Below are 115,343 nucleotides of genomic sequence, written 5' to 3'. Positions count from 1 at the left end.
AAAGGTTTCAAAGCCGCTGGCGGAGAGCTTCAGTGGTTGGCGAATCACCTCCAACCCACGAGGGTCGGTGATTTGCAGCTCCACCGGCAGGCCTTGCAGCGCGCCTTTCCAGTCGCCGCTGCGCACGATCATGCCCAGGTGCGCGGTTTCGCCAGGTCGGTACAGGCCACGGTCGGTAAACAGGTAGGCGCTGAGACGATTGATCGCACCGTCTTCTTCCAGGCCGCCGACATCAAAGCGCGACAAATCCAGCTGCTGGGACTGACGGGCAATCGGCAGGAAGGATTGGTCATTGCCGCGACTGACCACATACATCAGCGGAGTTTTCTCGCGGCGCAGTTCGTCCAGCTTGGCAAAGTGCGCATGGCCTTCGGCGTCGGTATGGCCGCTGGCGACCGGCAAACCGTTGCGGCCGATGATATCGACCTGGGCGTCGGACACCGGCGAGCCGTTGCCGATGGACTGTACATAAACGTCGTGGCTGCCATCGCTGGAGCGCTTGGCGATGATGCCCAAGTCGGTGACCACGATGAAACGCAGGTCGCTGGTGGTGTTGCGCGAGTACTCGAAGGTGCGATCAGCCGGGTCGTCCTGCGGGCTGAGCTTGAGCACGAAAATGCCCCGGCGACCGCCGTTGGCCGTCAGGTAGTTGCTCAGGTCGACGTTGTCGTAGACAGTTTTGGACGGGTCGCCAGCCGACAACGGAATATCCAGGCTCTGACGCTCCACCATCCGGTCGAAGTAGTCATTGGCAAAATTCGGTCGGGCAAAGCTGCCGCTGCTCTGGTCCACCAGGTGTTGCAACTGGTTGGGCAGCAGACGGGCGATTTCCACATGAGCGCCGGGCACGCCACGGGCCATGAAGCCCAGGCGTTTTTCGCCGGTGAGGCTGAGCAGGGCGCCGTCGGACAGGAACTGCAACGTGCGCGGATAAGCCGGCATGCTCACGAGGGAGGCTGTCGGGTTTTTCGCCAGGTAGCCGCCGATGGCTTCCAGGTTGGCCGGTACCCGCACATACAGGGCGCGGCCAGGCGGGGCCTTGAATTTGAAGGCGTGCAGGGTATTCAGCGGTTCGACGCTCGGCACGTGGGTCAGCTTGACCTTGGTGCTGCTCGCCAGCAGCTTGTCGTCGATATCTTGCAGGTTCCAGGGCCGGGTATCGTCCTCGGCTTTTTCCGGCAGCATCCAGGCCTGCACCTTGTTGGCGATGGTCTCGTCGGCCACGGCGCTGGAACTGCTGAACATCAGCACCGGCTCGGGCTCGCCGCGCTCGTTGTCGACAAAGCTGACTTCGGCGCCGGTAAAGGTCAGGCGATAGCGGCCGGGCACGGTGACTTCGGCCACCAATGGCGCAGGGCTGGCATTGCCGCCGTCGCGGGCCTTGAGGCCTTCATCGAGCTTGGCGCTGACCGGGGTGCTTTCCAGCGGCGTGGCCAGGGCCGCCGAGCGTACAAAGGCGTTGAGCTTGTGTTCGTCGAAGGTGATTTCCGGGCGGTTGGGCAGTTGTGCGTCGCGGTAGGCCAAACCTTTACCCAGGGTGACCGAGGCGCGCTTGCGTACGCTGTCTTCGTCTACCGGGTGGGAAAAGTGGAAGGTTGCGACCAGCTGTTTCTGCGTCGGGTTGCTCGGGTCCTGGTACAGCTCGTTTTGCGTCAAGGTGGCGCGGAACGGCTGGGTGGAGAATTGGCTGCTGTATTGGCTGAGCAGAACGCCGTCGGCCAACAGGTTCTTCTTGGCCAGGTCGATGGTGTAGTGGGCGTCGACGGGCCAGTCTTTTTCCGGGGTGAACACCAGGCTGCGGTCATCTGCCCAGCGCCAGGCGCCGGCGATGGCAGGCTTGAGGGTGATGCCTTCGGTGACCGGCTTGCCAATGGCCGCCAGCGGTGCCACGGATTCGGCGAAGCGTACCTGCAAGTTATCCACAACCGGCTGCGGCTGGGTGTAATCCGTCAGGTTGGGCTTGTGCAGCGAATAGCCCACGGTGTGGGGTTGCGGCAGGTGGGAATACCAGTGCCAGCCATAAAAGCCTGCGGCCACCAACAACACCAGGGCCAGGACTCCGCCGGCCGCCTGGCGCGGATAAGCCCGGGCCTTGTGGCCGACGTTGACCAGGCCGTTCCCCGTGGCTTGCAGCCAGCGCGGCGGCTGCCACTGGCCGAACAGGCTGCGCGCCAGCCATCGGACGGCGTTGAACAGAACACTCACCACTGAGATCAAGGCCCCGAAAAAACGGCGGCTGGTCGCTTTTAACGAATCAAACATGGTGAGCATCCCTGGCAATGTGTCGCGTATCTTACACGTCTCTTTGATACAAAAGATGACGGCAAATACGCCGTACCGCTCAGGCTTGCTGTACGAAAGTGAGGCGTATCGCAAAACCGATCAAAAGGCTGCCAAACAACCATTGTTGCAGGCGCTGGGCCGACGGGCTGCGTTCCAGCCAACGGCCAATTTTTGCACCGGCAAGGCCATAGCAACTGTCGAATGCCAGGCCGACGGCCACCAGAATCGCGCCCAACGTTGCGAACTGCGCCGTCACCGATGGGCCGTGTGGGTCGATGAATTGCGGCAGCAATACGGAGCAGAACAGCAGCGCCTTGGGGTTGAGCAGGTTGGTCAGCAGGCCGCGCTGGAAGGCTCCGCGCCAGGCGTGGGCCGGTGCGGTGCCGTCCTCGGTGTTCAGGTTGGGCAGCAGGTTGGCGCGCAGGCACTGCACGCCGATCCACAGCAGATACGCCGCACCGCCCAGGCGCACTACGTCGAAGGTCCAGGGCGCGACCTTGAACAGCGTCGCCAGGCCCATCCCTGCCAATGCCACATGGCAAGCCCGGGCGACGCCCAAACCGGCTGCGGTTGCCAGTGCCATCGCCTTGCCTTGGCGTGCGCCGGTTTGCAGCAACAAAATCATGTCCGGGCCGGGCAACAGGTACACCACCGCCAGCGCGACTAAAAACAACCAGAGTTCTGCCATGTGCCTGCCCCTTGCGTTACGTGATTCGTAGGGCAATTTTAGGGGCGAAGGCCGGGGCAGGTGCTTGCGTAGTCAGCCGGAAAAGCGTCTAGTCTTGGCACAATCTGCCACTTATGTCGGGCGAAACACTTCACTTATGCCAAATCTGAAACTGGATGCGTTTGACCGCAAGATTCTTGAAGCCCTGCAACGGGATGGCCGCCTGAGCAATGTGCAACTGGCGGATGAGATAGGCCTGTCGGCTTCACCCTGCTTGCGGCGCGTGCGCCTTCTGGAAGAAGCGGGCGTGATTCGTGGTTACCAGGCGAGTCTTGACCGGGATGAAGTCGGGTTGGGGCTGACGGTGTTTGTCGGGGTGAAAGTGGAGCGGCATAACGACGAACAGGCGGAGGCGTTTCGGTTGGCGGTGACGGCGCTGCCCCAGGTGATTTCGGCGTTTCTGGTGTCGGGGGAATCTGACTTTCTGCTGCAGGTGGTGGTGCCGGACCTGCGCGGGTATGAGCGATTCCTGACCGGGAGTTTGTTGAAGCTGCCGGGGGTGAGTGATATCCGTAGCAATTTTGCGATTCAGACGGTGAAGACGCCGGGGGCGTTGCCGTTGGGGCATCTTCCCAATTAATGATCGAATTGCGTTGGTGAGGAGCACTTTGTGGTGAGGGGGCTTGTCCCCCGTTGGGCTGCGAAGCGGCCCCAATAAGGTCACCGCGCTTTTTCAGACGGAACCGCATCACCAGTTTTGGGGCTGCTGCGCAGCCCAACGGGGGACAAGCCCCCTCGCCACAGGGGGTGCGGGTACTTGGGGTGAGGGGTGGGGCTCAGGTCCACCAGTAGCGCACGAGATGAAAGAAGATCGGCGCCGCAAAACACACGGAATCCAGCCGGTCCAGCATCCCGCCGTGCCCTTCGATCATGTGCCCCCAATCCTTCACGCCCCGGTCGCGCTTGATCGCTGACATCACGATCCCGCCGGCAAACCCCAGCAGGTTGATCAACAGCGCTATCAGGAACGACTGCCAGGGATTGAACGGTGTGGTCCACCACAGCGCCGCACCGATCAGCGATGACAGCAAAATCCCGCCGACAAAGCCTTCCACGGTCTTCGACGGCGACAGGTTGGGCGCGATTTTGTGTTTGCCGAACAGCTTGCCGCACACGTACTGCAGCACGTCCGACAGCTGCACCACGATCACCAGGTAGGCGATCAGCAGCAGGTTGCGGCCTTCATAGCCGACGATGTCCAGGGTCAGCAGCGCCGGCACGAAGGACACGCAGAACACCGCGATCATCAACCCCCATTGCACCTTCGATGCCCGTTCCAGGAAGTGCGTGCTGTCGCCGCCCAAGGACGCAAGGATCGGCAGCAGCAGGAACACGTACACCGGGATGAAGATCGAGAACAGCCCGTACCAGTCGAAGTAGATCAGCAGGTATTGCAGCGGCAACGCCAGGTAAAACGCCGCTACCAGTGCCGGGTAGTCGCTGCGCCGGGTCGGCGTAAGGGTGAGGAATTCCCGCAGCGCATAGAACGACACGGCGTAGAACAGCAGGATCACCGCGCCGGTGCCGAGCCAGAAGGCGATGCCGATCACCACCACCATCACCCACCAGGCATTGATGCGGGCGTTGAGGTTGTCGATGACCGCATTGGGCGTGCCACGGGTGCGCAGTTTGAGGATCAGGCCGATCAGTGAGGCGAGCACCAGGATCGCGCCGATCCCGCCGAACAACATCAGGGTTTGGCTATCCATGTCAGGAATGCTCCGGGGCGAGGGCGAGCAAGGCGTCGCGGGCGCGGGCGAGGAAGAGTGCCTTGTCTTCACCGTCCTCCAGTTGCAGCGGTGCGCCGAAGCTGGTGGTGCACAGCAATGGCAGCGGCAGCACGCGGCCCTTGGGCATAACCCGGTTGAGGTTGGCGATCCACACCGGAATCAATTCGGCGTGTGGATAACTTTTGGCCAAGTGGTACAGGCCGCTTTTGAAGGGCAGCAGGCCGTCTTCCAGGTTGCGGGTGCCCTCGGGGAAGATGATCAGCGAGTCGCCGTTTTCCAGGGCCTGGAGCATCGATTGCAGGGGGTTATCCACAGGGTCCTTGCGCTCGCGGTCGATCAGCACGCCGTTGAACACCCGGTTGATGATGTAGCGGCGCAGGGCGCTTGTGTTCCAGTAGTCGCTGCCGGCCACCGGGCGTGTGAATTTACGCAGGTTCTGTGGCAGCGATGCCCACAGCAGCACGAAATCACCGTGGCTGCTGTGGTTGGCGTAATAGATGCGTTGCACCGGCACGGGCGCACAGCCAAGCCACAGGCTGCGGGCGCCGGTGACGGTGCGGGCCATGGAGGTAATCAGGGTGGCGACCACGGGTTCGAACATGAGGATTCCTTATCCGGCGAAGGGCAGCCAGGGGCTGGCCAGGATGACGGCCACGGTCAGCAGCACTTGCGCCGCCAGCAGGTAGGCTTGCTTGCGCAACAGTTTCAGGGCGCCGCGACGGCGTTCGGTCCACGGCCGGCCCGCGCGTTTGGCGGATTGCAGGCCAAGGGTTTGCATGGCCTGGTCGAAGTCGGGTGTACGGTCGGTGTCGCGGGCGAGCACGGCGAACAGGTCGGCGTCGAAGGCCACCCGCAACGCCCAATATTTTTGCAGCAGCCCGAGCACAATCATCCACAGGCTGAGGATCAGGCAGATTGGCGTAATGCTCGCCATCAGCAGTTGCGCGAGGCCGAACAGCACACCGAGCAAGGTCAGGCCTGTGGATAACTGGTCCAGGGAGCGGCCCCGGCGCAGCAGGCTGGCGACGACCTGTAATTCCATGTCAGCGGGCATGGGTTAAACCCTCCAGAGCTTCACGGTGAGCGGGATGCAGGACCACACGCGGGCGTGCTGTACGAATAATAGCCACCGCCTCGTCGACATTGGCTGCGCGCCCGGTGTGGAGCAGCCATGCGGCCACGGCGGTGGCGCTGCGCGAGTAACCGAGGGCGCAGCACACCAGCAGCGGCCCCGCTGAGCGTAGCCGTTCAATGGCCTGGGCAGCTTCCAGGCATTGCGCCGCAGTAGGTGCCGTGAGATCCAGAACAGGCAGGCTGTAATAGACGCGGTCCTGTGGATCAATCGGCAATTCAGCGCACAGATCGACCACCGCTTTGAATGAGTCCAGCTCCCTGGCTGTGGGAATTCGCCCCAGCCAGACGTTATCCACAACCTGATCGGGCTGTGGATGTTTACGTGTCCACAGCCGGGAATTGATCCAGGCTGCTGCCAGATAAGGCGCCAACAACCAGCGTGCTGCCGGAGCAAGTCGCCCGTCGGCACGCTTCTGAAAGCCCGAAACGCCCAGCACCAGATAATTCGCCTTCATCAATCCAAGGGAAACCGCCGGCCAAAGCAGCCACAACCAACCGCCACCGAGGCTGAACGCCAGGATCAAACACACCAAAGAACCGAAGCCATAGCGCAACCCCAGCCGCCAACGCTGCCGGTCCCGGGTCAGGTGGGCATTCAGCAACGGGCTCGGATGTTCCAGCGGCCACAGCCACACGCACAGCCAGCCGGCAAGGGCGCCTGTGGGTAAGTCGATAAAGTGATGTTGATAAGTGGTCAGCACCGAAAGGCCGATCAATGCGAACCAGCCGTGCACCAACCAGCGCCACAGGCCCCGGCTATGCCGCTGGTACATTATCCACAGCACCACCAGCAGGGCGATGTGCAACGACGGCGCCTGATTGAACGGCTTGTCGAACCCGGCGAGTACCGCAAACAGCCAGCCGAACACGCCGTCCAGCTCCGGCCGTTCGAAGGTGAAGCGCAATGGCCAGATCAGGAAGCAGGTGACAGCAATCACCTGGGCCGTCAGCAGGCGCAGGGCATGCTGTTTCAGCTCATGGCGCGTACTGGGCAGCAGCAGGGAAAAACCGTAGAGCAGGTCGATCGACCAGTAGGGCACGATGGTCCAGGCCCAGAACGGAATATGGGTTTCCCAGCCGAACACCAGGGTGCCCACGTCGCTGCGCTGGCTGGTGACCCACGTGGCAAAGCCGTAGGTGCTGAAAAACAGCGGCGCCAACAGCAGCAGCCACAGCACCGCCGGTTTTAACAGGCCCGGTTCACGCATGGGTCAGACCCGCTGTGCCAGGGACACGCTGAAAATTCCCCATTCATCCACGCGTTGGGTGATCTTGCGGAAACCGGCAGCTTCCACCAGTTGATCCATTTCCGCCTGGCTGCGCCTGCGCATCACCCAGGCCTGGCCCTGACGGTGGCTGGTGAGGGCGCGGGCGATCAGTTCCAGTTGCGGGTGCCACGGTTGGCCGGTGTACACCAGATAACCACCGGGCTCGACAGCTTCAGCCAAACCGGCGAGCGAGCCACCGACCATCGCGTTATCCGCGAACAGTTCATACAGCCCGGACACCACCGCCAGCGTCGGCTTGGGCTCAAGCGCCGCGAGGTCTTCCCGGTCAAACGCATCGCCTTTGACGAACCGGGCGATGTCTCCCAGGCCTTTCTCGCGGATCAGCGCGCCCCCGTCGCGCACGTTGATATCGCTGTAGTCCCGCAACAGGATCGATTTCGGCAGCGGCGAAACGCCCTGCAAGGCTTCCAGAATGTACCGGCCATGCCCGGCGGCGATATCGACGATACGCACCTCGCGAGCCTCCTCCCGCAGCTTGCTCATCGCCAGGCGCAGCAGCTCTTCCACGTTCAACTTGCGTTGGCGAATACCGCGCCAGCCGATGGAGTTGAGGTAGTTGGTGTCGATCATCCGCCCCAGCCCGCCTTTGCCGGTGGGCGTGTTGCGGTACACATAGTCCAGGGTGCTACCGGAGTCGAAGCCGGTGTCGAAACCGAGCTTCACGCCATCCGACAGCTTGCTGCCCAGGCCCATGCTGGCACGGGTCATACGCCAGTACAGGTCGCGCAGCGAGTTGCGGGGCAACGGTGCGGCCAGGGATTCGGATTCGGCGCAGGTCAGGCCAATTTTGTCGGCATCCAGCAAGTTGGCACGGTCCAGCGGGTGCTCGAAGTTCTGCTGGATAAAGCGCCGGGCGCTGCTCAAGGCCACGGCGCGGTCACGTTCACCGAGGGTGTCGTGGAAGAAGCCGGGCAGGATGTGCAGCTCTTTCTTCAGGCTGCCGAGGCGGTCGAAAAACTGCTGCTGGGGTTTGCGGTGCACCACAAAGTCCGAGCCGGAGATCAACAGCTGGGTGGGCACCTGAATCGCCTGGGCATCGGCTACAACCCGGTCCGCCGCTTCGTACAGGCCCAGCAGCACATTCACCGAGATGGCTTTGGTGATCAGCGGATCAGTGTCGTAGGACGCCACGCGCTCCGGGTCATGGCTCAGGAACTTGGCCTTGACGTAGCTGTTGACGAAAAAGTTGCCGCGAAACCTGCGCATCAACCCCAGGCCCGGTCGGGCGAAGGGCACGTAGAGCTTGACCTTGAACGCGGGGGAGGCGAGCACCAGTGAACGAATCTTCGGCGCGTAGTCGTGCACCCAGGTCGCCGCGATCACCGCGCCGACGCTCTGGGCGATCACCGCGAGGTTTTCTTCCTCGATGTTGTAGGTGGCGCCGATATGGTCAACGAAGGTCTGCACATCCCGGGCGCTGGTGGCGAAGCTGGGGCTGTCGCCGCGTTCGCCGGGGGATTGGCCGTGGCCACGGGCGTCCCAGGCGAAGAAGTCGAATTCGGGCAGGTTGAGTTCGTCCACCAGGTGGGCGATACGCCCGGAGTGCTCGTGGCCGCGATGGAACAGCACAATCGCCTTGCGCGGCGCAAAGCCCGCCGGTGCGGTGGCGGGCCAGTGACGGTAAAAAAGCGCCACCCCGTCATGGGTGCTGAAGGTGTGCTCTTGCTGTTCGCGCATCGCAAAATCCTTATGCAGAAGGGGAGGTTTGTTCTTCTTTGAGGCCTTGGCGCACGCGGTTGGCCAGGGTGTAGGCCAGCAAGGCCGCGACCAGCCACATCACCGCATCGACCCAACCGGCACCGAGCCAGCCCAGCGCCACACCGGTGGCCAGCACGCCGAGCACAAACGCCCGGTCACTCTTGCCCATGGGCCCGTCGTAGCGCCGCGAAGCCCCGACCATCGGCCCGAGCACGCCGGCGTACTCGCTGAACACCGCCAGCAGCGTCACCAGCAGCACCGGCGCCAGGCTGACCTCGGGGATCAGCGCAAACGGCAGGATCAGCGCGCTGTCGGCGATCACGTCACACAGTTCATTGAGGTAGGCGCCGAGTCGCGACTGCTGGCCGAATTCCCGGGCGAGCATGCCGTCGATGGCGTTGAGGGCCATGCGCAGGATCATCCACAGCGGGATCAGCGCAAACAGCCACACATGTTGCGCAAAGCCGGCGATCAGCAATCCCACCAGCAGGGAAACCACCCCGGCGAGCACGGTGATCTGGTTGGCGGTGGTGCCGTTGTCGTAGAGGCGCTGCACCAGCGGGCGCAGCAGGTTCTGAAAACGCGGTTTAAGCTGATAGATCGAAATCATGGGGAGTGACGCTTCCTTGTCCGTAAGCCCGCGAAAAACTGTGGGGAGTGTGCCGATTTATCACGGCTGAAACCAGTGATGGCTCCTGTTTCTGGGGGGTTCGTCACTATCCCTGTGAAACCAAACAAAAATTTCACGCGCCGGGTTATAGAGTAACTAATTGTTTCTGGGTGGGCGTTTGGGGATGCGAGTGGATCTAGACGCTGATGACGTGGCTATCGAAGGGCTGCCGCGTTTTCAGCAAGGGTTGTTTCATGCCCGCCGGTTAAGGCAGGCCGGCATTGGCCTGACGGTGCTGGCGGTCGGCGGCTGGATGCTGGCCCTGTTTGTGGCGCTGTTCGCTCCGCTGTCGATCTGGCCGGTAGTGTTGATCAACTGTGCCTCGGCGTTGCTGGTGCTGGTGGCCGGTTTGCAATCGGCGTGGTGGGTCGCCGATTGGCGGGCCATGGCGCTGGAAGAACCAGCGGCACTGTTGATCGAACAGCCGCTGCCACAGGAAGAACCTGGCTGGCTTAACCGCTTGTTCGGCCGTGTCGGTAGCGGCTTGCTGACGCAGATCGGCGCGCCGGTGTTTTGGCTGTGCGGCTGGTCGTTGCTGGCGCTGTTCAGCGTCCTGGAGTTCTGGAACCTGACATTGCCCGCCGCAGCGGTGGGCCAGGCTGCCAGCGTGGGCGCGGCTATCGCTCTGGCGCTGGCGTTCGGCTTGCTGGTGTTTGAACGGCGCATGGCCCAGGAAAGCACCGCCCAATGGCCGGAAGCAGCGCAACTGGCGCAACTGAGCCGGGTGGCGATTATCTGCCTGGTGATCAGTGCGATTTGTCTGTTGTTTGCCGGTGAAGAGTCCGTGTGGCCGTTACGCCTGGCGGTGTTGATCGGCTTGTTGCCGGCCCTGGTGGCGCTGGAGTTTCTGTTACGCGGCCTGCTGTCGCTGTTCAGCCCGCGCCAGGAGCGCCTTGAGCCACGGCTGATGGCGCAGAGTTTTATTGCCGGGATGCTGCGCTGGCCGCCACAACCGTTGCTCGCTTTGCAGCACGAACTGCACAACCGTTTCGGCATCGACCTGCGGCAAATCTGGGCCTTTACCTACATGCGCCGGGCATTCCTGCCGGTGCTGGTGGTGGTGCTGGCCGTAGGCTGGTTGCTGACCGGTGTGCATGAAGTCGCCCTGCAAAGCCGTGGGATTTATGAACGCTTTGGCAAGCCGGTCGAGGTCTTTGGGCCCGGCCTGCATGCCGGTTTGCCGTGGCCGCTGGGCCGCGTGCTGAACGTGGAAAACGGCGTGGTCCATGAACTGGCCACCAGCGTTGGCGAAGCGGCGGCCACCGACGTCGCGCCCGCTGAAGGCCCGGCGCCGTTGATCGCCAACCGCCTGTGGGACGCGAGCCACGTGAATGATAAATCCCAGGTGATCGCCAGCAGCAGCGGCGATAAGCAGAGCTTCCAGATCGTCAATATGGATGTGCGCTTCGTGTACCGCATCGGCCTGACCGACCAGGCCGCGCTCGCGGCCACCTATAACAGCGCCGATGTACCCACGCTGATTCGCAGCACCGCCAGCCGTATCCTCGTCCACGAGTTTGCCTCGCGAACCCTCGACGAATTACTCGGCGAACAACGCAACAGCCTCGCCGATGAAATTGGCCAGGCAGTGCAGGCGGACCTGAAGAAACTCGACAGCGGCGTAGAAATTCTCGCCACCGTGGTGGAAGCCATTCATCCGCCGTCCGGTGCGGCCAACGCCTACCATGCGGTGCAGGCCGCACAGATCGGCGCCCAGGCGCTGATCTCCCGGGAGCGCGGCGCTGCCAGCGAGCAGACCAACCAGGCGTTGCTGCAGGCCAGTACCGCCCGTGACCTGGCCCAAGCCACGGCCCATGAGGTCGGTGCTGGCGCCAAGGCCGCAGACCTGCGCTTCAGCGCCGAACAAAAGGCCTATCAACAAGCTGGCCAGGCCTTTGTGCTGGAGCAGTACCTGAGCCAACTGAGCCAGGGCCTGGCCCACGCCAAATTACTCATTCTTGATCATCGCCTGGGCGCCAGTGGCGCACCGACCATCGATCTGCGTTCCTTTACCTTACCGGCCGACCCTGCGGTGCCGCGTAAAGCCGTTCAATAAGGAGTTCATCTGTTGAGCGCTCATTCTCACGATCACGCAGGCCATGGTCACCACCACGGCCACCATCATCACCATCACGGTGATGAACATGAAGCCGGCCCGTTCCCCTGGCGGCGTATGGGCTGGGCGGTGTTGCTGGTGCTGTTTGCCGTCGCCGCGGCGAGCCTGGTGCAGGTGCGCTCCGGCGAAGCCACGGTGATTACCCGCTTCGGCAACCCGTCGCGGGTGTTGCTGGAGCCGGGCCTGGGCTGGCGCTGGCCGGCGCCGTTTGAAGCGGCGATTCCGGTAGACCTGCGCCTGCGCACCACGTCCAGCGGTTTGCAGGATGTGGGCACCCGCGACGGCCTGCGGATCATCGTGCAGGCCTACGTGGCCTGGCAGGTGCAAGGCGACCCCGACAACGTGCAGCGCTTTATGCGCGCGGTGCAGAACCAGCCGGATGAAGCGGCGCGGCAGATTCGCACCTTCGTCGGCTCGGCGCTGGAAACCACTGCCGCCAGTTTCGACCTGGCCAACCTGGTGAACACCGATGCGAGCCAGGTGCGCATTGCCGATTTTGAAGCGCAGTTGCGCCAGCAGATAGATCAACAATTGCTCACCACCTATGGCGTGCGCGTGGTGCAGGTCGGGGTTGAGCGGCTGACCTTACCCTCGGTGACCCTGGCCGCAACCGTCGACCGCATGCGCGCCGAGCGCGAGACTATCGCCACTGAACGCACCGCCGTAGGCAAACGTGAAGCGGCGCAGATTCGTTCTGCCGCCGAGCGTGATGCGCGGATCGTGCAGGCCGATGCCACGGTGAAAGCCGCCGATATCGAAGCGCAATCCCGGGTGGAAGCCGCGCAGATTTATGGGCGTGCCTACGCCGGGAATCCGCAGCTGTATAACCTGCTGCGCTCCCTCGACACCCTCGGCACCGTGGTTACGCCGGGCACCAAAATTATCCTGCGCACCGACGCTGCACCGTTCCGCGCCTTGGTGGATGGGCCGAAGGATGTTCAGCCATGAGTGAGCGGGAAAGCCTCGACAGCCCGTGGATCCAGGCTGGACGGCTGACGTTCCTGGCGCTGTATGCGGTGACGGTATTGGCCGCGTTGGCGTGGGCGTTTTCCAACGTACGGCAGATCGACCCGCAGAACCGCGCCGTGGTGTTGCACTTCGGCGCGCTGGACCGGATTCAGAATGCCGGGCTCCTATTGGCCTGGCCGCGCCCGTTTGAGCAGGTGATGTTGTTGCCCGCCGCAGACCGGGTGATCGAACGCCGGGTGGAAAACCTGCTGCGTTCCGATGCGGCCACGCAAGCCGATCGCGTGGCCAGTTTTGCCACGCCGCTGAGCGATGCCCTGGCCGGCTCCGGTTACCTGCTGACCGGCGATGCCGGCGTGGTGCAGTTGGATGTGCGGGTCTTCTATAAGGTCACCGAGCCCTACGCCTTTGTGTTGCAGGGCGATCACGTGCTGCCGGCGCTGGATCGGCTGGTCACCCGCAGCGCTGTGGTGCTGACCGCCGCGCGGGATCTGGACACCATTCTGGTTGCGCGCCCCGAGCTGATCGGTGCCGACAACCAGGCCGCCGAACGCCGCGAACGTCTGCGCGGCGATCTGGTGCGCGGCATCAATCAACGCCTGGCTGACCTGGCGTCCACCGGGCTTGGCCTGGGCATCGAAGTCACCCGGGTCGACGTGCAATCGAGCCTGCCGGGTCCGGCAGTCAACGCCTTCAACGCGGTGCTGACTGCCAGCCAGCAAGCCGACAAGGCGGTGGCCAATGCGCGCACCGACGCCGAAAAACTTACCCAGACCGCCAATCAGGACGCCGACCGCGCCGTGCAGGTGGCCCATGCCCAGGCCAGCGAACGCCTGGCCAACGCCCAGGCGCAAACCGCCACCGTCGCCAGCCTGGCCCAGGTCAAAGACCCTGGCCTGTTGCTGCGCCTGTACCGCGAGCGCTTGCCGAAGATTCTCGGCCAGGCCGGTTCCGTCACCACGGTTGACCCTAAAGACGATTCCCACCTGATCATTCAGGGAGCCGAACAATGACTGCCCACGCCGCGCCGATGCTCTCATCGGCCGAACAACGCAGCGCCGCCCGGCAACTGACCCTGGCGATGCTCGCCCTGGGCCTGCTCAGCCTGGGCCTGGTATGGCGCTGGCTGGCGCCGGACCAGACCGGCGTCAGCCAACTGCTGCTGGGCGTCGCCTCGTTGCTGGTGGCGGTGCCGGTGATGCGCTCGGCCTGGTACAGCCTGCGTTATCCGAGCCTGCATGGCATCACCGACCAACTGATCGCCCTGGCCATGCTCGGCGCCTGGGCCACCGGTGACCTGCTGACCGCCGCGCTGCTGCCGATCATCATGATCTTCGGCCATGTGCTGGAAGAGCGCAGCGTTATCGGTTCCCAGGAAGCGATTCATGCCCTTGGCAAACTGACCCGCAGCCATGCGCGCCTGGTGCAGGCTGACGGGACCATTCTGGAAGTCGACAACGGCATCCTGAAGACCGGCGATATCGTCGAGGTTCGCGCCGGTGACCGGGTGCCTGCCGACGGCGTGGTGTTGTCGGGCCAGGCCAGCCTCGACACCGCGCCGATCACCGGCGAATCGGTGCCGCTGGAAGCGAGTGTGGGCGTGCAGGTGTTTGGTGGCGCGATCAACCTCGACGGTTTGTTGCGCCTTGAAGTGACCCGCACCGGTAACGAATCGACGTTGGGCAAAGTCATCGCCCTGATGCAGAGCGCCGAACGTTCCAAGCCGCCAATCACCCGGTTGCTGGAGCGTTACGCCGGCAGTTACATGGTGCTGGTGTTATTGCTGGCGGCGGTGACCTGGTTTGTCACCAATGACGCCCAGGCGATGCTTGCGGTGTTGGTGGCGGCGTGCCCATGTGCATTGGTGTTGTCGGCACCTGCCACGGCAATTGCGGGCATTGCGGTGGCCGCGCGTCACGGCATTCTGATTCGCAGCTCGGCGTTTCTCGAAGAGCTGGCGGACTTGACGTCTCTGGTGGTCGACAAGACTGGCACCCTGACGTTTGGCACCCTGCGTTTGCAGTCCATCGACACCACGGAGCCGGATCGGCAAGTGCTGCTCAATCTTGCAGCCAGTCTCGGCTCAGCCAGCAGCCATCCGGTCAGCCGGGCGTTGGCGGGGTTGGCCACGCAAGAGCAAATGCGGGTGCTGTCGGATATTCGCGAGCGTCAGGGCCTTGGTGTCGTCGCTCAGACAGAGCAGGGCGAAGCCGCTCTCGGTCGGCCGGAGTTGTTTGAGCAACTGGGTATCACGACCACAGCAGTTCCCCATCACGACGGCCCGATTGCCGGGCTGGCGCTGAACGGGCAATTCCTCGCCTGGTTGTTGCTGGCAGACAGCGTCAAGCCGGAAGCCCGCCAGGCGATGAAGGAGCTGCGTGAACTGGGCCTGGGTCGCCAACTGCTGCTGACGGGCGACCGGCAAAGCGTGGCCGACAGCCTGGCGCTGGAAGTGGGTATCAGCGACGTCGAGGCCCAGGCCTTGCCGGAAGACAAACTCAACCGCGTGTTGGGGGAAATCGGCAGCGGTTTCCGGCCGATGGTGGTGGGCGACGGGATCAACGATTCCCTGGCGCTCAAGGCTGGCGTGGTTGGTGTGGCAATGGGCGCGGGCGGGGCGGATATCGCCCTGGCGTCGGCGGATGTGGTGCTGATCGGCAGCGACCTGCGGCGCCTGGGCACGTGCGTACGCTTGAGCCGCCAGTGCCGGCACACGCTGCAGGTCAACGTGATCATCGGCCTGGGCTGGACGCTGGCCATCGTCGTGTTCGCGGCATTCGGCTGGCTGGGCGCGGCGGGGGCGATGATTGCGGCGGTGTTGCACAACCTCAGTACGCTGCTGGTGCTGGGGAATGCGGGGCGCTTGTTGCGGTTTCAGGAGCCGTTGTTGAAACTGGACGAATAAATTTTAGAAATTTTTCAGTCTCGCTGTAACGCCTTGGGGGGACCTCACTCTAGTGCTATGTCGAGACTGAACAATCCGTTCAGACCGGCTCCACTACCGATCATGAGGACTACAAAATGAACTTCAAAAACGCAGTGTCTGGTGCCGCCCTTGCTATCGCCGCCGCTGGTATGTTTGCCGGTGTTGCAACCCAGGTACAGGCGGCTGACGCCCCGGTTCATTGCTATGGCGTCAACGCCTGCAAAGGCCAGAACGACTGCAAGACCAAAGACAACGCTTGCAAAGGCCAGGGCGTTTGCAAAGGTCACGGCTTCCTGTCGATGAGCAAGGCGATGTGCGACCAGAAAGGCGGCACCGTCGGCGAGTAACCGGCCACCGCGTCGAGTGCAACCGCAGCGGGCCCCCCGCCGCTGCGGACACTTTCCCCAGGAGTGTTTTTATGTCCGCCTCCCTTCCGAGTCTGGGTTACGGCCTGGGTCTACGCAGCGAGTACTACCAGCAGATCCTTGAACAATCGCCGGCCGTGGATTGGTTCGAAGTGATCTCCGAGAATTATCTGGTTCAGGGCGGCAAGGCCTTGTACTACCTGGACGCGATCGCCGAGCGTTATCCGTTGGTGATGCACGGTGTGTCCCTGTCCATCGGCGGGCCCCATGCCCTCGATATCGATTACCTGAAACAACTCAAGCAGCTGTCGGAACGCATCCAGCCGGCATGGATTTCCGATCACTTGTGCTGGAGTCGCGGCAACGCGCACCAGTTGCATGACCTGCTGCCGCTGCCCTACACCGAAGAAAGCCTGTACCACGTCGCCGGTCGCGTGCGGCAAGTGCAGGACGTGTTGCAGCGTCCCTTCGTGCTGGAAAACGTCTCCAGCTATGTACGCGCCAAGGCGGACGAGTTTACCGAGTGGGAGTTTCTCAACGCCCTGACCCATCTCACCGGCTGCCAGTTGCTGCTGGACGTGAACAACGTGTACGTCAGCTCGCGCAACCACGGGTTCGATGCCTGGGAATTTATCCGCAACCTGCCGCCCGAAAGTATCCGCCAATTGCACCTGGCCGGGCACATGGATTACGGCGACTACCTGATCGACACCCATGACCACCCGGTATGCGATCCGGTGTGGGCGCTGTATCAGCAGACGCTGGAGCACCTTGGGCCGGTTTCGACGTTGCTGGAGCGTGATGATCATTTCCCGCCGTTCCAAGAGCTGCTCGACGAACTGAGCAAGGCCCGCGAGCTGGGCGCCAGCGCATTGGACAGGAGGGCGTTATGCGCCTGATCGATTGGCAATTGGCGTTTGAACAGCAGTTGCTGGCAGAGACGTTCACCGCCGACAACCGCTTCAGCGCCACCCTGATCGGTGGCCCGACCCTGGATGTAGAGACGGGCCTGGCGATTTACCACAACGCCTATCACGCACGGTTGCAGGAAGTGTTGCGCGATGACTTCAGCGCCATCTGGTATTGGCTGGGGGACGAGGAGTTTGCAGCGTTGGGTTCGGCCTATATCCGCCGCTATCCCTCGGCCCACTACAGCCTGCGCTGGTTTGGCGAGCGTTTTCCCGGGTTTATCCTCGAGCATTACGCCGGCCAAGGCGCGCCGTTGGCCGAGCTGGCGCGGCTGGAATGGGCCTTCACCCTGGCCTTTGATGCGCCGCAGGGCGAGCCGTTGGCCCTGCAAGACATGGCCACGCTGCCGCCTGAAGACTGGCCCGGGTTGCAGGTGCAACTGGCCCCGTCGGTGCAGCAAGTAGCGTGTGACTTCAACAGCCTGGGTATCTGGCGCGCGAGCAAGGGCGAGTGGGACTTTCCCGGCAGCGAGGCCTTGCCGTTGGCGCAGGTCTGCCTGGTCTGGCGCCACGACAATGTGTGCCAATACCGTAGCCTGGAACCGGCGGAAGCCAGCGCGCTGACGGGCATGGTCAGCACTGGCTGGAACTTTTCCGAACTGTGCGCCGAGTTGGCAGTCACTTACCAGGAGGGCGCGCCATTGCAAGCGGTTACCTGGCTGAAACAGTGGGTCCAGGACGGTTTGCTCCAGCGGCGGGCACCATAGAAAAGGGCTATTGTTTCGATAGCCTGCTAATTTTTCTGTGAATGGTCTACCCTCATTTCAGACGTCTGAAACAAGGGGGGACTACTCATGCTCGCGCAACTTCCACCGGCCTTACAGAATCTCAAGCTACCGCTGCGTCTTCGACTCTGGGACGGCCATGAATTTAACCTGGGCCCGGATCCCAGCGTCACCATTGTGGTCAAGGACCCCATGATGGTTTCAACGCTCAGCCATCCAACGCTCGACTCACTGGGCGAAGCCTTCGTCGAGGGCAAACTGGAGCTGGAAGGCTCCATTTCCGAAGTGATCAGGGTGGTCGACGAGTTGAGTCATGCCCTGGTTGAGGACGAGGAGGACACTCGTCCGGTGCGCTCGATCCACGACAAGGCCACTGACGCAGCCGCTATTTCCTACCATTACGACCTGTCCAACGAGTTCTACCAGCTTTGGCTGGACCGTGACATGGCCTATTCCTGCGGGTATTTCGAGACCGGCAGCGAATCCCTCGATCAAGCCCAACAAGACAAATTCCGCCACCTGTGCCGCAAACTGCGGCTGCAGCCGGGCGAGTATTTGCTCGATGTGGGCTGCGGTTGGGGCGGGCTGGCGCGGTATGCCGCGCGGGAATTCGGGGTCAAGGTGTTCGGCATCACCCTGAGTAAGGAGCAGCTGGAGCTGGCCCAGGAGCGAGTGAAAGCCGAAGGCCTGGAAGATCAGGTGGAGCTGACGCTGCTGGACTACCGCGACCTGCCCCAGGATGGCCGCTTCGACAAAGTGGTGAGCGTGGGGATGTTTGAACACGTCGGCCACGCCAACCTGGCGGAGTACTGCAAGATTTTGTACGGCGCGGTGCGTGAGGGCGGCCTGGTGATGAACCATGGCATTACCGCCAAGCACACCGATGGCCGGCCTGTGGGCCGTGGCGCCGGGGACTTTATCGAGCGCTATGTGTTTCCCAATGGCGAGCTGCCGCACCTGGCGATGATGACCGCCGAGATCAGCGAAGTCGGGCTGGAAGTGGTCGACGTCGAAAGCCTGCGCCTGCACTACGCGCGCACGCTGGATCACTGGAGCGAGCGCCTGGAAGACAACCTGGAAGCGGCGGGCAAGATGGTGCCGGAGCAAGCCTTGCGCATCTGGCGGCTGTACCTGGCCGGCTGTGCCTATGCGTTTGCCCGGGGCTGGATCAACCTGCACCAGATTCTGGCGGTGAAACCCCATGCCGATGGTAGCCATGAGCTGCCGTGGACGCGGGATGACCTGTATCAGTAAGCAGTGGCACCGGTGATCTAAATGTGGGAGCAAGCCCGCTCCCACATTTGGTTCGGTGCAAGCCTTACAAAATTGGAGAAATAAGCCGCGCGACCCGCATGCCCAGTTGTTGCAGGCGATGGGTCTGGCGGCTTTCTTCCTGGCTGATTTCATGGGCCAGGGCGAAGTCATCCAGCAACATATGCTCCACCTGACTGGCGAAGGTGTCATCCACCGTCAGCAACATCACTTCGAAATTCAGCCGGAATGAACGGTTATCCAGGTTCGCACTGCCGATGGCGCTGATTTCACTGTCCACCAACACCACTTTCTGATGCAGGAACCCCGGCGTGTAGCGGAATACCCGCACCCCGGCGCGCACGGCTTCGATCGCGTACAGGCTGGAGGCCGCGTACACGATGCGGTGATCGGGCCGCGACGGCAGCAGCAGGCGTACATCGACCCCGCGCAACACCGCCAGCCTGAGTGCGGAAAACACCGCTTCATCGGGAATGAAATACGGGCTGGTGATCCACACCCGCTCGGTCGCCGCATGAATCGCCTCGACGAAAAACAGCGAGCACGTCTCGTAGGGATCCGCCGGGCCGCTGGCCAGCAACTGGCAGAGCACGCCGTCATCGGGATAGGTGTCCGGCAGCAGCAGCGGCGGCAGCTCGCGCGCGGCCCAGAACCAGTCCTCGGCAAACGATTCCTGCAAGCACGCCACCACCGGGCCGCTGACCTGCACATGGGTGTCGCGCCACGGCGCCAGGGGCGGCTTCTTGCCCAGGTATTCATCGCCGACGTTATGCCCGCCGACAAACCCGGTAATGCCATCGACCACCACGATCTTGCGGTGGTTACGGAAGTTGACCTGGAAGCGGTTTAGCCAGCCACTGCGCGTGGCGAAGGCCTTGACCTGCACCCCGGCGTCCCGCAGCGACTGCACATAACGATGGGGCAGGGCATGGCTGCCGATACGGTCATACAGGACGAAAATCGCCACGCCTTCGGCGGCCTTTTCCTTGAGCAACGTGTGCAACCGGCGGCCGAGTTCGTCGTCATGAATGATGAAGAACTGGAACAAGACGGCCGTCTTCGCGGAACGGATGGCTTCGAAAATCGCGCTGAACGTGGCCTCGCCATTGATCAGCAAGCGCACCTGATTGTTCGCCAGGCACGGCATGCGCCCCAGCTTGGGCATGGCCCGCAGTGACGCATAGGCTTGGGAGTTGCGCGCGGCCAGTGCTTCTTCGACCCACGGGCGCCAGTTCAGCTCGGTAATCGCTTTGTGCATTTCCTGGTTGGCCTGGCGCCGCGCCTGGATGTAGGCGTCGAAGGTGCTGCGGCCGAAGATCAGGTAGGGAATCAGCGTCAGGTAAGGGATGAACATCAGCGACAAGGCCCAGGCAATCGAGCCTTGGGCGGTCCTGACGGTCAGCACCGCATGGATGGCGGCAAGGGTGCCCAGAAAATGCAGGGTGGCGATGAAATAGGCGAGCAGGTGCGGGCCAAAGAAATCCATGGACAACGGTACTCCTGACAAACAAGTGCCTAACAGACCATGTTCGGCCACGAATGTCGCTATTTTATTTGCTGTGCAACACTGGCGCTTTTGCGGCGTCTAACGCCGACAATTACCCAGGAGTTACCCGATGAATGCTCGTCTGCTTGGTTTGGCCATGGTTGTTGGTTTAACGCTGCCCGTGGCGGCGCAAGCGCAGATGTTGGCGCCGGGCTTGTGGGAATTGACCACCAGCAACATGAAGGTCGATAACCAGGACCTGCCGGACTTGTCGCTGATCCTCGGTCAGCTCAAGCAACAGATGACTCCCGAACAACGGGCCATGCTTGAGAAGCAAGGCATCACCATGGCCGGCAAAGGCGTGCAGGTGTGCCTGACACAAGCCCAGGTAGCGTCCGACTCCATCCCGCTGACCGACCCGCAATCGGGCTGCAAACAGGAAGTGACGGACAAGACCGGCAACCAGTGGAAATTCCGCTTCAGCTGCCCGAAAGCCCAGGGCACCGGCGTGGCGACGTTCCAGAGCCAGCAGGAGTTCACCACCACGGTTAACGGTACTTTCAACGCCACCGGCGTGCAGCAGAAGGGCAGCCTGGACACTCACGCGCAGTGGCTGGGCAGCAACTGCGGTACGGTCAAACCCCGCGCTTAAGAACAACCGCACCAAAGTGTGGGAGCTGGCTTGCCTGCGATTGCATCACCTCGGGTTTACTGAGAAACCGAGTCGCCCGCATCGCAGGCAAGCCAGCTCCCACAGTGGGTTGGGTTGCCGGCCCCAATCCTTGTCAGCGCTGAAAATGCAGCGGCAACCCCTGGCAACTGTCGTGCACGCGCCCGTCGTGCCAGGCCAGATGGCCGGAGACCAGCGTGGTGCTGACGCTGTGCCGGAAGCTGCGCTCGGCAAAGGGCGTCCAGCCGCAGCGCGCCAGGATAGGCTCGCTGCTGACGGGCTTGCCGAGGGGCTCGGGTTTGATCAGCACCAGGTCGGCCCAATAACCTTCCCGCAGGTAGCCACGGTCGGGGATCGCAAACAGGTCCGCGACGCGATGGCTGGTTTTCGCCACCAGGGTGGTCAGCGGCAACACGCCGTCAGCCACCAACTCCAGCAGTGCCGGCAGGGCGTGTTGCACCAGCGGTAAGCCCGACGGCGCCTCTCGATACGGCAGCTGTTTTTGCGCCCAGGTGTGGGGCGCATGGTCACTGCCGATCACATCCAGACGGTCACTCAACAATGCCAGGCGCAGGGCGTTGCGGTCGGCGCGTGTCTTGATCGCCGGGTTGCATTTGATCTGGTGGCCGAGGCGCGCGTAATCGCGGTCATCGAACAATAAGTGGTGCAGGCAGACCTCCGCGGTGATGCGTTTTTCCGCCAGGGGCTTGTCTTCGAACAGCACCAACTCCCGCGCGCTGGTGATGTGCAGCACATGCAGGCGCGTGCCATGCCGCTTGGCCAGTTCCACCGCCAAAGACGACGAGCGATAACAGGCCTGCGCATCGCGGATCAGCGGATGCGCCACGGCGGGGATGTGGTCGCCAAAGCGTTCGCGCATCCGCTGCTCGTTGGCGTGGATGCTGGGCGTGTGCTCGCAGTGGGCCAGGAGAATGGTCGGCACCTCGGCGAACAGGCGCTCGAGAATCTTCGGGTCATCTACCAGCATATTGCCGGTGGAGGCGCCCATGAACACTTTGACGCCGGCGACTTCACGCGGGTCCAGCGCGGCCACGGTGTCGAGGTTGTCGTTGCTCACCCCAAAGTGAAAGCCATAGTTGGCCACCGAATGCAGGGCGGCACGGCGTTTCTTGTCGGCCAGGGCTTCCAGGTTCAGGGTGGCCGGGCTGGTGTTGGGCATGTCCATGAAACTGGTGATGCCCCCGGCCACCGCCGCGCGGGACTCGCTGTAGAAGCTGCCTTTGTCCGGCGCGCCCGGCTCTCGGAAATGCACCTGGTCGTCGATCATCCCGGGCAACAGCCACTGGCCTTGGGCGTCGATTTCCACCGGGGCATTTACGTTGTCGATGCTGCTGGCGATCTTCTCGATGCGGCCATTGGCGACCAGCAGGTCGGCCTCGAATGCCTGGCCTTCGTTTACCAGGCGGGCGTTGCGGATCAGCAGGCGGCTCATGGTCAGAACTCGTTTTGCAGGGCTTTGTAACCCAGCACCAGGTCGACGTTAGTGCGCGCCACGTCTTCGGAAAACTCCGAAGCGCTGACGCTCACCGGCGGGAACTGGGACAGGTCGGTATTGGGGCCGATGCGGGTGGTGGAGGGCACGTAGAACGCGGCGGGCAAATCGCGGCCGTCGACCACGGAGTTGTGCCGCACCACGCAGCCGTCGCCGACCACGCAGTTGAACAGCACGCTGTTGAAGCCGATAAACACCCGGTTACCGACGGTGCACGGGCCGTGGACGATGGAGCGGTGGGCAATGGAGGTGAACTCGCCGATGGTCACGGCGGCGCCGGATTTGGAGTGGATGACCACGCCGTCCTGGATATTCGAATTGGCGCCGATGGTGATCGGGTCCATGTCGCCGTTGGCGTTGACTTCGTCGGCGCGGATCACCGCGTAGGGGCCGACAAATACGTTCTCGCCGATGATCACCTTGCCGCAGATGATCGCGGTTTTGTCGACGTAGGCCGATTCGGCAATCACGGGCAGGTCGCCGGAAGGGTTCTTGCGGATCATGGGTCAGGTTCCTTGAGGGGCGCGGTGATGATGTGTACGTGGCTGCCTTCGATGGCGTTGTAGAAACAGGTGGGCCGGCCCGTGTGGCAGGCCGGGCCTTGCTGGTCGACGATCAGCAGCACGGCGTCGCCGTCGCAATCCAGGCGCGCCTCCACGAGCTGTTGCCGGTGGCCGGAGCTTTCGCCCTTGCGCCACAGTTGCTGGCGCGAGCGGGACCAGTAGCAGACCTGCCCGGTGGCCAGGGTTTCGTCGAGGGCCCGGCGGTTCATCCAGGCCAGCATCAACACCTCGCCGCTGCCGTGTTGCTGAGCGATGGCGGCAATCAGGCCATCGCTGTTCCACGGCAGGGCGTCGAGCACGCTAGCGAGTGGAAAGCGGCTGCCGAGGGCAGCCTTTTCCAGGTCGAGCATGCTCAGGGTCATGGCTTGCTCAGGGCCGCGCACAGGGTGTTGAGGTTGTATTCGAACAGGCCGGTAAAGGTGCTGGCCGGGCCTTCTGCGGCGAGGGCGTCGGAGTACAGGGTGCCGCCGATTTGCGCGCCACTTTCGTCAGCGATCTGCTTGAGCAGGCGCGAATCCTTGATGTTTTCCATGAACACGGCCTTGACCTTGTCCTTGCGGATCTGGGTGATCAGCGTGGCGACTTCGGCGGCAGACGGTTCACGTTCGGTGGACAAACCCTGAGGCGACAGGAACTCGATACCGTAGGCCTGGCCCAGGTAACCGAAGGCGTCATGGGACGTCACGATGCGGCGGTTACCCGGTGGCAGGGCGCCGAACTTGGCCTTGGCTTCCGCCAGCAGGCGGTAGATTTCTTTCAGGTACACCTGGCTGTTGTGCTCGTAGTCCGCCTTGTTGGCCGGGTCGGCAGCGATCAGCGCCTTGGTGATGTTGTTTACGTAGATAACGGTGTTCGCCAGGTTGTGCCAGGCGTGTGGGTCGGGAATGGTTTCGCCGTCTTCTTCCATGGTGTGGGACAACACGCCTTTACTGGCGGTGACCACAGTCGCCTTGGTCTCGGTGCTGGTGACCAGTCGATCCAGCCACGGCTCGAAGCCCAGACCATTTTTGATGATCACCTTGGCCTTGAGCAGGGCCTTGGCGTCGTCTGGCGTTGGTTCGTAGGTATGGGCGTCGGCGTCGGGTCCGACCATGTTGCTGATCTGGATATGATCGCCACCGACCTGGTGGGTCATGTCGTCAAGAATACTGAAGCTGGTAACCACCTGAAGCTTGTCGGCAGCCTGGGCCGTCGCGAACGACAGCGGCAGCAACACACTGAACAGCACGAGTAGAGCGCGCATCGGGAAACACCTCATTGGGATGTAAGCAAAGGCGGGCGGCGCAGCAAGCCGTGCACCGGACCGAAGACCACGGACAGCAGGTACAAGCCGCCAGCCACCAGCACAATCGCCGGGCCGCTGGGCAGCGAGTAGTAGAACGACAACAACAAGCCAAGCCACACCGACAGGCATCCCAGCACCGCCGATATCGCGATCAACACCGGCAGGCGCCGGCTCCAGAAGCGTGAAGCAATCGCCGGCAACATCATCAAGCCGACCACCATCAGGGCGCCGATGGCCTGGAAACCGATCACCAGGTTCAGCACCACCAGGGTCAAAAACAGACCGTGGGCCAGCGGGCCGAGGCGGCTGACGGTTTGCAGGAACAGCGGATCGAGGGTGTCCAGCAGCAGCGGCTTGTAGATCACCACCATGGCGATCAGGCTGAAGCCCGAGACCCAGAGCATGCCGGTGAGGGTCGGGCCGTCGACCGCCAGGGCCGAGCCGAACAGCAGGTGCAGCAGGTCCAGGCGCTTGCCGGCGAGGCCGAGGATCAGCACGCCGCTGGCCAGGGAAATCGGGTAGATGGCGGCGAGGCTGGCGTCTTCCTTCAGCCCTGTGCGGCGGGTGATCCAGGCGGCGAGGCCGGCCATGCTCAGGCCGGCGCCCAGGCCACCGATGGTCAGCGCGGGCAGGCTCAGGCCGGCAAACCAGAAGCCCAACGCGGCGCCAGGCAGGATGCCGTGGGACACCGCGTCACCGATCAGGCTCATGCGGCGCAGGATCAGGAACACCCCCAGCGGCGCGGTGCTGCACGCCAATACCAGACCGCCGAGAAGCGCGCGGCGCATAAAAACAAAGTCGAGAAACGGCATCCACAAATGAGCGGCGAAGTGCATCAGGCCACCTGCATGTGCGGCTGTGGGCGGATCAGTTCTTTGCTGGAGCCGAACACGCAGCCACTGCTTTTGATCTGCACCACTTGCTGGGTGTGCTGGCGGACGGAGCCGAGGTCATGGCACACCACGACCACCGTGCGGCCTTCTTCGTGCCAGGCATGGATGTGTTTCCAGCACAGCGCCTGGCCGTCTTCGTCGAGGGCTGCGTGGGGTTCGTCCAGCAGCAACACCGGCGACTCGGCCAGGCTCATGCGGGCGAGCAGGGCGCGTTGCAGTTCACCACCCGACAAGGCCATCAACGGCCGATGCTCCAGGCCACTGAGGCACCAATCTTCGAGCACGGCGTTCAAGCGTTCGGTGCGTTGTTGCGGGGTTTGCTTGCTGCCCCAGAACCCGGCGGCCACCAACTCTTGCAGGCTGATGGGGAACTGGCGGTCGAGGTTCTGTTGCTGGGGCAGGAACGACAGCCCACCGCGGCGTGGAACATCAATCGTCACTTTCCCGGCCAGGGGTTTCTGCAGGCCGGCGATGACTTTCAGCAGGCTGCTTTTACCAGTGCCGTTGGCGCCGATGATGCCGGTGAGGCTGCCTTTTTCCAGGGAGAAATCGATAGCCGGGGTGAGTGGTTGGCCGGGGGCGCCCCAGCGCAAGGCGGTGCAGGTGATCATTCGGAAGGTCTCGTCCAGCGGCTTTCAGCGACGGCATCGTGCGCGTGCAGGCTTTCGGCGTGGATCACTTTCAAGTGGAAGGCTTTGACTGCATCCGAGCGTTTCAAGGCGAGGTTGAGGCGGCGGGCGGCGTCTTCGCAGAACATCAGGTTCTGCCCGTTGGCCAGGGCGAAGGCTTGTTCGTCCGCGCGCTTTACGGCGGTTTGTACGGCGGTGCCGAGGGCGGCTTCGGTCTCGTCGATCAGTTGTTTCAACGGCAGTGTTGGTTGATCGCCCTCAAGGCGGATCTGCAACAGTGCACTGCTGCGTTGGCTGTGGGGCGTGGCGACGATGCCGTTGGCGCTGCCCAGCCAGGTCAGCACGTCTTCGTGTTGCAGCGGCGTGTTGGCAAAGTCTTCGATAAATTGCTGCTGAATCAATTGCCTGGCGAGGGCAGCCGAGCATGGGCAGGTTGAAGAGTAGGTAACGTCAATTTTTAGTTCCACGTGGAACATCTGGTTTTCCAGGCGCGCTTCGATGCTCACCGGATAGCTTTTCCAGCCGGCCAATGGGCTGACCAACGCGGGACGTTTCAGCAGCAGGTCTGCATGAATTCGCAGGTAGGCATTTGTGGATAAACCTTCATGACTGTCGAGAAAACGTTGCAATACACTGCGCAGCAGTGCTGGCGAAAGCGGCTGCTGTTCAAGCATCTCCAGCGCCAGGTAAAGCCGCGACATATGAATACCTCGGGCCTCACCGTCGTCCAGGCTAACGCCGGCATCGGCTTTGGCGCTGAGGCGCTGGCCGTCGATCTGAATGGGCAGGGCAATGCCGCACATGCCCACCCAATCGAGCGGCAAGGCTTGGCGTGAAGCCTGCGCGGCGATATCGGGCAGAGTCAGCGCGTTCATGAGCAGGTCCATCGTTGGAAATAAAAAGACATGTTATATTATTACTATTGAGTCGACGAAAGTTTTTCTGCTCTGTCTTTTATTCAGTCATGTCGAGTACGGAAGCTCCTTTATTTGCGGTGTAAGTCATGCACAGACGTCAACTCCTCAACCTGCTGCTGGCCAGTGCGGTGTTTACCTTGCCCTTGGGCGTGTCTGCCGCGCAGATCCGCAATGCACGGCTGTGGCGTTCGGATAACAAGCTGCGGCTGGTGCTGGACCTCAGCGGCCCGGTGCAATACAAGACCTTTACCCTGACCGCGCCGGAGCGGTTGATCATTGATTTGAGCGGCGCGAAGCTGACCGGGGATTTCAGCCAACTGGCCCTGACCAACAGCGGCATTACCTCGATTCGCTCGGGGCACTTTGGCCAGGGTGATACGCGGATCGTGCTGGATCTGAAGGCGCCGATGCAGCTCAACAGCTTTCTGCTGCCGCCGCAGGATGGCCAGGGCCACCGCCTGGTGCTGGACCTGACCAGTGCCACTCACGCACCTCAGCAAATCGCGGCAGCGCCGGCGGCCTTGGCTGCACCCTTGGCGGCACCCGTGGACAAGGCGCATCCGAAACGCGACATCATCGTGGTGGTCGACCCCGGCCATGGTGGCAAGGACCCGGGCGCTATCGGCTCGAAGGGCCAGCGCGAAAAAGACGTGGTGCTGTCCATCGCCCAACTGCTAGCCAAGCGTCTGAAGCGCGAGAAGGGCTTTGATGTGAAGCTGGTGCGCAACGACGACTTCTTCGTGCCGCTGCGTAAACGCGTGGACATCGCCCGCCAGCACAAGGCCGACATGTTTATCTCGGTGCACGCCGATGCAGCGCCACGGCTGACGGCGTCCGGCGCTTCTGTCTATGCGTTGTCGGAAGGTGGCGCGACGTCCGCCACCGCGCGGTTCATGGCGCAGCGGGAAAACGGCGCCGACCTGTTGGGCGCCACCACCTTGCTCAATCTCAAGGACAAGGATCCGATGCTGGCCGGGGTGATTCTCGACATGTCGATGAACGCCACCATCGCCTCCAGCCTGCAACTGGGCAGCTCGGTGCTGGGCAGCCTGCAAAGCATCACCACGCTGCATCAAAAGCGCGTGGAACAGGCCGGTTTTGCGGTGCTCAAGTCGCCTGACGTGCCGTCGATCCTGGTGGAAACCGGGTTTATCTCCAACACCCAGGACGCCCAGCGGCTGGTCACCGCACGCCATCAACAGGCGGTGGCAGACGGTTTATTTGAAGGGCTGAAAAACTACTTCCAGAAGAACCCGCCGATGAACAGCTACATGGCCTGGGTTCAGGAACAGAAGAATGGCCAGGTCTAACAGCCGGTAATCCGGCTACAGGTGAACTTGGCGCTGGCGCCACCCGAACTGGAAAACCGGTTGAGGGTGGTCCAGCCCACTCGCCGCGTGTAGCCCACCCACGCTTCACCATCGGACGCCAACCCGGTAAAGAACGTCAGTTGCCCGTAGCGGCTGCTGGTCTGTGCCCAATAGCGTTTGCCGATCACCTCAAAACCCCGCAAATACGTAGTGCTGCCTGCCGTCGCGACGCTGTAGGCGTTGCCCTGCGCGTCGACGCACGCCAGCAGGTTGGCGCTGCGGGTGCAGTTGGCCAGCAGGCTGGGTCCTTGGGCGTTAGCCTGGCCCGCCACGATCAGCAACACAGCGCACAACAGGTATTTCATAGAGGCTCTCGGGGCGTTAGTCGGCTGCAAGCATTGCGCCCTTCGTCAGTGCGGGCAAGGGGGATTGGCTTATTTGCACTGTTATACTATAACATTAAAAAACAGCCTGACCCGTGAACCCTCTCCGATGACCGAACAAGACCTTCTCGCCCAACCGTCCGCGGATTACATGAATGACGCCCAGCAAGGGTTCTTCCGCGAGCTGTTGCTGGCCCAGCGCACTGAGCTGCAAACGCGCATCGACGCTGAATTCATGGTACTGCGCGAACAGGAACCCAACAGCGACCCCGCCGATGTCGGCAGTGCTGAAGAACAGCGCCAATGGCAACTGCGCCTGTTGGAGCGCGAAAAGAAGCTGTTGGACAAGATCGACGAAGCCCTGGAGCACCTGGCCCGCGGCGAATACGGCTGGTGCCGCGAAACCGGCGAGCCCATCGGCCTCAAGCGCCTGTTGCTGCGCCCCACGGCCACCCTGTGTATCGAAGCCAAAGAACGTGAAGAGCTGCGCGAACGCCATCAACGGGCGATTTGACCGGCCAACCCTGATGAGGAACACCTGATGCCCAATCGTCTCCCCGTTACTGTGCTGTCCGGATTTCTCGGCGCCGGTAAAAGCACGCTGCTCAACTACGTCCTGCGCAACCGCGAAAACCTGCGGGTGGCGGTGATCGTCAACGACATGAGTGAAATCAACATCGACGGCAGTGAGGTCCAGCGCGACGTCACCCTCAATCGCTCAGAAGAAAAACTGGTAGAGATGAGCAACGGCTGCATCTGCTGCACCTTGCGCGAAGACTTGCTGGAAGAGGTCGGAAAGCTCGCCAAGGAAGGTCGGTTTGATTACCTGTTGATCGAATCCACCGGCATCTCCGAACCGCTGCCGGTGGCCGAAACCTTTACCTTCCGTGATGAGGAAGGCCAGAGCCTGGCAGACATCGCCCGGCTCGACACCATGGTCACCGTGGTCGACGGCATGAACTTCCTGCTCGACTACCAGGCTGCCGAAAGCCTGGCGTCCCGGGGCGAAACCCTGGGCGAGGAAGACGAGCGCTCGATCACCGACCTGCTGATCGAGCAGATCGAATTTGCCGACGTGATTTTGATCAGCAAGATCGACCTGATCAGCAGCAGCGAGCGCCAGGAGTTGATGGCGATCCTCGAACGCCTGAATGCCCAGGCGGAAATCATCCCGATGGTCATGGGCGAAGTGCCGCTGGCGAAGATCCTCAATACCGGTCGTTTCGACTTCGAGCGCGCTTCCCAGGCGCCGGGCTGGTTGCAGGAACTGCGGGGCGAGCATGTGCCGGAAACCGAAGAGTACGGCATCGCCTCCACCGCCTATCGTGCCCGCCGCCCGTTCCATCCACAGCGGTTTTTCGACTTTATCGATCGGCCCTGGGTGAATGGAAAACTGCTGCGCTCCAAGGGCTTTTTCTGGCTGGCCAGTAAACACCAGGACGCCGGTAGCTGGTCCCAGGCCGGCGGCCTGATGCGCCATGGTTTTGCCGGGCGCTGGTGGCGTTTCGTGCCGAAAACCCAGTGGCCACAGGACGAGGAAGGTATCGCCGCGATCATGAAAAACTGGCAATTGAGCACTGGCGATTGCCGCCAGGAACTGGTGTTTATCGGGCAGAACATCGACTTCGCGCAGATGAGCGCCGAGCTCGACGCCTGCCTGCTGACCGACGATGAAATGGCCACGGGTGTCGAAGGCTGGCGCTTGTTGGCTGATCCCTTTGGCCCTTGGTTCGACGAGGCAGCCTGATGCTGGCACCGACCCTGAAACTGCGCCCGGTGATTCGCCAGATCCACGGCGAAACCCCGGCCGTGCTCACGGATATCCTTGAGGACGGCGTAAACCTTGCCGTGTGGCAGCGCCAGTTGCCTCTGCATATCGCCGAGTTTGGCGCGTTGCTGGTGGCGCTCAACGAGCCGCTGGCCGAGTCGCTGGTGGTTGAGCTGAACACTGAAGACGCCGCGCCCAACTTGCAGGACTTCGCAGCAGGCTGCCGAGACCTTGAAGGCTACGAAGGCTTTATTGCCGATGTGTCGTGGCTGATCAGCGCCTTTGCCTGTTTGCTGGGTGCCAAGCGCATCGGCGTGCGTTTGCGGTTGTTGGACAAGGCCATGTGCCCGCGTTTTCACGTGGACCACGTACCGGTGCGGCTGATCACCACCTACGCCGGCATCGGCAGCCAGTGGTTGCGCGAAGGCGTGATGGAGCGGCGGCACCTGAGCCAGGCGAGTGCGGAGCCGCAAGAGCGCATTGAGCAAATCCACTGTGGTGAAGTGGCCTTGCTCAAAGGCGAAAAATGGCACGGCAACGAAGGTTTTGGCCTGATCCATCGCTCGCCGCCGCTGCCAGCGGATGAGCGACGGTTGATTCTGACGCTGGATTGGTTGGCGTAACCGGGTAGGATCAAACCTCTCTACACGGTCTGAATGATGCCCGCCATGCTGCAGAACATACCCACCCACGTGATTGCCGGGCCCTTGGGCGCCGGCAAGACCAGCCTGATCAAGCATCTGCTGGCCCAGCGTCCGGCCAACGAGCGTTGGGCAGTGTTGATCAATGAATTCGGGCAGATTGGCCTGGATGCCGCGTTGCTGACACGTGATGACGACGGTATTGCCCTTGGTGAAGTGGCGGGTGGCTGCCTGTGCTGCGTCAACGGGGCGCCTTTCCAGGTAGGGCTGGGCCGTTTGTTGCGTAAGGCCCAGCCCGACCGGCTGTTTATCGAGCCGTCCGGGTTGGGGCATCCGGCGCAGTTGCTCAAGCAACTGCGGGAAGCGCCCTGGCAGCAGGTGCTGGCGGTGCAGCCCTGCGTTCTGGTGCTCGACGCCCAGGCGTTGGCGGCGGGTAAGCCCCTGCCTGAGGCCCAGCGTGAAGCCTTGGCCAGTGCCGGGCTACTGGTATTAAACAAGAATGAAACCCTGAGTGACGCGCAGCGCTTGGCGGTTCAAGGGCAATTGCCTGACCGGCCGATTTATTGGACGCAGCAGGCGCAGTTGCCCCTGGCGCAATTACCGGGGTTGAACGCACAAGCCGCAGCGGCTGTGGATAACTTCGAGGTGCCCAAGGGTGTGGGGCAAATGCCGGCAATCTGGACGGACCCTGCATTGCCGATCTGCCTCAGCCAAGGTCAGGAAGGTGGCTGGAGCATTGGCTGGCGCTGGCATCCTGGCCAACAATTCGACCGACGGCGCCTTCAAAACTGGCTGGCGTCGTTGGCCTGGCGCCGGGCGAAGCTGGTTATCCACAGCCTGGAGGGCTGGGTGTCGGCCAACGCTGTGGATAACGCCCCGTTAGCCTGGCAACCCAGCGAGTGGCGCCGGGATTCGCGTATCGAATTGATCTTCAGTGAAGCGCAGGATGTTGCGCAATTGCAGGACGCGTTAGCCGCTTGCCGTCAGTGACGGGTCTTGCTGTTGCCGTGCTCCTGGCGCCACTGGCTGAGCTCGATGATCTCGGCGCTGGGCAGCGGCGTCTTGATCTCGAACGGGTAGGGCGCCAGCTCGATTTGCGCGCTGTGGGCGCCGAATTGGGTGATGGTCCCCGGGTGCCGCGCTTCGCCGGTCACGGTGAATTCGAAGTTGTAGATTCGCGCCAGGCGCCGCCGACCGCTGGCATCCTTCACAAAACCGATGCGCTTCAATGCCACAGCGCCATCGAGCAGCTCGATGTCGAGCTTGGCGCAGTGCTGCTTGACCCGTTCCAGCGCCCGCTCGCGCAGGCCGTGGTTGTGCCACAGCCAGGCAGCACCGGTCGCCAGCAGCATCAGCACGAAGATATTTCCGAGGGTCAGCATTCGATGAACTCCAACAAAGTATGGCCAGCTTAACTGCGTCTCCGGTCTGTCGTACAGGCCGCGTTTAGTCGCATACTGCGCAGCCAGAATTTCAACGGCTTTACGGAAATCCCCTGCATGAAACGTACGCCCCATCTGCTTGCGATCCAGTCTCATGTGGTCTTTGGCCACGCCGGAAACAGCGCCGCCGTGTTCCCCATGCAACGGGTCGGGGTGAACGTGTGGCCGCTCAATACCGTGCAGTTCTCCAACCACACTCAGTATGGTCAGTGGGCGGGAGAAGTGTTGGCGCCGCAGCAAATTCCTGCGCTGGTGGAAGGCATTGCGGCGATTGGCGAGCTGGGCAACTGTGATGCGGTGCTGTCAGGTTACCTGGGCAGCGCGGCCCAGGGCCGGGCGATTCTTACCGGCGTGGCGCGGATCAAGGCGATCAACCCCAAGGCCCTGTACCTGTGCGACCCGGTGATGGGCCATCCGGAAAAAGGCTGCATCGTGCCCCAGGAGGTCAGCGACTTTCTGCTGGACGAAGCGGCAGCCATGGCCGACTTCCTGTGCCCCAACCAGCTGGAGCTGGACAGCTTTGCCGGGCGCAAGCCGCAGTCGCTGTTCGATTGCCTGGGCATGGCCCGTGCTTTGTTGGCCCGTGGGCCGAAAGCGGTGCTGGTCAAACACCTGGATTACCCCGGCAAACTGCCGGACGGCTTCGAGATGTTGCTGGTGACGGCCGAAGGCAGCTGGCACCTGCGCCGGCCACTGCTGGCGTTCCCGCGCCAGCCAGTGGGCGTGGGTGACCTGACGTCGGGCCTGTTCCTGGCGCGGGTGTTGTTGGGCGAAAGCCTGGTGGCGGCCTTTGAGTTCACGGCCGCGGCGGTGCACGAAGTGCTGTTGGAAACCCAGGCGTGCGCCAGCTATGAGTTGGAACTGGTGCGCGCTCAGGACCGGATTGCCCATCCGCGGGTACGCTTTGAGGCAACGCCCATAGGGCTGTAGGCAAATTCCTGATTGAGCAAGGCAAAGGGCGTCCGGTAGTATCGGCCGTCTTTTTGCCCCCGCGTTCATCAAGGAAGATCATGTCGCTATCCCTGCTTCATTCGCCACGGGCATTGGCTGCCCTGGCCCTGGCATCTCTGCTCAGCGGATGCAGTATCCACGGTGCCTACACGGATGCCAGCGCGCCCGACGCGGCGAAGCTGCGGTTCATCTCCAACACGTCGAACACCACCCTCGATATCTACGACGCACAACACTGCACGGGCCAGAACACGGGCATGCTCAACAACTTCCTGGTGGTGGACACCAAGCGCCGAGCCGACATGCTCGTGCCGCCGCCGGCCAAGGCCCGGGGCATGCTGGAGGTCAAGCTGGCACCCGGCAAGGAAACCATGTTGGCGATCAACACCAACGGTGGCTCCTACATCTGCGGCAAGACGTTCAGCTTCACGCCCAAGGCGGGCGAGGAATATGAAGTGACTTTTGATATGGAGCGCGGCCGTTGCAGCACGTTGTTCCAGCGTCTGAGCCGATTTGGCGGTAAAGATGTGCGTATCCCGCAGCCGGTGTTTGATACGGGTTTCCCGGTTTGCCAGGGTCAAAGTCCGATATTTGCCAAGCCGTTGCCCGACACGGCGCAGCGCACGGTGCTGATTGACCGCATCCTCGCGGAAAACGCCCGGGCGATCACAACGCTGGACCCGCCCAAGGCTGATAGTCCGACGTTTTCACCGGAAAAAATCGACGAACTGATCGCCAAGCGCAAGGCATTGATGGGCACGCTCACCCTGCCGGACGATTACTGGGCTCAGTACCGGCAGAACCTGAAGCAGTTTAGTGACGAAGCTTCCGGCCGCCAGGCGCGGGCGCTGGGCATGTATACCGATGTGTACCGCCTGCGCCTGCGCAGCACTGATGACGGCATGTTGCAGCAGTGGCTGCAGCCGACGGACGACGCTGTACGCCAGCGGATTACGGCGAGCGACGAGTACATGCTTCGGTACTACATGAACACCAGCAAAAGCGTGGCGCTGGACACCATCAACCACCACATGGAGCGCATGGCCCAGTTGGACCAGCGCTTTGATGTGTGTACGCGCTTTAACGATTGCTGGCACTGGTAGGAGAGAGCTTGCTCCTACAAAAAAAGCGGCGGGCTCTTACGGCCCGTCTGCCTTGATTTCCTGATAGCGCTTCTCCAGCTCCTGGCGAATCTGCCGGCGCTGTTGAGCCTGCACAAACCGGCGCTTGTCTTCACTGTTCTGCGGTTGCAGCGGCGGCACGGCGGCCGGTTTGCGCTGGTCGTCCACCGCAACCATGGTGAAGAAGCAGCTATTGGTATGGCGCACCGAGCGCTCGCGGATGTTCTCGGTGACCACCTTGATCCCCACTTCCATCGACGTGTTGCCGGTGTAGTTGACCGAGGCCAAAAAGGTCACCAGCTCACCGACATGGATCGGCTCGCGAAAAATCACCTGGTCCACCGACAAAGTCACCACATAGCGGCCGGCGTAACGGCTGGCGCAGGCGTAGGCCACTTCGTCGAGGTACTTGAGCAGCGTGCCGCCGTGCACATTGCCAGAGAAGTTGGCCATGTCAGGGGTCATCAATACTGTCATCGACAGCTGGGCGTTTCCGGGTTCCATAGCACACTCACGGGTTGTAGGCATTGGGTGGGGAGGCACCTCTGCGGGTGCTGGAATCTTTGCAGAGCCATTCATAACGGGACGCTGGGGCCCGGCTTGCCGTCACGCCAGGGGCGATCTGTTTCCATATATTGCACCGGCTTTCTGTCGCAAGTCGCGGTGTTACCCTTCAAAAGCCCACCTCAAGGGCAATTCTTACGATCAAGGCAGACTTTTCTTTCCGTTCATTGCGACCTTTCGGGGCAAATGCGTGGAAATGGGAAAAGCGCCAGTACCCCTCAAGGAGCCCCTCGCCATGCACGCCATCAGCTTTATCCAGGACCTGGCCGTGATCATGCTGGTGGCCGGGGTGGTGACGATCCTGTTTCATCGGCTCAAGCAGCCGGTGGTGTTGGGGTATATCGTCGCCGGCTTCATCATCGGCCCGCACACCCCGCCGTTTGGTTTGATCCACGACGAAGACACCATCAAGACTCTGGCCGAACTGGGGGTGATCTTCCTGATGTTCTGCCTGGGCCTGGAGTTCAGCCTGCGCAAGTTGTTCAAGGTTGGCGCCACCGCATTTATCGCGGCGTTCCTCGAAATCATCCTGATGATCTGGATCGGCTATGAAATTGGCCGCTGGTTCGACTGGAACACCATGGACTCACTGTTCCTCGGCGCGATCCTGGCGATTTCCTCGACCACCATCATCGTCAAGGCGCTCAACGACCTGAAGATGAAAAACCAGCGCTTTGCCCAGCTGATTTTCGGGGTGCTGATCGTCGAAGACATCCTCGGCATCGGGATCATCGCCTTGCTGTCGAGCATCGCCGTCAGCGGCACGGTCAGCTCCGGCGAGGTGTTTTCCACCGTCGGCAAGCTCTCGCTGTTCATGATTGTCGCGCTGGTCATCGGGATTTTGCTGGTGCCACGCCTGCTGGAGTACGTGGCCAGGTTCGAAAGCAACGAGATGCTGCTGATCACCGTGCTGGGCCTGTGTTTCGGCTTCTGCCTGCTGGTGGTCAAGCTGGAATACAGCATGGTGCTGGGGGCATTCCTGATCGGCGCGATCATGGCCGAGTCCCGGCAGTTGCTGAAGATTGAGCGCCTGATCGAACCGGTTCGTGACATGTTCAGTGCGATCTTCTTTGTCGCCATCGGCCTGATGATCGACCCGCAAATCCTCCTGCAATACGCCTGGCCCATTGCGGTGATTACCGTGGCCGTGGTGCTGGGCAAGATGTTGTCTTGCGGCCTTGGGGCGTTTATTGCGGGTAACGATGGCCGCACTTCATTGCGGGTGGGGATGGGCCTGTCACAGATTGGCGAATTTTCATTCATCATCGCCGCGCTGGGGATGACGTTGCAGGTCACCAGTGACTTCCTGTATCCGGTGGCGGTGGCTGTTTCAGCGATTACCACGTTGCTCACGCCGTATCTGATTCGTGGTGCCGACCCGCTGTCGCTGAAGATCGCCGCGGTGATGCCCAAGCGTTTGAGCCGGGTGTTCGGGATGTATGGCGAGTGGCTGCGCAGTATTCAACCCCAGGGCGAGGGCGCGATGCTGGCGTCGATGATCCGCAAGATCATTTTGCAGGTGGGTGTGAACCTGGCGCTGGTGGTGGCGATCTTCTTTGCCGGCAGTTTTTTCGCGGCGCGCATTGGCAGTTATCTGGAAGGCTGGGTCAGCGACCCGAGCTGGCAGAAGGCGTTGATCTGGGGTGGGGCGTTGCTGCTGTCGCTGCCGTTTTTGATTGCGGCGTACCGAAAGCTCAAGGCGCTGTCGATGTTGCTGGCAGAGATGAGCGTGAAGCCGGAAATGGCCGGGCGCCACACGCAGCGTGTACGACGGGTGATCGCCGAAGTGATCCCGATTCTGTCGCTGCTGGTGATTTTCCTGCTATTGGCAGCCTTGTCGGCCAGTATCCTGCCGACCAACAAGTTGCTGGTGCTGATCGCGGTGGTGACGGCCGCGGTGGCCGCCGTGCTCTGGCGTTGGTTCATCCGCGTGCATACGCGGATGCAGGTCGCCTTGCTGGAGACCCTGGATAACCACAAGGATACGCCGGAGCACTGAGTGGCCTGAGGCTGGGGGCTGCTTCGCAGCCCGGCGCGAGCAAGCTCGCTCGCCACAGGTAACCGGTCTCAGCTTTCCAGCCAGACGTCCCGCGCCCAGTGCCACACCGATTCCCAGGTTTCTTCGGTGACGAGTTCTTCTTCGCCGGACCACAGCACCACAGTGCCGTCTTCTTCGACGCAGTAGTAGTCGTCGCCGTCCTGGCAGATCGGGATCATGCTGCGGTCAACACCGGCGTCCCAGGCGTTGGCGGCAACGTCCGGCAGGTAGGTGTGGGACTGTGGGTCGGTGACAGTCACCGGCTCCAGGCTGCCGTAGACCACATCGCTGACGGTCAGCAAAAATTCACGGAAGACGAACGGGATATCGATGAACAGTTGTTCCTCGATTTCCACCAGTTGGTCTTCGTCAGGCAGCTCCAGAGGAACCGGTACCGGTTCGTTGGCTTCACGCAATTGTTCGATAACTTCTTCCACGGCCGGGATCCTCTTGCTAGATGGCGCGGTTTATAGGGGCGTTTTATACAGTAGCTCGCTATAAGTGCAACCGTGAAATAGAAAACCCCGGACAAGTCCGGGGTTTTTGTTACTGCTTACTCAAAGCGAGCAGGGATCAGCCGTTCTGGCGGATACCGGCGACCAGCCAAGGCTGGTTTTCGCCTTGCGGGCGTTCCATGTTCCAGCTTTCGCTGAACACTTCGCCCTGGTCGAAACGCGAAGTCTTCGACACGCCGCTGAAGGTCAGGGTGGCGATGGTCTTGTCGGCGCGGTCGTCCACACCTTCAAGCTGCACTTTCAGGTCTTCGATGTAGGTCGACTGGAAGCCGTCGCCCAGGTCGGCACGTTCGCGCTTGAGGAACTCCAGCAATTGCGGGGTCACGAACTCGGCGATCTTGTCCATTTCGTTGGCGTCCCAGTGTTGCTGCAGGGCCTGGAAGTGGCCACGTGCGGCTTCGACGAAACGCTCTTCGTTGAACCAGGCTGGCGCATTGATCACCGGACGAGCAGCGGCAGGTGCAGCCGAACCACCAAACATCGAGTTCAGTGCTGGCTTTTGCTCGAACACTTCACGCTGCATCGGCGCGCCGGCTGGAGCCAGGTGCTCCTGTTGCTTGCGGCGACGGGCGGCGATAAAGCGGAAGATCAGGAAGGCGATGACCGCCATGATCAGGATGTCGAAGATCTGCATGCCCTGGAAGCCGCCGCCCATGAACATGGAGGCGAGCAGGCCGCCGGCCGCGATACCGGCCAGAGGGCCCAACCAGCGCGAAGCACCGCCAGCCTTGGCAGCAGCGCCTGCGGCACCGGCAGCACCAGCGGTCGCAGCTGCGCCGCCCATGCCGCCCCCGGATGGGGCCATTTGGCTGGTCTGGTGGCTCGGCGCCGAACCCATGGATTTGCCGCCACCGAAGCGCTTGGCGTTGGCGTCGAGGCTCATCGTCAGGCCGATGCACAACGCCATGGCGATGCTAAGAAAACGTTTCATAAAGGGAATTCCCATTTGTGGATTGCACGCGCGCCATGTTGCACAGGTGTGATGGCAGTGGCTAGCGGCATAGTGTTTCGGGCTTTTGCGTAGGGCCAACACCGAATCGTCTGTAGGACTTATTACAGATATTGGCCCCACCCCTGCCAAATACAAGGGGTGGCCAACATCCTTCATGTTCTACAGTTGTTTCAGATTGCTTCGAGCTTGGCGTAACCCATCATCAGCCACTTGCTGCCTTCGGCGAAGTTCACCTGCACCCGGGCCTGGGCGCCGGCGCCTTCGAAGTTGAGGATCACGCCCTCGCCGAAGATCGCATGCTTGACCTGCTGGCCAAGGCTGAACGGTGTTTCGGGGATCTCCGAGCCGGCAAACATGCTGCTGGAGTTCTGCTGCTGGCCGCCGCCGAACGGTCGGCTGACGCTGTTGGACAGGCGCACTTCCTGGATCAGCCCCTTTGGCACCTCACGTACGAAGCGCGACACCTTGTTGTAGGTCTCGCTGCCGTACAGGCGTCGGGTTTCGGCGTAGGTCATCACCAGGTTCTGCATGGCCCGGGTGATGCCCACATAGGCCAGGCGGCGTTCCTCTTCCAGGCGGCCCGGTTCTTCCAGGCTCATCTTGTGGGGGAACAGGCCTTCTTCCATGCCCACCAGGAACACGTACGGGAATTCCAGGCCCTTGGCGCTGTGCAAGGTCATCAGCTGGATGCTGTCTTCATGCTCGTCAGCCTGGGTGTCGCCGGCTTCCAGCGAAGCGTGGCCGAGGAATGCCGCCAATGGCGTCAGGTCTTCGTCTTCTTCGGTGTTTTCGAACGCGCGCGCGGCGCTGACCAGTTCCTCAAGGTTTTCTACCCGGGCCTGGCCTTTCTCGCCTTTTTCCGCTTCGTGGTACGCGATCAAGCCGGACTGCTCGATCACGGTCTGGGTCATCAGGTGCAGGGGCATTTCCATGCACTTGGCGGCCAGGTTTTCGATCAGCTCGACAAACACGCTCAGGGCGCCGGCTGCGCGGCCGGTCAGGCCCTTGTTGGCGATCAGCAGGCGCATCGCTTCCCACATCGACACATCGCTGTGGCGGGCGTGGTCACGAATCGCTTCGACGGTCTTCTCGCCGATGCCACGGGCCGGGATGTTGATCACCCGCTCCAGCGCCGCATCGTTGCCACGGCCTTCCAGCAAGCGCAGGTAGGCCATGGCGTTTTTGATTTCGGCGCGTTCGAAGAAGCGCTGGCCGCCATAGATGCGGTACGGAATGCGTTCGCGCAGCAAGGCTTCTTCCAGCACCCGCGATTGGGCGTTGGAGCGATAAAGAATCGCAATGTCGCTGCGGGCCAGGCCGGTTTTCAGGGCGCTTTCGATGGTTTCCACCACGTAGCGCGCTTCATCATGTTCGTTGAAGGCCGCGTACAGGTTGATCGCTTCGCCTTCGCCGCCGTCGGTCCATAGCTCTTTGCCCAGGCGTCCGGTGTTGTTGGCGATCAAGGCGTTGGCGGCCTTGAGGATCCCGGCGGTGGAGCGGTAGTTCTGCTCCAGGCGGATAGTCTCGGCGTCCGGGAAGTCGTCGCTGTACTGGTAAATGTTCTCGATTTTCGCGCCGCGCCAGCCGTAGATCGACTGGTCGTCATCGCCGACCACCATCAGGCTGTCGCCGCCTTTTGCCAGCAGGCGCAACCAGGCGTACTGCACGGCGTTGGTGTCCTGGAATTCGTCCACCAGGATGTGCCGGAAGCGTTTCTGGTAGTGCGCCAGCAAGCCCGGGTTGTCGCGCCACAGGTCGAGGGCACGCAGTAGCAACTCGGAGAAGTCGATGACGCCAGCGCGCTGGCAGGCCACTTCATAGGCTTCATAAATGCTGCGCATGGTGGCCAGGAACAGGTCGCCGCTGGCCTGGATATGTTGCGGGCGCAGGCCTTCATCTTTCTGGCCATTGATAAACCACTGGGCCTGACGCACCGGCCAGCGTTGTTCATCCAGGCCCAGCTCGCGGATCACCCGCTTGACCAGGCGTTGCTGGTCGTCGCTGTCCAGAATCTGGAAGGTTTGGCTCAACCCGGCTTCCCGCCAATGGGCCCGCAACAGGCGGTGCGCCAGGCCGTGGAAGGTGCCCACCCACATGCCGGCCGGGCTGATGCCCATCAACTGCTCGATGCGATGACGCATCTCGGCAGCGGCCTTGTTGGTGAAGGTCACCGACAGGATGGAGTGAGGTGAGGCGTTCTCGACCTGGATCAACCAGGCGATACGGTGCACCAGCACTCGGGTTTTACCGGAGCCAGCACCGGCCAGGACCAACTGACGGCCAACGGGGGCGGCTACGGCCTGGCGTTGGGCATCGTTGAGGGAGTTCAGCAAAAGGGAGAGATCATCGCGCATCGGCGCATTCTAGGGTGCCCGGGGGAGTCGGGCAAATCCCAATGCCGGATGGTCGATGTAAAACCCGACAGGCTATGCCTGGCAGGCAAACAATCTGCCCCCGGTGATGACCGGTCGGTCATTGGCCACAGCCCGCGTCCTGTCTCACTCGAGCCGTCTGGTCCCAAGGTTTGCGGCTGATTATTGCGATATTTTAATGACGTGGAGCAGTTTGGCCCGGGCGCTGGCTTGTGTATGCTCCGTGCACGTTTCGGGCTCACCATTATAAGAACACTGCCTATGACCCTTAGCATTGACCTGGCTGGCCCCTCGGTGGCGCCGGCGCAGGTTATCCGCAAACACTACGCCATGGAGATGGCGGTCGAGCGCACGCGCCTGCTTTACCAGGGCTCACTGCTGCCTACCTTATTAATGCTGGTGAACGGACTGGTCTGCGCCTGGTTGCTCTGGAGCCCGCAGCGCTACCTGCTGGACAGCATTTGGCTGGTGTGGCTGCTGGCGCTGGTGGCCCTGCGGGTGATTCAAGTGGCGGCGTTTGATTCCGCGATGCCGAGCCGCCAGGTGCAGCCGATCTGGCGTCGCATGTTCATGCTGGGGTCTGCGGTCAGTGGCCTGACATTGGCCAGCGCCGCCATCGCCCTGGTGCCGGTGGACAGCTTTGCGCAGCAGGCCTGGGTGTTCGGCCTGCTGGGGGCGGCGACTTTATCCGCCAGCGTCGCCTATGCGGTCAGCCTGCCGGCGTTCCTGTCGTTTGCCGTGCCCTGTCTGGTGCCGGCGATTATCTATCTGTTCTGGAGCGGCGACCCGCAGCAGCAGGGTTGGGGCTTTTTGGGCCTGATTTTGCTGGCGTCCCTGAGCCTGGTGGCGTGGCAGGTCAATCGCCTGATTCAGCGCGGGCTGTTGCGGCGTTTCCAGAACCAGGCGTTGATCGAACATTTGCAGCAGTCTCAACAGCGCAGCGAGCAGCTCAATCAGGAACTGGTGCGCGAAGTGGAGCAGCGGCGCCAGGTCGAGCAGGAACTGCGCGAGGCCCAGATCGGCCTGCAACACCGCGTCGATCAGCGCAGCCAGGAGCTGGACGCCGCCAGCCTGGCCCTGAGCAAAAGCGAAGCGCGCCTGGCGATGGCGTTGCAGGCCAGCGAACTGGGCCTGTGGGACTGGAACCTGCAAACCGACGAGGTCCACCACACCCAACTCAAAGAGCTGTTCGGCCTGGAGCCGGAATACGTTACGGCGATGCTCAGCCACCTCAAGCCGCGGTTGCACCCCGACGATTTACCGCTGCTCAAGCGCGCGCTGGTGGAGCACCTTAAAGGCCGCAGCGACGATTACCTTGTTGAATACCGGGTGCGCCATGGCGATGGCCACTGGGTTTGGATTCAGGACCGTGGCCGCGCGGTGGAGCGTTCCCCCAGCGGGCGTGTGACGCGGATGCTTGGCACCCGTCGTGACATCAGCGCCGGCAAGGCCGTGGAGGAACAGCAGCGCCTGGCGTCGACGGTGTTTGAGGCCGCCAGCGAAGGCATTGTGATCCTGGACCCGGACTACGTGCTGATCGCAGTCAACCAGGCGTTCAGCCGCGTCACCGGCTTCGACATTGACGACATGATCGGCCGCAATGTTGTCGAGCTGCCCAGCAGCCGGGACGCACGCCGCCACTTCCCGGTGATCCGCCAGGCGTTGCTCAGCCACGGCACCTGGCAGGGCGAATTGGTGGAAACCCGCAAGAACGGCGAACTCTACCCACAGTGGCTGCAATTGAACGTGGTGCGCGATATTCGGGGAAACGTCAGTCATATCGTGGGCTTCTTCGCCGATTTGTCTGCACGGCGCGAATCCGAAGAGCGCATGCGCTACCTCACGCACTATGACGAATTGACCGGGCTGGCCAACCGTTCGCTGTTCCGCGAGCGGCTGCGCGAAGCCCATCAGCGGGTGCGCCAGGGCGGCCGCAGCCTGGCCCTGCTGCACATCAACCTCGACCGCTTCAAGCTGCTCAACGACAGCCTCGGCCATGAAGTGGCCGACCAGTTATTGCAGAAAATGGCCCGTCGCTTGATCAATGCCTTGCCCGAAGCCGACACCATTGCGCGCCTTTCAGGCGATGAATTCGCGGTGCTGTTCGACGCCTACGGCAACCTGTCGAGCCTGGCCCGGGTGGCCACGCGGTTGCTGGCCAAGTTGCGGGTGCCGGTGACGGTGGAAGGGCACGAGCTGGTGGTCAGCGCCTCAATGGGCGTCAGCCTGTTGCCCGATAATGCGCGGGAAATCTCCGCGCTGGTCAGCCAGTCGAACATGGCCATGCAGCACGCCAAACACCTGGGCGGCAATAATTTCCAGTTCTACACCGACAGCCTGCAAGCCAGCACCCTGGAGCGTTTGCAGTTGGAGAACCATCTGCGCAAGGCGATTGATGAGCGCCAACTCGCGGTGTTCTACCAACCCAAATTGTGCCTGGCCAGCGGCAAGCTGAACGCGGCCGAGGCGCTGATCCGCTGGGAGCATCCGCAGTGGGGCATGGTGCCGCCCGGGGACTTTATCGGGCTGGCCGAAGAAACCGGCTTGATTGTGCCGCTGGGGGAGTTTGTGTTGCGCCAGGCCTGCTGGCAGGCCTGTGAGTGGCAGCGTCAGGGGCTGGAGCCGATTCGTGTGTCGGTCAACTTGTCGGTGCACCAATTGCGCCAGGGCAAGCTGGTCAGCCTGGTGCGCCAGGTGCTGGAAGAAACGGGGCTGGATCCGCAATACCTGGAGCTGGAGCTGACCGAAAGCCAATTGCTCGACAGCGTGGAGCACATCATCTCGACCTTCCAGCAGCTGCGCGACCTGGGCGTGAAGCTGGCCATTGACGATTTCGGCACCGGCTATTCGTCCCTCAGCTACCTCAAGCGCATCCCCGTGGACTACGTGAAGATCGACCAGACCTTCATCCGGGGCCTCGGCCAAGGGCGCGAAGATGCCTCGATCACCCGTGCAATCATCGCCATGGCCCACGGGTTGTCGCTCAAGGTGGTGGCCGAAGGCGTGGAAGATCAGCAGCAGCTGGATTTCCTGCGGGCCGAACAATGCGACGAGGTGCAGGGCTATTTGATCAGCCGGCCGATGGAAGCGGACGGCCTGGCGGATTTGTTACGAAAAAATGCCAATTTTCTGTAGTTGAGCCCAAGCCGCACGCGGGGCTACATCGGGCCTGCCCGCTGAATCAGTGGGCAACAGCGCGATTAAGTGATGCATCGAACGGGCAAATCGGCAATTCTTGTAGTATAACTACAAGCTTGCTACATCCCCTGGCTCCGCCAATAACAAGAGTCCTGCCCTTTGAACCTGTTGCAACATATCGCCCAGTCGCGCCACCTGTTACGCAAATCGGAACTCAAGGTTGCCGATCACGTGCTGCTTGACCCTGCGGCTGTGATGCACAGTTCCATGGCAGACCTGGCCCACAGCGTGGGCATCAGCGAGCCGACCATCGTGCGCTTCTGCCGCGCCATCGGTTGTTCCGGGTTCCAGGACTTGAAGCTCAAGCTGGCCCAGAGCCTGGCCGCCGGTGCGAGCTTTGGCCAGTTTGCGATTCACGAAGACGATTCCGTCGCCGACTACAGCCTGAAAATTTTCGACACCACCCTGCACACCCTAATGGAAGTGCGGGAAAAGCTCGACCCGGTGGAGCTGCAAAAAGCCGTGACCGCCATGTCCCAGGCCCAGCGCGTGGAGTTCTACGGTTTCGGCGCGTCCGGTGCCGTGGCGGCGGATGCCCAGCACAAGTTCTTCCGTTTGCTGCTGACCGCAGCGGCCTACAGCGACCCGCACATGCAGGCGATGTCGGCGGTGACGTTGAAGCCTACCGACGTGGCGATCTGCATTTCCCAGTCCGGCCGCTCCAAAGACCTGCTGATCACCGCCAACCTGGTGCGTGAAAGCGGCGCGACCCTGATTACCCTGTGCCCGAGCCAGACGCCGTTGGCGGAGCTGTCGACCGTCAACCTGGCGATCGATGTGCACGAAGACACCGAAATCTACACCCCGCTGACGTCACGTATCGCCCACCTGGTGGTGATCGACGTGCTGGCGATGGGCGTGGCCATGGCGCGCGGCCCGAGCCTGGTCAACCACCTCAAGAGCGTGAAGCGCAGCTTGCGCAGCCTTCGGTTGTCGCCCAAATCCGTCAAAGCCCTCGACGACTGACTCAAGGGCATACTCGGTCAAAATGTGGGAGCTGGCTTGCCTGCGATAGCGATCTGTCAGTTGCCATCTTCATTGGCTGAGGCACGGTTATCGCAGGCAAGCCAGCTCCTACAGTTGATTGTGTTTGAGCCTCAGAAGATTCATCGTCCTGTCATCCCCGCGCCGCCAAACCGTCATCGCCCAGGCCCATCCTGAACTCCCCGTACTCGCATTGGGAGACTCGAAATGGCTCGGCAATACGAAGAAAGCAACAGCACCGTCAAGACCCGTCGCCAACAGGAAGACCAGCGCCGCATGGCCTTCCGTCGTGCAATTGAAGACCGCTGCGACCAGCGTCAATTGCAGCAGAGCATCAGTGACTTTCCGGAACTCCATTGGCAGGCACCCGCGGCTGCCCAGCGAAGCGCTCAGCCAGCGCGCTGATCTGCAACCGCTCGCTGCGGATAAAGCCCAGGAACGCATGGGCCACCGGTGACAAGCGCTTGGCCTTGGCCTGCACCAGGCACCAACTGCGGTACAGCGGCAGTTCTTCCACCGGCAGCTCCCTGAGCCCGCCGGTGGCCAGTTCCAGGTTGACCGCGTGGCGCGTCAGCAGCGCCACGCCCAACCCGGCGGTCACGCACTCGCGCTGCGCTTCGGCCGAAGACACTTCCACCGTCTGAGTGAAGTGCACACGCTTTTCCTTGAAGTACTCCTCGCACGCCATTCGCGTCCCGGAACCCGGCTCGCGCAACAGCAGCGTGTAAGGCTCCAGGTCCTGCAAGCGCAATGGCCCTTGATGACTCAACGGATGATCGTGGGGCGCCACAGCGACGATCGGGTTGTTCAGGAACGGCAGGAATTCCAGGCCCATATCCTGGGGCACCATTGACATGATCACCAGGTCATCCCGGTTGTCCGAGAGCCGGCGAATCACCTGGGCGCGGTTGACCACCGTCAGGTGCAGGTTGACCTCCGGGTGCTGGCGATTGAAGGCGGCAAACAGGTGCGGCACGAAGTACTTGGCGCTGGACTCCACCGCCAGTTTCAGCTGGCCTTGCAGCGAGCCCTGCATGTCGGAGAGCTGCATGTCGAGGTTTTCCAGGCGCCCGAAAATATCCCGGCTGGCCCGTTGCAGGGCTTCGGCCGCTTCAGTCATATAGAGCTTTTTGCCGACGTAATCGAACAACGGCTGGCCAAGCAGCTCTTCCAGCTGTTTGATTTGTAGGCTAACGGCCGGTTGCGTGAGTGACATTTCCTCGGCTGCGCGGCTGTAGGAACGCAAATCACAGACTTCATTGAAAATCTGCAATTGACGCAATGTCATACGCATCAATGACTTACGCATTATTAAAGCCTTCCCGCCAACCCCTGATGCGCTGACTATAAGTCTTTACTTATACACAGCCCAATTATTATTGATTTTTGTTAATCCCTGCGGGGGCATAGTGTGTGTCACGCGACTGCCATGAAACATTTGGTCACGCGCCGACCCGGTTCCATCGGGTCGAAGTAGGTAGCAATCGGCTCAAGGGAATTTCCAAGTGATAAAAAAGATCCTGATCGCCAACCGTGGTGAGATTGCCGTACGTATCGTGCGTGCCTGCGCCGAGATGGGCATTCGTTCGGTCGCGGTCTATTCCGATGCCGACCGCCATGCCCTGCATGTAAAGCGCGCAGATGAAGCCCACAGCATCGGTGCCGAGCCCTTGGCCGGTTACCTGAACCCGCGCAAGCTGGTGAACCTCGCGGTGGAAACCGGTTGCGACGCACTGCACCCTGGCTACGGCTTCCTCTCGGAAAACGCCGAGTTGGCAGACATTTGTGCCGAACGCGGGATCAAATTCATCGGCCCGTCGGCGGAAGTGATTCGCCGCATGGGCGACAAGACCGAAGCCCGCCGCAGCATGATCAAGGCCGGCGTGCCGGTGACCCCGGGCACCGAAGGCAACGTTGCCGACATCGCCGAGGCGCTGACCGAAGGCGACCGTATCGGTTACCCGGTGATGCTCAAGGCCACTTCCGGTGGTGGCGGTCGCGGCATTCGTCGCTGCAACAGCCGTGAAGAACTCGAACAAGCCTTCCCTCGCGTGATTTCCGAAGCCACCAAGGCGTTCGGGTCGGCGGAAGTGTTCCTGGAAAAATGCATCGTCAATCCCAAGCACATCGAGGCGCAGATCCTCGGTGACAGCTTCGGCAACGTGGTGCATCTGTTCGAGCGCGATTGCTCGATCCAGCGCCGCAACCAGAAGCTGATCGAAATCGCCCCAAGCCCCCAGCTGACCCCGGAACAGCGCGCCTACATCGGCGACCTGTCGGTGCGCGCAGCCAAGGCCGTGGGCTACGAGAACGCCGGCACCGTGGAGTTCCTGCTCGCCGAGGGCGAGGTGTACTTCATGGAGATGAACACCCGGGTGCAGGTGGAACACACCATCACCGAAGAAATCACCGGCATCGACATTGTGCGTGAGCAGATCCGCATCGCGTCGGGCCTGCCACTGTCGGTCAAGCAGGAAGACATTCAGCACCGGGGTTTCGCGTTGCAGTTCCGCATCAACGCCGAAGACCCGAAGAACAACTTCCTGCCCAGTTTCGGCAAGATCACCCGTTACTACGCGCCCGGCGGTCCCGGCGTGCGTACCGACACGGCGATCTACACCGGCTACACCATCCCGCCGTTCTACGACTCGATGTGCCTGAAGCTGGTGGTGTGGGCGTTGACCTGGGAAGAGGCCATGGACCGTGGCCTGCGCGCCCTGGACGACATGCGTCTGCAAGGCGTGAAGACCACCGCCGCCTATTACCAGGAAATCCTGCGCAACCCGGAATTCCGCAGTGGCCAGTTCAACACCAGTTTCGTGGAAAGCCACCCTGAGCTGACCAACTACTCGATCAAGCGCAAACCCGAAGAGCTGGCCCTGGCCATCGCCGCCGCCATCGCCGCCCACGCAGGCCTGTGAGGAATATAAGAATGAGCAAGAAGATCTTCGTAACCGACACCATCCTGCGCGACGCCCACCAATCGTTGCTGGCGACCCGCATGCGTACCGACGACATGCTGCCGATCTGCGACAAGCTCGACAAAGTCGGCTACTGGTCCCTGGAAGTCTGGGGCGGCGCGACCTTCGACGCCTGCGTACGCTTCCTGAAAGAAGACCCGTGGGAGCGCCTGCGCAAACTGCGTGCGGCACTGCCTAACACGCGTCTGCAAATGCTGCTGCGTGGCCAGAACCTGCTGGGCTACCGCCACTACAGCGACGACGTGGTCAAAGCCTTCGTCGCCAAGGCCGCCGTCAACGGTATCGACGTGTTCCGCATCTTCGACGCCATGAACGACGTGCGTAACCTGCGAGTGGCCATCGAAGCGGTAAAAGCCGCCGGCAAACACGCCCAGGGCACCATTGCCTACACCACCAGCCCGGTGCACACCATCGAGGCGTTTGTGGCTCAGGCCAAACAAATGGAAGCCATGGGTTGCGACTCGGTGGCGATCAAGGACATGGCCGGCCTGTTGACCCCGTACGCCACCGGCGAACTGGTCAAGGCGCTGAAGGCCGAGCAAAGCCTGCCGATCTTCATCCACTCCCACGACACCGCCGGCCTGGCGTCGATGTGCCAACTCAAGGCCGTCGAGAACGGTGCCGACCATATCGACACCGCCATCTCCAGCTTCGCCTGGGGCACCAGCCACCCGGGCACCGAGTCGATGGTTGCAGCCCTTAAAGGCAGCGAATTCGACACCGGCCTCAGCCTGGAACTGCTGCAGGAAATCGGCCTGTACTTCTACGCCGTGCGCAAGAAGTACCACCAGTTCGAAAGTGAATTCACCGCCGTCGACACCCGCGTGCAAGTCAACCAGGTACCGGGCGGGATGATTTCCAACCTGGCCAACCAGTTGAAAGAGCAGGGCGCGCTGAACCGCATGAGCGAAGTGCTGGCGGAAATCCCGCGGGTGCGTGAAGACCTCGGCTTCCCGCCGCTGGTGACTCCGACTTCGCAGATCGTCGGCACTCAGGCGTTCTTCAACGTGCTGGCCGGCGAGCGCTACAAGACCATCACCAACGAAGTGAAGCTGTACCTGCAAGGCGGCTACGGCAAGGCGCCGGGCACCGTGAATGAAAAACTGCGCCGCCAGGCCATCGGCAGCGAAGAGGTGATCGACGTTCGCCCGGCTGACCTGCTGAAGCCGGAAATGACCAAGTTGCGCGGGGAAATCGGCGCGTTGGCCAAGTCCGAAGAAGACGTGCTGACCTACGCGATGTTCCCGGACATCGGGCGCAAGTTCCTCGAAGAACGTGACGCCGGCACCTTGAGCCCTGAAGTGCTGTTGCCGATTCCTGAAGCCGGCGGCGTGGCCCGCGCCGGTGGTGAAGGCGTGCCAACCGAGTTCGTGATCGACGTGCACGGCGAAAGCTACCGCGTGGACATCACCGGTGTTGGCGTCAAGGCCGAAGGCAAGCGCCACTTCTACCTGTCCATCGACGGCATGCCGGAAGAAGTGGTGTTCGAACCACTCAACGAGTTCGTCAGCAGCGGCGGCAGCAAGCGCAAGCACGCCACTGCGCCAGGCCATGTCAGCACGGCGATGCCGGGCAACATCGTCGACGTGCTGGTCAAGGAAGGCGACGTGGTGAAAGCCGGCCAGGCCGTGTTGATCACTGAAGCGATGAAGATGGAGACCGAAGTGCAGGCGGCCATCGCCGGCAAGGTCACCGCCGTTCACGTGGCCAAGGGCGACCGGGTCAACCCGGGCGAGATCCTGATTGAAATCGAAGGCTGAGTAACAGCCTTCGAAACTACCGCTTAATCCTCGGGGGGGCATGTGCCCCCTTTTTTTTCGCCTGCACGAATCAGAAGGCCAGGGTCCATTGGCCAGTCAGCCCTTGGTTGCGACTGTTGCTGCCAGCCTCGAAGGCGTAGGTCAGGCCCACGGTGTGTTGCGGCGACAGCACGAGGTCCAGCCCGGTGTGCAAGGCCAGGCTGTCACGGTCCAGGGCGGTGCCTTCAACCGTGAAGTCACTGTTGAACCCCGGTCGTTTTACCCAGGCGGAAGAGTGGCGCACGCTGCTGTCCACGTCGCCATAGAGATGCTTCCAGCGGGTGCTCAGGTGGGGTTTGAGGGCCATGTCGTTGTCCAGGGTGTAGACGCTGGCCAGACGCACACCGAAGGTGCTGCTGAAGTTTTCCTGGGTCTGGGCGCCGACGTTCAGCGCGGTGAAACCGCCTTTTTCCTTGTAGCGGTCGCGGTGGTAACGCTGATACCCGACGCCGCCAAAAGGTTCGACACTGAAGCTGCCCGCGTTCACCTGATAGCCCATCTCGGCAAAAGCGTTTTGGCTCTGGGCGTTGTATTTGCCGGTGGACTGCTCGCGGTGATCAATAAAATCAAAGTCCACGGTGCGTTTGTTCTTGCCCGCATGGCTGCTGTAGATCGCACCCAGGCGCAGTGCCAGCGGCCCGTCCTGGCGCACGGCGTACCCGCCCAGGTGCCAGCTGTCCAGTTCGCCCTTGAAGCGGTTGGCGCTCAGTTCGCTGGTGGACTTGGCAGCCATCACGCCCACCCGCCAGGCAGGGTCCACGGCCCAGTCGGTACCCAGCACCAGGCCTTGGGTGCGTTGCTGCAAACCGAGGCTGCCGTGCTGCCCTTCGAGGTTGCCGGCATTGCCCAGGCCCTGGAGCCAGAAGCGGCCATGGCCCGGCGTATCGCGGTCGTCGCTCACCTGGCGCATGGCTGAAAGCAGGCTGGCGTTCAGCTGTTCCATGCTGTTTTGAGTGGCGCTGGCCAGGTTGGCATTCTGGCTGCCCGCCAGTTGCTCAAGCACCGCACCCACACGCCCTGGCTGCAGGTTGCCCAGCTCCCGGCCATAGTTTTCAAGTTGGTATTCTTCCCATTTGCTCAGTTCGCCCGATGCCAGCAGCGTATCCACGGCGTTATCCAGCACCTGGGCAACGTGCTGGCCATTACGGGTGGTTGCGTGGTCGGCGAAGTAAAAGTCCTCGCTCGGCTTGGCCGGAGCGGGGGGCTTGTGGCTGGGGGCCTGGATAAGCCACTCACTGTCTGGCTCGATCACTGCTCGTGCCTGGGCGTATTGGAGGCTGGTGGCACCCATCGTGAGGGTGATCGCGAGCGCGAGTTGTTTCTTGATGAACGGCATATGAACCCGACTTCATTGATGAATGAGGCCGGGAATTTAGCGAGGTGAAGGGCAGATAAATGTCAGGCTACCGACCCTTCGTATGCGGGAGAAGTCTCTAGTGGGCGGCGATTAAAAACTCATCTGCCATTGCCCGATCAGCCCGTGATTGCGGCTATTACTGCCGATTTCACCGGTATAGCCCACACCCACCGTATGGCGGGCCGACAGGCCTACATCCAGTCCGGCCTCCAACAGCAGGCTGTCGCGGTCCAGAGCGCTGCCTTCGACATTGAACGCCGTGCCACCCATCAGGAAAGCCTGGCGTGTGCTGCTGTCCACATCACCGTAGGTGTGTTTCCAGCCGGCACTGACCCGTGGCGTGAGGCTGACGCCGTTGTCCAGTTGGCTCAGGTGGGCCAGTCGCAGGCCGAAGGTGCTGCTGAAATTGTCCTGGGTCTGCCCATCGACATGCAGGGCGGCGGCACCGCCTTTTTCGTTGTAGCTGTCGCGGTGGTAGCGCTGGTAGCCGAGGTTGGCGAACGGTTCGGCACTCAAGCGCCCACTGCCCATGGCGTAGCCCAGTTCGGCAAAGGCTTGCTGGCTGTTGGCTTCGTAGTCGCCTTTTAGGCGGTCACTGAAACCGTCGAAGGCCACGGTGCGCTTGCTGTCGCCTTGGTGCCCGCTGTACGCGGCGCCCAGGCGCAAGGCCAGTGGGCCGCTTTGACGCATGGCGTAGATGCCCGCGTGCCAGCTGTCGACGCTGCCGTCGACGCCGGTGGTGTCCAGGTCGGTCTTCGAATAACCGCCCAGCACGCCTACGCGCCAGTCGCTGTCCACGGCCCAATCGGCGCCCAGTACGCTGCCCTTGGTGCGCTGGGTCAGGCCGTTGGTGCCGTGGTCGCCGTCGAGCTTGCCGTAGCTGCCGATGCCTTGCAGCCACAGGCGGCCGCGAGCGTTGGGGTCGTTGAGGTTGCGCGCCTCGGCGGGTACGCCGGTAGCGGCTAATGCGGGTGTGTCTTGTTGATCAAGGCCAACGAGCAACCCGGCACCGCCGCCCAATTGATGCATGGCGCTCAGCATGCTGCTGCCGACCTGGGCGCTGGCGCCGAGGGTGGCGCTGGTCAGGTTGGCGGTGCTGCTGCCCGCGAGTTGCTCGATGGCGGCACCGGCGCTGCTGTTGGTGGTGTTGAGCAGGGCGTTATACAGCGTGTTGTTCTTGCCCAGGCTCGCCAGGGCGTTGGCGGCGCTGGTGCCGTTGCCGGTGTTGGCGAACTGATTGAAGGCCACGTCGTTGCGGGTATAAGTCAGGCCCACCTGAGTGGGGCTGTAATCCAGGGTCGGGGTGAGGAAGGCGTAGTCGCTGGTGACCTTGCCGAACGTGCCGTTGATACTGCCGGCTTGCAGCACCGTGTAGTGGCTCTGCCACGGGTAGGTGCCGGTGCCGGGATTGATCGCCAGGGTCGCGCCATTCAGGTAGGCGGTGCCACCGACCTGGACCGGTGCGCTGCTGCCGTCGGCATTCACGCCATAGGCCAGGGTCGAGCCGCTGGTCATGGTCAGGTCGCGGGTGATAGTGGCGGTGCCGAGCGCCGTGTTGGTCTGCAAGGTGCCTTTGACCAACAGGCTGCCGACGCTGCCGCCACCGGCATAGATACCGCCGTCATCGACGGTCAGGTTGCCGGCGATCCCACCCTGGTTGATCAGCTTGGCGCCGCTGAAAATCTCGCCGCCGTCGCTGAAGTCGCCGCTGCCGGTGAGGGTCCAGGTGCCTTGCTTGACGTCCAGCCATTCGAAGTTGCGACTGTCGCCAAAGCTGCCGCCGGTGGCGTCGTCCATGGTCAGGCGGTCGTAGCCGGTGCCGCCGTCCACCACACCCACAAAGCGGCTGCCGCCGAGCAGGGTCAGCGTGTCATTGCCACCGCCCAAATCCAGGGCCAGGCCGTTGCTGCCGCTGATCAAGCCGGCGTTGACCACCGTGTCGGCAAATTCGCCGACGAACTTCACGCCGAAGCCGTTCAGGCCCTGGATGGTGCCGTGGTTGATCAGGGTAGTCGCGGCAAGTCCCGGGCCGTCGCTGCCATCGTCCACCAGTACGGCGTTATTGGCGCCGCTCACCAGCGCGCCCGCACCGTTGAACACGTAGCCACCGCCGAGGGCGATGCCTTCGCTGCCGTTGGCAAAACCGTTCTTGTCGACGCCACCGGCGCCCACACCCTGGATGATCCCGTAGTTTTCGATGTGGGCGATCTTGTCGATGTCCACGCCGTCACCGTCGCCATCGGGTTGCAGCCCGGAGTAGGCACCCGTGATGGTGCCGTAGTTGATCACCGTGCCGTCGCCGTCGGAGCCAAAGCCCGAGCCGTTGCGGCCGATCACCGTGCCGTAGTTGGTCAGCGTGGCGCCCAGGTCGGTGGTGATGCCGTGGCGCCCGCCGGAAATCAGGCCGTAGTTGGTGACCGTCACCCCGGTGGCGGAGTCGATGTCGACACCGTCGAACTTGTCATCGCGCGAGTGGGTATCGCCGGTGGAAATCTCGCCGTAGTTGGTGATGGTGGCGTTGGCACCGGTCTTCATGCCGTCGCTGGCATCGCCGCGAATCAACCCGCCGAGGCGGTTGATGATAGTGGTCGTGACGTTGGGGCTGCGGATCGCATCCAGGTCCAGCCCTTGGCCAGTGGTGGAGCGAATGGTGCCGCTGTTGTCGATCAACAAGCTGCCGCTGGCGAAGTTGCTGTCGATGCGCAGCGCGTCGTTGGCCCCCTGGATCACCCCGCCGGCACGGTTGTAGAGGGTGTAATTGCGCGTGCCGGTGAGGTCACCGTTGCTGTCGATGGCGCGGCCGCCGGTGGAAGTGATTTTGCCGGAGTTGTCGATCACCACGCCGGCACCGCTGGTGCTGCCCGCCAGGGTAACGGCGACTTTGGAGGTGGTGATGCTGCCCGGCGCCGAAATCGTCAGCGAGTCGCTGCCACCCAGGGTTTGCCCGGTGGTGGTCGGGGTGTCGATCTGCAGGGTTTTGGGCGGAGCGGGGGCTGCGTCAGCAAAGCCGCTGCTTACCAGCAGGCCAAGGGTGAGTGCGAGGCGCTGAGGTGACGGGGGCATGGCGGGCGACCTTGTTTTTAGAAAGAGTCGACCTGTATAGCGGAGGTTTTTTACAGAATGATGGCGGGGAGGTGACAGCAGGCAGTGTTGGCCGGGCTTGCCCGCGATGGGGGTGTGTCAGTCGACATATTCATCGTCTGAACCACCGCCATCGCGGGTAAGCCCGGCTCCTACAGGGATGGGTGGTGTTTACAGATTCAGGCTCGGCACTCCACCAGCGTCTTCAGTTGGCCCGAACCTGCCTGGTTTTCATCCGATAACCAGCGCTCAAACCCTGCTCCAATCGCCGGCCATTCCCCATCCAGGATCGAATACCACGCCGTGTCGCGGTTCTTTCCTTTCACTACGGTGTGTTGGCGAAACACGCCTTCAAAACTGAATCCCAATCGCTCTGCCGCGTTTTTGGAGCGGGCGTTGGCGTTGTTGCACTTCCACTCCAGCCGGCGATTGCCCAGCTCAAACGAATGCTTGGCCAGCAGGTACACCGCTTCGGTGCTTTTCGGCGAGCGTTGCATCGGTGCACCGAAGGTCACGTGGCCGATTTCGATGCGGCCCTGCTCGGGCACGATGGACATCAGGCTGAGAATGCCTTGCACGTCGCCGCTGGCCTTGTCGATCACGCTGAAGAAGTACGGGTCGTTGTGGGTCGCATGGTTGTTCAGCCAGGCATCGAAGGCGGCGCGCTCGGGGAACGGGCCGTAAGGCAAATAGTCCCACAACTTCGGATCAGCACCGGGGCCTTGCAGGGCGTTGAACAGGTCATCGCCATGGCGGGCCGGGTCGAGTTTTTCCAGGCGCACGAAGCGCCCTTCGATAAGGGTGACGGTGGGCGCCGGAACGCCTTTCCAATCGGCCAATGATGTCGACATGCTGCTCTCCTTAAAGACCTTTGCGAAACTGGATAAAGCCGGGGCGTTCGGCAATGCGTTCGTACAGGTGGATGGCGGTGGCATTGGTCTCGTGGGTTAGCCAGTGGACCTTGCAGCAACCGTCCGCCTTGGCGGTGGCGTAGACGAATTCGATCAGTTTGCGACCCACCCCGGTGCCGCGCTGGGCCGGGTCTACCAGCAAATCCTGCAGGTAGCAGGAGTTCTCGATGCTCCAATTGGAACGGTGGTAGATGAAGTTGACCATACCCACGGCCTTGCCGTCCTGCCAGGCCAGGGCCGAATGGGTGGGCTCATTGGCGTCGATCAGGCGTTGCCAGGTGTTCTGGCTGACGGCGTCCGGCAACTCGGTATTGTAGAAGCGCAGGTAGGCCTGCCACAGGGGCAGCCACGCGGCGTGGTCGGCGGCAGTGACTGGGCGGATCTCGATCTGGCTCATGTTGGCTCCTTGGGAATAAAGCGGGCGAGGGTCTGGTCGCGTACGTCGGTGCTGGCCGCCAGTCCTTCGCGAACACCGGCAATGTCGGCGGCACTGCGGTTCTGGCTGAGTTTGCGCTTGCCTTCCAGGCGCTGGATCGGCAGGGCAAAGCCGACAATGGCCTTGAGCATGCCGTCGATGTAGTCGGCCGGGGCGTCGCTGACTTTCCATGGCTGGGTGCGCGGGGATTCGTGGCGGTCCGTCAGGGCGGTGACCAGGCTGAGCAGGCGGTCGGCGTCGGTGAAGACGTCGGCGGTGCCGTAGGCGTGTACCGCGATGTAGTTCCAGGTCGGCACGACTTTGCCGTGTTCGGCCTTGGCCGGGTAAAACGCCGGGCTGATGTAGGCCTCGGCGCCGGCAAAAATCACCAGGGCCTCGCTGCCATTCTGCAAGTCTTGCCACTGCCGGTTGGCTTTGGCCAGGTGCCCGTACAGCGTGCCGTTGGGGCCTTCGTCGGGATTCAGCAGCAGCGGCAAGTGACTGGCCTGCAGGCCTTGCTCGCCAAAGGTGATCAACTGCGCCAGGCGGGTGTGGCGGATCAGTTGCTGGATTTCGGGCAAGTCATCGAGGGCAAAGGCGCGTGGTGTGTACATGAAGATTTTCCTTGGCGAATGCCTGCATCCTAGGCAGGCTATTGGTTCGATGTAAGAGCCATCTGTGCTCCATTTCATAGGTCCAATTTGCCGGAGCGTGTGCCATGCCCCCGTTAGAGCCGCCGCTGTCGTTCAACCCTGCCGGCATCGAGCTGGACCGCCGCCACGGCCTCACGCGCCAGCTGTACCAGGCCCTGCGCCAGCGGGTACTGGACGGGCGGCTGGTCAGTGGCACCCGGCTGCCGGCCAGCCGTGACCTGGCAGCGGCGCTGTCGATTTCCCGTAACAGCGTGGTTCGCGCCTACGATCAGCTGTATGCCGAAGGCTTCATCGAAGGGCGGGTGGGCGATGGCACCTATGTGGCGCAACTGCCGCAGACACCCCTCTGCTCCAAAAAACTATCCACAAAAGTATCCACAGGGTTATCAACAGGCTTATCCACAGGTTTATCCACAAAATGCCCGGATTTACCTGTAATTTCATCCAGTCAAGTTATCCACAGTGCGGCCCTGGGGCGGGTAGAAAACAACCATTTGCCGTTGCCGCCGACCGGTCCTCCGCGGGCGTTTCGCGTGGGTATTCCGGCGTTCGACCTGTTTCCCTTCGACGTCTGGGCCAAGCTGAATGCGGCTTTCTGGCGCAAGCCGGACCTGCAGCAGCTGTGTTATGGCGACCCGGCAGGGGATGAGCGCTTGCGGGGGCTGATCGCTGCCTATTTGCGCAGTTCCCGGGGCATGCACTGCACGGCTGAACAAATAGTGATCACCAGCGGCGCGCAGCAGGCAATCAGCCTTTGTGCACAGCTGCTGGTGGCGCCGGGGGATGGGGTGGCGGTGGAAAACCCGGGTTACCGTGCGGCAGGCCATGCGTTCGCACTTGCCGGGGCAAAACTCCACGGGGTGGCCGTGGACAGTGAAGGCATTGATTGCTCGGCGCTGAACGCCATCGACAGTTGCCGCCTGGCCTATGTCACGCCCTCGCACCAATACCCGATGGGCGTGGTCATGAGCCTGGCCCGGCGCCTGGAATTGCTGGCCTGGGCCGAACGCACCGGCGGCTGGATCATCGAGGACGACTACGACGGCGAATACCGCTACAGCGGCGCGCCGTTGGCGCCTCTGGCGGCGCTGGATCGCAGTGGGCGAGTGCTCTATGTCGGCACGTTCGGCAAGGTCGCGTTTCCGGCGTTGCGCCTGGGTTACCTGGTGCTGCCGATGGCACTGGTGCAGCCCTTCGCCCGGCGTCGGGCGGTGGATGTGCGCCATTCCGAGGTCAGCACCCAGGCGGTGATGGCCGAGTTCATGGCTTCCGGGCACTTCCAGCGGCATGTGCGGCGCATGCGTCGCGCCGCCTTGAGCCGGCGCAACGCGTTACTGGCCGAATGGCCACAGGGTGTCGACGGTGTGGGCAGCGTGCCAGCGGTGGCGGCGGGGCTGCATTTGACGATACCGGTGCAAGGGCTGGAGCGCGAGCAGGCATTGATCGCGAAAGCGGCTGGCGTCGGGGTGGAAATCAACGGCCTGAGCAATTATTGGTTGCCGGATTCCGTCACGCCGCAGGATCGGCGTGCCGGCCTGGTGTTGGGCTTCGCGGCCGTGCCCGAGGCGCAGATCAGCCAGGCGCTGGCACGGTTGCGCCTGGCCTGGCAATAACCCGGCTCAGGTGGCGGGCGCGGGGGCCTTGCCCAAGAACAGTGACCGGGCCAGGTGCGGGCCGATTTTGGCGCGATAGATGGCCCGGCGTAGCTGTACGGACATGCCTTCATATTCTTCGAAGGCGCCCCCTAGCCGACGTTGTTCCGGGGTTTTCAGGTGGGCCACAATGTATGCCTCGTTGGGCGCATTCAGGCTTGCGTAGTGAAAGTGGGCATACCACAGCGCCCGGCTGGTTTTCTGGTCGCGTATCTCGTACTCCTGCATGAAATCCTTTTTCGGGCCTTTGAGCCTCCGGCGAACACCTGACGCATGAATGGTCACCTCTCCTTCGGTGGACAACAGTTCTATATGGGCGGCCGTGGGCAGGCGATTCTTGAGCATGTCGAGCCTGACGCGCCGACCTGTGCGGTAGAGCTTTTTCACGGCCTCATCAAGTTGTCGGTTCATCGCTTCGGAGGCGATATTGTCGGTTTCGTTAGTGGCGTTGGCGGCTTGCTCGACGACGCGCTTGGCCTGTTCCAGGGTTTGCGCCCGGCGCTCGAATTTTTCCTCGATCTCCACCGGCAGCCGTTGGGGTTGGTCAGCCTTTGCGGTGGTACGCTCGATAAAAGCATCGACATCGTCCAGCAATGCCTGGGCCTCTTTCAGGCTGTTGGGCACGCTTACGGCAGGTGCACGAGTGGCGGGCGGGGACGGGTGCGCGTGTTCTACCCAGTTGCCTGAATCCTTTTTGTGAAAGGTGGCAATGACCTTATGGGTCAGGGGTTCCTTGATGTCTACAAAGTCGGGATCGTTTTCGCGAGGTTCACCGACGACCACACCCTTGAAGCGAGTCTTGATGACCGTCTTTTTGGGCCGGGCAGATGCGCTTGATGACGCGCCTGCCTCGGCTCTGGCGTCCTTGGCTTTGCGTTCCCGCAGCGCAGAGCTCAGAGACTGCATGGCCCGTTGGGCGTACTCGTCGATCTGTTTGCGCAGGTCCTCCACCGAATCCTTCACTATCAGCTCGGGGTATTCGCCTGGCAGATCCAGCAGATTCTGGTTGATCAAGGTGAATTGATCGGCGACGTCATCCAGCGCCTCGATGTGCGCGTCCAGGTCGAGTTCAGCCCGCGTCTCCACCAGCTCACGGGAACTCTGGACGGTGAGTTGGGCGGCCTGGACAATGTCGTTGATGCTGTTGCGCGCCTCAGTCATGTCTGCGGTGCTGTTCTCCTGGAGGCACAGGGTGCGAGCGAGTGAAATACGGAAACCCTTCAAGTCATCCAGGTCAAACTGCGGCAGGTTTTCGCGGGTGCGCAGTTCCAGCTTTACCCCCTCGGCGCCCAGTTCCCTGAGGTATTTGAAGCGCGAACGAACGTACTCCAGCTGGGTGATCATATTCAGGGTTTTATCGGCCACGCGCCGACGGGCGAAGACCTCCTGCGGGTCACTGTCCATACCCTGTCCGCTGGCGGCCAGGTCTTTTTGGAAATCCGTCACTTGTTCGTTGATGCCGGCTTGCGCAATGAGCAACTGGCTTTCCAGGTAGTTGAGCATGCGTTTCGAATAGTCCGGCACAGCGTCGAGCAGGTTCAATGACTTCAGTTGGGCGATCGGTGCGTCGTACTCCCCCCGACGTTTATCCAGCGTGGCAATGAAGGTGGTGAGTGCGCTGGCGGACGTGCCGGGTGATGCGGCTCTGCTGACGCTACGGGCGGCCTCAAGCGCGGCACTTTCTTTGGCTTCCTGGCGGTCGAACGCCTCCAGTTGTTCACGCAGCCCGGTAATCGTGACGGGTTTGAGCCGCTGGCCTTTCTTCATCCGGCTGCGAAACCCTGCGCCGCGCAGGCGCAGGCGTGTATCGATAAACCATTGGCCCACGCGGTTGTTGACCAACACCGGGCCCAGGCGCTCGGGCTGTTTGGCGTCGATGATCATCACCGTATCGTTTTCGTCCACTTGTACCTTGAACCAGCGTTCGCCCACCGGCGCATACCACTGATCATTGAGCGGGTAGAGGTGCTGGTGCGAGCCAGGCTGGGTTTGCTGCGCGCCCAGTGTTTCGGGGCGCGTGACGCTGAAGCTGTCGAGGGTCTTTTTCAGGCTCAACGGCTTGCGGGTCAAGGCGCCGAGGGTGTGCAGCGAAAGCTCGTGGCCGCCGGGCAGGTCGGGTGTCTGGATATCCGGTAGCTGAGTCGTGGGCAGTTGGCTTGCCGTTTCGGTCGTGGGGAATGTTTCCGGAGCGCCCACGACGGGTTTCTCGGCCCGCACAGCTGACGGCTGACGGCTGGCCAGGTGCAACGCCAGGGCCATGCCCAGGTTGAGGAAAATGTCGGTCAAGGCGGACCATTTGGCCTCGCTGTCGCCACGTTCGCTGGCGTCGATGGCTTCCTGCACGTCATTGATCAGTTGGCCGATCCAGGCCGCAGTGCCAACGGTTTTGCCCAAAAAGGGCAGGGCGGCATTGAAGATCGTCCAGCCGGCCCGTTTGAAACTTTCCCAGCGGGATTCTGCATTGGACACTGACTGCTTGTCGGCGAGGTCCACCAGTGCCTTCGCGTTGGCGGTGAACAGCGCCGCCAAATCGTCGTCGTGGAGGGTCTGGCTGCCGAGAATGACCGGCCCGGTCATGCTCAACGCCAGCCACGGCTCTACCACCAGCGCGGACAAGGTCCTGGGCGAAGCAAGGAGGGCGCCGGGAAACACAAACTGTGCGTAGTCGGAACGCACGCTGTCGGGTAGCCAGGCCAACACCGACTCGCGCAGTTCGGTGGATTGTTTGATGGCGTAAATCAGGTTGTTCGGTGAGGCGAACTGCATCAACTGTCTCGTGGCCTGGGGGCGATACAAGAGGCAGGGGCCGTTGGCCGGGTTCTGCGGGCCTATGACGAACATGTTGCTGACCTGATCGGCGGCCTGGCTGGTGCGGCGCGTGGGAATAAACGCCAGGGGCCGAATGACCACGGTGTAGCCGTTCACGCGGCGCAGGTTGGGGTCGGATGCCATGGCCGCGCAGACATAACGGTAGCCTTGCTCATCCACACCGTACTGGCTGCGAATCTTGTATTGCAGCGCCAGCAACGGCAGTTGCAGGCGCAGTTGATCGGTATAGAGGGTTTGCCGCGCCAGTGACTGCACCGGGTCGTCGAGCAGGGTGGTTTTGACCAGCTTGGGATATTGATCGCCAATGTTCACTTGGGTGATCAGGTCTTGCAGGTACGTCACGCTCATCCAGCTCGGCAGGCTACGACCATCGTTGTACTGCGCGACCTTGTTGCCCAACGGCAGCGCGATCAGGTTTTGCAGGGCCAGTTCTTCGAGGCTGAAGGTGACGGTGCTGGTCAGGCCGGGGGCGGTGAATAACCCCCAGACGACCTGGCTGGTCACGGTAATTTGCACGAGCCTGAGCTTGAGCATCAGTTGCTGGCTGAGTTGAGTACCATTTGCCACCAGGCCCAGGTCGGTTTTCTGGGCGGGTGTCAGGGTCTTGGCCATGGCGTCGGCGATGGCCTGCAGGGCGTAGTCGCCAATCAGCGGAATGCTGTCCTGGTAGGTTTTATTGCCGGTGCGGTTATTGAGTGCGGCGATATCGAACAGGTAGCGGCTATAGCGGGACAGGTCGGCAGAGCTTGCGGTGTTCAACCAATCGGGCAGGGCATCGCTGATTTTTTCCAGCTTGTCCCTGTCGTCCGACGACAACTGCCCTAACTCCAGTTGCCCACGCTCGGCGATCTCATCGTTGGTCCCCAGGGACGGGGTCCCCGGAGCGATTCTGCCAATGGCATCGAGTTGCAGGCCGATAAGGGCGCAGGCCTGGTACTCGAAAAAATCCCCCTGGGGTTCGTAGAGCCGCCATTGCAGCGCTTTATCCTCGGGGTTGGTCGCTTGCAGGACCAGCGCCTTGCCCAGGTCGTCCAGGCTGTCGAACGGTTGGTACCCGTTGGCAATTGAGTACGTGAGGATCATCGTGTGTTGGTCATGGGTGCCGATCAGGATGGCGAGCGCGGCGAGGCTGATGTGTCGGGTATGGGGACCTTGGTCGATATCGATGTCGATCAGGTAGGCCCGGGTGCGGTATTTGTCATTGGGCAGGCGCACGGCGTAATCCGGGTACAGGAATACGTTCTTCGCCATGGCACATTCGTCCTCGCCCCAACCCACGGAGTCCTTGATATCCCAGGCATTGCGCAAGGCGTTGGCGAAGGCCTGCCAGCGAGTGCCCCGGGGGCCATCGGTCTGGTTCCAGAACTCCAGTTGTTGTTCCTGATACGCGATGAACAGCAGCGGAGCACATTCATTGATCAGCCGGGCGATGGCGTCGATACGCACCGGCAGGTGGATGTCCGGGCCGCTGGCGGCGCGGTCGGTCAGGTAGTGCTCACCGTCGATGTACACCACTGGTTTGTTGGAAACGGCGCGCCGTGCGAGTGCGCCGGTGACCGACTCGTGATGAGGCAAGCCGGGCACGACCTGGTCATTGACGATTAACCAGACTGGCGAGACGACAACGGCCAGGTCCGGGTCGATATCCAGTTCGGGATACAGCTCCTTCAACGCCGGCCGCAAAATTTTTGCAGCCACTTCGCGGATGGACGGGCCGGTGGTCAATTGGGTCAGCAGCGAATTGCCGTTGAGGGATTCTAATTCGGTGGAGGGCTGAGGCATGCAGACATTCCTTGCTGGCAGAAGAGCGATCGGAGTGCCAGAAAGTAGCGGTGCCTGCCGGGGGGCGGGTGGTAGTTAACTGTGCAACGTGTGGCGAGGGACCCATTGCCCTCGCCACAGGTGCGTCAGGTCCCGGATTTGATCTTGGTCCAGGCCCGGGTGCGGGCGCGCTCGGCATCACGGCCCAGGGGTTTCAGGGTGTAGAGCGTGGCCATGGCCGCTTCGGTGGGGTACAGGTTGGGGTTGTTGCGAATCGCCGGGTCCACCAGGTTGGTGGCGTCCTTGTTGGGGTTGGGGTAGCCGACAAAGTCGCTGATCGGCGCAATCACCCCGGGTTGCAGCAAGTAGTTGATGAAGGTGTAGGCGTCCTCCGGGTCTTTGGCACCTTTGGGAATTGCGAGCATGTCGAACCAGATCGGCGCGCCTTCCTTGGGCAGGCGCATGTCCACGGTCACGCCGTTCTTCGCTTCTTTGGCGCGGTTGGCGGCCTGGGAGAAGCTGCCGGAATAACCGACTGCCACACAGATGTCACCGTTGGCGATGTCCGCCATGTATTTGGAGGAGTGGAAGTAGGTGATGTACGGACGGATCTTCATCAGCAAGGCTTCGGCTTTCACGTAGTCCTTGGGGTCGCTGCTGTTGGGGTCCAGCCCGAGGTGTTGCAGGGCCAGCGGCAGAATTTCCGACGGTGAGTCCAGCAGGGCCACGCCGCACTGTTTGAGCTTGCTGATGTTCTCTTCGTTGAAGATCAGGTCCCAGCTGTCCACCGGTGCATTGGCGCCCAGCGCAGCCTTGACCTTGTCCGGGTTGAAGCCGATCAGGATGGTGCCGTACATGTAAGGCACGGCGAATTTATTGCCGGGATCGTTGGCCTCGATCAGCTTCATCAGCTTGGGATCGAGGTGGTTCCAGTTGGGCAGCTTGCTGCGGTCCAGGGGCTGGAACACCGAGGCTTCGATCTGCTTGGCCAGGAACACGTTGGACGGCACCACCACGTCGTAGCCGGAGTTACCGGTGAGCAGCTTGGCTTCCAGGGCTTCGTTGGTGTCGAAGATGTCGTAGACCAGTTTGATCTTCGGGTTCTGGGCCTTGAAGTCTTCCAGGGCCTTGGGGGTGATGTAGTCGAACCAGTTGTAGACCCGCAAGGTGGTTTCTTCGGCGTGTGCCACGCCGCTGAACACTGCGGCGCACAGGACCAGATGCTTGAGCATGTTCATGATGCTGCCCCCTCAAAACCTTCCAGAACGTTGACGGCGTTGATGCCGATTTCTTCGACGGCGTAACCGCCTTCCATCACAAACAGGGTCGGCTTGCCCAGTTGGGCGATGCGGGCGCCCATGGCGAGGTAGTCCGGGCTGTCGAGCTTGAACTGCGAGATGGGGTCGTCCTTGAACGTGTCGACGCCCAAAGACACCACCACGACGTCGGCGCCATAGCGCTGGATCTCATTGCAGGCCTGCTCCAGCGCCGCGCTCCAGGTAGCCCAGCCCGAACCGGCTGGCAGCGGATAGTTGAAGTTGAACCCTTCACCCGGGCCTTCCCCCAGTTCATCGGCATAACCGAGGAAGAACGGAAACTCCGCTTCCGGGTGGCCGTGAATCGAGGTGAACAGCACATCGCTGCGCTCATAGAAAATCGATTGGGTGCCGTTGCCGTGGTGGTAATCCACGTCAAGGATCGCGACTTTCCGGTGACCCTGATCGAGAAACGCCTGGGCGGCGATGGCGGCGTTATTGAGGTAGCAATAGCCGCCCATCAAGTCACTGGCAGCGTGATGGCCGGGCGGTCGACACAGCGCGAACGCACTGCGGGCGCCTTGCTGGATGGCCTGTTGGGCGGTCAGTGCAACCTGCGCTGCGCTGTAGGCCGCTTGCCAGGTGCCGGCGGTAATGGGCGCGCCGCCGTCGAAGCTGTAATAGCCGAGTTGGCCGTGCAGGCTGGTGGGGATCACCTTGCGCAAGGTGCGGGCGGGCCAGGTGTAGGGCAGCAAGTCGCCGTCCTGGTTGAATGCGGTCCAGCGTTGCCAGGCGCCCTTGAAGAAGTCCAGGTAGGCCGCGCTGTGAATGCGTTGCAGTGGCACCAGGCCAAAATCCACGGGCGCGTGCACCGGGCCCAGTTCGCGGTCCTTGACCCGTTGCAGCACATGGTCGGCGCGGGAGGGCATTTCAAAGCAGGGCATCAGTTGCCCGTCCATCAGTTCGCAGCGGCCGTGGTGCAGGTGGTGATCGTCCGAGTAGATCGTCAGCATATTGTTGTTCTCCGCAGGCTGTATCGGTGCAGGCAGTCTTGCGGCGGGCGGGGTTTATGAGAACGGCAGGAGCGGCCAAAAGGGGATAAATACGGCCAATGTGTGTGACCGCAATTCGCCCCTCAATAGGGCGTCATGCGCGAAATTGGCTCGGCGCCACGCCGCTCCAGCGCACAAACGCGTGGCGGAAACTTGCGGTTTCGCTAAACCCCAGTGCTTCGGCAATCCGGTAGATCGGCAGCTCGTCCTCGCCCAGCAACTGCTTGGCCCGCTCGAAGCGTAGCTCGTCGAGCAGTTCCTGGTAGCTGCAACCCTGGTCGTGCAGGTGCCGGCGCAAGGTGCGGGCCGAGCAGTTCATCTGTTGGGCCAACCCCTCAAGGCCCGGCGCCGCCTGCAATTGGCTGGCGAGCACTTGGCGAATCCGGCCCAGCCACGCCTGGCGCCCGGTGAACTCCAGGTTCTGCTTGCGGCAACGCTCGGCCATGGCCTGGTGGGTGACGGCGTCGGCCAGGGGTAACGGCTGGTCCAGCCAGTGCTTGTCGAACGCAAAGGCATTGGCGGTGGCTTGAAACTGCAACGGGCAGTCGAAGCGCTCGCGGTAACGTGCCTGATAGTCCGGCGCGTCGTATTCAAAGCGCGCACCGCGCAATGGCAGCGGATGGCCGAGCAGGTCGTCGCAGATGACTTTCAATGAGACCAGGCAGAACTCGACGTTGAAGGTTTCCAGCGCCGGGTTCTCCCGATAATCACTGGCGCTGAACCAGATGCGCTCGCCGTCCTCCACCAGGCTCAGCTCGAAAAGTGTTCCCAACAGCGCCGGATAACGCAGGGCCAAACGTAAAGCGTCACCGAAGGTGGCACTGGTGAGCAGGGCGTAGCCGAGCATGCCGTAGGACGAAACGTGCATGCGCCGGCCCAGTTCCAGGCCGATATCCCGCTGCAGCGCCACGGCGTTGGCACACACGCGCATCTCCTGGTTGGTGGTGATGCGCGTGTCGGCACGGCTCAAGTCCGCCGGGCAGATGCCGCTGCCTTCGAGCAACGCGTCGCCGGGCAGGCCCTGGTCCTTGAAGGTGCCAAGCACCAGGGAGACGGCGTTGAGGGTGGTGAGGTGGGAGTGCAGCATGGGTGCTTCCAGCCAGGGGATGGCTGGAAGCGGAGCAAGTTATATGCCGGTCAGCTCAGCTCGCCACACAGGTCGAGCTCCACCAGGCGCCGGATTTCGGCATTCCCCAGTCCGGCGCCGATCAGCGCATTGAGCTTGCCGAATGCCGCTTCGCGGGTCATGCCGCCGCCCGACAACACGCCCACGCCGCGCAAGCGGCTGCCGGCTTCGTACACATCCAGCTCTACGCCGCCTTCATGGCACTGGGTAATCGCGACGACGACCACGCCCTGGTCCTGCGCGCGCTGGAGGCTGGCAAGGAACTCGGGGTTGTCGCTGGGGCCAGTGCCGCTGCCGAAGCATTCCAGCACCAGCGCTTGAATACCGCTGTCGATCAACGCGTCCAATTGCGCGGCGGCGATGCCCGGCACCAGTGGCAGCACACCCACATTGGCCAGCGCCTTGGCCTGGCGGTAATGCAGCGCCGCCGGAACCAACTCGGCTTGGGCGACGCCGCCGTTACGCTGCAACGCGGCAAACGGGTGGCGACCAAAACTGCGGATTTTCGCGCAACGGGTCGGGGCCATCAGTGCACCGTGGAAGTACAGTTGTACGCCAGGCGCCAGGCCTTCGCCGAGGGCAGCCAGCGCACCGCTGACGTTTTCCCAGGCATCGCTGTCGGGTACGCCGGCGGGCAGCATCGAGCCGGTAAACAGCACCGGCGCTGGCAAGCCCAGCAGCTGGAAGCTCATGGCCGCCGCGCTGTAGGCCAGGGTGTCGGTGCCGTGCAGGATCAGCACCGCGTCGCAGCCTGCATCTACCGCTTCGATCACCGCCACACGCAAGCGCTGCCAGTAGGCGGGCGTCATGTTAGCGCTGTCGATCAGCGGGGACATTTCCCGGAAGCGCCAGGCAGGGACGTTGATATGGGGTTGGCTGGCGAGGAACTCGCTCATGCGCGCCTCGAAACCCGAAGCGGGTGCCAGGCCGTTGGCGCTGGCCTGCATGCCGATGGTGCCACCGGTGTAGAGCACCATGATGTTAGTAGCTGGGGACATCGAAGAATCTCCTGAACGAAAAACGCCGCCGGGCCCAGAGCATGCCCAAGGCCGGGCGGCGTGTCATCTATCTAGGCGTGCGACGCTTAGCGCTGCGCTTGAGCGTTCAGCTCTGCCGTTGCTTGAGCGGCAGGTTCCGGCTTCACCGGATTGGCCGGCCAGGCTTTGCGGTCCAGGTCCAGGTCCGGGAATTTGCTGGAGTCGAACACCGGCGTCTTGATGCCCGCCGCGCGCTGGTTGTCGTAGTCGTTCAGGATGCGCATGGCGATCTTGAACAGGAACGCCAGGGCGAACAGGTTGACGAACGCCAGCATGGTCATGGTGATGTCGGCGAAGGCAAACACGGTGCTCAGGTTCTCGATGGAACCCCAGAAAATCAGCACCAGCACCAGCGCGCGGTAGCCCATCAACACCTTGCGGTTGTCGCCCACAATGAAGCGCAGGTTGCTCTCGCCGAGGTAGTAGTTGTACATGATCGAGGTGAACACGAACAACGCCAGGGCCACCGAGATGAACATCCGGCCCCAGTCACCGACCACGGCCGCCAGGGAGTTCTGGGTCAGGGCAATGCCGTCGCCTTCGAAGCCCGGGGTGTAGAAACCGGAAAGCAGGATCAGCAACGCGGTGCAGGTGCAGATCACGAAGGTGTCGAGGAACACGCTGAACGCTTGCACCACGCCTTGGGCGATCGGGTGTTCAACCGAGGCCACTGCGGCCACGTTAGGCGCACTGCCCAGGCCGGCTTCGTTGGCGAACACGCCGCGTTTCACGCCCATGATGATCGCGCTGCCCACCAGGCCACCGAAGGCTTGGTCGAGGCCGAAAGCGCTCTTGACGATGGTCGCGAGCATGGCCGGCACGTGGTCGAATTGCAGCACGATCACGTACAGGGTCACGGCGATGTAGACCAGGGTCTTGACCGGTACCAGCAGGTCGGCGATCGAGGCGATACGCTTGATCCCGCCGATGAACACCAGGCCCAGCAGCACGGCCAGGGCCAGGCCGGTGTAGGTGGTGTCCAGGCCAAACGCATTGTTCAGCGAGTGAGTCACGGCGTGGGCTTGCAGACCGTTGAAGGCGAAACCGAAGGTCACCAGCAGCAGGAACGCCATCACCATGCCCAGCCAGCGTTTTTGCAGGCCGTGCTGAATGTAGTAAGCCGGGCCGCCACGGTAGGTGCCTTCAGCGTCGGTGCGCTTGTAGAGTTGGCCGAGGGAGCACTCGATAAAGCTCGAAGACATGCCCACCAGTGCGGTAACCCACATCCAGAACACGGCGCCCGGGCCACCCAGGGTCACGGCAATGCCGACGCCTGCGATGTTGCCGGCACCGACGCGCCCGGCGAGGCTGAGCATCAGCGCCTGGAACGAGCTGAGTTGGCCGGTGCTGCTTTTCAGGCTGTCGCGAAACACCGAAAACATGTGGAAAAAATGACGCAACTGAACGAAACGCGAGCGGATCGTGAAGTAACCACCGAGCCCGACAATGAGCACGATCAATACTTTCCCTGAGAGGAAGTCGTTGATGACTTCTAGCATGGAGTGTTCCTCGCTGATTTTTCTAATGGCAAACGCAGGACGGTCCGACGCATCGTTTAGCACCAGGCAGTGCACGACGCTTCGACCCCAATCCTTTTGCGGGTGTTGTTATTCATGCGGTTTCGCGCTTCCCAGGGTCTCGTTACCGACGACCGCTGACGCGAAGAGGGGCGGCACTATACCTAGGAGTGTGTGATCCGTCTGCACGAGGCGATTAAAGGTTTCAGCCAAGGCGTTACGGGCAAGGCGGGTTTGTGGGGCGATCTTGGAGTTTTTATTGGCGTCATTTCACAACCTTGAGGCAAAAAAAAGGGCCTGAAGAACGAGCCTTCAGGCCCTCAAAAGGTGAGAGGTGTCTAGTCCCTCAACCTGGTGAGCGGTGCAACAAACGCTTAGGCCTTCAGCGGGACCAAACGTGGGGCAATCATGTTTTCGGGGCGCAGGATGTCGTCGAGCATGGCGTCGTCGAGCAAGCCTTCTTCGCGCACCAGTTCCAGTACGCCGCGGCCGCTTTCAAGGGCGATACGGGCGATACGGGTGGCGTTTTCATAGCCGATGTACGGGTTCAGCGCGGTGACCAGGCCGATGGAGTGTTCCACCAGCTCGCGGCAGCGGGCTTCGTTGGCAGTGATGCCGACGATGCAGTGCTCGCGCAGCATGTCCATGGCGCGTTGCAGCAGGCGGATCGAGTCGAAGATCTTGTAGGCGATCAGCGGCTCCATCACGTTCAGTTGCAGCTGGCCGCCTTCGGCCGCGATGGTCAGTGCCAAATCGTTACCGATGATTTGGAACGCCACCTGGTTCACGGCTTCCGGGATTACCGGGTTGACCTTGCCGGGCATGATCGAGCTGCCTGGCTGGCGGGCCGGCAGGTTGATCTCGTTGATGCCGGTGCGTGGGCCGCTGGACAGCAGGCGCAGGTCGTTGCAGATCTTCGACAGCTTCACCGCCGTACGCTTGAGCATGCCGGAGAACAGTACGAAGGCGCCCATGTCGGAGGTGGCTTCGATCAGGTCGGCAGCCGGTACCAGCGGCTGGCCGCTGATGGTGGCCAGGCGTTGAACGGCCAGGGCCTGGTAACGCGGGTCGGCGTTGATGCCGGTACCGATGGCAGTGCCGCCCAGGTTCACTTCGGTCAACAGCTCGGGTGCCAGGGTTTTCAGGCGGGCCAGGTCTTCACCGAGGGTGGTGGCGAAGGCGCGGAATTCCTGGCCGAGGGTCATCGGCACGGCGTCTTGCAGCTGGGTACGGCCCATTTTCAGGACGTGGCTGAATTCTTCACCCTTGGCGGCAAACGACTGGATCAGGCTGTCGAGGCTGGCCAGCAGTGCGTCGTGGCCCAGCAGCAGACCCAAGCGGATCGCGGTCGGGTAGGCGTCGTTGGTCGACTGCGCCATGTTCACGTCGTTGTTCGGGTGCAGGTATTGGTATTCGCCCTTGTTGTGGCCCATGGCCTCCAACGCGATGTTGGCGATGACTTCGTTGGCATTCATGTTGGTTGAAGTGCCAGCGCCGCCTTGAATCATGTCCACCACGAACTCTTCGTGGAAATCGCCGCGGATCAGGCGGGCACAGGCTTCGCTGATGGCAGCGTGCTTGGCTTCGCTGAGCTGGCCCAACTCGCGGTTGGCGTCAGCGGCCGCTTGCTTGACCATTGCCAGGCCGACCACCAATTTCGGGTAATGCGAAATCGGAACGCCCGAGAGGCGGAAGTTATTCACCGCTCGCAGGGTCTGGATGCCGTAATACGCTTGAGCGGGTACTTCGAGTACGCCAAGCAGGTCTTTTTCTGTGCGGAAAGATGCAGCGGAGGACATGACGGAAATCATCTCGATATGGACCCGGGCTAGGCCGGAACGCTGTGAATGCTAGGCTTGCGGGAGGTTTTGGGCCAATGCTGTTAAACACTGGCCTATGCATAAACGGCATAATGTCGGTGTGACCCCGTTACCATGACGGACGTGTGTGCCAAAATGGTGCGTGCCCCGGGAGGATGTGATGAACCTTGAAAGCAAATGGCTGGAAGACTTTAGCGCCCTGGCTGCCACTCGCAGCTTCTCCCAGGCGGCGGAGCGGCGCTTTGTCACCCAGCCGGCGTTCAGTCGGCGCATCCGCAGCCTGGAGGCGGCGCTGGGGCTGACCCTGGTCAATCGCTCGCGCACGCCGGTCGAACTGACGGCGGCGGGGCAGTTGTTCCTGGTCACCGCGCGTACCGTGGTCGAGCAGCTCGGCGAGGTATTGCGCCACCTCCATCACCTGGAAGGCGGGCAGGGCGAAGTCATGCAGGTGGCGGCGGCGCACTCCCTGGCGCTGGGCTTCTTCCCGCGCTGGATCGCCCAGCTGCGTAATGAAGGATTGAACATCGCCACCCGGTTGGTCGCCACCAACGTCGGCGACGCCGTGCATGCGCTGCGCGAAGGCGGCTGCGACTTGATGCTGGCGTTCTACGACCCGGACGCTGCGATGCAGATGGACCCGGAGATCTTCCCGTCGCTGCACCTGGGCAACACTGAGATGCTGCCGGTGTGCGCCGCCGATGCCGACGGCAAGCCGCTGTTCGACCTCGAAGGCGAGGGCAGTGTGCCGCTGCTGGCCTACAGCGCCGGCGCCTTTCTCGGGCGTTCGGTAAACCTGTTGCTGCGCCAGCGGGCGCTGCGCTTCACCACCATTTACGAAACCGCCATGGCCGACAGCCTGAAAAGCATGGCCCTTGAAGGCCTGGGCATTGCCTGGGTGCCGCAGCTGAGCGTGCGCGCGGAGTTGGCGCGGGGTGAACTGGTGGTGTGCGGCGGCCCGCAATGGCATGTGCCGCTGGAGATTCGTTTGTACCGCTGCGCCCTGGTGCGCAAGGCGAATGTGCGGTTGCTGTGGCGCAAGCTGGAAGGGGGTGCGGCGCAGAATCCGGCGGCTGAACGCGGTTAAATGTGGGAGCTGGCTTGCCTGCGATTGGGGTGGGTCAGCGCCTGAAATGTTGGCTGATACACCGCTATCGCAGGCAAGCCAGCTCCTACAGGGTTTTGCGGTGTTTTCGCTGACCTGAAAGTCAATAAAACCGCTACTTTGCGCCACTGGACAGATGGTCATTCCAGGGGCTGTTTATCTGCATTATTACGGTATACTGCGCGGCCTTCGGCCGGTCCAACCGGCCTTAATTCGTACACCAAGCCACGCCGGATTTCCCGCGTGGCTTGTTGTTTTTTGACGCGCCTGCGGGCGCCCAGAGAGAAGAGGCACGACGATGAGTGCATTGGTTGGCGTGATCATGGGCTCCAAGTCCGATTGGTCCACCCTTAGCCACACCGCCGATATGCTGGAAAAACTCGGCATTCCCTACGAAGTGAAGGTGGTTTCCGCCCACCGCACTCCGGATTTGCTGTTCCAGTATGCCGATGAAGCAGAATCCCGTGGCATCGAGGTGATCATCGCCGGTGCCGGCGGTGCAGCTCACCTGCCAGGCATGTGTGCAGCCAAGACTCACCTGCCCGTGCTGGGCGTGCCGGTGCAGTCGTCGATGCTCTCGGGCGTGGATTCGCTGTTGTCCATCGTGCAGATGCCCGCCGGTATTCCGGTGGCCACCCTGGCGATCGGCAAGGCCGGCGCGATCAACGCAGCATTGCTGTCCGCCAGCATCCTCGGTGCCAAGCACCCGCAGTTCCATGCGGCGCTGAAAAAATTCCGGGCTGAGCAGACAGACAGCGTCCTGGACAATCCAGACCCACGCATTGCCTGAGGTTGTTGACGATGAAAATCGGTGTAATCGGTGGCGGCCAACTGGGCCGCATGCTGGCCCTGGCGGGTACGCCGCTGGGGATGAACTTCGCTTTCCTGGACCCGGCGCCAGACGCCTGCGCGGCGGCGCTGGGTGAACACCTGCGGGCTGACTACAGCGACCCGGACCACCTGCGCCAACTGGCCGATGAAGTCGACCTGGTGACCTTCGAGTTTGAAAGCGTCCCGGCTGAAACCGTGGCCTTCCTGTCGCAGTTCGTGCCGGTGTACCCGAGCGCCGAAGCCTTGCGCATCGCTCGCGACCGCTGGTTCGAGAAGAGCATGTTCAAGGACCTGGGCATCCCGACGCCGGCCTTCGCCGACATCCAGTCCCAAGACGACCTGGACGCTGCAGTCGCCTCTATCGGCCTGCCGGCCGTGCTGAAAACCCGCACCCTGGGTTACGACGGCAAGGGCCAGAAAGTCCTGCGCACTGCTGCCGATGTGGTCGGTACCTTTGCCGAGCTGGGCAGCGTCGCCTGCCTGCTGGAAGGCTTCGTGCCGTTCACCGGTGAAGTCTCGCTGATCGCCGTGCGTGCCCGCGATGGCGAAACCCGTTTCTACCCGCTGGTGCACAACACCCACGACAGCGGCATCCTCAAGCTGTCCGTGGCCAGCACCGATCACCCGCTGCAAGCACTGGCTGAAGATTATTCGAGCCGAGTGCTCAAGCAGCTGGATTACGTCGGCGTGATGGCGTTCGAGTTCTTTGAAGTCGACGGCGGCCTGAAAGCCAACGAAATCGCCCCGCGCGTGCACAACTCCGGGCACTGGACCACCGAAGGCGCCGAGTGCAGCCAGTTCGAAAACCACCTGCGGGCGGTGGCGGGCTTGCCGTTGGGCTCCACGGCCAAGGTCGGCGAGAGCGCGATGCTCAACTTCATCGGCGTGGTGCCGCCGGTTGAGCGTGTGATCGCGATCGATGACTGCCACCTGCATCACTACGGCAAGGCCTTCAAGGCCGGGCGCAAGGTCGGCCACGCCAACCTGCGTTGCAAGGACCGCGCGACGCTGCAAGCGCAGATCCTCAAGGTCGAAGCGCTGATCGCCGAGCAATAACCCAAGGCGGGGCGGGAACCATTGGTACCCGCCACCCTCTGATTGCAGGAAGCCAAAGTCTGACTAGGCTTTGACTGAGTTCACTTCATTCAGAGGGAAATGCCATGGGTATCATTGGAACCATCTTTATCGGCTTGATCGTTGGCCTGCTGGCGCGTTTCCTGAAGCCAGGCGACGACAGCATGGGCTGGATCATGACCATCCTGCTGGGTATCGCCGGTTCGCTGGTTGCAACCTATGGTGGCCAGGCACTGGGTATCTACCAGGCGGGCCAGGGCGCGGGCTTTATCGGTGCACTGATCGGTGCGATCGTGTTGCTGGTGATCTACGGTCTGCTGAGAAAGAAGTAATTTAGCGACCAGGCCCTCTGCGCTGCGCAGGCGCAGAGGGCTAGAATGCCGGCACTGTAATCCTTGCCGAGCCTCTCCATGCGCCGTCTTCTGTTGACTCTCCTCTTGCTGGGCTCTGGCCTGGCGCACGCTGGCGAACTGCCGGAAACCGACTGGCTGGAACTGATGCCCAAGTCGGACCAGAAAGCCCTCGAAGAAATGCCCGAAATCGACCACAACTCCCCGGAAGCCCAAGGCACCTTCACGGCCAAGGGCGGCCTGAAGCAGAGCAAGGGCTTGCCGGCGGTGATGTATTCGACCAAGACCGTGGCCGCCATGAACGGCAAGAACATCCGCATCGGCGGCTACCCCGTGCCACTCGAAACCGACGCCAAGGGCCGCAGCACGCTGTTCTTCCTGGTGCCTTACCCGGGCGCGTGCATCCACGTGCCGCCACCGCCGCCCAACCAGTTGGTGCTGGTGCGTTATCCCAAGGGGTTGAAGCTGGATGATATCTACACGCCGCTGTGGGTGACGGGCACGCTGAAGGTGGAGAAGGTCAACAACGACCTGGCCGATGCGGCCTATGCGCTGGATGCGGGGAAGGTGCGGGTGGTCAAAGAGTCGGACTTGTAAGCCGCGACGCCATTCAAAATGTGGGAGCTGGCTTGCCTGCGATGAGGGCCTGACAGTCGACATCTCTGTCGCCTGACACTCCGCTATCGCAGGCAAGCCAGCTCCCACATTTGATTGGGTTTACAGGGCGATACCGCTGATGCTCACACCCAGGGTATGGCTTTCGCCCGGCGCGAGCGTTACCGCATCGTCCAGCACATTCGCGGTCTCGATGCAGAGCATGCCCTGCCAGCCGTCGTCGGCCATGTCGCTGAAGGCCTTGGCGCGTTCGGTCCACGGGTTCCAGATCACCGTCGAGCGCGAGCCTGTGCTGCTGAGCTGAACACGGCGCTGCCAGTCTTTGTCGACAATGTTCAGCTGCGCCGGCGTGTCGAGGTAGATGCGGTCGGTCTCGGCGGTGAAGTGCAACAGCCCGGATTGTTGCTTGTGGGTCCAGCCGTCGGCGGTATCGATATAGGCCAGGCCGTCCAAACCTTCGACCTGCACATTGCGCACATCGCTGACCGCAAAGTAGCTGTGCAGTGCCTGGCTGAGGCTGACGGTCTCGGTGCCACGGTTATGGCTGGTCAGGCGAATGTGCAACTGATCATCCAGCAGGAGGCTCATCTTCAGGTCGACCTGATGGGGCCAGCCCGGGAAGCCACCTTCGGGCACCGGCAGTTCCAGCTCCACGCGCAGTGCTGTGCCTTCAGCTTCAACGCCCACCAACGCCCAGTCGGCGGTCCGCACGAAACCATGCGCGCCCGCCGGCGCGTCACCCTGATACATGGCCTTGACGCTCTGCGGGTTGCGGTCGAATACACCAAACCACGGCCAGCACACCGGCACACCGGTGCGAATGCCTTTGCCTTTCTTGAACACCACGTCGTCGTTGGGCCAGATCAGCGGCTTTTCGCCGGTGCGCTGGTAACTGACGATATGTGCGCCTTGCTGGGCCACCACCAATTCGGCGCCGTTATGGCGGATGCGCCATGCGTTCAGCTCATCCAGTTTGACGGTTTCAACGTTGGGTGTAGACATAGGCACGCGCTCTCAATGGCAGACAATGGGGCAATGGACCGTCAAAACGTCGCGATGTTTAACGCGCCCGCGACGGAACCGACCTGGTGCGACCGCTGCCGTCGATGGCAACGAACACAAACACCGCCTCGGTGACCTTGCGCCATTCGCTGGACAGCGGGTCGTCGCTCCACACTTCGACCATCATCTGGATCGAGCTGCGGCCGATTTCCAGGGCCTGGGTATAGAAGGACAACTGTGCGCCGACTGCCACGGGCACCAGGAATGCCATGCGGTCGATCGCTACGGTCGCCACGCGGCCACCGGCAACCTTGCTCGCCATGGCCGTGCCGGCCAGGTCCATCTGCGCGACCAGCCAGCCGCCGAAGATGTCGCCGAAACCGTTGGTTTCACGCGGGAGTGCGGTGATTTGCAGGGCGAGATCGCCTTGCGGGATAGGATCTTCTTGTTCGAGTTCGATCATGCCGGTGCCTCTGACCCGTGACGCTTCATGGGTATTTCAAGTGGATAGCCGTCTTCTGGAAAAACGTTTCAGCACCAACATACACCGCTCGATGCGTTTCTCGTAAGGCGTACTAAAGGGAAACTCTGCCAAATCGGCTGGCGGGCCGCCAACGGCGTTTTGGCACAGCAGCCCCTCAAGGATGCGGGTCTGGCGCTTGCAATGGCCGAGTATATCGAGCCGTCGGCGCCACGACGACCTCCTGCGGCTCATTTGGTCGGTAAATAGACGCTGTATCGCGGCTTTTTCCGGCAACTGTGCTCCTGCTCATGTTAATTGCACGTCTGCGACGGGAATATTTCGCTCATCTGAACTGTTAACTGCTCAACGCTGTGCTTTTTCAAGCGATTTGCTATCTTGCCAAGCCTGCCGCAAGTCCCGGGCTTGCCGTCCTGACTACTATAAGAGAAGCCTTGCCATGTCCTCCGTGCCCGCAAGCAGCGCGCAACCTTCGCGCCCGCTGACCCGCAACGACTACAAAACCCTGTCGCTGTCTGCCTTGGGCGGGGCGCTGGAGTTCTACGACTTCATCATTTTCGTGTTTTTCGCCACGGTGGTCGGAAAGCTGTTCTTTCCCGCCGACATGCCCGAATGGCTGCGCTTGATGCAGACCTTCGGCATCTTCGCTGCGGGCTACCTGGCGCGGCCGTTGGGCGGGATTATCATGGCGCACTTCGGCGACCTGCTGGGGCGCAAGAAGATGTTCACCCTGAGCATCTTCATGATGGCCGTGCCGACCCTGATCATGGGCCTGCTGCCCACCTACGCACAGATCGGCCTGTGGGCGCCGATCCTGCTGTTGCTGATGCGCGTGATCCAGGGCGCAGCGATTGGCGGTGAAGTGCCGGGCGCCTGGGTGTTCGTGTCCGAGCACGTGCCGCCGCGTCATATCGGTTATGCCTGCGGTACCCTGACCAGTGGCCTGACGGCGGGCATCCTTTTGGGTTCGCTGGTGGCGACCGCCATCAACACCCTCTATAGCCCGGAGCAGGTGTCGGATTACGCCTGGCGGATTCCTTTCCTGTTGGGCGGTGTGTTTGGCCTGCTGTCGGTGTACCTGCGTCGCTGGCTGCATGAAACCCCGATTTTCGCCGAGATGCAGCAGCGCAAGACCCTGGCGGCTGAACTGCCCTTGCGTGCGGTGTTGCGTGATCACCGTGGTGCCATCGTGCTGTCGATGCTGCTGACCTGGTTGCTCTCGGCCGGCATCGTCGTCGTGATCCTGATGACCCCGACTGTGTTGCAGACCGTCTACCACTTCAGCCCGACTGTTTCGCTGCAAGCCAACAGCCTGGCCATCGTTACCCTGAGCATTGGTTGCATCATTTCAGGCGCCCTGGCGGACCGCTTCGGTGCGGGCCGTGTGCTGATCGCCGGTTGCGCATTGCTGCTGGCAACTTCCTGGACGCTGTACCACAGCCTCGCCAATCATCCTGACTGGCTGTTCCCGTTGTACACCCTGACGGGCCTGTTTGTGGGCACGGTCGGCGTGGTGCCCTACGTGATGGTGAAAGCCTTCCCGCCAGTGGTGCGCTTCAGCGGTCTGTCGTTCTCCTACAACGTGGCGTACGCGGTGTTCGGCGGCCTGACGCCGCTGGTGGTGTCGCTGCTGATGAAGGAAAGCCCGATGGGCCCGGCGTACTACGTGGCAGTGATCTGCACCATGGGCATGCTGGTGGGTGCTTATCTGTGGAAGCGCGGGCGCTAACTTACGAATACCCTTGTGGTGAGGGAGCTTGCTCCCTCACCACAGATTTTGCTCGGCAACCCTTACAGAGTGTTTCCAACGAACGGCTCCATTCGCTTCAACCTCCTCGCAAGCCCCCGAATTTATTGAACTGCCCCTTCCTGTCAGGTTTTTCATGAATGATGGCCTTTCATCTAATTGTCATATTACGGACATAGAGTGTTCACACGGCCTACCGATACTTGGCCCCGATCCAATTATCCCTATCTGCTAGGAGCAAGGCATGAAACTGAAACGTTTGATGGCGGCAATGACTTTTGTCGCTGCTGGCGTTGCGACCGCTAACGCGGTAGCCGCTGGTGTTGACCCGGCCATTCCGGCTTATGTGAAGACCACTGGTGTGTCGGGCAACCTGTCCAGCGTTGGTTCCGATACCCTGGCAAACCTGATGACCCTGTGGGCTGAGGGTTACAAAAAGGAATACCCGAACGTCAACATCCAGATTCAGGCCGCCGGCTCCGCCACTGCACCTCCTGCGCTGACTGAAGGCACCTCCAACCTGGGCCCGATGAGCCGCAAGATGAAGGACACCGAACTGGCTGCCTTCGAGCAGAAGTACGGCTACAAGCCAACCGCTATCCCGGTTGCCGTGGATGCCCTGGCCGTGTTCGTGCACAAGGACAACCCGATCCAGCACCTGACCATGGAACAAGTCGACGCGATCTTCTCCTCGACGCGTCTGTGCGGCGCCAAAGCTGACGTCAAGACCTGGGGCGACCTGGGCGTGACCGGCGACCTGGCCAACAAGCCAGTGCAATTGTTCGGTCGTAACTCGGTATCCGGCACCTACGGCTACTTCAAGGAAGAAGCCCTGTGCAAAGGCGACTACAAACCTAACGTGAACGAACAACCAGGTTCGGCGTCGGTTGTGCAGTCCATCAGCTCCTCGCTGAACGGCATCGGTTACTCGGGCATCGGTTACAAAACCGCCAGCGTGAAAACCGTGGCCCTGGCCAAGAAAGGCAGCACTGACTTCATCGAAGACAGCGAAGAAAACGCCCTGAACGGCAAATACCCGCTGTCGCGCTTCCTCTACGTTTACGTCAACAAAGCCCCGAACAAGCCTCTGGCCCCGCTGGAAGCCGAGTTCGTGAAGCTGGTTCTGTCCAAACAGGGCCAGGAAGTGGTAGTGAAAGACGGCTACATCCCGCTGCCAGCCAAAGTTGCCGCCAAGGCACTGGCTGACCTGGGCCTGAAAGAAGGTGGCAAATAAGCCGCCGGTAAACTTGTCTTGAGCCGGGGTTTAGCCGCGGTTCAAGGCCTGGGCGGGGTCTGCAGGACCTGGACCTCGCCTCCCATTTTTCAGTCTGCTGCCAGCTACGCTGCGCGGCGGATTTCTTGCGTCACTGCATTGTCATCTTTCTGTCATACAGGATCGCTAGGGTGTGCGCATGAATGATCTGGCCAATTCCACCATGACGACGACTTCTCCCCCCAAGCGCATTGATTTCAATACGCCTGAGCTGCAACGCAAGCGCCGAATCCGCGCGCTCAAGGATCGCCTGACCCGCTGGTACGTGCTGATTGGCGGCCTCGCCGTGCTGGGCGCGATCACCTTGATCTTCTTCTTTCTTGCCTATGTAGTCGCGCCGCTGTTCCACGGCGCCAACCTGACCAAGGAAGAGGCCCTGACGCCGGCCTGGCTGCAGGACGCCGGCAAGCCGCTGATGATTTCCATGGAAGAACAGAACCAGGTCGCGATGCGGGTTTCCGACAAGGGCCAGGCACTGTTCTTCAGCGTTGATACGGGGGCCGAACTCAAGCGCGTTGACCTGCCATTGCCGGCCGGTGTGACAGTTGCTTCCATTGGTGAAGACCAGCCGGGCAGCCCACTGGTGATCCTCGGCCTGTCCAACGGCCAGTCCCTGGTGTTCCGCCATACCTATAAAGTGTCGTACCCGGACGGCAAGAAGACCATCTCGCCCGCCATTGAATACCCTTACGGCGAAACGCCGATCGTCCTCGACGAACAAGGTCGTTCCCTTGAGCACGTAGCCTTGAATGCTACCGACTCGACGCTGGTGGTGGCCGGTTCCAGTGGCGCCCATCTGAACGTGCTGTCTATCAGCCGTGAAGAAAACATGATGACCGAGGAAGTCACCACCGAGCAGAAGCGCATCGAACTGCCGCAAATGACCGAGCCGGTGAAAGCCATTTTCGTCGATCCGCGCCAGCAGTGGCTGTACGTGATCAACGGCCGCGCCCAGGCCGACGTGTTCAGCCTGCGGGACAACAGCCTCAACGGTCGATACAAATTATTGGAAGACGGCGTTGCGCAAGTCACCGCCAGTACCCAACTGGTGGGCGGCATCTCGCTGATCATCGGTAACTCCAGCGGTGGCCTGGCGCAGTGGTTCATGGCCCGTGACCCGGACGGCGAACAGCGTCTGAAGCAGATTCGTACTTTCCAGATGGGCACCGCGCCGATCGTTGAAATCACTGCTGAAGAACGTCGCAAAGGCTTCACTGCCCTCGACGCCTCCGGCAAGTTCGGCGTGTTCCACAGCACCGCCCACCGTACGCTGCTGGTGGACCCGGTGGTCGAGGGCACCGGGATCTTCGGCATGTCGCCACGGGCCAACCGGGTGATCGTCGAAGCCGGCGGCAAGCTGCAACCGCTGCTGCTGGACAACCCGCACCCGGAAGTGTCCTGGAGCGCGTTGTGGAGCAAGGTCTGGTACGAAAACTACGACGAGCCTAAATACGTCTGGCAATCGACCGCCGCCAACACCGACTTCGAACCCAAGATGAGCCTGGCCCCGCTGACCTTCGGCACCCTGAAGGCCGCGTTCTACGCCATGCTGCTGGCGGCGCCACTGGCGGTTGCCGCTGCGATCTACACCGCTTACTTCATGGCCCCGAGCCTGCGCCGCAAGGTCAAGCCGGTGATCGAGTTGATGGAAGCGATGCCGACGGTGATCCTCGGCTTCTTCGCCGGCCTGTTCCTGGCGCCGTATGTGGAGGGGCATCTGCCGGGGATTTTCAGCCTGCTGATGCTGCTGCCGATCGGCATCCTGGTGGCCGGATTCATCTTCAGCCGCCTGCCGGAGTCGATCCGCCTGCGGGTCCCGGATGGCTGGGAAAGCGCGATCCTGATCCCGGTGATCCTGTTTGTGGGCTGGCTCTCGCTGTACATGAGCCCGTACCTGGAAACCTGGTTCTTCGGCGGCGACATGCGCATGTGGATCTCCCACGACCTGGGCATCACCTACGACCAGCGCAACGCCCTGGTCGTCGGCCTGGCCATGGGTTTTGCGGTGATCCCGAACATCTACTCCATCGCCGAAGACGCCGTGTTCAGCGTGCCACGCGGCCTGACCCTGGGCTCGTTGGCCCTGGGCGCCACGCCATGGCAGACCATGACCCGCGTGGTGATCCTGACCGCCAGCCCGGGCATTTTCTCGGCGCTGATGATCGGCATGGGCCGTGCGGTGGGTGAAACCATGATCGTGCTGATGGCCACCGGCAACACGCCGGTGATGGAGATGAACCTGTTTGAAGGCCTGCGCACCCTGGCGGCGAACGTCGCGGTGGAAATGCCCGAGTCGGAAGTCGGCGGCAGCCACTACCGCGTGCTGTTCCTCTCGGCGCTGGTGCTGCTGCTGTTCACCTTCATCATGAACACCCTCGCCGAGCTGATCCGTCAGCGTCTGCGCAAGAAATACTCGTCGCTTTAAGAAAGGTAGAAGTCTGTGAAACAGAACTCCCTGAATGGATGGTTCAAGAGCGGCGCCCCGGGCGTCTGGATCAGCGGTGGCGCGGTGTCCATCGCGGTCATCATGACCATTGGTTTGCTGGCCGTGATTGCCGTGCGTGGCCTGGGCCACTTCTGGCCGGCCGACCTGATCCAGGCCAACTACAACGTGCCGGGCCAGGAAAACCACATTGTCATCGGCGAAGTGGTGCAGAAAGAAGAAGTGCCCCGCGAGCGCCTGAAAAGCGCCGGCTTGCCGGTGCCGGACCAGGGCCCGGAGTTCATGACCCGCGAGCTGATCAAGGTCGGCAACCGTGACTTGAACGGCAACGACTTCACCTGGATCGTCGGCGAGTGGCTGACCAACCAGACCAAGCCTGCCGAGCTGATGACCATCGAGCGTCGTGAGTGGGGCAACTTCTACGGCACCCTGGTCAACGTCAAACAGGACGGCAAGGTCATCGCTGAAGGCGAGGCCGCCTGGCCGGAGCTGCAAGCCCGTGTCGACCGCGTCAACAAGCTCGCGGCCCAGCTCAAGACCCTTGAGAAGTCCGACATCGGCGCGATCAACGCCGGCCTCGAACGCATCCGCCTGCACGGTCGCAAGCTGGAGCTGGAAGGCAAGCTGGACGCCACCGCCCAAGCCGACATGGACAGCGGCCGCGCCGAGCTGAACAACCGCTACAAAGACATCGAAGCCCGCCTGGCGGACCTGCACACCCAGTTCAACCGCGACAGCCTCACCGCCCGCGATGGCAACGGCAAAGAAATCGAAATCGGCATCGGCAAGGTGGTGCACGCTTACCAGCCGAACGCCATGGGCTACCTGACCAAGGTCGGTTTCTACTTCAGCAAGGTCTGGGAATTCCTCAGCGACGACCCACGGGAAGCCAACACCGAAGGCGGGATCTTCCCGGCGATCTTCGGCACCGTGATGATGACCCTGATCATGGCGATGATTGTGACGCCGTTCGGCGTGCTGGCGGCGGTGTACCTGCGTGAATACGCCAAGCAGAACACCCTGACCCGCATCATCCGCATCGCGGTGAACAACCTGGCCGGTGTGCCTGCCATTGTTTACGGCGTGTTCGGCCTCGGCTTCTTCGTTTACGTACTGGGCGGCTCGCTCGACCGGCTGTTCTTCGCTGAAGCGCTGCCGGCACCGACCTTCGGTACCCCGGGCCTGCTGTGGGCGTCCCTGACCCTGGCGCTGCTGGCGGTGCCGGTGGTGATCGTGGCCACCGAAGAAGGCCTGGCGCGGATTCCCCGCACCGTGCGTGAAGGCTCTTTGGCACTGGGCGCAACCAAGGCGGAAACGCTGTGGAAGATCGTGCTGCCGATGGCCAGCCCGGCGATGATGACCGGCATGATCCTCGCCGTGGCCCGCGCCGCCGGTGAGGTGGCGCCACTGATGCTGGTGGGTGTGGTGAAACTGGCGCCGTCGCTGCCGGTGGACGGCAACTACCCGTACCTGCACCTGGACCAGAAGATCATGCACCTGGGCTTCCACATTTATGACGTCGGCTTCCAGAGCCCCAACGTCGAGGCCGCACGGCCGCTGGTGTACGCCACCGCGCTGTTGCTGGTGCTGGTGATCGCCACGCTCAACCTGTCGGCGGTGTGGATTCGTAACCACCTGCGCGAGAAGTACAAGGCGCTGGACAGTTAAGTGGGCACCTGTGGGAGCTGGCTTGCCTGCGATGCCGGCGACTCGGTTGAACAGGTACACCGCGGTGATGCCATCGCAGGCAAGCCAGCTCCCACAGGGTTAGCGCTAGACACAGATTTTGAGTAAGCCGCCCCGGCGGTTCAACGAAACGAATTGGTAGCACAGGGAGCATCCCATGCAACAAGACACTCATTCCCACGGCATCAACATGTCAGCCCTGGGTCGCGACAAGCAGAGCCTGAGCCTGGCCCAGGAAACCGTGGCCATCGAAGTCCCAGGTCTGAGCCTGTACTACGGCGACAAGCAGGCGCTGTACGACGTCAGCATGAACATCCCCAAGCAACGCGTGACCGCCTTCATCGGCCCGTCCGGTTGCGGCAAGTCGACCTTGCTGCGCACCTTCAACCGGATGAACGACCTGGTGGACGGCTGCCGCGTCGAGGGCGCCATCAACCTGTACGGCACCAACATCTACCGCAAGGGCGAAGACGTGGCCGAGCTGCGTCGCCGGGTGGGCATGGTGTTCCAGAAGCCGAACCCGTTTCCCAAGACCATCTATGAAAACGTGGTCTACGGCCTGCGCATCCAGGGCATCAACAAGAAGCGCATCCTCGACGAAGCCGTTGAGTGGGCACTGAAAGGCGCGGCGCTGTGGGACGAGGTCAAGGACCGCCTGCACGAGTCGGCCCTCGGTTTGTCCGGCGGCCAGCAGCAACGTCTGGTGATCGCCCGCACCATCGCCGTGGAGCCTGAAGTACTGCTGCTCGATGAACCGTGCTCGGCACTCGACCCGATCTCCACGTTGAAAGTCGAAGAGCTGATCTACGAACTGAAATCCAAGTTCACCATCGTGATCGTGACCCACAACATGCAACAGGCGGCGCGGGTTTCCGACTACACCGCGTTCATGTACATGGGCAAGCTGGTGGAGTTTGGCGACACCGATACCCTGTTCACCAACCCGGCGAAGAAGCAGACCGAAGACTACATCACCGGTCGCTACGGCTAGCAGCTGGCAGGTTGCACACTGAACTGATGCTGCGGTCGACCGCACCTTACCGGACGTTCCAAGGACGCCAACATGATTAGCAAAGAAGGCCTTACCCATCACATCTCCGCGCAGTTCAACGCCGAGCTTGAGGAAGTGCGCAGCCACCTCCTGGCCATGGGCGGGCTGGTGGAGAAGCAAGTCAACGATGCGGTCACCGCGCTGATCGAGGCCGACTCGGGCCTGGCCCAGCAAGTGCGCGAGATCGATGACCAGATCAACCAGATGGAACGCAACATCGACGAAGAATGCCTGCGCATCCTGGCCCGTCGTCAGCCGGCGGCGTCCGACCTGCGTTTGATCATCAGCATCTCCAAGTCCGTGATCGACCTGGAGCGCATCGGCGACGAAGCCACCAAGATCGCCCGCCGCGCCATCCAGTTGTGCGAAGAAGGCGAAGCGCCGCGCGGTTACGTCGAAGTGCGCCACATCGGCGACCAGGTGCGCAACATGGTCCGCGACGCCCTCGACGCGTTTGCCCGCTTTGACGCCGAACTGGCGTTGTCGGTGGCGCAGTACGACAAGATCATCGACCGCGAATACAAGACCGCCCTGCGCGAGCTGGCGACCTACATGATGGAAGACCCGCGCTCTATCTCGCGGGTGTTGAGCATCATCTGGGTCCTGCGTTCGCTGGAACGCATCGGCGACCACGCGCGCAATATCTCGGAACTGGTGATCTACCTGGTGCGGGGTACCGACGTGCGGCACATGGGCCTCAAGCGCATGAAAGCCGAAGTTGAAGGCACCGCCGATCAAATCCCTAATGTTCCGGGCGTTCCTGACGATAAGTAAGATTGCCCGAGAAATAAACGCCCGGCCTTTGGTCGGGCGTTTTCGTTTGTGGCGTACGAATTTTGCGCGGCGGGGAAACGTAAAGTCCTGGCGTGACTGAAGAGTTTTGGCGAAATGCCATCAGCGAAGCGTTATGCTTGCCGGGGTTTTTATAGGATGAAGGGTCGATGAGCAAAGTCAGTGTGTTGGTGGTGGATGACGCCTCGTTTATTCGCGACCTGGTGAAGAAGTGCCTGCGCAACTACTTCCCGGGGATCAAGATCGAAGATGCGGTGAACGGCAAAAAGGCCCAGGCCATCCTGATGCGCGAAACCTTCGACATGGTGCTGTGTGACTGGGAAATGCCGGAAATGTCCGGCCTGGAACTGCTGACCTGGTGCCGTGAGCAGCCTCATCTGAAAGCCATGCCGTTCGTCATGGTGACCAGCCGTGGTGACAAGGAAAACGTGGTGCAGGCGATCCAGGCCGGGGTTTCCGGCTACGTGAGCAAGCCCTTCACCAACGAGCAGCTGCTGAACAAGGTCAAGCAGGCGCTGAACAAGATTGGTCGCCTCGACGCGTTGATCGCCAGCGCGCCGACCAAGATGAACTCGGCGTTCGGCAACGACTCCCTCAGCGCCCTGACGGGCGGCAAGCCTGAAGCAGTAAAGCCGGCTCCGGTGGCCGCACCCAGCAAAGGCTTGCTCAACAGCCCGCCGGTGCAGGCCGCTCCGACCGCATCGCCTGCCAGCGGTCGTGGGCAGGGCCAGTTGCGCCTGTCCAGCGGCACCCAGCAATGTGTGATCAAGGCCTTGAGCATCAAGGAAGCGTTGCTGGTGGTGCGTCGCGGCGAAGTCCTGCCTCAGGTACTGGAAAGCGCCGTGCTCGACCTGGAGCAGGGTGAAAATGCCGAGGTGGCGCGCCTTAACGGCTACCTGCACGCCGTCGTGGCCTACGAGCCCAAGCCGGACAGTGATTGGCTGCAACTGACCTTCCGGTTTATCGACCAGGACGCGCAGAAGCTCGATTACATCTCGCGGCTGATCGCTCGCGGCACCGCGCAGAAGCATTTTGTGCCGGGTGCGTGACCTGGCAGTCATTTCAGGCCAACGTTTTACCTGTGGCGAGGGAGCTTGCTCCCTCGCCACAGGGGCATTGGACGGTTCACATAGCACTGTCATGATCCCTTGTTAGCCTGCCATTCAGTCGTCCCTGGCAGGCCAACCCCATGCTCGCGCGCTCACTGCTGTTCTGTGGATTGTTAATCACCGCCCCGTCGGCGATGTCCATGACCCTCTACAAATCCATCGACGCCGACGGCGCCGTGGTTTTCAGTGACCGGTACACACCCGGGGCGCAGGCGTTTGTGTATCAGGAGCGGGTGATGCCCAAGCCTGCATATCCTGCGCAACCTGTTTCCTATCGCTATCCATTGCCCTGGCGCGGCGGCCCGTTCCGACTCACTCAAGGCCCGAACGGCACCTTCAGCCACTCCGAGCTCAAAAGCCGCTATGCGATGGATATCGCGATGCCTGAAGGCACGCCGATCATCGCGGCGCGCGCAGGCATGGTGCTGAAAACCGAGAACGCCCAAGCCGGGCGCGGAGGCGACCCATCGGGCAATTTCGTGCGGGTGCAGCACGATGACGGTACTCAAGGCGTGTACCTGCACCTCAAGCAAGGGTCGGTCAGCGTCAGGGAAGGGCAACGCGTGGCGGTGGGCAGCCCGTTGGCGCTGTCGGGCAATACCGGCAACAGCAGCGGGCCGCATCTGCATTTTGTGGTGCAGCGCACGACGGCGTTGGGGCTGGTGTCGATTCCGTATGAATTCAACCAGCCGGTGCAGGCGTTGCCCAACTTTGCGTTGGGCACGCGGTAAGGCTTTTGTAGGAGCGAGCTTGCTCGCGAAAAACCTGAGGGCGCTGCCGGGTGTCAGGATCCCAGCGTTATCGTTAACGTCCCTCGCGAGCAAGCTCGCTCCTGCAGGGGGTGTGCCCTAGTCGAGCAGCAGCACCTTGGCCAACACGATCTTCGGCCCTTTCATCTTCTTGATGATGATCCGCAAGCCTTCGACTTCCAGCACTTCTTCTTCTTCCGGCACCCGTTTCAGGGTGTCGTAGATCAGCCCTGCCAGGGTCTCGGCTTCGATGTGGTCCAGGTCGACGCCCAGCAAGCGCTCCACCTTGAACAGCGGTGTGTCACCACGCACCAGCAGCTTGCCCGGCTGATAGGCAAGGATGCCGCGCTCGGCCTTGCGGTGTTCGTCCTGGATGTCGCCCACCAGCACTTCCAGCACGTCTTCCATGGTCAGGTAGCCGATGACCTTGCCGTCGGCTTCTTCCACCAGGGCAAAGTGCGCGCCGCCCTTGCGGAACTGCTCCAGCAGTTGTGACAGCGGCATGTGGCGCGATACGCGCTCCAGCGGGCGAGTCAGCTCGGCCAGGTTGAACGACTCGGGGATGTGGTCCAGGGCCGCCAGTTCCAGCAGCAGGTCCTTGATGTGCAGCAGGCCGACAAACTCGTTACGCACCGCGTCGTACACCGGGTAGCGGCTGAACTTGTGGCGGCGGAACAACGCCAGGATTTCCTTGAGCGGGGCGTTGAAGTCCAGGGTCACCAGGTCTTCCCGGGAGTTGGCCCAGTCCACCACTTCCAGCTCGCCCATTTCCACGGCGGAGGCCAGTACACGCATGCCCTGGTCGCTCGGGTCCTGGCCACGGCTGGAGTGCAGGATCAGTTTCAGTTCTTCACGGCTGTAATGGTGCTCGTGGTGCGGGCCGGGCTCGCCCTGGCCGGCGATGCGCAGGATGGCGTTGGCACTGGCGTTGAGCAGGTAGATCGCCGGGTACATGGCCCAGTAGAACAGGTACAGCGGCACGGCGGTCCACAGCGACAGCAGCTCGGGCTTGCGAATCGCCCAGGACTTGGGCGCCAGCTCACCGACCACGATGTGCAGGTACGAGATCACGAAGAAGGCGGCAAAGAACGACACGCCCTTGATCACTTCCGGCGATTGCACGCCGATCGCGCCCAGCAACGGCTCGAGGATGTGCGCGAAGGCCGGCTCACCGACCCAGCCCAGGCCCAGGGAGGCGAGGGTGATACCCAACTGGCAGGCCGACAGATACGCGTCGAGCTGGCTGTGTACGGTGCGCAGGATCTGCCCGCGCCAGCCGTTTTTGTGGGCGATGGCCTCGACCCGGGTCGAGCGCAGTTTGACCATGGCAAATTCCGCCGCAACGAAGAAGCCGTTGAGCAGTACCAGGATCAGTGCAAAAAGAATCATGCCGAAGTCGGCGAAGAGTGTCGCGAGGGTGATGCCAGGGGAAGGGTCCATGATGGGGTTTTGCGGGTTCCGTCTAATCAAAAAGGGTGAGCAGGTGGGCCTGAAAGGCAGGCACAAGTCAGCCAATGTAGCGGCTGACGGGGCGCTTGCCTAGTGGCGGCTGCCGGGTGGAGGGTCACTCGTCCTGATGAGTAACCCGTGAACGCGTCATCTGGGTCGGCGGGAAATGACAGGTGAAGGTACTGCCATGGCCCAGCACGCTGCTGATTTCCAGCCGTGCGCGATGGCGCAGCAGCACATGTTTGACGATAGCCAGGCCGAGTCCCGTGCCGCCGGTGTTGGAGTTGCGGCTGGAGTCGACGCGGTAGAAGCGTTCGGTGAGGCGCGGCAAGTGCTTGGCGTCGATGCCCATCCCGGAGTCCTGCACGCTGAGGTGGGCGCCCTGGTCGTCGGCCCACCAGCGGATGCGGATATTGCCCTTGTCCTGGGTGTATTTGACGGCGTTGAACACCAGGTTGGAAAACGCGCTGCGTAGTTCGCCTTCACTGCCCTTGAGCAGGATCGAGGGGTCGGCTTCGAGGGTAATCTGCTGTTCCCGCTGCCCGGACAAGGCCTGGGCGTCGCTCTTGATGGTCTGCAACAGGCTTTGCACCGGTACCGGATGGTTGTCCGACGGGTAATCAGTGGCTTCCAGCTTGGCCAGCAACAGCAGGTCATTGAGCAGCGTTTGCATGCGCCCGCCTTGCTGCTGCATCTGCTGCAGGGCGCGGGTCCAGCGCGGGTTCACGTCTTCGACGTTGTCGAGCAGCGTCTCCAGGTAGCCGCAGATCACCGTCAGCGGGGTGCGCAGTTCATGGGAGACGTTGGCGACGAAGTCCTTGCGCATCTGTTCCAGCTGATGGATACGCGTGACATCGCGCACCAGCATCAAATGTTCGTTATTGCCGTAGCGCGTCAGGTACAGCTGGATGCGCACGCGGTCGTTGGTCGGTGACGGGATTTCCAGGGCTTCTTCGTAGTTGTCCTGCTCGAAGTATTCCTTGAAGCGCGGGTGGCGCACCAGGTTGGTCACCGGCTGGCCGCTGTCCTGGGGCGTCTTGAGGCCCAGCAGTGTCTCTGCGGCGCGGTTCCACCATTCCAGGTTGCCGTCGCTGTCGAGCATGATCACCGCGTCTTTCAGCGCGGCCGTAGACTCCTGCACCCGGTCGATCACCGCTTGCAGACGCCCGCGCACGCGTTGGTCGCGGCGTTGCAGGTGGTAGATGCTGTCGAACACCTCGCCCCACAGGCCGTAGCCGTCGGGTGGCGCTTCGTCGGGTTTGTGCTGGCGCAGCCACTCGTGAAGGCGCAGCAATTGCTTGAGGGTCCAGCCCAGGTAAAGGCCCAGGCCGACGGCCAGGCTCCAGCCGTAATAGCCGCTGACCAGGCCCACCAGCAGGCAGCCGGTGATCAACAGGAGCATGTGGCGGATCAGGGTGCCATGCCAGTTTTGGTTCACTTAAACACGCGTCCTTTCAGCTGTCTGGGCAGTTCGCTGCGGCTCAGCCTTTGGTTGAAAACCGGTAGCCGGTGCCGCGCACGGTTTGTACCAGATTCTCGTAAGCGTCGCCCAAGGCTTTGCGCAGGCGGCGGATATGCACGTCGACGGTACGCTCTTCCACATACACGTTGCCGCCCCAGACCTGGTCCAGCAATTGGCCGCGGGTGTAGGCGCGTTCCTGGTGGGTCATGAAAAATTGCAGCAGGCGGTATTCGGTGGGGCCCATCTCGGCAGGCTTGCCGTCGATGGTCACGCGGTGGCTGATAGGGTCCAGGAGCAGGCCGCCGACTTCGATAGGCGCTTCGCCATCGGTAGGGCCGGCACGGCGCAGCACGGCTTTCAGACGGGCAACCAGTTCCCGTGGGGAAAAGGGCTTGGTGATGTAGTCATCGGCACCGACTTCCAGGCCCTGAATCTTGTTGTCCTCTTCGCCCTTGGCGGTGAGCATGATGATCGGGATATCCCCGGTCAGCTCATCGCGCTTCAGGCGACGGGCCAGCTCGATGCCGGAGGTGCCGGGCAGCATCCAGTCCAGCAGGATCAGGTCCGGCTTGCGGTCGACGATAATGGCATGGGCCTGCTGGGAGTTCTCCGCCTCCAGGCAGTCATAGCCGGCCATTTCCAACGCAACGGCGATCATCTCGCGAATGGGCGCTTCGTCGTCAACGATCAGAATGCTCCTGCCAACCATGCTAAATCCTCTTGTCATTTAACTGTCTTGCGCCGCATTAGATAACGGAATTATTGCAGTCGTGTGACAGTAATTTAGTCGCTCGGGCAATCGGCGCCTCTCTGGACTACGCTTTGGGTCCGAATCCTGACAACCACAAAAGGAAGGTTCCCATGACTCACAGTACTTTTTCCTGGAAAGCCCTGCTGGTAACGGCCGCGTTAACGCTGCCGGCACTGGCGGTTGCGGCGGAGCCCGGGATGGCGAAGGGCGGGATGCTGGTGGACCACAAGGGCATGACCCTTTACACCTTCGACAAAGACAAGGATGGCAAGTCCAACTGCAACGGAGACCCCTGCGAAACCAACTGGCCGCCCCTGAAGGCGGAATCCACGGATAAACCGGCCGGCAAATGGACGGTCATCACCCGTGAGGATCAGACCAGTCAGTGGGCGTATGAGGGCAAGCCGGTTTATACCTTTAAGAATGACAAAGCGGCAGGCGACAAGTCTGGAGACGGTAAAGGCGACGTCTGGCACGTCATCAAACCCTGATCACGGCTGTGGCGAGGGGACGTGCCCCTCGCCCTTGATCACTTGAAGGCGTAGTCCGCCACAATTCCGACAAAAATCGCCAACCCGGCCCAGTGGTTGTGCAAAAACGCCTTGAAGCATTTGAGCCGGTCCTTGTCCCGTGTGTACCAGAACTCCCAGGCAAAACACCCGGCCGCCGCCAGCAAGCCCAGGTGGAACCAGCCACCCAACTCAAAGCGCATCCCCGCCAGCCACAGGCAAGCCAGGGCCAGGCCCTGCAACGTCAGGATGATCACCCGGTCGGCCTCGCCAAACAGAATGGCGGTGGATTTGACCCCGATTTTCAGGTCGTCATCGCGATCGGTCATGGCGTAGTACGTGTCGTAACCCACCGTCCACAACAGGTTGGCGATGTACAGCAGCCAGGCAGCGGCGGGCAGGCTGCCCGTCTCGGCGGTGAACGCCATCGGCATGCCCCAGGAAAACGCTGCGCCCAATACCACCTGCGGGTAATAGGTGTAGCGCTTCATGAACGGGTAGCTGGCCGCCAGCGCGAGGCCGCCCAGGGACAGCCAGATCGTCATGGAGTTGGTCAGCAGCACCAGCAGGAAACTGATGAACATCAGCACCGCGAAGAACACCAGTGCCTCTTTCGAGCTGATCTTGCCGCTCACCAGCGGGCGCTGTTCGGTGCGTTTCACATGGCCGTCGACTTTGCGGTCGGCCCAGTCATTAATCACGCAACCGCCGGCCCGGGTGAGTATCACGCCGAGCACAAAAATCAGGATATTGAGCAGCGATGGCGAACCCTTGCCGGCAATCCACAGCGCCCACAGCGTGGGCCACAGCAGCAGATAAATGCCGATGGGCTTGTCCATGCGGGTCAACTGGATGAAGTCCCAGGCCCTTGGGTTCAAGTGATTCAGGGATTTGAGCAGGCGCTGATACATCAGCAATTCTCCGGGTGGTCGTGCACGGCTTGCCACAAGGTCGGCAGGAAGATCTCGGCCACCAGCACGCTCAGCGGCCCGCGATCAAAACGCGAGCGGCGTGCCCACAGGTGATCGGCCTGGTCCGCCACGGGCAGCCATACCCGTGGGTAACGGCATACCTCGATGGCCTGGCGCGTGAAGGCGTGGTCACAAAACAACAACTCCCCCAGCGACCGGCTACCCAACTCATCCATGTGCAAACCATCACCCTGCAACGCGCTGCGGGCCGCCACGCTGCGGGCAAACACCCAGGGCTGGCCGTGGCCGCGCAAATACACCTCGCGCACCCAGCCGATGCTGGCGGCGGGCAAGTCCAGGGTGGCGCATTCGTCGTCACGCAGTGGCTGCCAGCCTTCGAACAGCGGCGTCACGCTGAAACCATCGCTGGACAGGCGCGTCAGGCGCCGGGTCAGCGAACCTTCATCGAACAGCCAGTCGAGTGTCAGCGGCGCGGGCAGTGGGCTCAGAAGGCTCTGGGTCAGCCATCGGCAAGCATCGGGAAGGGCGTTTGAATGCGGCACGGAGGGTCATTATTGGCAGTTAATGAGGCGGCGAGCTTACCATGGCGCCCTGGACTTTTGCCGGGGCGCGCCAGGCTCATGCGTCGATCATGCTTGCATCTGCGGCTGCTGATCAGTACAAAACGCCCTGAGCCGCACGGCAAGGTTGCATCTATCGACCGTGGGCCAACGCGCCTGGACCTGAGGAAACAAGCAATGAAGAAGTGGCAATGTGTCGTCTGTGGCCTGATCTACGACGAAAAAGACGGATGGCCGGATGACGGCATCGCTCCGGGCACGCTGTGGCAGGACGTCCCGGAAGACTGGCTGTGCCCGGACTGCGGCGTGGGCAAAATGGATTTCGAAATGATCGAAATCGGCTGAAACCAGAATTTAACTACAAGGAGAAAGGAATGAACGCACCTGTCGTGATCGTCGGCACGGGCTTGGCCGGTTACAACCTGGCTCGGGAGTTTCGCAAGCTCGATAGCGAAACCCCGCTGTTGCTGATCACCGCAGATGACGGGCGCTCCTACTCCAAGCCCATGCTTTCCACCGGCTTTGGCAAGAACAAGGAAGCCGACGGCCTGAGCATGGCGGAACCGGGCGCCATGGCCGAGCAGTTGAAAGCCGAAGTGCGCACCCACACCCGCATCAGCGGCATTGACCCGGGCCACAAGCGCTTGTGGATCGGTGAGGAAGCGGTGGTCTACCGCGACCTGATCCTGGCCTGGGGCGCAGAAACCGTGCGGGTGCCGGTACAGGGTGACGCCGCTGACCTGATTTTCCCGATCAACGACCTTGAAGATTACGCGCGCTTCCGTGCGGCGGCGGCCGGTAAACGCCGGGTGCTGCTGCTGGGCGCCGGGCTGATCGGCTGCGAGTTCGCCAACGACCTGATCCTGGGCGGCTACGAGATCGACCTGGTGGCGCCGTGCGAGCAAGTCATGCCGACCCTGCTGCACCCGGCGGCGGCCGCAGCGGTGCAGGCCGGCCTGGAAGGCCTGGGAGCGCGTTTCCACCTGGGCCCGGTGCTCAATCGCCTGCAACGCAACGCTGACGGCCTGGAAGCCCATCTGTCTGACGGTGAAGTGATCCAGTGCGACCTGGTGGTGTCTGCCATCGGCCTGCGCCCGCGTGTCGACCTGGCCGCTGCGGCGGGCTTGCAGATCAACCGCGGGATCATGGTCGATCGCCACCTCAAGACCTCCCACGCCAACATCTACGCCCTGGGCGACTGTGCCGAGGTCGATGGCCTGAACCTGCTGTACGTGATGCCGCTGATGAGCTGCGCCCGCGCCCTGGCCCAGACCCTCGCGGGCAACGCGACCGCCGTCAGCTACGGCCCGATGCCCGTCACGGTAAAAACCCCGATCTGCCCGCTGGTCGTCTCGCCACCGCCACGAGGCACCGAAGGCGTCTGGAGCGTCGAAGGGCAGGGCGCCGACATCAAGGCCCTGTGCCGCGACGCCAGCGGGCGCCTGCTGGGGTACGCGCTGACAGGCACTGCCGTGATGGAAAAACTCGCCCTCAACAAAGAACTTCCACCGTTGCTGGCGTAAATAGCGGTCGTTCTGTCGGATTAAGCATCATTTTGACCGTAGAAAGGTCGCCGTGAGACTGGCGCAGGCCCCGATGGCATGCCATCCTCACTCCCGTCTGCCGCAGAGTAGAGCCTGCGGCGCCTTGGGCGCTGCTCCGATAGAGAGCAGCACGGACATAACAACAAAAAACCGTCAAAGAGGCTTCACTTATGCGTAAACCAGAACTCGCAGCCGCTATTGCAGAAAAAGCAGACCTGACCAAAGAACAGGCCAACCGCGTACTCAACGCCGTACTTGAAGAAATCACCGGCGCGCTGCATCGCAAGGACAGCGTCACCCTGGTGGGCTTCGGCACCTTCCTGCAGCGCCACCGCGGCGCCCGCACCGGCAAAAACCCGCAAACCGGCGAGCCGGTGAAAATCAAGGCGAGCAACACCGTTGCGTTCAAGCCAGGCAAGTCGCTTAAAGACAGCGTCAATCCGTAAGTCATGTAGAACGCGCTACGCACATGCGAGTGTGAGCGCGGGATGAAAAATGGGCACGCCGACTGGGTCGGGTGCCCATTTTTTGTTGGCGTCAAATGCCTTTTCTTACTTGGCCGGATGAGTCGTGGCTGAGTGATTGCAGCGCGTAGACGTCGATAACTTATCTTTCCCCTTTGTGTTGCCTAAGCATCCTGAAGAAGTGAAATAAATCGTGTGGTGAATTCCGCGCCTTCATAATCTTCTAGGTTGTCAGTGTTGAAAATGGCACCTCGTTGAGTTGTGAGCTTCAGCAGTCGTCGCTTTAATATTTTATTGATCTGGCTTTCAGGTTCAGAAGATATGACAGTGAGTGCTTTTTTTGCACGGGCTGCCACGTCCTTGAAAAAAATGTGCTTGGCCTCAGTGGGAGGAGTGATGTTTTCTAAGTTGCAGTTTTCAAAGGTTACATAATCGAGTTTGCAAAGTTCAAAGTCGGCAGAAAGTGGGGTGTGGGCCTGGTCTGATATGAAATTTACTTCCTGGAGTTTTCCAATGAATTTAATATTGGTGAGATTTTTTGCGTTAAACGAGTTATCAATGATTTTGCATTGAGAGAAGGTGCAGTTGGCAAAGGTGCAATCCTTCAATGACGCTTCTCGAAAGTTGCATTTCACAAACGTGCAGTTCTCAAATTTGCTATTGCTGAAACCTGACGCTTGAAAATCCGTATTCTTGAACGAGCAATGGGTCAAGGATGTTTTATTGAAGAATCGCGAGCCGGAAAAGTCAGCTTTCTCAAAGTCGCAATTTTCCAGAACACATTGATCAAAAATCGGATCGCAGAGTTTCGCGTTTTTCAGTTTGCAACCACTGATGAGTTCGTTTTCAAAGCGTGTTTTTTTAGGCAAAACGAGTCCGTCCTGCTCAACACCGGACAGTACTTTTGATGGAATTTTTTCACTCACCATAATATTCCTTCATAACCATTGCCCCAGTCCCCGTAACGCCGCTGATGCGTGCCTCTTTTCCAGTCAGCCTTCGTCGTGAGATCCCACCAGGTTTTAGTTTTAGTTTCATACACATCGGGTAGACGTTGCCCTGATTTTGATACCTCCAAATGCCCCAATGATGGGTCATTTTTCACTCTGGTTTTGAAGTCTGCATCTATTCTCTGCCCTACATACCGACGATAGCGTGAACGTGCTTGTCCGAGATCACCTCTGTCATAGGCTCTTTTTACTGCTGCTCTTTGTTTCGGGGTCAAGGACCTTTGCGGGTTACTGTAAACGGCCTTTCTAGCGGCGTTGGCGTGTGCCTGAAGCTTGCTAGTGGTTGCGCCGCAAGGTGCCCACCCCAACGGATCGATCCATCCCGAAGGATTAGGAGAATACTGATAAAGGTTAAAACCTCCTGCCAGCCCGATAGGGTCAGGCGTTGTAAAACGCCCCACATCCGGATCATAAAACCGAAATGTATTGAAATGCAGCCCCGTCTCTCGGTCCAGGTACTGTCCCTGAAACCTTAGATTCTGCTCTTCAAGGTAGTAAGGCTCGCGAACCTCCTCCGACGTATTGCCCCACACTTGGTAGCTGGCCTGCCAGAGGGTGTGTCCATCGGTCTCTGTCAACTGCTCAGGGAGCCCGTTCAGATCATTGTGGTAGTAGCGAATTTTTTGCAGCGACCCGGTACCGTCTATTCGGGCCAGAGGCGCGTAGCTTTCCCCTTCATAAACATAAAGGCTGGTCTGGCTGTGTTTGTGTTCCTGCAATAGGCGTAAACCATCCCAGATGAAACGCGTCTGTCCCAGTGGATTGCCATTGTCGTCATGCTCTGTTTTTTCGACGCGTCGCCCCAGTGGGTCATAGCTCATCCTGACCACGCTGCCGCTCTCATTTCGCACTTCAACCAGGCGACTTTCAGCGTCGTAGGCAAAGCGCTGAAAACCCCGGATGCCACTGCGTTTTTCGATCATACGACCCAAGGTATCGTATCGATAACGCTTGTCCTGATAGGTGAGCAGCCGGTTATGCCGTACTAGGCCCCCCTGATGCGGGCTATCCAGCAGGTTGGCTGCGGCGTCATAGGCGTAGGTTTCGCTCCTTCCCACTTGGTGGCAGACAAGAATCCGGTCGGTACTGTCGTAACCCAAGTGCTCTTGACGATCATGAACACGGTCAACACGCCGACGCCCAATCAGGTTATCGCTGGGATCGTAGCTGTAGTCAGTTTCAACCAACGGCGGCAACTGCCACGGTTGATCAATACTGCGGCGCTGGCGCGAGCGAACCCTTCCACTGCGGTCATACGCGGTGTTCGTTCTGAGTTGACCTTGAGTGCGCTGCACTTCGCGATGCAGACGATCACGCTCAAAGTCGCTGATGACCTTCCCATCGAGATTCAACTGATGCAGGTGACCGCTGCCGTAGTAGAGGCGGTTCAGCCATCGACCGTCGGGCAACTGGGTCTGAATCAGGTTCCCCAATTCGTCGTAGTGATGCTGCAAGGAGCCCGCTGTGCTTTGCTCCTGCAGCAGTTGCCCCAGCGCGTCGTAGCTGAAACCCAGTCGCTGCTGCTGACCGTCAAGCGCGGTGAACGTGACGCCGAGCAGTTGATCGTTCAGATCATGTTCGTAGACGGTGGTGCCGTCGGCGGTGACTTTGCTGACCAGGCGTCCAACCGGATCTCGCTGAAACTGGTGTGACAACGGCGCTACCGGTTCGCCTTCGGTTCCCGGCAGGTAGTCGACGGCGACGACATCATCCAGCGGGTCATAGGTGTAGCAGCGCCGACTCTGGTCGAGGTCTTGCTGCTGAACCATGCGGTCGCACGCATCCCACTCAAAGCGATAGCTTTCGCCGTTCTCATTGGTCAGCTTGCGCAGTCGCCCATAGGCGTCGTGATCGAACATGACTGTGCGGTTGTGCGCGTCCCAGCGTTGTTTGACCAGGCCGCGCAGGTCATAGGCATAGCGCGTGGTGCTACCGGCCGGGTCGACATGGGCCGTGAGATAACCGCTGGCACTGCGTTGGAACTGCTCCACGCGACCGTCCGGGAGCTGGCATTCCAGCAATAGCCCCTCGGGTCCGTACCGGTAGCGAACCGACTCACCTTCCGCATTGGTCTGCACCACCAGATTGCCGAAAGCGTCGTATTGATAACGGGTGGGATAACCCGAGCAATCCACCGCTTCGACCAGTTGGCTCCATTCGTTCCAATGCAGCGTTTTGGTTTTTTCGGTGGCATCGATGATGCGCACCGGCTGGCCGAACCCGTCATAGACATAGCGTGTGCTGTTGCCCAGTGGGTCGATTTCCTCGATACAGTTGCCACGCTGGTCGTAGCGATAATTCCAACTGTTGCCTGCCGGGTCGGTTTCCACCTGGGGCAATGCCCAATGTTCCAACCACTGTGTGCCGCTGGTTCTGGACAGTGGATCGATCACCGCGCTCAGGTTGCCGGACTCATCGTAATTGAAGCGCCACTGGCCGTTTTGTGGATCAATCGCGCCGAGCAACAGGCGATCTTCGTTCCATTCGAATTGCCAGGTATGGCCCAGGTTGTCGACGTAGCGGGTGATCTGGTACTGAGGGTTCCAATGCCGGGTGCTGACGCGCATCAGGCCGTCGGTCACCCGGGTAATGCCGGCGTCGAGATCGTAGTCGAAGCTGTATTCATCGCCTGCGTCTGTCCAGTGGCGACTCACGCGCCACTCTTCACCGTGGGGCCCGGACACTACTGCCCATTGATAGAAGCAGCGCAGGCCACCTGGCAACTGGTGTTCGACCATTCGCCGGCCGTGGTCATAAGCAAAGCGTCGACGGGTTGTACCTTGCACGTCCAGGACTTCAGACAGGTCGCCGTTGCTGTCATAGCGGTAACTGACGAGCACATCGCTGCGCGCGTCGAAATGTTCCTGGCGCAGGTAACGCCGTTCGATGTGGCTCACGCGCCGTGGGTGTTCGGCCGAGTAGTTCAGCTCGACGTGCATCAAGTCATGGGTGTCGCGCAGGCGATGCAGCCGGCCCAGAGTGTCGTAGTCGAGAAAGATCCGCCCTTCATTGCGATCACCCAGCAGCTGCAGACGCATCTGCGCGCTGTTCAGCGGGTCGGGCTCGAACAGTCGGTACAGGCCGTCGATGCTCTCGATCAATACCGCGCCGTCGGCACTGCGCCTGACCGCAAGGCCTTGGCCCGGGTCGAACGCTCCGCCGGACAACGGGATGTAGCCGATCTCCAGGCGGCGCCCTTGCTCATCGATGTAGACCAGGTTTTCGTCTGCATCTACCTCGATCGACACTTCATACGCAACGCTCCAGCCCGCACCAAAGAGGCCGTCCTGGCGTGTGTCGAGGCTGCTGTAGAAGCGCTGCCAATCTATCGGGAGCAAGCCCGGCAGCACGAAATCCAGCTCTTCATCCCCGCCCAGAATCTTGGCCCCGGTGGCACTGTGAACCGGATTGGGCGAGCCATTCATGGCGCTCTTGAGCGCCGAAGTGACCTTGCTGGTTGCGTATGAGATGGCGCCACCCACCAGCAAACCACCGACCAGGCACGGCAGCTTGGTCCAGAAGCATTTCAGGTTGCCCCGCAACGCCATCACCACGGCAATTGCCAGGCCTACGCCCGGCGTTTTTCCGCTGCGAATTTCCTGCACCACGATGGTCCCGCCGCCGATGCGCACATCCGGCGAGATCAGGCCCGGGGCTGTACCAATCTTGGCGTCGCACGTACTGCGATCGCCACTGCGCGCCGCAGGCTGGCCGTTGATGAACACCGAGCTGGAACCCTCCGCAATGAATTGCAGGGGCATCGGCGGGTGCTTGTTGCACGCCACGGTATCCAGTGGGCAAGGCTCGGTGCCGGGCGCGGGCGAGGCGACGGTCGGGCGCCACATCTGTGAGAAAAACTCCCCGGCCATGTCCAGGAAGCTGGGCGCCGGTGGCTCGCTGGGCGCGACCGGCACGGCCGTCATCTTGCCGGCGGCGCGGGCCGCCTTTTTGCCATTGATGAAGACGTCGTCCGAGCCGCTGGTGATAAAGGCGTCGATCACCGGCGGGAACACCCAGTTGGCGGCTGACTCGCACCAACTGGATATTTTCAGATCAGCCCCTGTGAGCCCTGCGGTAATGCCTACGACGGCACCCACGACTAACACCAGGGCAACGCCGCCGGTAGCGATAGTCGCACCGGTTGTGATGGCAACAGCCGCCGCCACCGCCAGGCAGCCCACAGTGGTGATCGCCGCATAGGCTGCCACTTCCAGTACACCGCCGAGAATATCGGCCATCACCGAGGTGTGCAGCAGTGCGTCGCCTTCGCGGGCAGCCCACAGGTCTTCACTCATTGCTCAGACTCGACTCAGGGCGTGGCGACGAAGTTGAGCGTGCTCTTGAGCGTCGCCCAATGTGCCGCCTCGGCAGGCCCCAGGGGCTGCGTCTTGACGTAGCTCAAGGCAATCAGGTTGCGTGTGCCGGGTATCTGCATCGCCAGCTGATATTGGTAAATATTGTCGCTGCCTTTGTTGAACCGGTTCTGAACTTCAAAGGCGTCGATGTCCTGCGCCGGTCCTACTTTGACGGCTTGGGCCGGCGAGTAACGAAGGTCCTTGACCTGCTGTTCGAGCTTTTTCAGCTGGCCTTCGAAGTTGTCTTGCAAGGTCTCGCCATCGGCCAACGGGCTGCGGCTCACCACCAGCGTGGTGCCCAGCTTGGCGAACTTGAGAATGTTGATCGAGGTGTCCTGTACCTCTGCATCGGGCAGGGTGAATCGGGCTTCGTTGATCAGGTAATTCATGGTGGAGAAATCTCGTTATTGACCAGCACCGGGCTTGCCGGGAAATTTTGACTCGACGGCGGACTTGATCGTGCCTTGCACGCCCTGAGCGCCGGGCGAGGTGCCCTTGTCGCTGCCCAGGTTGATGTCCAGTTTGCCTTTTGTCTGGATCTTGCTGCTGCCCGAGGAAAACAGGTTGAACGAGCCACAGGTCAGATTGATGTCTCCACCGGCCTTGAGCTCAATCACACTGTCGCCACACACCAGGCGAATACTGTCGCCAGCCTCGATGGTGTAGGTCGTGGCGGCACTGTCAGACTTGGCCCCGCCCACCAGCACGGTGTCGTTGTTGCGCACGACCCGCAGGCGATTGGAGCCAATGGTCACCGTCTCGTTGTGGCCGATAGTCTTATTGCGGTCATGCCCCACCGAATGGCTTTCATCCACCTCCACCACGATGTCCTGATTCCGCTCGGCATGGATGTACAACTGTTCCAGCCCCTTCTTGTCCTCCATGCGGATTTCATTGAAGTTGGCCGGCGTACCGCCTTTGCTGGAGCGGCTTTTCATCCCGCTTTGGGTGGCATTTTCCGGCAAGTCGTAAGGCACGGTCTGCTCGGCGTTGTACACCCTCCCGGTGATGATCGGCCGGTCCGGATCGCCTTCCAGGAAGCTCACTATCACTTCCTGGCCGATCCGTGGAATCTGCATCGAGCCCCAGTTTTTCCCGGCCCAGGACTGCGACACGCGAATCCAGCACGAGCTGTTTTCGTTGGACTGGTCGTGGCGGTCCCAATAGAAGTGCACCTTCACCCGGCCATATTGGTCGGTCCAGATTTCCTCGCCCTTGGGGCCCACCACCAGTGCCGTTTGCGGGCCTTTGACGATGGGCCGGTAGGTGTTGGCCAGCGGTCGGAAGCTTTGCTGTGCATCGATGCAGGTGAGGGTGCTTTCGAACTGGGCCGAGGCCGCACCCGCGCCGCTTTCCAGGCTTTCCTGAGCGATGTAGTAGCGGGCGCCGACGATCAGGTATTCGCGGTTCTGGTCGCGGCGGCTGAAGCCGGTGAGGCTGAACAGATGGCCGGAACCCAGGCCCCGTGCGTTGCCGCTGAATTCGACTTGTTCGTGCAGGGTTTGCAGGGCTTCGATGCGGGTGCGCGCGTAGTGTTCGCCGTCTTCGCTTTTGACGTAGGTGCCGGGGTAGTCGTACAGCGGGTAGTCGCCGGCGGTGTGCGGGCGCGGCATGGCCGAGCGCACGTCGATGCTGGCGCTGGGGCGCTGGAAGTCGTAGTCGTTGAGCTCAAGGGAGCCGGGCTGTACTTCCTGCGCCAGGTGCCAGTTGTGCATATGGTCGCGCTCGCGCTGCTGCTCGTCCTTGGGGTAGTACGGCACCGAGGCGTAGCCGGGCACGTTGGCGTGGGCGCCGTAGGCGTCGGCCAGCACCAGCACGTGGCGGTCCTGCTCGTGGCGGAAGAAGTAGTAGATGCCTTCCTGTTCCATCAGGCGGCTGACGAAATCGAAGCTGGTCTCGCGGTACTGCACGCAGTATTCCCACTCGCGGTACGGCCGGCTCAAGGCGTCTTCGAAGTCGGAAAACCCCAGGTCGCGGAACACCTGCTTGATGATCTGCGGGATGCTCAGGTTCTGGAAAATCCGGCAGTCGGACGTGCGGCTCAGCAGCCACAACCACGGGCGCAGGGTCACCTGGTAACTGGCGAACTGGCCCTGGTCGATGTTCTGGCTGCAGCGGGCGACGATACCGTGGAAGTGCCGCTCGCCACCGTCCGCCAGTTGCAGGTTCAGGCTCATCGGCTTGCCCAGCAACTGGTTGAGGTCGATGTTGGCGTCCAGCGAGGTCAGCTGCAATTCGAAGTTGAACAGCCGGCCCAACTCTTCGCCGCCGCCCATTTCATTGAGCAGCAGCACATCCGGCCCCAGTGGGCTGGTGATCTTGGCCAGGCGTGACGATTGGTTGAATAGCATTGTTTATGCCGCGTCGCTGAAGTCGTAGTGCAATTCGTTATCCCGTGTGCTGATGCGCACGCCTGCCAGTGCCTTGCCTTCGAGCATGCGGGTGAGGAATTCGCGGCTCATGTCCGGCAGCAGGCTGTTGGTCAGGAGGGTGTCGATCATCCGCCCGCCGCTCTCCGTCTCGGTGCAGCGGGACACGATCAGGTCTACCACATCGTCGTCGTAGTTGAAGTCGACCTTGTGGGTGTTCTCCACGCGCTTTTTGATGCGGTTGAGTTGCAGGCGGGTGATCGCTTTCAGCATCTCGTCGCTCAGCGGGTAGTACGGAATGGTCACCAGGCGGCCGAGCAGCGCCGGCGGAAAAATCTCCAGCAGCGGCTGGCGCAGGGCCTTGGCGATTTCCTCTGGCTCGGGGATGTTCGCCGGGTCCTTGCAGACCCGGGAAATCAGCTCGGTACCGGCGTTGGTGGTCAGCAGGATCAAGGTGTTCTTGAAGTCGATGACCCGGCCTTCGCCGTCTTCCATCACGCCCTTGTCGAATACCTGGAAGAAGATCTCGTGCACGTCCGGGTGGGCTTTTTCCACCTCGTCCAGCAGCACCACGCTGTAGGGTTTGCGCCGCACGGCTTCGGTCAGCACGCCGCCTTCGCCGTAGCCGATGTAACCCGGTGGCGCGCCCTTGAGGGTGGACACGGTGTGGGCTTCCTGGAACTCGCTCATGTTGATGGTGATCACGTTCTGCTCGCCGCCGTACATGGCTTCGGCCAGGGCCAGGGCGGTTTCGGTCTTGCCCACGCCGGAGGTGCCGGCGAGCATGAACACGCCAATCGGCTTGCTTGGGTTGTCGAGGCCGGCGCGGGAGGTCTGGATGCGCTTGGCGATCATCTGCAAGGCATGGTCCTGGCCGATGATGCGTTTCTTCAGGTGCTGGTCGAGGTTGAGCACCGTCTCCAATTCGTTGCGGGCCATGCGGCCCACCGGGATGCCGGTCCAGTCGGCGACCACCGAGGCCACGGCCTGGTAATCCACGGTGGGCAGGATCAGCGGGGTTTCACCTTGCAGGGTGCTGAGGCGCTGTTGCAGGTCCACCAGCTTGGCACGCAGTTCATCGCTTTCGTTGTTACCCGCATCGCTGTCCACGACACCGGCTTTTTCACGCAACGTCGCACGGGTGGCGAGCAGCTCGTCCACCAGGGTTTTCTCTTCGGCCCAGCGGGTTTCAAGCGTCGCCAGGCGCTCACGTTCGGCGCCCAGCAGCGCTTCGCTGTTGGTCTGGCGCGCACCGATGGCGATGCCGATTGCATGCTCGCGGGCGATGATTTGCAGCTCGGTCTCCAGCGCCTCGATACGCCGGCGGCTGTCGTCGACCTCCGCCGGCACCGCGTGCAGGCTGATGGCGACGCGGGCGCAGGCAGTGTCCAGCAGGCTGACGGATTTGTCCGGCAACTGGCGTGCCGGGATGTAGCGGTGGGACAGCTTCACCGAGGCTTCCAGGGCTTCATCGAGGATCTGCACCTGATGGTGTTTTTCCATGGTCGAGGCCACGCCGCGCATCATCAGCAGCGCCTTGTCTTCCGACGGCTCGGCCACTTGCACCACCTGGAAACGGCGGGTCAGGGCCGGGTCCTTTTCGATGTGCTTCTTGTACTCGGCCCAGGTGGTGGCGGCCACGGTACGCAAGGTGCCGCGGGCCAGTGCAGGCTTGAGCAGGTTGGCCGCGTCACCGGTGCCGGCGGCGCCACCGGCACCCACCAGGGTGTGGGCTTCGTCGATAAACAGGATGATCGGTTTCGGCGAGGCCTGGACCTCTTCGATGACCTGGCGCAGGCGCTGCTCGAACTCGCCTTTCATGCTGGCGCCGGCTTGCAGCAGGCCCACGTCCAGGCTGCGCAGTTCCACATCTTTCAGTGCCGGCGGTACGTCACCGGCGACGATGCGCAGGGCGAAACCTTCGACCACGGCGGTCTTGCCGACGCCGGCTTCACCGGTCAGGATCGGGTTGTTCTGGCGCCGACGCATCAGGATGTCCACCAGTTGGCGGATCTCTTCGTCACGCCCCACGATCGGGTCGAGCTTGCCGCTGCGGGCCTGTTCGGTCAGGTCGACGGTGAAGCGCTTGAGGGCTTCCTGCTTGCCCATGGCGCTGGGGGCCATGGCGCCGCTGGCTTCGCCGGGCACCGCGCCGGCGTTGAAACCGTCGCTGGCACTCAAGGCATTTTCGGGCGAGTCGCCGACGTATTCATCGAAGCGCTCGCTCAGGGCTTCGGCCTTGATCTTGTCGAACTCCCCCGACAACCCCAGGAGCGCGTGGCGCAGGCTCGGCGTCTTGAGAATCCCCAGCACCAGGTAACCGGTGCGCACCTGGCTTTCGCCAAACATCAGGCTGCCGTAGACCCAGCCACGTTCGACGGCTTCTTCCACGTGGGACGACAGGTCGGTGATCGACGTCGAGCCACGGGGCAGGCGGTCCAGGGCTTCGGTCAGGTCGCGGGCGAGGCGCGCCGGCTCGACGTTGAACTGACGAATGATGCGGTGCAGGTCCGAGTCCTGCAGTTGCAGCAACTGGTGAAACCAGTGGGCCAGTTCCACGTACGGGTTGCCCCGCAGCTTGCAGAACACGGTGGCGGCTTCGATGGCCTTGTAGGCCACGCTGTTGAGTTTGCCGAACAGTGCGGCGCGACTGATTTCACCCATGCTCTGGATTCCTTGAGGTGTTGGCGTGTTCGGCGTAATGCCGGGCCAGGATTAGGTCGTTGGCGTCGTGCCCGGGTTGGCCGAGCCAGGTGTTGAAGCCCAGGCGGAACTGGCCATTGAGTTGCAGCGCCGGCACTTCGGGTTGTTGCAAAACCAGGTTCAGGTCCCAGTCCAGTTCATGGCCCAGGTATTCGGCGACCCAGGCCACCAGCTCGTTGAACGGCTGGCTGCCGGGCAACATGCCCATGTAGTCATCGAGCTTCAGTGGGCCGAGGCGGATACGGAATTTGTGCTGGCGGTCCCACACATGGCTGCCCAGGCAAAAGTCCACGCCCAACTGATTGGCGCTGACACTCACGCGGCTGCGCTCGGGCAGTTCCAGCCATTGGCCGACGTACTCTTCGATCTCCACCGGCAGGCCGAAGTACTCACCGAGAATCGCCTTGAGGCCATCCGGGTAGCGGGTTTGCGCCGACAGATGCCCGCTGTAATGCAGTTTCGCCGTGTCGGGGATCAGGCCCTGGTTGAGCAGGCTCGGTGTACCGCGACCGCTCAAGGCGGCGAGGCGCGCCGACCAGTAATCATCGTTCGGGCGGTCATGGCTGACGGTGGGCCGCGCCTCGGCCCAGGCCCGATAAAACAGGGTCAGCAGACGGTGGTGGAACACATCCAGGAAGCGCTTGCTGGTGCTGTCGGCGTTGTTGCGCTGGCGCTCGCGCACGTACTCGGTAATGTGCAGCGGCAGCGGGCCGTTGGGGCCACCGAGGCCAAAAAAGAACTGCTCCAGCCGTGCCGGTTTGCCTTCAGCGCCGGGCTCGACCGACGCCAGTGTGGCCGGGGCAAAGGTGCAATCGGCCTGCTGCCCGAGGCGCAACGGATCATCTGCCAGGCGCAGGGAATGCCCCAGGCGTGGCAGGCCAGGCGATTCGCACTCGATACGACGCAGCGCCTGGAAGAAGTCATATTCCCAGGGCTCCTGATGCATCGCATCCAGGGTACTCACAGGGTCGGACGGCGTCCGGGCTTGGCTTTCCATCGCATGATCTCGCCGCGTTCGGTGGTACGGATCACCGTCTCGGTAAAACTGTTGATCGACACGTAGCGTGCCAGGAACCGTTCAAACACCGCACCGAGCAGGAACACGCCGGTACCGCGGAACGCGTTTTCATCAAATTCCAGGGTGATTTCCAGGCCCCGGCCAAACACGATCGGGCCGGGCATCGGCAGGCGGCGGGTCACCGCTTTGCTGCGGACCTCGCGCAGGCCTTCGATCTGCAGTTGCAGGGCGGCATCGTTGCTGTCGCCATACAGGCGCAGCAGCTCGCGCAGTGCGGCGGCGCCCTGGCCTTGCTCGCTCAACGACAGGTAGTTCAACGACAACTGGCTGATCAGGCGCCAGGCCTTGGCGTCATGGGCATGGCTGGCGCGCGGTCGGCTCGGCCCGGCGACGCAGCGCACCGCCAGCACCGGGGCGCTGTCGGCCAATGTGAAGTCGGTTTTGCCGTTGCCCACGCTCATGAACAGCGGCAAATCGCGGTTGGTGCACAGCGCAGTCACGCCGAGTTGGCGCAGGTCATGGCGGTATGGCGCTTGCTGGCTGTCCACCAGGCTGACGAAGGTTTCGCTGCCCACGTAGGTGGAGCGCGGCCCGTTACGGCGTTGGTCGCTCGACAACACGCGGGGTTCGCGGCGCACCGTGTAGTAAGCCTGGTCACGACCGTAGCGCGACGGATCGCGCACGGCGTAGAACGGCAAAAATGGCTGCTCCGGTCCGGTGCCGTGGCCCGTGATACCGCTCAGGGAGTGAATCTCGAAATCCATCGGCCGGGTGCGGTCGGCGATCACGTGGTGTTCGTTGACCCGCTCGGACAAGTGAATCCGGTCCACGCGCTTGGGAAACAGATTGATCGCCGGGGTGCAGAACGGCACGAATTGCGCCTTGCCGACGCTGCCTTCCAGGCTCGGATCGTGCCGGTCGAACAGCACAATCAGTTCCAGCTCCTGGCCGTCGCAGCGTTTTACCGCGCGGCTCAGTTCCGCGAACTCGACGAACAGAAAACGGTGGGGCAGGGCGAAGTACTCCTGAAGCAGGCGATAGCCCTGGAAGGCGCGCGGCACCACCGGCATCGCGGCATCGGCGTCGTCAAAACCCCGGGAGCGCAAGGCATCCGGCGGCAGGCGTTCCACCCAATCACCGCCGGGCTTGCGCGCGAACACCGCACAGGCATTGCCCAGCAGTTGTTCGTAGAGGCGGAACGGTTGTTCGTCGGCACCGCTGAGGTACAGCGGCAAGTTATCCAGCGCGAGGCTGTTGAACGGTAACTCGGCGCCGGTGCGCAGGGTCAGACGCAGGCCAGCCTTGGCCTTGGGTTCACTGGCGGCCAGGCGTCCCAACACTGCGGACGGGTTGCCGAAGTACTCGGCCTGGGCGACCTGCAACGGCCACAACGTCACCGGGTGAGCGGTGCGGTACTCGCAGCAGGTCTGGGTTTCGCGGCCCAGTGCGGCGCGCAATACCGTGTCGCGGGGCAGCGGAAAACCGCTGGCCAGGGAGCCTTCATCGGGATCGGCCTGCAACTGCACCACGGTCATCGACGGGGTCGGTGCCAGGTAGTGCGGGTAGGCGATTTCCAGCAGGTTGTGGGTGAAGGTCGGGTACTCGGCGTCGAGCTTGAGCTGTACCCGCGCCGTGAGATAAGCAAAGCCTTCGAGCAAGCGTTCGACGTACGGGTCGGCGCAGTCCATGCCGGACAGGGTCAGCCGACTGGCGATCTTCGGGTATTCCTTGGCGAACTCCGCGGCGCTTTCGCGCACGTGGTGCAGTTCCTGGTTGTACAGCTCCAGCAGGCGCGGGTTCATGGGCGCCTCCGCTGGTCGGCGTTCACCACACGCACATGGCCGGACTCCAGGTCCAGGTCGGTTTGCAGCAACAGGCGCAACGGCACCGGCTGCGCCCACAGGTCGCCCTCGATCTCGAAACTCAGGGCGTTATGGTTCATTTCGCCATGGCCGACGCGTGCCTTGACCCGCAGGGTATGGCGCAGGATACGTGGCTCGAAAGTGGCGATAGCCTGTTGGATCAAGGCTTCCAGGGCGCTCACGTCGACACTGGAGACACTGTTGCCCGCCAGCGCCGGCAGCCCGTAATTGACCACCGACGTACCGGCGGGCGTGTGCAGCGTGGCATCGGCGTTGAGCAATGAAGTGGTGTTGAGCAGCCACGTCAGGTCACGCAGCACCGAGGCTTTCAATTGGCTCAGGGACAGCACGCGTTTGTCGGCGCTTTCCTTGGGATTGGTCGGGTCATCGTCGGTCAACCGGTCCAGCAGGGACGGTTGCAGGCGATCGCGGGAAGCAATTTCAGTTACCACCAAAGCAGCTCCACGGACGGGTTGCGAGAGGAACAGGGGGCTTGCAGCCGCCGCCTGGGGCGGCGGCTACAGGGGCAATCAGCGTTTGGTGTTGGAGCGAATGTTCCAGCCGAACTTGATCGCGCCGCCGTCTTTGGTGCCGTCGGCTTTCTGTGGCTGGTAGTCCACCATCACCTGGGCAAAGTTCAGGGTGACGTTTTCGGTCAGGCGATCATCGCTGCCCGAACCGCCGGTGCTCAGGGAAGTCACCAGCACTTCTTCCAGGTTGATGATCATGTATTCGACCTGGCTTTCACCGCCGGCCTTGCGCACGGTCAGGGTGACCTTGTCGATGTGCTTGCCGCTGGCGCAGTGCATCATCAGGTTCGGCGAGGCCTTGTCGACGTACTTGGTCAGCGACAGGTCCTGGATGTTCACCTTGCCCGCGCCGCCGCCACCGCCCACGTGCATGTTGCCGGACTGGGCCATGCCCCAGCTCCAGTTCAATACGTCGATTTCGTCCTTGTGGGCCTTGTCCATGGACTCGCCCTTGATGTCGCCGATCTTGATGAAAATATCAACAGCCATGTTTTCTCCCTGTGTGGTCTCAGCCACGATATTTGGTTAACCCAAGGGCGGTGCTTTTCTGTGGGAGCCGGGCTTGCCCGCGATGGCATCACTGCGGTCTGACTGACAGACCGCGTCGCCTGCATCGCGGGCAAGCCCGGCTCCCACAAAAAGCCCGATCCCGGCGGATCTTTATTACGCGCCTTTCGCCGAAGGCAGTTTCGATACCAGGCGCAGCGACACGGTCAGCCCTTCGAGCTGGTAGTGCGGGCGCAGGTAGAATCTGGAGTTGTAATACCCCGGGTTGCCTTCAACGTCTTCCACGATCACCTCGGCAGCGGCCAATGGATGCTGGGCCTTGGTGGTTTCGGTGGAGTGCGCCGGGTCGCCGTCGACGTAGTTGAGGATCCAGTCCTGCAACCAACGCTGCATCTCGTCCTTCTCTTTGAAGGAGCCGATCTTGTCGCGCACGATGCACTTCAAGTAGTGGGCGAAACGGCAGGTGGCGAACAGGTACGGCAGGCGTGCGGCCAGGTTGGCGTTGGCGGTGGCGTCCGGGTCATCGTATTCGGCCGGTTTCTGCAACGACTGGGCGCCGATGAAGGCAGCGAAGTCGGTGTTTTTCTTGTGCAGCAGCGGCATGAAGCCGTTCTTCGCCAGTTCCGCTTCACGGCGGTCGCTGATGGCGATTTCGGTCGGGCACTTCATGTCCACGCCGCCGTCATCGGTCGGGAAGGTGTGGGCTGGCAGGTTCTCGACTTCACCGCCCGACTCCACGCCACGGATGCGCGAGCACCAGCCGAAGTGTTTGAACGAACGGTTGATGTTCACCGCCATCGCGTAAGCGGCGTTGGCCCAGGTGTACTTGGAACTGTCCGCGCCGTCGGTGTTTTCTTCGAAGGCGAAGGCTTCCACCGGGTCGGTCTTGGCGCCGTACGGCAGGCGCGCCAGGAAGCGCGGCATGGTCAGGCCGATGTAGCGCGAGTCTTCCGATTCACGCAGGGAGCGCCAGCCGGCGTATTCCGGGGTGGTGAAGATCTTGGTCAGGTCGCGCGGGTTCGACAGTTCCTGCCACGAGCCCATGCCCATGACGGTGGGCGAGGCAGCAGCAATGAACGGCGCATGCATCGCGGCGCAGACTTTCGACAGTTCGCCCAGCAACTCCACGTCGGGAGGCGACTGGTCGAAGTAGTAATCGCCCACCAGGCAACCGTAAGGTTCGCCGCCGAACTGGCCGTATTCTTCTTCGTACATCTTCTTGAAGATCGGGCTCTGGTCCCACGCGGTGCCCTTGAATTTCTTCAGGGTCTTGTGCAGGTCCGGCTTGGAGATATTGAGCACGCGAATCTTCAGTTGCTCATCGCTCTCGGTGTTGTTCACCAGGTAGTGCAGGCCACGCCAGGCGCTTTCCAGTTGCTGGAAATCCTGGTGATGGATGATCTGATTGACCTGGGCGGTGAGCTTGGCGTCGATGGCGGCGATGATCGACTCAATCGACTTGATGGCGTCGTTGGACACCAGGTCCGTCTGGGCCAGCGCCTGCTCGGCCAGGGTGCGCACGGCCGTTTCCACGGCTTCGCGAGCACGCTCGGTCTTGGGTTTGAATTCTTGCAGCAACAGCGAGGCGAACTCGCTGGTTTCTTCGGTAGCGCCCAGGTTCTGGACGCCTTCGCGGGCGGTATTCTCGGTCATGATTACTGGTCCCCTGCCGGCTTCGGCGCGCTCGCAAGGGCCTGCAGCAATGCCGGGTCCTTGATTGCTTTCATGATGATTTCTTCAGCGCCGGTCTTGCCGTCCATGTAGGTCAGCAGGTTGGCCAGTTGCGTGCGGGCTTCGAGCAGCTTGTTCAGCGAGTCGACCTTGCGCGCCACGGCGGCGGGGCTGAAGTCGTCCATGCTTTCGAAGGTGATGTCCAGGCTCAGGTTGCCTTCGCCGGTCAGCTCGTTGGGCACGTGGAACGCGACGCGTGGCTGCATGGCCTTGAGGCGCGAGTCGAAGTTGTCGACGTCCACTTCAAGGAACTTGCGGTCGGCCACAGGCGCCAGAGGCTCGGCGGGCTTGCCGGCGAGGTCGGCCATCACGCCCATGACGAAGGGCAGCTGGACCTTTTTCTCGGCGCCGTAGAGCTCGACGTCGTACTCGATCTGCACCCGAGGCGCACGGTTGCGCGCGATGAATTTCTGAGAACTTTGCTTCGCCACGTTGCTGCTCCTGGTCGCTTGAGCGACGGTGTTGTAACTGCGCGATCCGTACGCTTACTCGCTGTCCGGCCCACGCAGATTTTCAAATTGGGACATGCCGTCCGGAATCAGGTTGCGCACGATGGCCGCAAAGTCGGCGTGCACCAGATTCTTCGCCCGGTTCAACAACACCGGCAGCGGGCTCGAAGGCTCATGCCGGGTGTAGTACGCAAGGATTTTGTCGAGGCTGCGCAGCACTTCATCGCGGCTGGCGATGTCGCCGTTGGGGCGTGCTGCAACGGGCGCGGCGGCGTATTCAACCGAGGGGGCATTGTCGTCACTGACAACCTCGGGCTCGCTGGCGGCGCCACTGTGCGGGGCGTATTGATTGAGTATCTGCACGGCCTGCTTGAGCAGTTGCTTCAAGGGGCCGAGGTCCACGCCCTGGGCGGAACCGACCTGGTCGCTGACGTGTTGTTCGATGGCTTCGCAGGCCGTACGGGCGGCGTTCAGCGCGTCGCGGGTGGCTTGCAGTTGCTCGGCGTCGCTGTCGAGGAAAGCCCCGTTGAGCTGTTCGGCACCGAGGTTTTCGCCGGGGAAAGGTTGCAGCCCGCTGGCATTCAGCGCGGCGCGCAGGCTGACGGGGCCGAAGGTGCGCGAGCGAGTGAGAATGGCTTCGCGCAGCAGGCGGATGTTCGCGTCGCTGGTCACGCCGCTGAGGGCGTTGATGCGCACGGTGGGGTCGTTGTCGTCATCGGCATCCAGGCGCGGATGCAGGTCGGCCCAGTATTCGCGCAGCAGCGCGTTGATCAGTGTGAGCGCGTCGGCAAGCCCCGCAATACCCTGGAGGGCGAGGGCGCTTTGCAACAGGAAATGGGTGATGCGCAGGTCTTTGCTGCGCTGCAGGAGGTCGAGGCTTTGCTGCTGGATGCTGCGCCATTCCGGAGGTTCGGCAGGCAGGATCGAGTCGCCCATGCTGCGCTCGGGTTGGCCCTGTGCGGCACGCTCAAGATGCAAATAATCGGCGTCATATTCCAAGTCTTCGCCACAAGGCGAAGTCGCGGAAACGGCGGCGAGCAGCAAAGGCACATCCACTAAATTCGATCTCCCTATCAGCCCGTTAGATGGCGGGCAATTCATGCATTAGTTGCGCGAGGAACTTTGCATGTTTTCTTGGTCATATTAAGCGCTTTGACATCATGCTGATTTCAAAGTGCCATCATTGGTGTTCAAGAAGTTGTGCATTTTTGGTGTAGTACTTATGCCTTGTCAAGGTAAGCTATTCGCCCTCTATGACAGATGTGCGGTGCTTAACATCTTGTGCGACTGATCAGTCGAAGCAGGTGCCGGGGCAGGATTTTTGTCATAGAGGCCGGTTAAGATCAGCAATTACGCGGGTTGAAGCAGGCTTTCAAGGTATTGGAAGGATCTGTCGTGGATCTCTCGGGAGCCGTTCTCCCTGGAGATGGCCGCGCGCGAAGTATCAGCAAGGAGGCAAGATGTCGCTGTGCTTGACTATCACTAGTTATCACAAGATTACCCCTGGCCAGTGCCCTGAAAAGTCCATGGAACAGGGAGTGATGGCTATTGGCCGCGGTTCCGAAAATGACTGGATACTGCCTGATCCCGAGCGCCTGGTTTCCACGCAACATTGCGTTATTCAGTACAAAGAAGGTCGTTATTATTTAACTGATAACAGCACTAATGGTGTTGAGTTAGTGCATGCCGGTATTCGTTTGCGCCGGGGAAACAGCGAGCCATTACACGACGGCGAACTGATCCGCATCGGTGATTACGAAATCCAGGCGCGCATCGATTTCAACCTGAAAGTGACAGACAACCCGGCGTTTGCCGGCGACTCATCCAACAGCTTCGAAGCCCTGATGGGCGCCGCCGTGAAGGCCCCGACGCCGCAACCGGTCATCGCGCCGCAGTTCCAGGGCGCCTCGTCGATGGACACCCTGCCGGACCTGTTCGATTTCCTCGCGCCCACCAGCGTCCCGCCGGCCACCGTGCACGATCACGTACCGGCCGAACAACACGACTTCCGCCCACCGACGCCGCTGCCCGTGGCTGAGCCGCCGGCGCCTGTGGTCTCGGGCTCGGTGATTCCCGAAGACTGGGACCTGTTTGGCGATGCCCCGGCACCTAAGCCGGTTGCACCGCCGCCTCCACCGATCATCGAGCCCTCCAAGGTCGAGCAACCGCTCCCGGTGGCCGACGGCAACCCACCCGACTTACTGCAAGCCTTCCTGCGCGGCGCGGGCCTCGACGCATTGCGCCTGGACAAGGCCCAGGCTGAAGCCCAGATGGAAAGCATCGGCCGCAGCTACCGGCTGATGGTCGAAGGCCTGATTGACGTGTTGCGTGCTCGCGCGAGCCTCAAGGGCGAGTTCCGCATGCAGCAGACGGTGATTCAACCGGTGGAAAACAACCCGTTGAAATTCGCCCCGAATGCCGATGAAGCGTTACTGCTGCTGCTACGCCACAGCAACCAGGCGTTTATGGCGCCGGACGTGGCCGTGCGCGACAGTTTCGACGATCTGCGTGCTCACCAACTGGCCGTCATGGCCGGGGTCGAAGCCGCCATCAAACACCTGCTGACACGCTTCGAACCGGCGCAGCTCGAAGAGCGCATGGGCAAGCCCGGCGGGCTGTCGAGCCTCTTCAACGGATCGCGCCAGGCCCAGTACTGGCAGCAGTTCACCGAGATCTACAGCAATATTTCCCGCGAAGCCCAGGAAGATTTCCAGGACCTGTTCGGGCGTGAATTCAGCCGTGCCTACGAAGAGCACAGCACCCGACAGCGACGCTAAAAACACCGCCGCATCGCAACAATGGAATAACGGATAGCTAAGTACGTCATTGAGGACGCAGGATGATTCCCAGGTTTTTACTCGCAGTCGCCACCGCGCTTCTGCTGACGGCGTGTGCCAAGGATGCAGCCAAACCCGAGGCCCCCGAGGCTGAGGCAGACACCGCCGCCGTCGAGCTGCATTTTCACGCCATCTCCGGGCTCAACCCCGGTTCCAATGGCCAGGCAGCCCCGGTGCGGGTGCGGATTTTCGAGCTGAAAAATGCCGCCACCTTCAGCCGTTCCGACTACTTCGCCCTGGCCGATCGCGCCCAGTCGACCCTCGGCCTCGACCTGCTCGACCAGGACGAGGTGGTGATCCAGCCCGGCCAGCAACTGAGCGTCCAGCGCGACCTCGACCCGTCCACGCGCCAGATCGGCCTGCTGGTGGGCTATCGCGAACTGGACCGCGCCGAGTGGCGCACCGTACTCAATGTGCCCGCGCGCCAGTACACCGAATACCAGATCAGCCTCGATGTGCATGCCGTGCGTGCCGACGTCGTGGTTCCCCCATCCAGCCCTGCCCAATAAGAATCGGAGCCCCCATGTCCTGGAACAATCGCGTGGTCTGGTCGGAAGGCATGTTCATCGGAACGCAGCACTTCCAGCAGCATGACCGTTACCTGGAAAACCTGATCGATGCGCGCAGCCGCCCGCTGTCGGCCGGGGCCTGGGGCTTCTCCGAATTGCTGATCGACCAGGGCCTGCTGGCCCAGGGCAAGCTGGCGATCGTCTCGGCGCGCGGTCTGTTGCCTGATGGCACGCCGTTCAATATCCCCCAGGATGACGTGGCGCCGAGCCCGCTGAACATCGACGACAACCTGCGCGATGGCCTGGTGTACCTGGCGTTGCCCCTCAAGCGTGCCGGCGCCCGTGACACCGTCGACGAAGGCGAAGCCCTGGAAGCGGCGCGCTATGTCAGCCAGGTACGGGAAGTGCGCGACGACAATGCCCCCTTCGAAAACCGTGCCCCGGTGGCGGTCGGCGCCCGCGCCTTGCGCCTTTTGACCGCCCAGGATGGCATCAGCGATTACGCCGCCATCGGCCTGGTGCGCATCAAGGAAAAACGCGCCGACCGCGCCCTGGTGCTGGATGACAGCTACATCCCGCCGGTACTCGATGTGGCGGCCAGCAAACCACTGACCGCGTTTCGCAGCGAACTGCTGGGCCTGCTGCACCAGCGTGGCGAAGCGTTGGCCGGACGCGTGGTGGCCTCGGGCGCCGGTGGCGCTTCGGAGATTGCCGATTTCATGCTGCTGCAGCTGGTCAACCGCGCCCAGCCGCTGATCCAGCACCTGAGCCAATTGAGCCCGCTGCACCCGGAGCGCTTTTTCAGCGAACTGGTGAGCCTGGCCGGCGAGTTCTCGACCTTCTCCACCACGGGCCGCCGCCCCCAGGAATACCCGCACTACCAACACGACGACCTGAGCCTGAGCTTCACCCCGGTGATGCAGGCGCTGCGCGAGGCGCTGTCGATGCTGATCGACAGCAAGGCCACGCCGATCCCGATTGTCGAGAAAGCCTACGGCGTGCACGTGGCGATGCTGGCCGACAAAACCCTGATCGACAGCGCCAGTTTCATCCTGGTGGTGCGCGCCGACGTGCCGGGCGAAACCCTGCGCGCGCGCTTCGGCCAGCAAAGCAAAGTCGGCTCGGTGGAGCACATCCGCGACCTGGTCAACCTGCAACTGCCGGGCATCGGCCTGC

98 protein-coding genes (1 of these 98 running past the window's edge) are annotated in these 115,343 nt (G+C 61.9%); 44 read left to right on the top strand and 54 right to left on the bottom strand.

Annotated elements, in window-relative coordinates; all coding sequences use genetic code 11:
- Both MUM_RS0106895 and MUM_RS0106890 read right to left on the bottom strand, forming a co-directional pair.
- Positions 1-2,262: the 5' portion of an alpha-2-macroglobulin gene (locus MUM_RS0106895; RefSeq protein ID WP_010168437.1), read on the bottom strand. Its footprint begins 3,582 nt before the window's first position; 2,262 of the gene's 5,844 nt are visible here — the first part of the coding sequence; the start codon lies at positions 2,260-2,262; the stop codon falls past the left edge of the window.
- A 79-nt stretch (positions 2,263-2,341) separates the two neighbouring features.
- On the bottom strand, positions 2,342-2,971 hold the full coding sequence (locus MUM_RS0106890) for a LysE family translocator (protein ID WP_010168435.1): 630 nt from the start codon (positions 2,969-2,971) through the stop codon (positions 2,342-2,344).
- A 145-nt stretch (positions 2,972-3,116) separates the two neighbouring features.
- Here MUM_RS0106890 and MUM_RS0106885 point away from each other — a divergent pair, with 145 nt between their 5' ends.
- Positions 3,117-3,590 (top strand): Lrp/AsnC family transcriptional regulator, encoded by a 474-nt coding sequence (locus MUM_RS0106885; protein WP_029615789.1) that lies wholly within the window; start codon positions 3,117-3,119, stop codon positions 3,588-3,590.
- 196 nt (positions 3,591-3,786) lie between these two features.
- Here the strand turns inward: MUM_RS0106885 and MUM_RS0106880 are convergent, their stop codons facing one another.
- From MUM_RS0106880 to MUM_RS0106855, 6 genes are read right to left on the bottom strand one after another with little or no spacing between them, the layout of a single operon-like run.
- A complete protein-coding gene (locus tag MUM_RS0106880) occupies positions 3,787-4,719 on the bottom strand; it encodes a phosphatidate cytidylyltransferase (RefSeq protein ID WP_003213523.1) in 933 nt (310 codons plus the stop codon).
- 1 nt (position 4,720) lies between these two features.
- Positions 4,721-5,341 (bottom strand): lysophospholipid acyltransferase family protein, encoded by a 621-nt coding sequence (locus MUM_RS0106875; RefSeq protein WP_010168428.1) that lies wholly within the window; start codon positions 5,339-5,341, stop codon positions 4,721-4,723.
- Positions 5,342-5,350: 9 nt separating this feature from the next.
- Positions 5,351-5,794, bottom strand: coding sequence for a hypothetical protein (locus MUM_RS0106870; RefSeq protein ID WP_010168427.1), 444 nt, complete (start codon positions 5,792-5,794; stop codon positions 5,351-5,353).
- Positions 5,784-7,082, bottom strand: a complete 1,299-nt coding sequence (locus MUM_RS0106865; protein WP_010168426.1) for a phosphatase PAP2/dual specificity phosphatase family protein — start codon at positions 7,080-7,082, stop codon at positions 5,784-5,786. The genes MUM_RS0106870 and MUM_RS0106865 overlap by 11 nt, the downstream gene beginning before the upstream one ends.
- 3 nt (positions 7,083-7,085) lie before the next feature.
- Positions 7,086-8,840 carry a bifunctional alpha/beta hydrolase/class I SAM-dependent methyltransferase gene (locus tag MUM_RS0106860; protein ID WP_010168425.1) on the bottom strand — a complete coding sequence of 585 codons (1,755 nt, stop codon included), beginning with the start codon at positions 8,838-8,840 and terminating at the stop codon, positions 7,086-7,088.
- A 10-nt stretch (positions 8,841-8,850) separates the two neighbouring features.
- Positions 8,851-9,471 carry a CDP-alcohol phosphatidyltransferase family protein gene (locus MUM_RS0106855; protein ID WP_010168424.1) on the bottom strand — a complete coding sequence of 207 codons (621 nt, stop codon included), beginning with the start codon at positions 9,469-9,471 and terminating at the stop codon, positions 8,851-8,853.
- Between the two features lie 184 nt (positions 9,472-9,655).
- On the opposite strand from MUM_RS0106855, the gene hflK (MUM_RS0106850) reads away from it, so the two are divergent.
- The 8 genes from hflK (MUM_RS0106850) (at position 9,656) to cfaB (ending at position 18,851) form a co-directional block, all read left to right on the top strand.
- The gene (gene hflK / locus MUM_RS0106850) at positions 9,656-11,587 is read left to right on the top strand and encodes a protease modulator HflK (protein WP_029615788.1); all 1,932 of its coding nucleotides are present in this window, start codon (positions 9,656-9,658) and stop codon (positions 11,585-11,587) included.
- 9 nt (positions 11,588-11,596) lie between these two features.
- A complete protein-coding gene (gene hflC / locus MUM_RS0106845) occupies positions 11,597-12,595 on the top strand; it encodes a protease modulator HflC (protein ID WP_161635746.1) in 999 nt (332 codons plus the stop codon).
- Positions 12,592-13,626, top strand: coding sequence for a protease modulator HflK (gene hflK, locus MUM_RS0106840; protein WP_010168421.1), 1,035 nt, complete (start codon positions 12,592-12,594; stop codon positions 13,624-13,626). The genes hflC and hflK (MUM_RS0106840) overlap by 4 nt, the downstream gene beginning before the upstream one ends.
- Complete coding sequence (locus MUM_RS0106835; protein WP_010168420.1) at positions 13,623-15,518, top strand: cation-translocating P-type ATPase; 1,896 nt, start codon at positions 13,623-13,625, stop codon at positions 15,516-15,518. Before hflK (MUM_RS0106840) ends, MUM_RS0106835 begins: the two co-directional genes overlap by 4 nt.
- Before the next feature lie 116 nt (positions 15,519-15,634).
- Complete coding sequence (gene bufA2 / locus MUM_RS0106830) at positions 15,635-15,886, top strand: BufA2 family periplasmic bufferin-type metallophore (protein ID WP_010168419.1); 252 nt, start codon at positions 15,635-15,637, stop codon at positions 15,884-15,886.
- 71 nt (positions 15,887-15,957) lie between these two features.
- Positions 15,958-16,803 (top strand): MNIO family bufferin maturase, encoded by an 846-nt coding sequence (bufB, locus tag MUM_RS0106825; protein WP_010168418.1) that lies wholly within the window; start codon positions 15,958-15,960, stop codon positions 16,801-16,803.
- Positions 16,794-17,579, top strand: a complete 786-nt coding sequence (locus MUM_RS0106820) for an HvfC/BufC N-terminal domain-containing protein (RefSeq protein ID WP_010168414.1) — start codon at positions 16,794-16,796, stop codon at positions 17,577-17,579. Before bufB ends, MUM_RS0106820 begins: the two co-directional genes overlap by 10 nt.
- An 87-nt stretch (positions 17,580-17,666) precedes the next feature.
- Positions 17,667-18,851, top strand: coding sequence for a C17 cyclopropane fatty acid synthase CfaB (gene cfaB, locus MUM_RS0106815; protein WP_010168413.1), 1,185 nt, complete (start codon positions 17,667-17,669; stop codon positions 18,849-18,851).
- A gap of 64 nt (positions 18,852-18,915) precedes the next feature.
- On the opposite strand, the gene cls is transcribed toward cfaB, so the two are convergent.
- Complete coding sequence (cls, locus tag MUM_RS0106810; protein ID WP_010168412.1) at positions 18,916-20,355, bottom strand: cardiolipin synthase; 1,440 nt, start codon at positions 20,353-20,355, stop codon at positions 18,916-18,918.
- Between the two features lie 130 nt (positions 20,356-20,485).
- On the opposite strand from cls, the gene MUM_RS0106805 reads away from it, so the two are divergent.
- A complete protein-coding gene (locus MUM_RS0106805; RefSeq protein ID WP_010168411.1) occupies positions 20,486-21,007 on the top strand; it encodes a DUF3617 domain-containing protein in 522 nt (173 codons plus the stop codon).
- Between the two features lie 133 nt (positions 21,008-21,140).
- On the opposite strand, the gene MUM_RS0106800 is transcribed toward MUM_RS0106805, so the two are convergent.
- Genes MUM_RS0106800 through folE2 form a run of 7 tightly spaced genes read right to left on the bottom strand, consistent with a single transcriptional unit; the run spans position 21,141 to position 26,783 of the window.
- Entirely contained in the window at positions 21,141-22,478 is a 1,338-nt protein-coding gene (locus tag MUM_RS0106800) for a dihydroorotase (RefSeq protein WP_010168410.1), read from the bottom strand.
- A gap of 2 nt (positions 22,479-22,480) precedes the next feature.
- Entirely contained in the window at positions 22,481-23,041 is a 561-nt protein-coding gene (locus MUM_RS0106795; RefSeq protein WP_010168409.1) for a gamma carbonic anhydrase family protein, read from the bottom strand.
- The gene (hisI, locus tag MUM_RS0106790) at positions 23,038-23,463 is read right to left on the bottom strand and encodes a phosphoribosyl-AMP cyclohydrolase (protein WP_010168408.1); all 426 of its coding nucleotides are present in this window, start codon (positions 23,461-23,463) and stop codon (positions 23,038-23,040) included. Before hisI ends, MUM_RS0106795 begins: the two co-directional genes overlap by 4 nt.
- Positions 23,460-24,344: a metal ABC transporter substrate-binding protein gene (locus tag MUM_RS0106785; protein ID WP_010168406.1), complete on the bottom strand. Its 885-nt coding sequence runs from the start codon at positions 24,342-24,344 to the stop codon at positions 23,460-23,462. Before MUM_RS0106785 ends, hisI begins: the two co-directional genes overlap by 4 nt.
- 11 nt (positions 24,345-24,355) lie before the next feature.
- Positions 24,356-25,222: a metal ABC transporter permease gene (locus tag MUM_RS0106780; protein ID WP_010168404.1), complete on the bottom strand. Its 867-nt coding sequence runs from the start codon at positions 25,220-25,222 to the stop codon at positions 24,356-24,358.
- The gene (locus MUM_RS0106775) at positions 25,222-25,890 is read right to left on the bottom strand and encodes a metal ABC transporter ATP-binding protein (RefSeq protein WP_010168402.1); all 669 of its coding nucleotides are present in this window, start codon (positions 25,888-25,890) and stop codon (positions 25,222-25,224) included. The genes MUM_RS0106780 and MUM_RS0106775 overlap by 1 nt, the downstream gene beginning before the upstream one ends.
- A complete protein-coding gene (gene folE2 / locus MUM_RS0106770) occupies positions 25,887-26,783 on the bottom strand; it encodes a GTP cyclohydrolase FolE2 (protein ID WP_010168401.1) in 897 nt (298 codons plus the stop codon). Before folE2 ends, MUM_RS0106775 begins: the two co-directional genes overlap by 4 nt.
- A 128-nt stretch (positions 26,784-26,911) precedes the next feature.
- On the opposite strand from folE2, the gene MUM_RS0106765 reads away from it, so the two are divergent.
- Positions 26,912-28,135, top strand: a complete 1,224-nt coding sequence (locus MUM_RS0106765) for an N-acetylmuramoyl-L-alanine amidase (RefSeq protein ID WP_010168395.1) — start codon at positions 26,912-26,914, stop codon at positions 28,133-28,135.
- Here MUM_RS0106765 and MUM_RS0106760 read toward each other — a convergent pair.
- A complete protein-coding gene (locus MUM_RS0106760) occupies positions 28,132-28,500 on the bottom strand; it encodes a hypothetical protein (RefSeq protein ID WP_010168393.1) in 369 nt (122 codons plus the stop codon). The genes MUM_RS0106765 and MUM_RS0106760 overlap by 4 nt on opposite strands.
- Before the next feature lie 127 nt (positions 28,501-28,627).
- Between MUM_RS0106760 and dksA the strand changes: the two genes are divergently transcribed.
- From dksA to MUM_RS0106740, 4 genes are read left to right on the top strand one after another with little or no spacing between them, the layout of a single operon-like run.
- A complete protein-coding gene (gene dksA, locus MUM_RS0106755) occupies positions 28,628-29,032 on the top strand; it encodes an RNA polymerase-binding protein DksA (RefSeq protein WP_010168390.1) in 405 nt (134 codons plus the stop codon).
- Between the two features lie 27 nt (positions 29,033-29,059).
- A complete protein-coding gene (zigA, locus tag MUM_RS0106750; RefSeq protein ID WP_010168388.1) occupies positions 29,060-30,265 on the top strand; it encodes a zinc metallochaperone GTPase ZigA in 1,206 nt (401 codons plus the stop codon).
- The gene (locus MUM_RS0106745; RefSeq protein WP_010168386.1) at positions 30,265-30,909 is read left to right on the top strand and encodes a DUF1826 domain-containing protein; all 645 of its coding nucleotides are present in this window, start codon (positions 30,265-30,267) and stop codon (positions 30,907-30,909) included. The genes zigA and MUM_RS0106745 overlap by 1 nt, the downstream gene beginning before the upstream one ends.
- Positions 30,910-30,954: 45 nt before the next feature.
- Complete coding sequence (locus MUM_RS0106740) at positions 30,955-31,917, top strand: CobW family GTP-binding protein (RefSeq protein ID WP_010168384.1); 963 nt, start codon at positions 30,955-30,957, stop codon at positions 31,915-31,917.
- Here MUM_RS0106740 and MUM_RS0106735 read toward each other — a convergent pair.
- On the bottom strand, positions 31,911-32,309 hold the full coding sequence (locus tag MUM_RS0106735) for a DUF3301 domain-containing protein (RefSeq protein WP_010168378.1): 399 nt from the start codon (positions 32,307-32,309) through the stop codon (positions 31,911-31,913). The two genes, MUM_RS0106740 and MUM_RS0106735, sit on opposite strands and share 7 nt — an antisense overlap.
- 117 nt (positions 32,310-32,426) lie before the next feature.
- On the opposite strand from MUM_RS0106735, the gene pdxY reads away from it, so the two are divergent.
- Positions 32,427-33,299 (top strand): pyridoxal kinase PdxY, encoded by an 873-nt coding sequence (pdxY, locus tag MUM_RS0106730; protein WP_010168377.1) that lies wholly within the window; start codon positions 32,427-32,429, stop codon positions 33,297-33,299.
- An 80-nt stretch (positions 33,300-33,379) separates the two neighbouring features.
- Positions 33,380-34,423, top strand: coding sequence for a hypothetical protein (locus MUM_RS0106725; RefSeq protein WP_010168376.1), 1,044 nt, complete (start codon positions 33,380-33,382; stop codon positions 34,421-34,423).
- A gap of 36 nt (positions 34,424-34,459) precedes the next feature.
- On the opposite strand, the gene MUM_RS0106720 is transcribed toward MUM_RS0106725, so the two are convergent.
- Positions 34,460-34,945 (bottom strand): acyl-CoA thioesterase, encoded by a 486-nt coding sequence (locus MUM_RS0106720; RefSeq protein WP_003213461.1) that lies wholly within the window; start codon positions 34,943-34,945, stop codon positions 34,460-34,462.
- Between the two features lie 295 nt (positions 34,946-35,240).
- On the opposite strand from MUM_RS0106720, the gene MUM_RS0106715 reads away from it, so the two are divergent.
- Entirely contained in the window at positions 35,241-37,004 is a 1,764-nt protein-coding gene (locus MUM_RS0106715; RefSeq protein WP_010168375.1) for a cation:proton antiporter, read from the top strand.
- Between the two features lie 68 nt (positions 37,005-37,072).
- On the opposite strand, the gene MUM_RS0106710 is transcribed toward MUM_RS0106715, so the two are convergent.
- The 3 genes from MUM_RS0106710 to uvrD form a co-directional block, all read right to left on the bottom strand.
- Positions 37,073-37,480, bottom strand: coding sequence for an SMI1/KNR4 family protein (locus MUM_RS0106710; protein ID WP_003213456.1), 408 nt, complete (start codon positions 37,478-37,480; stop codon positions 37,073-37,075).
- Between the two features lie 136 nt (positions 37,481-37,616).
- Positions 37,617-38,489, bottom strand: a complete 873-nt coding sequence (locus tag MUM_RS0106705) for a Tim44 domain-containing protein (protein WP_010168374.1) — start codon at positions 38,487-38,489, stop codon at positions 37,617-37,619.
- A gap of 191 nt (positions 38,490-38,680) precedes the next feature.
- A complete protein-coding gene (uvrD, locus tag MUM_RS0106700) occupies positions 38,681-40,864 on the bottom strand; it encodes a DNA helicase II (RefSeq protein WP_010168373.1) in 2,184 nt (727 codons plus the stop codon).
- 279 nt (positions 40,865-41,143) lie between these two features.
- On the opposite strand from uvrD, the gene MUM_RS0106695 reads away from it, so the two are divergent.
- From MUM_RS0106695 to MUM_RS1000000134710, 3 genes are all read left to right on the top strand, one after another.
- Positions 41,144-44,017, top strand: a complete 2,874-nt coding sequence (locus MUM_RS0106695) for a GGDEF domain-containing phosphodiesterase (protein ID WP_010168372.1) — start codon at positions 41,144-41,146, stop codon at positions 44,015-44,017.
- A 162-nt stretch (positions 44,018-44,179) separates the two neighbouring features.
- Positions 44,180-45,046: a transcriptional regulator HexR gene (gene hexR / locus MUM_RS0106690; RefSeq protein WP_010168370.1), complete on the top strand. Its 867-nt coding sequence runs from the start codon at positions 44,180-44,182 to the stop codon at positions 45,044-45,046.
- A gap of 225 nt (positions 45,047-45,271) precedes the next feature.
- The gene (locus MUM_RS1000000134710) at positions 45,272-45,469 is read left to right on the top strand and encodes a PA3496 family putative envelope integrity protein (protein ID WP_081480060.1); all 198 of its coding nucleotides are present in this window, start codon (positions 45,272-45,274) and stop codon (positions 45,467-45,469) included.
- On the opposite strand, the gene MUM_RS0106680 is transcribed toward MUM_RS1000000134710, so the two are convergent.
- The gene (locus tag MUM_RS0106680; protein ID WP_010168368.1) at positions 45,399-46,373 is read right to left on the bottom strand and encodes a LysR family transcriptional regulator; all 975 of its coding nucleotides are present in this window, start codon (positions 46,371-46,373) and stop codon (positions 45,399-45,401) included. The two genes, MUM_RS1000000134710 and MUM_RS0106680, sit on opposite strands and share 71 nt — an antisense overlap.
- A 196-nt stretch (positions 46,374-46,569) precedes the next feature.
- Between MUM_RS0106680 and MUM_RS0106675 the strand changes: the two genes are divergently transcribed.
- Both MUM_RS0106675 and oadA read left to right on the top strand, forming a co-directional pair.
- The gene (locus MUM_RS0106675; protein WP_003213442.1) at positions 46,570-47,985 is read left to right on the top strand and encodes an acetyl-CoA carboxylase biotin carboxylase subunit; all 1,416 of its coding nucleotides are present in this window, start codon (positions 46,570-46,572) and stop codon (positions 47,983-47,985) included.
- Positions 47,986-47,996: 11 nt separating this feature from the next.
- Complete coding sequence (gene oadA / locus MUM_RS0106670; RefSeq protein ID WP_010168367.1) at positions 47,997-49,805, top strand: sodium-extruding oxaloacetate decarboxylase subunit alpha; 1,809 nt, start codon at positions 47,997-47,999, stop codon at positions 49,803-49,805.
- A gap of 70 nt (positions 49,806-49,875) precedes the next feature.
- Here oadA and MUM_RS0106665 read toward each other — a convergent pair whose 3' ends face one another.
- The 5 genes from MUM_RS0106665 to MUM_RS0106645 all read right to left on the bottom strand — a co-directional run bounded on the left by MUM_RS0106665 (position 49,876) and on the right by MUM_RS0106645 (position 56,222).
- Entirely contained in the window at positions 49,876-51,180 is a 1,305-nt protein-coding gene (locus MUM_RS0106665; RefSeq protein WP_010168366.1) for an autotransporter outer membrane beta-barrel domain-containing protein, read from the bottom strand.
- A gap of 111 nt (positions 51,181-51,291) precedes the next feature.
- Positions 51,292-54,264 carry an autotransporter outer membrane beta-barrel domain-containing protein gene (locus MUM_RS0106660; RefSeq protein WP_010168365.1) on the bottom strand — a complete coding sequence of 991 codons (2,973 nt, stop codon included), beginning with the start codon at positions 54,262-54,264 and terminating at the stop codon, positions 51,292-51,294.
- Positions 54,265-54,461: 197 nt separating this feature from the next.
- On the bottom strand, positions 54,462-55,133 hold the full coding sequence (locus tag MUM_RS0106655; protein WP_010168359.1) for a GNAT family N-acetyltransferase: 672 nt from the start codon (positions 55,131-55,133) through the stop codon (positions 54,462-54,464).
- A 10-nt stretch (positions 55,134-55,143) separates the two neighbouring features.
- Positions 55,144-55,590, bottom strand: a complete 447-nt coding sequence (locus MUM_RS0106650) for a GNAT family N-acetyltransferase (RefSeq protein ID WP_010168357.1) — start codon at positions 55,588-55,590, stop codon at positions 55,144-55,146.
- Complete coding sequence (locus tag MUM_RS0106645; RefSeq protein WP_010168355.1) at positions 55,587-56,222, bottom strand: FMN-binding negative transcriptional regulator; 636 nt, start codon at positions 56,220-56,222, stop codon at positions 55,587-55,589. Before MUM_RS0106645 ends, MUM_RS0106650 begins: the two co-directional genes overlap by 4 nt.
- Positions 56,223-56,326: 104 nt before the next feature.
- Between MUM_RS0106645 and pdxR the strand changes: the two genes are divergently transcribed.
- Positions 56,327-57,874 (top strand): MocR-like pyridoxine biosynthesis transcription factor PdxR, encoded by a 1,548-nt coding sequence (gene pdxR, locus MUM_RS0106640; RefSeq protein WP_010168353.1) that lies wholly within the window; start codon positions 56,327-56,329, stop codon positions 57,872-57,874.
- Positions 57,875-57,880: 6 nt separating this feature from the next.
- Here pdxR and MUM_RS0106635 read toward each other — a convergent pair whose 3' ends face one another.
- From MUM_RS0106635 to aspA, 7 genes are all read right to left on the bottom strand, one after another.
- On the bottom strand, positions 57,881-62,524 hold the full coding sequence (locus MUM_RS0106635) for a dermonecrotic toxin domain-containing protein (RefSeq protein ID WP_010168352.1): 4,644 nt from the start codon (positions 62,522-62,524) through the stop codon (positions 57,881-57,883).
- Positions 62,525-62,649: 125 nt separating this feature from the next.
- Positions 62,650-63,741, bottom strand: coding sequence for a polyamine ABC transporter substrate-binding protein (locus MUM_RS0106630; RefSeq protein WP_010168351.1), 1,092 nt, complete (start codon positions 63,739-63,741; stop codon positions 62,650-62,652).
- Positions 63,738-64,772, bottom strand: coding sequence for a histone deacetylase family protein (locus tag MUM_RS0106625; RefSeq protein ID WP_010168350.1), 1,035 nt, complete (start codon positions 64,770-64,772; stop codon positions 63,738-63,740). The genes MUM_RS0106630 and MUM_RS0106625 overlap by 4 nt, the downstream gene beginning before the upstream one ends.
- 133 nt (positions 64,773-64,905) lie before the next feature.
- On the bottom strand, positions 64,906-65,898 hold the full coding sequence (locus MUM_RS0106620; RefSeq protein WP_010168349.1) for an AraC family transcriptional regulator: 993 nt from the start codon (positions 65,896-65,898) through the stop codon (positions 64,906-64,908).
- Positions 65,899-65,948: 50 nt separating this feature from the next.
- Positions 65,949-66,935: an asparaginase gene (locus tag MUM_RS0106615; RefSeq protein ID WP_010168348.1), complete on the bottom strand. Its 987-nt coding sequence runs from the start codon at positions 66,933-66,935 to the stop codon at positions 65,949-65,951.
- Between the two features lie 86 nt (positions 66,936-67,021).
- Positions 67,022-68,473, bottom strand: coding sequence for an alanine/glycine:cation symporter family protein (locus MUM_RS0106610; RefSeq protein WP_010168342.1), 1,452 nt, complete (start codon positions 68,471-68,473; stop codon positions 67,022-67,024).
- Between the two features lie 392 nt (positions 68,474-68,865).
- A complete protein-coding gene (gene aspA, locus MUM_RS0106605) occupies positions 68,866-70,290 on the bottom strand; it encodes an aspartate ammonia-lyase (protein WP_010168341.1) in 1,425 nt (474 codons plus the stop codon).
- Between the two features lie 181 nt (positions 70,291-70,471).
- Between aspA and MUM_RS0106600 the strand changes: the two genes are divergently transcribed.
- From MUM_RS0106600 to MUM_RS0106580, 5 genes are all read left to right on the top strand, one after another.
- Positions 70,472-71,395, top strand: a complete 924-nt coding sequence (locus MUM_RS0106600) for a LysR substrate-binding domain-containing protein (protein ID WP_010168340.1) — start codon at positions 70,472-70,474, stop codon at positions 71,393-71,395.
- Positions 71,396-71,711: 316 nt separating this feature from the next.
- Entirely contained in the window at positions 71,712-72,203 is a 492-nt protein-coding gene (gene purE / locus MUM_RS0106595) for a 5-(carboxyamino)imidazole ribonucleotide mutase (protein WP_003213411.1), read from the top strand.
- 11 nt (positions 72,204-72,214) lie between these two features.
- On the top strand, positions 72,215-73,300 hold the full coding sequence (locus MUM_RS0106590; RefSeq protein WP_010168338.1) for a 5-(carboxyamino)imidazole ribonucleotide synthase: 1,086 nt from the start codon (positions 72,215-72,217) through the stop codon (positions 73,298-73,300).
- 104 nt (positions 73,301-73,404) lie between these two features.
- The gene (locus tag MUM_RS0106585) at positions 73,405-73,650 is read left to right on the top strand and encodes a GlsB/YeaQ/YmgE family stress response membrane protein (RefSeq protein WP_010168336.1); all 246 of its coding nucleotides are present in this window, start codon (positions 73,405-73,407) and stop codon (positions 73,648-73,650) included.
- 78 nt (positions 73,651-73,728) lie between these two features.
- Complete coding sequence (locus MUM_RS0106580; RefSeq protein ID WP_010168335.1) at positions 73,729-74,265, top strand: DUF3299 domain-containing protein; 537 nt, start codon at positions 73,729-73,731, stop codon at positions 74,263-74,265.
- Between the two features lie 120 nt (positions 74,266-74,385).
- On the opposite strand, the gene MUM_RS0106575 is transcribed toward MUM_RS0106580, so the two are convergent.
- Together MUM_RS0106575 and MUM_RS0106570 are read right to left on the bottom strand one after the other, a co-directional pair.
- Positions 74,386-75,285, bottom strand: coding sequence for a D-hexose-6-phosphate mutarotase (locus MUM_RS0106575; protein ID WP_010168333.1), 900 nt, complete (start codon positions 75,283-75,285; stop codon positions 74,386-74,388).
- Between the two features lie 58 nt (positions 75,286-75,343).
- Positions 75,344-75,748 (bottom strand): acyl-CoA thioesterase, encoded by a 405-nt coding sequence (locus tag MUM_RS0106570; protein WP_003176975.1) that lies wholly within the window; start codon positions 75,746-75,748, stop codon positions 75,344-75,346.
- Between the two features lie 457 nt (positions 75,749-76,205).
- Between MUM_RS0106570 and MUM_RS0106565 the strand changes: the two genes are divergently transcribed.
- The 8 genes from MUM_RS0106565 (at position 76,206) to MUM_RS0106530 (ending at position 86,598) form a co-directional block, all read left to right on the top strand.
- Positions 76,206-77,495 carry an MFS transporter gene (locus MUM_RS0106565; RefSeq protein ID WP_010168327.1) on the top strand — a complete coding sequence of 430 codons (1,290 nt, stop codon included), beginning with the start codon at positions 76,206-76,208 and terminating at the stop codon, positions 77,493-77,495.
- Between the two features lie 262 nt (positions 77,496-77,757).
- Positions 77,758-78,747, top strand: a complete 990-nt coding sequence (locus MUM_RS0106560; RefSeq protein WP_003213401.1) for a phosphate ABC transporter substrate-binding protein PstS — start codon at positions 77,758-77,760, stop codon at positions 78,745-78,747.
- 430 nt (positions 78,748-79,177) lie between these two features.
- Complete coding sequence (locus tag MUM_RS0106555) at positions 79,178-81,211, top strand: ABC transporter permease subunit (protein ID WP_177324989.1); 2,034 nt, start codon at positions 79,178-79,180, stop codon at positions 81,209-81,211.
- 15 nt (positions 81,212-81,226) lie between these two features.
- Positions 81,227-82,897, top strand: coding sequence for a phosphate ABC transporter permease PstA (gene pstA, locus MUM_RS0106550; protein ID WP_010168323.1), 1,671 nt, complete (start codon positions 81,227-81,229; stop codon positions 82,895-82,897).
- Between the two features lie 175 nt (positions 82,898-83,072).
- Positions 83,073-83,906: a phosphate ABC transporter ATP-binding protein PstB gene (gene pstB, locus MUM_RS0106545; protein WP_010168321.1), complete on the top strand. Its 834-nt coding sequence runs from the start codon at positions 83,073-83,075 to the stop codon at positions 83,904-83,906.
- Positions 83,907-83,978: 72 nt separating this feature from the next.
- Complete coding sequence (gene phoU / locus MUM_RS0106540; RefSeq protein ID WP_010168319.1) at positions 83,979-84,740, top strand: phosphate signaling complex protein PhoU; 762 nt, start codon at positions 83,979-83,981, stop codon at positions 84,738-84,740.
- Positions 84,741-84,907: 167 nt separating this feature from the next.
- Positions 84,908-85,807 (top strand): response regulator, encoded by a 900-nt coding sequence (locus tag MUM_RS0106535; RefSeq protein WP_010168318.1) that lies wholly within the window; start codon positions 84,908-84,910, stop codon positions 85,805-85,807.
- Positions 85,808-85,947: 140 nt separating this feature from the next.
- The gene (locus MUM_RS0106530; RefSeq protein WP_010168317.1) at positions 85,948-86,598 is read left to right on the top strand and encodes a M23 family metallopeptidase; all 651 of its coding nucleotides are present in this window, start codon (positions 85,948-85,950) and stop codon (positions 86,596-86,598) included.
- Positions 86,599-86,715: 117 nt separating this feature from the next.
- On the opposite strand, the gene MUM_RS0106525 is transcribed toward MUM_RS0106530, so the two are convergent.
- The 3 genes from MUM_RS0106525 to phoB form a co-directional block, all read right to left on the bottom strand.
- Positions 86,716-88,056 (bottom strand): hemolysin family protein, encoded by a 1,341-nt coding sequence (locus MUM_RS0106525; protein ID WP_003213385.1) that lies wholly within the window; start codon positions 88,054-88,056, stop codon positions 86,716-86,718.
- A 124-nt stretch (positions 88,057-88,180) separates the two neighbouring features.
- Positions 88,181-89,503, bottom strand: a complete 1,323-nt coding sequence (gene phoR, locus MUM_RS0106515; RefSeq protein ID WP_010168316.1) for a phosphate regulon sensor histidine kinase PhoR — start codon at positions 89,501-89,503, stop codon at positions 88,181-88,183.
- Positions 89,504-89,546: 43 nt separating this feature from the next.
- Positions 89,547-90,236 (bottom strand): phosphate regulon transcriptional regulator PhoB, encoded by a 690-nt coding sequence (gene phoB / locus MUM_RS0106510; protein ID WP_003176964.1) that lies wholly within the window; start codon positions 90,234-90,236, stop codon positions 89,547-89,549.
- A gap of 152 nt (positions 90,237-90,388) precedes the next feature.
- On the opposite strand from phoB, the gene MUM_RS0106505 reads away from it, so the two are divergent.
- Positions 90,389-90,769 carry a COG4315 family predicted lipoprotein gene (locus MUM_RS0106505; RefSeq protein ID WP_010168314.1) on the top strand — a complete coding sequence of 127 codons (381 nt, stop codon included), beginning with the start codon at positions 90,389-90,391 and terminating at the stop codon, positions 90,767-90,769.
- Between the two features lie 38 nt (positions 90,770-90,807).
- Here MUM_RS0106505 and ubiA read toward each other — a convergent pair whose 3' ends face one another.
- The gene (gene ubiA / locus MUM_RS0106500) at positions 90,808-91,698 is read right to left on the bottom strand and encodes a 4-hydroxybenzoate octaprenyltransferase (RefSeq protein WP_010168311.1); all 891 of its coding nucleotides are present in this window, start codon (positions 91,696-91,698) and stop codon (positions 90,808-90,810) included.
- The gene (locus MUM_RS0106495) at positions 91,698-92,261 is read right to left on the bottom strand and encodes a chorismate--pyruvate lyase family protein (RefSeq protein WP_010168309.1); all 564 of its coding nucleotides are present in this window, start codon (positions 92,259-92,261) and stop codon (positions 91,698-91,700) included. Before MUM_RS0106495 ends, ubiA begins: the two co-directional genes overlap by 1 nt.
- A 195-nt stretch (positions 92,262-92,456) precedes the next feature.
- Here MUM_RS0106495 and MUM_RS0106490 point away from each other — a divergent pair, with 195 nt between their 5' ends.
- From MUM_RS0106490 to MUM_RS0106480, 3 genes are all read left to right on the top strand, one after another.
- Positions 92,457-92,624, top strand: a complete 168-nt coding sequence (locus MUM_RS0106490) for a rubredoxin (protein ID WP_003213373.1) — start codon at positions 92,457-92,459, stop codon at positions 92,622-92,624.
- A gap of 29 nt (positions 92,625-92,653) precedes the next feature.
- A complete protein-coding gene (locus MUM_RS0106485) occupies positions 92,654-93,802 on the top strand; it encodes an NAD(P)/FAD-dependent oxidoreductase (RefSeq protein ID WP_010168307.1) in 1,149 nt (382 codons plus the stop codon).
- Positions 93,803-93,993: 191 nt separating this feature from the next.
- Entirely contained in the window at positions 93,994-94,269 is a 276-nt protein-coding gene (locus MUM_RS0106480) for an HU family DNA-binding protein (protein ID WP_003213368.1), read from the top strand.
- Positions 94,270-94,451: 182 nt separating this feature from the next.
- Here the strand turns inward: MUM_RS0106480 and MUM_RS0106475 are convergent, their stop codons facing one another.
- From MUM_RS0106475 to tssA, 12 genes are all read right to left on the bottom strand, one after another.
- Positions 94,452-95,213, bottom strand: a complete 762-nt coding sequence (locus tag MUM_RS0106475; RefSeq protein WP_169386811.1) for a pentapeptide repeat-containing protein — start codon at positions 95,211-95,213, stop codon at positions 94,452-94,454.
- Positions 95,210-99,592, bottom strand: coding sequence for an RHS repeat-associated core domain-containing protein (locus MUM_RS0106470; RefSeq protein WP_010168283.1), 4,383 nt, complete (start codon positions 99,590-99,592; stop codon positions 95,210-95,212). The genes MUM_RS0106475 and MUM_RS0106470 overlap by 4 nt, the downstream gene beginning before the upstream one ends.
- Before the next feature lie 14 nt (positions 99,593-99,606).
- On the bottom strand, positions 99,607-100,041 hold the full coding sequence (locus tag MUM_RS0106465) for a DcrB-related protein (protein WP_010168282.1): 435 nt from the start codon (positions 100,039-100,041) through the stop codon (positions 99,607-99,609).
- Positions 100,042-100,056: 15 nt separating this feature from the next.
- On the bottom strand, positions 100,057-102,003 hold the full coding sequence (locus MUM_RS0106460) for a type VI secretion system Vgr family protein (RefSeq protein ID WP_010168280.1): 1,947 nt from the start codon (positions 102,001-102,003) through the stop codon (positions 100,057-100,059).
- Between the two features lie 3 nt (positions 102,004-102,006).
- Positions 102,007-104,685 carry a type VI secretion system ATPase TssH gene (gene tssH, locus MUM_RS0106455; RefSeq protein WP_010168278.1) on the bottom strand — a complete coding sequence of 893 codons (2,679 nt, stop codon included), beginning with the start codon at positions 104,683-104,685 and terminating at the stop codon, positions 102,007-102,009.
- Complete coding sequence (gene tssG / locus MUM_RS0106450) at positions 104,678-105,721, bottom strand: type VI secretion system baseplate subunit TssG (protein WP_010168276.1); 1,044 nt, start codon at positions 105,719-105,721, stop codon at positions 104,678-104,680. The genes tssH and tssG overlap by 8 nt, the downstream gene beginning before the upstream one ends.
- Positions 105,685-107,544, bottom strand: coding sequence for a type VI secretion system baseplate subunit TssF (gene tssF / locus MUM_RS0106445; RefSeq protein ID WP_010168274.1), 1,860 nt, complete (start codon positions 107,542-107,544; stop codon positions 105,685-105,687). Before tssF ends, tssG begins: the two co-directional genes overlap by 37 nt.
- Positions 107,541-108,056, bottom strand: coding sequence for a type VI secretion system baseplate subunit TssE (tssE, locus tag MUM_RS0106440; RefSeq protein WP_010168272.1), 516 nt, complete (start codon positions 108,054-108,056; stop codon positions 107,541-107,543). The genes tssF and tssE overlap by 4 nt, the downstream gene beginning before the upstream one ends.
- Positions 108,057-108,134: 78 nt before the next feature.
- Positions 108,135-108,623, bottom strand: coding sequence for an Hcp family type VI secretion system effector (locus MUM_RS0106435; RefSeq protein ID WP_003213345.1), 489 nt, complete (start codon positions 108,621-108,623; stop codon positions 108,135-108,137).
- 174 nt (positions 108,624-108,797) lie between these two features.
- Positions 108,798-110,294, bottom strand: coding sequence for a type VI secretion system contractile sheath large subunit (tssC, locus tag MUM_RS0106430; protein WP_010168270.1), 1,497 nt, complete (start codon positions 110,292-110,294; stop codon positions 108,798-108,800).
- A gap of 2 nt (positions 110,295-110,296) precedes the next feature.
- A complete protein-coding gene (gene tssB, locus MUM_RS0106425; protein WP_010168268.1) occupies positions 110,297-110,803 on the bottom strand; it encodes a type VI secretion system contractile sheath small subunit in 507 nt (168 codons plus the stop codon).
- 54 nt (positions 110,804-110,857) lie between these two features.
- On the bottom strand, positions 110,858-111,877 hold the full coding sequence (gene tssA / locus MUM_RS0106420) for a type VI secretion system protein TssA (RefSeq protein ID WP_010168266.1): 1,020 nt from the start codon (positions 111,875-111,877) through the stop codon (positions 110,858-110,860).
- 404 nt (positions 111,878-112,281) lie between these two features.
- Between tssA and tagH the strand changes: the two genes are divergently transcribed.
- The 3 genes from tagH to tssK all read left to right on the top strand — a co-directional run.
- The gene (gene tagH, locus MUM_RS0106415; RefSeq protein ID WP_029615787.1) at positions 112,282-113,598 is read left to right on the top strand and encodes a type VI secretion system-associated FHA domain protein TagH; all 1,317 of its coding nucleotides are present in this window, start codon (positions 112,282-112,284) and stop codon (positions 113,596-113,598) included.
- A 62-nt stretch (positions 113,599-113,660) separates the two neighbouring features.
- Positions 113,661-114,167 (top strand): type VI secretion system lipoprotein TssJ, encoded by a 507-nt coding sequence (gene tssJ / locus MUM_RS0106410; protein WP_010168262.1) that lies wholly within the window; start codon positions 113,661-113,663, stop codon positions 114,165-114,167.
- Between the two features lie 14 nt (positions 114,168-114,181).
- A partial coding sequence (gene tssK, locus MUM_RS0106400) for a type VI secretion system baseplate subunit TssK (protein WP_010168261.1) occupies positions 114,182-115,343 on the top strand: 1,162 nt, incomplete at its 3' end.

Source organism: Pseudomonas sp. PAMC 25886, from assembly GCF_000242655.1.
GTDB lineage: Bacteria > Pseudomonadota > Gammaproteobacteria > Pseudomonadales > Pseudomonadaceae > Aquipseudomonas.
This window is presented reverse-complemented; position numbering and strand designations above follow the sequence as displayed.

Coding starts and splice junctions, on each gene's coding strand:
- MUM_RS0106855 (WP_010168424.1), bottom strand. CDS start 9,471: ATGATTTCGATCTATCAGCTTAAACCGCGTTTTCAGAACCTGCTGCGC.
- ubiA (WP_010168311.1), bottom strand. CDS start 91,698: ATGTATCAGCGCCTGCTCAAATCCCTGAATCACTTGAACCCAAGGGCC.
- MUM_RS0106695 (WP_010168372.1), top strand. CDS start 41,144: ATGACCCTTAGCATTGACCTGGCTGGCCCCTCGGTGGCGCCGGCGCAG.
- MUM_RS0106625 (WP_010168350.1), bottom strand. CDS start 64,772: ATGCTGACGATCTACTCGGACGATCACCACCTGCACCACGGCCGCTGC.
- MUM_RS0106800 (WP_010168410.1), bottom strand. CDS start 22,478: ATGAGCCGCCTGCTGATCCGCAACGCCCGCCTGGTAAACGAAGGCCAG.
- MUM_RS0106805 (WP_010168411.1), top strand. CDS start 20,486: ATGAATGCTCGTCTGCTTGGTTTGGCCATGGTTGTTGGTTTAACGCTG.
- folE2 (WP_010168401.1), bottom strand. CDS start 26,783: ATGAACGCGCTGACTCTGCCCGATATCGCCGCGCAGGCTTCACGCCAA.
- MUM_RS0106795 (WP_010168409.1), bottom strand. CDS start 23,041: ATGATCCGCAAGAACCCTTCCGGCGACCTGCCCGTGATTGCCGAATCG.
- MUM_RS0106765 (WP_010168395.1), top strand. CDS start 26,912: ATGCACAGACGTCAACTCCTCAACCTGCTGCTGGCCAGTGCGGTGTTT.
- MUM_RS0106470 (WP_010168283.1), bottom strand. CDS start 99,592: ATGAGTGAAGACCTGTGGGCTGCCCGCGAAGGCGACGCACTGCTGCAC.
- MUM_RS0106665 (WP_010168366.1), bottom strand. CDS start 51,180: ATGCCGTTCATCAAGAAACAACTCGCGCTCGCGATCACCCTCACGATG.
- tssG (WP_010168276.1), bottom strand. CDS start 105,721: ATGGAAAGCCAAGCCCGGACGCCGTCCGACCCTGTGAGTACCCTGGAT.
- MUM_RS0106525 (WP_003213385.1), bottom strand. CDS start 88,056: ATGGACCCTTCCCCTGGCATCACCCTCGCGACACTCTTCGCCGACTTC.
- MUM_RS0106785 (WP_010168406.1), bottom strand. CDS start 24,344: ATGCGCGCTCTACTCGTGCTGTTCAGTGTGTTGCTGCCGCTGTCGTTC.
- MUM_RS0106890 (WP_010168435.1), bottom strand. CDS start 2,971: ATGGCAGAACTCTGGTTGTTTTTAGTCGCGCTGGCGGTGGTGTACCTG.
- MUM_RS0106860 (WP_010168425.1), bottom strand. CDS start 8,840: ATGCGCGAACAGCAAGAGCACACCTTCAGCACCCATGACGGGGTGGCG.
- MUM_RS0106655 (WP_010168359.1), bottom strand. CDS start 55,133: ATGTCGACATCATTGGCCGATTGGAAAGGCGTTCCGGCGCCCACCGTC.
- MUM_RS0106590 (WP_010168338.1), top strand. CDS start 72,215: ATGAAAATCGGTGTAATCGGTGGCGGCCAACTGGGCCGCATGCTGGCC.
- MUM_RS1000000134710 (WP_081480060.1), top strand. CDS start 45,272: ATGGCTCGGCAATACGAAGAAAGCAACAGCACCGTCAAGACCCGTCGC.
- zigA (WP_010168388.1), top strand. CDS start 29,060: ATGCCCAATCGTCTCCCCGTTACTGTGCTGTCCGGATTTCTCGGCGCC.
- MUM_RS0106610 (WP_010168342.1), bottom strand. CDS start 68,473: ATGCTAGAAGTCATCAACGACTTCCTCTCAGGGAAAGTATTGATCGTG.
- MUM_RS0106740 (WP_010168384.1), top strand. CDS start 30,955: ATGCTGCAGAACATACCCACCCACGTGATTGCCGGGCCCTTGGGCGCC.
- purE (WP_003213411.1), top strand. CDS start 71,712: ATGAGTGCATTGGTTGGCGTGATCATGGGCTCCAAGTCCGATTGGTCC.
- tssF (WP_010168274.1), bottom strand. CDS start 107,544: ATGAACCCGCGCCTGCTGGAGCTGTACAACCAGGAACTGCACCACGTG.
- MUM_RS0106570 (WP_003176975.1), bottom strand. CDS start 75,748: ATGATCGAACTCGAACAAGAAGATCCTATCCCGCAAGGCGATCTCGCC.
- bufA2 (WP_010168419.1), top strand. CDS start 15,635: ATGAACTTCAAAAACGCAGTGTCTGGTGCCGCCCTTGCTATCGCCGCC.
- MUM_RS0106745 (WP_010168386.1), top strand. CDS start 30,265: ATGCTGGCACCGACCCTGAAACTGCGCCCGGTGATTCGCCAGATCCAC.
- MUM_RS0106680 (WP_010168368.1), bottom strand. CDS start 46,373: ATGCGTAAGTCATTGATGCGTATGACATTGCGTCAATTGCAGATTTTC.
- MUM_RS0106645 (WP_010168355.1), bottom strand. CDS start 56,222: ATGTACACACCACGCGCCTTTGCCCTCGATGACTTGCCCGAAATCCAG.
- MUM_RS0106575 (WP_010168333.1), bottom strand. CDS start 75,285: ATGTCTACACCCAACGTTGAAACCGTCAAACTGGATGAGCTGAACGCA.
- MUM_RS0106835 (WP_010168420.1), top strand. CDS start 13,623: ATGACTGCCCACGCCGCGCCGATGCTCTCATCGGCCGAACAACGCAGC.
- MUM_RS0106480 (WP_003213368.1), top strand. CDS start 93,994: ATGCGTAAACCAGAACTCGCAGCCGCTATTGCAGAAAAAGCAGACCTG.
- MUM_RS0106775 (WP_010168402.1), bottom strand. CDS start 25,890: ATGATCACCTGCACCGCCTTGCGCTGGGGCGCCCCCGGCCAACCACTC.
- MUM_RS0106460 (WP_010168280.1), bottom strand. CDS start 102,003: ATGCTATTCAACCAATCGTCACGCCTGGCCAAGATCACCAGCCCACTG.
- cls (WP_010168412.1), bottom strand. CDS start 20,355: ATGGATTTCTTTGGCCCGCACCTGCTCGCCTATTTCATCGCCACCCTG.
- phoU (WP_010168319.1), top strand. CDS start 83,979: ATGATTAGCAAAGAAGGCCTTACCCATCACATCTCCGCGCAGTTCAAC.
- tssC (WP_010168270.1), bottom strand. CDS start 110,294: ATGACCGAGAATACCGCCCGCGAAGGCGTCCAGAACCTGGGCGCTACC.
- MUM_RS0106615 (WP_010168348.1), bottom strand. CDS start 66,935: ATGTCCCCAGCTACTAACATCATGGTGCTCTACACCGGTGGCACCATC.
- MUM_RS0106560 (WP_003213401.1), top strand. CDS start 77,758: ATGAAACTGAAACGTTTGATGGCGGCAATGACTTTTGTCGCTGCTGGC.
- tagH (WP_029615787.1), top strand. CDS start 112,282: ATGTCGCTGTGCTTGACTATCACTAGTTATCACAAGATTACCCCTGGC.
- MUM_RS0106720 (WP_003213461.1), bottom strand. CDS start 34,945: ATGGAACCCGGAAACGCCCAGCTGTCGATGACAGTATTGATGACCCCT.
- tssH (WP_010168278.1), bottom strand. CDS start 104,685: ATGGGTGAAATCAGTCGCGCCGCACTGTTCGGCAAACTCAACAGCGTG.
- MUM_RS0106505 (WP_010168314.1), top strand. CDS start 90,389: ATGACTCACAGTACTTTTTCCTGGAAAGCCCTGCTGGTAACGGCCGCG.
- MUM_RS0106780 (WP_010168404.1), bottom strand. CDS start 25,222: ATGCACTTCGCCGCTCATTTGTGGATGCCGTTTCTCGACTTTGTTTTT.
- MUM_RS0106485 (WP_010168307.1), top strand. CDS start 92,654: ATGAACGCACCTGTCGTGATCGTCGGCACGGGCTTGGCCGGTTACAAC.
- MUM_RS0106620 (WP_010168349.1), bottom strand. CDS start 65,898: ATGCTGCACTCCCACCTCACCACCCTCAACGCCGTCTCCCTGGTGCTT.
- MUM_RS0106565 (WP_010168327.1), top strand. CDS start 76,206: ATGTCCTCCGTGCCCGCAAGCAGCGCGCAACCTTCGCGCCCGCTGACC.
- tssJ (WP_010168262.1), top strand. CDS start 113,661: ATGATTCCCAGGTTTTTACTCGCAGTCGCCACCGCGCTTCTGCTGACG.
- MUM_RS0106820 (WP_010168414.1), top strand. CDS start 16,794: ATGCGCCTGATCGATTGGCAATTGGCGTTTGAACAGCAGTTGCTGGCA.
- MUM_RS0106865 (WP_010168426.1), bottom strand. CDS start 7,082: ATGCGTGAACCGGGCCTGTTAAAACCGGCGGTGCTGTGGCTGCTGCTG.
- MUM_RS0106530 (WP_010168317.1), top strand. CDS start 85,948: ATGCTCGCGCGCTCACTGCTGTTCTGTGGATTGTTAATCACCGCCCCG.
- pdxR (WP_010168353.1), top strand. CDS start 56,327: ATGCCCCCGTTAGAGCCGCCGCTGTCGTTCAACCCTGCCGGCATCGAG.
- MUM_RS0106660 (WP_010168365.1), bottom strand. CDS start 54,264: ATGCCCCCGTCACCTCAGCGCCTCGCACTCACCCTTGGCCTGCTGGTA.
- hflK (WP_029615788.1), top strand. CDS start 9,656: ATGCGAGTGGATCTAGACGCTGATGACGTGGCTATCGAAGGGCTGCCG.
- MUM_RS0106630 (WP_010168351.1), bottom strand. CDS start 63,741: ATGAACATGCTCAAGCATCTGGTCCTGTGCGCCGCAGTGTTCAGCGGC.
- MUM_RS0106535 (WP_010168318.1), top strand. CDS start 84,908: ATGAGCAAAGTCAGTGTGTTGGTGGTGGATGACGCCTCGTTTATTCGC.
- dksA (WP_010168390.1), top strand. CDS start 28,628: ATGACCGAACAAGACCTTCTCGCCCAACCGTCCGCGGATTACATGAAT.
- MUM_RS0106435 (WP_003213345.1), bottom strand. CDS start 108,623: ATGGCTGTTGATATTTTCATCAAGATCGGCGACATCAAGGGCGAGTCC.
- MUM_RS0106760 (WP_010168393.1), bottom strand. CDS start 28,500: ATGAAATACCTGTTGTGCGCTGTGTTGCTGATCGTGGCGGGCCAGGCT.
- pstB (WP_010168321.1), top strand. CDS start 83,073: ATGCAACAAGACACTCATTCCCACGGCATCAACATGTCAGCCCTGGGT.
- aspA (WP_010168341.1), bottom strand. CDS start 70,290: ATGTCCTCCGCTGCATCTTTCCGCACAGAAAAAGACCTGCTTGGCGTA.
- MUM_RS0106465 (WP_010168282.1), bottom strand. CDS start 100,041: ATGAATTACCTGATCAACGAAGCCCGATTCACCCTGCCCGATGCAGAG.
- hflK (WP_010168421.1), top strand. CDS start 12,592: ATGAGTGAGCGGGAAAGCCTCGACAGCCCGTGGATCCAGGCTGGACGG.
- MUM_RS0106580 (WP_010168335.1), top strand. CDS start 73,729: ATGCGCCGTCTTCTGTTGACTCTCCTCTTGCTGGGCTCTGGCCTGGCG.
- MUM_RS0106585 (WP_010168336.1), top strand. CDS start 73,405: ATGGGTATCATTGGAACCATCTTTATCGGCTTGATCGTTGGCCTGCTG.
- MUM_RS0106705 (WP_010168374.1), bottom strand. CDS start 38,489: ATGAAACGTTTTCTTAGCATCGCCATGGCGTTGTGCATCGGCCTGACG.
- MUM_RS0106635 (WP_010168352.1), bottom strand. CDS start 62,524: ATGCCTCAGCCCTCCACCGAATTAGAATCCCTCAACGGCAATTCGCTG.
- MUM_RS0106880 (WP_003213523.1), bottom strand. CDS start 4,719: ATGGATAGCCAAACCCTGATGTTGTTCGGCGGGATCGGCGCGATCCTG.
- pdxY (WP_010168377.1), top strand. CDS start 32,427: ATGAAACGTACGCCCCATCTGCTTGCGATCCAGTCTCATGTGGTCTTT.
- MUM_RS0106600 (WP_010168340.1), top strand. CDS start 70,472: ATGAACCTTGAAAGCAAATGGCTGGAAGACTTTAGCGCCCTGGCTGCC.
- MUM_RS0106715 (WP_010168375.1), top strand. CDS start 35,241: ATGCACGCCATCAGCTTTATCCAGGACCTGGCCGTGATCATGCTGGTG.
- MUM_RS0106875 (WP_010168428.1), bottom strand. CDS start 5,341: ATGTTCGAACCCGTGGTCGCCACCCTGATTACCTCCATGGCCCGCACC.
- oadA (WP_010168367.1), top strand. CDS start 47,997: ATGAGCAAGAAGATCTTCGTAACCGACACCATCCTGCGCGACGCCCAC.
- MUM_RS0106650 (WP_010168357.1), bottom strand. CDS start 55,590: ATGAGCCAGATCGAGATCCGCCCAGTCACTGCCGCCGACCACGCCGCG.
- bufB (WP_010168418.1), top strand. CDS start 15,958: ATGTCCGCCTCCCTTCCGAGTCTGGGTTACGGCCTGGGTCTACGCAGC.
- MUM_RS0106735 (WP_010168378.1), bottom strand. CDS start 32,309: ATGCTGACCCTCGGAAATATCTTCGTGCTGATGCTGCTGGCGACCGGT.
- hisI (WP_010168408.1), bottom strand. CDS start 23,463: ATGACCCTGAGCATGCTCGACCTGGAAAAGGCTGCCCTCGGCAGCCGC.
- MUM_RS0106725 (WP_010168376.1), top strand. CDS start 33,380: ATGTCGCTATCCCTGCTTCATTCGCCACGGGCATTGGCTGCCCTGGCC.
- cfaB (WP_010168413.1), top strand. CDS start 17,667: ATGCTCGCGCAACTTCCACCGGCCTTACAGAATCTCAAGCTACCGCTG.
- MUM_RS0106490 (WP_003213373.1), top strand. CDS start 92,457: ATGAAGAAGTGGCAATGTGTCGTCTGTGGCCTGATCTACGACGAAAAA.
- phoB (WP_003176964.1), bottom strand. CDS start 90,236: ATGGTTGGCAGGAGCATTCTGATCGTTGACGACGAAGCGCCCATTCGC.
- MUM_RS0106870 (WP_010168427.1), bottom strand. CDS start 5,794: ATGCCCGCTGACATGGAATTACAGGTCGTCGCCAGCCTGCTGCGCCGG.
- uvrD (WP_010168373.1), bottom strand. CDS start 40,864: ATGCGCGATGATCTCTCCCTTTTGCTGAACTCCCTCAACGATGCCCAA.